The 115,343-nt window shown below is 37.8% G+C and carries 91 protein-coding genes, 2 tRNA genes and 1 riboswitch (2 of these 94 cut by a window edge); of the genes, 42 read left to right on the forward strand and 51 right to left on the reverse strand.

Features of this window, described 5'->3' with window-relative positions; all coding sequences use genetic code 11:
* The 12 genes from BQ5338_RS09510 to BQ5338_RS09565 all read right to left on the reverse strand — a co-directional run.
* Window positions 1-52, reverse strand: partial view of a phosphoribosyltransferase gene (locus tag BQ5338_RS09510; RefSeq protein ID WP_071146875.1) — the start only. 347 nt of this gene lie to the left of the window's left edge; the window shows 52 of its 399 coding nt (coding positions 1-52); it begins with the start codon at window positions 50-52; its stop codon lies off the left edge, out of view.
* A gap of 5 nt (window positions 53-57) precedes the next feature.
* Window positions 58-567: an ECF transporter S component gene (locus BQ5338_RS09515; protein WP_071146554.1), complete on the reverse strand. Its 510-nt coding sequence runs from the start codon at window positions 565-567 to the stop codon at window positions 58-60.
* Between the two features lie 152 nt (window positions 568-719).
* On the reverse strand, window positions 720-1,433 hold the full coding sequence (locus tag BQ5338_RS09520) for a DUF3307 domain-containing protein (RefSeq protein ID WP_071146555.1): 714 nt from the start codon (window positions 1,431-1,433) through the stop codon (window positions 720-722).
* Window positions 1,424-2,068, reverse strand: a complete 645-nt coding sequence (locus tag BQ5338_RS09525; protein WP_235816399.1) for a SatD family protein — start codon at window positions 2,066-2,068, stop codon at window positions 1,424-1,426. The genes BQ5338_RS09520 and BQ5338_RS09525 overlap by 10 nt, the downstream gene beginning before the upstream one ends.
* A gap of 225 nt (window positions 2,069-2,293) precedes the next feature.
* A complete protein-coding gene (gene cbiD / locus BQ5338_RS09530) occupies window positions 2,294-4,207 on the reverse strand; it encodes a cobalt-precorrin-5B (C(1))-methyltransferase CbiD (protein ID WP_071146557.1) in 1,914 nt (637 codons plus the stop codon).
* Window positions 4,204-6,042 carry a precorrin-4 C(11)-methyltransferase gene (gene cobM / locus BQ5338_RS09535; RefSeq protein ID WP_071146876.1) on the reverse strand — a complete coding sequence of 613 codons (1,839 nt, stop codon included), beginning with the start codon at window positions 6,040-6,042 and terminating at the stop codon, window positions 4,204-4,206. Before cobM ends, cbiD begins: the two co-directional genes overlap by 4 nt.
* 19 nt (window positions 6,043-6,061) lie before the next feature.
* Complete coding sequence (locus BQ5338_RS09540) at window positions 6,062-7,264, reverse strand: bifunctional cobalt-precorrin-7 (C(5))-methyltransferase/cobalt-precorrin-6B (C(15))-methyltransferase (RefSeq protein ID WP_071146558.1); 1,203 nt, start codon at window positions 7,262-7,264, stop codon at window positions 6,062-6,064.
* Window positions 7,264-8,673, reverse strand: a complete 1,410-nt coding sequence (gene cobJ / locus BQ5338_RS09545) for a precorrin-3B C(17)-methyltransferase (protein WP_071146559.1) — start codon at window positions 8,671-8,673, stop codon at window positions 7,264-7,266. The genes BQ5338_RS09540 and cobJ overlap by 1 nt, the downstream gene beginning before the upstream one ends.
* A gap of 34 nt (window positions 8,674-8,707) precedes the next feature.
* A complete protein-coding gene (locus tag BQ5338_RS09550; protein ID WP_071146560.1) occupies window positions 8,708-10,168 on the reverse strand; it encodes a PepSY domain-containing protein in 1,461 nt (486 codons plus the stop codon).
* A 5-nt stretch (window positions 10,169-10,173) separates the two neighbouring features.
* A complete protein-coding gene (locus tag BQ5338_RS09555; protein WP_317042346.1) occupies window positions 10,174-12,381 on the reverse strand; it encodes a TonB-dependent receptor in 2,208 nt (735 codons plus the stop codon).
* Between the two features lie 161 nt (window positions 12,382-12,542).
* The gene (locus BQ5338_RS09560; protein WP_078063462.1) at window positions 12,543-13,457 is read right to left on the reverse strand and encodes a sirohydrochlorin cobaltochelatase; all 915 of its coding nucleotides are present in this window, start codon (window positions 13,455-13,457) and stop codon (window positions 12,543-12,545) included.
* Window positions 13,458-13,459: 2 nt separating this feature from the next.
* Entirely contained in the window at window positions 13,460-15,694 is a 2,235-nt protein-coding gene (locus tag BQ5338_RS09565; protein ID WP_078063442.1) for a TonB-dependent receptor, read from the reverse strand.
* A gap of 53 nt (window positions 15,695-15,747) precedes the next feature.
* Window positions 15,748-15,980: riboswitch (cobalamin riboswitch) on the reverse strand.
* 46 nt (window positions 15,981-16,026) lie between these two features.
* Between BQ5338_RS09565 and BQ5338_RS09570 the strand changes: the two genes are divergently transcribed.
* Entirely contained in the window at window positions 16,027-17,382 is a 1,356-nt protein-coding gene (locus BQ5338_RS09570) for a cobyrinic acid a,c-diamide synthase CobB (protein ID WP_071146563.1), read from the forward strand.
* Window positions 17,383-17,562: 180 nt separating this feature from the next.
* Here BQ5338_RS09570 and BQ5338_RS09575 read toward each other — a convergent pair whose 3' ends face one another.
* Window positions 17,563-18,774: an MFS transporter gene (locus BQ5338_RS09575; RefSeq protein WP_071146564.1), complete on the reverse strand. Its 1,212-nt coding sequence runs from the start codon at window positions 18,772-18,774 to the stop codon at window positions 17,563-17,565.
* Between the two features lie 334 nt (window positions 18,775-19,108).
* Here BQ5338_RS09575 and BQ5338_RS09580 point away from each other — a divergent pair, with 334 nt between their 5' ends.
* Entirely contained in the window at window positions 19,109-21,274 is a 2,166-nt protein-coding gene (locus BQ5338_RS09580; protein WP_071146565.1) for a bifunctional alpha,alpha-trehalose-phosphate synthase (UDP-forming)/trehalose-phosphatase, read from the forward strand.
* Between the two features lie 8 nt (window positions 21,275-21,282).
* Here the strand turns inward: BQ5338_RS09580 and BQ5338_RS09585 are convergent, their stop codons facing one another.
* Window positions 21,283-23,079: a glycoside hydrolase family 15 protein gene (locus BQ5338_RS09585; protein ID WP_071146566.1), complete on the reverse strand. Its 1,797-nt coding sequence runs from the start codon at window positions 23,077-23,079 to the stop codon at window positions 21,283-21,285.
* 45 nt (window positions 23,080-23,124) lie between these two features.
* Complete coding sequence (locus BQ5338_RS09590; protein ID WP_139265238.1) at window positions 23,125-27,543, reverse strand: translocation/assembly module TamB domain-containing protein; 4,419 nt, start codon at window positions 27,541-27,543, stop codon at window positions 23,125-23,127.
* 199 nt (window positions 27,544-27,742) lie between these two features.
* Between BQ5338_RS09590 and tsaD the strand changes: the two genes are divergently transcribed.
* From tsaD to BQ5338_RS09685, 20 genes are all read left to right on the forward strand, one after another.
* Complete coding sequence (gene tsaD / locus BQ5338_RS09595; RefSeq protein WP_071146567.1) at window positions 27,743-28,765, forward strand: tRNA (adenosine(37)-N6)-threonylcarbamoyltransferase complex transferase subunit TsaD; 1,023 nt, start codon at window positions 27,743-27,745, stop codon at window positions 28,763-28,765.
* 5 nt (window positions 28,766-28,770) lie between these two features.
* A complete protein-coding gene (locus BQ5338_RS09600; RefSeq protein ID WP_071146568.1) occupies window positions 28,771-30,039 on the forward strand; it encodes a CinA family nicotinamide mononucleotide deamidase-related protein in 1,269 nt (422 codons plus the stop codon).
* 85 nt (window positions 30,040-30,124) lie between these two features.
* Window positions 30,125-30,385, forward strand: a complete 261-nt coding sequence (rpmB, locus tag BQ5338_RS09605) for a 50S ribosomal protein L28 (RefSeq protein ID WP_071146569.1) — start codon at window positions 30,125-30,127, stop codon at window positions 30,383-30,385.
* 20 nt (window positions 30,386-30,405) lie between these two features.
* On the forward strand, window positions 30,406-30,594 hold the full coding sequence (gene rpmG / locus BQ5338_RS09610; protein WP_071146570.1) for a 50S ribosomal protein L33: 189 nt from the start codon (window positions 30,406-30,408) through the stop codon (window positions 30,592-30,594).
* Between the two features lie 14 nt (window positions 30,595-30,608).
* On the forward strand, window positions 30,609-30,767 hold the full coding sequence (locus BQ5338_RS16515; RefSeq protein WP_078063444.1) for a DUF4295 domain-containing protein: 159 nt from the start codon (window positions 30,609-30,611) through the stop codon (window positions 30,765-30,767).
* A 189-nt stretch (window positions 30,768-30,956) separates the two neighbouring features.
* Window positions 30,957-31,916, forward strand: coding sequence for a signal recognition particle-docking protein FtsY (ftsY, locus tag BQ5338_RS09615; RefSeq protein WP_071146571.1), 960 nt, complete (start codon window positions 30,957-30,959; stop codon window positions 31,914-31,916).
* Window positions 31,913-33,211 (forward strand): 30S ribosomal protein S12 methylthiotransferase RimO, encoded by a 1,299-nt coding sequence (gene rimO, locus BQ5338_RS09620; RefSeq protein ID WP_071146572.1) that lies wholly within the window; start codon window positions 31,913-31,915, stop codon window positions 33,209-33,211. The genes ftsY and rimO overlap by 4 nt, the downstream gene beginning before the upstream one ends.
* A gap of 74 nt (window positions 33,212-33,285) precedes the next feature.
* Window positions 33,286-33,558: an HU family DNA-binding protein gene (locus BQ5338_RS09625; protein WP_071146573.1), complete on the forward strand. Its 273-nt coding sequence runs from the start codon at window positions 33,286-33,288 to the stop codon at window positions 33,556-33,558.
* Between the two features lie 11 nt (window positions 33,559-33,569).
* Window positions 33,570-34,829: an HU family DNA-binding protein gene (locus tag BQ5338_RS09630; RefSeq protein ID WP_071146574.1), complete on the forward strand. Its 1,260-nt coding sequence runs from the start codon at window positions 33,570-33,572 to the stop codon at window positions 34,827-34,829.
* Window positions 34,830-35,001: 172 nt separating this feature from the next.
* Entirely contained in the window at window positions 35,002-36,189 is a 1,188-nt protein-coding gene (locus BQ5338_RS09635; RefSeq protein ID WP_205409934.1) for an IS256 family transposase, read from the forward strand.
* Window positions 36,190-36,481: 292 nt separating this feature from the next.
* The gene (locus tag BQ5338_RS09640) at window positions 36,482-37,477 is read left to right on the forward strand and encodes an AAA family ATPase (protein WP_071146575.1); all 996 of its coding nucleotides are present in this window, start codon (window positions 36,482-36,484) and stop codon (window positions 37,475-37,477) included.
* Between the two features lie 80 nt (window positions 37,478-37,557).
* Complete coding sequence (locus BQ5338_RS09645) at window positions 37,558-38,427, forward strand: DUF58 domain-containing protein (protein WP_071146576.1); 870 nt, start codon at window positions 37,558-37,560, stop codon at window positions 38,425-38,427.
* A gap of 7 nt (window positions 38,428-38,434) precedes the next feature.
* On the forward strand, window positions 38,435-39,508 hold the full coding sequence (locus BQ5338_RS09650) for a BatD family protein (protein ID WP_071146577.1): 1,074 nt from the start codon (window positions 38,435-38,437) through the stop codon (window positions 39,506-39,508).
* 42 nt (window positions 39,509-39,550) lie between these two features.
* Window positions 39,551-40,534: a vWA domain-containing protein gene (locus tag BQ5338_RS09655; protein ID WP_071146578.1), complete on the forward strand. Its 984-nt coding sequence runs from the start codon at window positions 39,551-39,553 to the stop codon at window positions 40,532-40,534.
* Window positions 40,535-40,599: 65 nt separating this feature from the next.
* On the forward strand, window positions 40,600-41,622 hold the full coding sequence (locus tag BQ5338_RS09660; protein WP_071146579.1) for a vWA domain-containing protein: 1,023 nt from the start codon (window positions 40,600-40,602) through the stop codon (window positions 41,620-41,622).
* Window positions 41,623-41,634: 12 nt separating this feature from the next.
* Window positions 41,635-42,336: a tetratricopeptide repeat protein gene (locus BQ5338_RS09665; RefSeq protein ID WP_071146580.1), complete on the forward strand. Its 702-nt coding sequence runs from the start codon at window positions 41,635-41,637 to the stop codon at window positions 42,334-42,336.
* A 34-nt stretch (window positions 42,337-42,370) separates the two neighbouring features.
* Entirely contained in the window at window positions 42,371-44,206 is a 1,836-nt protein-coding gene (locus tag BQ5338_RS09670) for a BatD family protein (RefSeq protein WP_071146581.1), read from the forward strand.
* 19 nt (window positions 44,207-44,225) lie between these two features.
* Complete coding sequence (locus BQ5338_RS09675) at window positions 44,226-45,059, forward strand: tetratricopeptide repeat protein (RefSeq protein WP_071146879.1); 834 nt, start codon at window positions 44,226-44,228, stop codon at window positions 45,057-45,059.
* 106 nt (window positions 45,060-45,165) lie between these two features.
* The gene (locus tag BQ5338_RS09680; RefSeq protein WP_071146582.1) at window positions 45,166-45,456 is read left to right on the forward strand and encodes a DNA-binding protein; all 291 of its coding nucleotides are present in this window, start codon (window positions 45,166-45,168) and stop codon (window positions 45,454-45,456) included.
* 75 nt (window positions 45,457-45,531) lie between these two features.
* A complete protein-coding gene (locus BQ5338_RS09685) occupies window positions 45,532-46,683 on the forward strand; it encodes a universal stress protein (RefSeq protein ID WP_071146583.1) in 1,152 nt (383 codons plus the stop codon).
* Window positions 46,684-46,775: 92 nt separating this feature from the next.
* Here the strand turns inward: BQ5338_RS09685 and BQ5338_RS09690 are convergent.
* The 5 genes from BQ5338_RS09690 to BQ5338_RS09710 form a co-directional block, all read right to left on the reverse strand.
* Window positions 46,776-46,849: transfer RNA gene (locus BQ5338_RS09690), tRNA-Arg, on the reverse strand.
* 17 nt (window positions 46,850-46,866) lie between these two features.
* Window positions 46,867-46,940: transfer RNA gene (locus BQ5338_RS09695), tRNA-Arg, on the reverse strand.
* 70 nt (window positions 46,941-47,010) lie between these two features.
* Window positions 47,011-49,305, reverse strand: coding sequence for a patatin-like phospholipase family protein (locus BQ5338_RS09700; protein ID WP_071146584.1), 2,295 nt, complete (start codon window positions 49,303-49,305; stop codon window positions 47,011-47,013).
* A 181-nt stretch (window positions 49,306-49,486) separates the two neighbouring features.
* Window positions 49,487-51,532: a molecular chaperone HtpG gene (htpG, locus tag BQ5338_RS09705; RefSeq protein WP_071146585.1), complete on the reverse strand. Its 2,046-nt coding sequence runs from the start codon at window positions 51,530-51,532 to the stop codon at window positions 49,487-49,489.
* Window positions 51,533-51,637: 105 nt separating this feature from the next.
* Window positions 51,638-54,178 carry an ATP-dependent Clp protease ATP-binding subunit gene (locus BQ5338_RS09710; RefSeq protein WP_071146586.1) on the reverse strand — a complete coding sequence of 847 codons (2,541 nt, stop codon included), beginning with the start codon at window positions 54,176-54,178 and terminating at the stop codon, window positions 51,638-51,640.
* 610 nt (window positions 54,179-54,788) lie between these two features.
* On the opposite strand from BQ5338_RS09710, the gene gyrA reads away from it, so the two are divergent.
* Together gyrA and BQ5338_RS09720 are read left to right on the forward strand one after the other, a co-directional pair.
* Window positions 54,789-57,320, forward strand: coding sequence for a DNA gyrase subunit A (gene gyrA / locus BQ5338_RS09715; RefSeq protein ID WP_071146587.1), 2,532 nt, complete (start codon window positions 54,789-54,791; stop codon window positions 57,318-57,320).
* A 37-nt stretch (window positions 57,321-57,357) separates the two neighbouring features.
* Window positions 57,358-58,575 carry a tetratricopeptide repeat protein gene (locus tag BQ5338_RS09720; protein WP_071146588.1) on the forward strand — a complete coding sequence of 406 codons (1,218 nt, stop codon included), beginning with the start codon at window positions 57,358-57,360 and terminating at the stop codon, window positions 58,573-58,575.
* A gap of 306 nt (window positions 58,576-58,881) precedes the next feature.
* Here the strand turns inward: BQ5338_RS09720 and dapA are convergent, their stop codons facing one another.
* Entirely contained in the window at window positions 58,882-59,775 is an 894-nt protein-coding gene (gene dapA, locus BQ5338_RS09725) for a 4-hydroxy-tetrahydrodipicolinate synthase (protein WP_071146589.1), read from the reverse strand.
* A 101-nt stretch (window positions 59,776-59,876) separates the two neighbouring features.
* Window positions 59,877-61,874 (reverse strand): NAD-dependent DNA ligase LigA, encoded by a 1,998-nt coding sequence (gene ligA, locus BQ5338_RS09730; RefSeq protein WP_071146590.1) that lies wholly within the window; start codon window positions 61,872-61,874, stop codon window positions 59,877-59,879.
* Between the two features lie 76 nt (window positions 61,875-61,950).
* On the opposite strand from ligA, the gene trmD reads away from it, so the two are divergent.
* Window positions 61,951-62,628 (forward strand): tRNA (guanosine(37)-N1)-methyltransferase TrmD, encoded by a 678-nt coding sequence (trmD, locus tag BQ5338_RS09735; protein ID WP_071146591.1) that lies wholly within the window; start codon window positions 61,951-61,953, stop codon window positions 62,626-62,628.
* Window positions 62,629-63,063: 435 nt separating this feature from the next.
* On the opposite strand, the gene BQ5338_RS09740 is transcribed toward trmD, so the two are convergent.
* From BQ5338_RS09740 to BQ5338_RS09760, 5 genes are all read right to left on the reverse strand, one after another.
* A complete protein-coding gene (locus tag BQ5338_RS09740) occupies window positions 63,064-63,975 on the reverse strand; it encodes a dihydroorotate dehydrogenase (protein WP_071146592.1) in 912 nt (303 codons plus the stop codon).
* Window positions 63,963-64,739 (reverse strand): dihydroorotate dehydrogenase electron transfer subunit, encoded by a 777-nt coding sequence (locus BQ5338_RS09745; protein ID WP_071146880.1) that lies wholly within the window; start codon window positions 64,737-64,739, stop codon window positions 63,963-63,965. Before BQ5338_RS09745 ends, BQ5338_RS09740 begins: the two co-directional genes overlap by 13 nt.
* A 79-nt stretch (window positions 64,740-64,818) precedes the next feature.
* A complete protein-coding gene (locus BQ5338_RS09750; protein WP_071146593.1) occupies window positions 64,819-65,280 on the reverse strand; it encodes a helix-turn-helix domain-containing protein in 462 nt (153 codons plus the stop codon).
* A 1,065-nt stretch (window positions 65,281-66,345) separates the two neighbouring features.
* Window positions 66,346-67,365 (reverse strand): DNA polymerase III subunit delta, encoded by a 1,020-nt coding sequence (gene holA / locus BQ5338_RS09755; RefSeq protein WP_071146594.1) that lies wholly within the window; start codon window positions 67,363-67,365, stop codon window positions 66,346-66,348.
* Between the two features lie 18 nt (window positions 67,366-67,383).
* Window positions 67,384-68,160, reverse strand: coding sequence for an AMP nucleosidase (locus BQ5338_RS09760; RefSeq protein ID WP_071146595.1), 777 nt, complete (start codon window positions 68,158-68,160; stop codon window positions 67,384-67,386).
* 65 nt (window positions 68,161-68,225) lie between these two features.
* On the opposite strand from BQ5338_RS09760, the gene BQ5338_RS09765 reads away from it, so the two are divergent.
* Window positions 68,226-68,675 (forward strand): type I restriction enzyme HsdR N-terminal domain-containing protein, encoded by a 450-nt coding sequence (locus tag BQ5338_RS09765; RefSeq protein WP_071146596.1) that lies wholly within the window; start codon window positions 68,226-68,228, stop codon window positions 68,673-68,675.
* A 196-nt stretch (window positions 68,676-68,871) separates the two neighbouring features.
* On the opposite strand, the gene BQ5338_RS09770 is transcribed toward BQ5338_RS09765, so the two are convergent.
* The gene (locus BQ5338_RS09770; RefSeq protein WP_071146597.1) at window positions 68,872-69,675 is read right to left on the reverse strand and encodes a zinc ribbon domain-containing protein; all 804 of its coding nucleotides are present in this window, start codon (window positions 69,673-69,675) and stop codon (window positions 68,872-68,874) included.
* A gap of 5 nt (window positions 69,676-69,680) precedes the next feature.
* Window positions 69,681-70,775, reverse strand: coding sequence for a Nif3-like dinuclear metal center hexameric protein (locus BQ5338_RS09775; RefSeq protein WP_071146598.1), 1,095 nt, complete (start codon window positions 70,773-70,775; stop codon window positions 69,681-69,683).
* A gap of 107 nt (window positions 70,776-70,882) precedes the next feature.
* Here BQ5338_RS09775 and BQ5338_RS09780 point away from each other — a divergent pair, with 107 nt between their 5' ends.
* A complete protein-coding gene (locus tag BQ5338_RS09780) occupies window positions 70,883-71,278 on the forward strand; it encodes a DUF4891 domain-containing protein (RefSeq protein ID WP_071146599.1) in 396 nt (131 codons plus the stop codon).
* On the opposite strand, the gene BQ5338_RS09785 is transcribed toward BQ5338_RS09780, so the two are convergent.
* Both BQ5338_RS09785 and BQ5338_RS09790 read right to left on the reverse strand, forming a co-directional pair.
* Complete coding sequence (locus BQ5338_RS09785) at window positions 71,268-71,654, reverse strand: VOC family protein (RefSeq protein ID WP_071146600.1); 387 nt, start codon at window positions 71,652-71,654, stop codon at window positions 71,268-71,270. The two genes, BQ5338_RS09780 and BQ5338_RS09785, sit on opposite strands and share 11 nt — an antisense overlap.
* A gap of 3 nt (window positions 71,655-71,657) precedes the next feature.
* On the reverse strand, window positions 71,658-72,161 hold the full coding sequence (locus BQ5338_RS09790) for a GNAT family N-acetyltransferase (protein ID WP_071146601.1): 504 nt from the start codon (window positions 72,159-72,161) through the stop codon (window positions 71,658-71,660).
* A 313-nt stretch (window positions 72,162-72,474) separates the two neighbouring features.
* Here BQ5338_RS09790 and BQ5338_RS09795 point away from each other — a divergent pair, with 313 nt between their 5' ends.
* A complete protein-coding gene (locus BQ5338_RS09795; RefSeq protein WP_071146602.1) occupies window positions 72,475-73,587 on the forward strand; it encodes an agmatine deiminase family protein in 1,113 nt (370 codons plus the stop codon).
* A 27-nt stretch (window positions 73,588-73,614) separates the two neighbouring features.
* Window positions 73,615-74,502 carry a carbon-nitrogen hydrolase gene (locus BQ5338_RS09800; protein WP_071146603.1) on the forward strand — a complete coding sequence of 296 codons (888 nt, stop codon included), beginning with the start codon at window positions 73,615-73,617 and terminating at the stop codon, window positions 74,500-74,502.
* A 108-nt stretch (window positions 74,503-74,610) separates the two neighbouring features.
* Here BQ5338_RS09800 and proS read toward each other — a convergent pair whose 3' ends face one another.
* The 3 genes from proS to BQ5338_RS09815 form a co-directional block, all read right to left on the reverse strand.
* On the reverse strand, window positions 74,611-76,092 hold the full coding sequence (gene proS / locus BQ5338_RS09805; protein WP_071146604.1) for a proline--tRNA ligase: 1,482 nt from the start codon (window positions 76,090-76,092) through the stop codon (window positions 74,611-74,613).
* A gap of 237 nt (window positions 76,093-76,329) precedes the next feature.
* Window positions 76,330-76,704 (reverse strand): YccF domain-containing protein, encoded by a 375-nt coding sequence (locus tag BQ5338_RS09810; protein WP_071146605.1) that lies wholly within the window; start codon window positions 76,702-76,704, stop codon window positions 76,330-76,332.
* A gap of 26 nt (window positions 76,705-76,730) precedes the next feature.
* Window positions 76,731-77,999, reverse strand: a complete 1,269-nt coding sequence (locus BQ5338_RS09815; RefSeq protein ID WP_071146606.1) for a dicarboxylate/amino acid:cation symporter — start codon at window positions 77,997-77,999, stop codon at window positions 76,731-76,733.
* Between the two features lie 695 nt (window positions 78,000-78,694).
* On the opposite strand from BQ5338_RS09815, the gene BQ5338_RS09820 reads away from it, so the two are divergent.
* Together BQ5338_RS09820 and BQ5338_RS09825 are read left to right on the forward strand one after the other, a co-directional pair.
* Window positions 78,695-79,429: a lysophospholipid acyltransferase family protein gene (locus BQ5338_RS09820; protein WP_071146607.1), complete on the forward strand. Its 735-nt coding sequence runs from the start codon at window positions 78,695-78,697 to the stop codon at window positions 79,427-79,429.
* A gap of 105 nt (window positions 79,430-79,534) precedes the next feature.
* Window positions 79,535-80,530 carry an acyl-ACP desaturase gene (locus BQ5338_RS09825; protein ID WP_071146608.1) on the forward strand — a complete coding sequence of 332 codons (996 nt, stop codon included), beginning with the start codon at window positions 79,535-79,537 and terminating at the stop codon, window positions 80,528-80,530.
* A 133-nt stretch (window positions 80,531-80,663) separates the two neighbouring features.
* Here the strand turns inward: BQ5338_RS09825 and BQ5338_RS09830 are convergent, their stop codons facing one another.
* Window positions 80,664-81,749, reverse strand: a complete 1,086-nt coding sequence (locus tag BQ5338_RS09830) for an NAD(P)H-dependent flavin oxidoreductase (RefSeq protein WP_071146609.1) — start codon at window positions 81,747-81,749, stop codon at window positions 80,664-80,666.
* A 194-nt stretch (window positions 81,750-81,943) separates the two neighbouring features.
* Here BQ5338_RS09830 and BQ5338_RS09835 point away from each other — a divergent pair, with 194 nt between their 5' ends.
* Window positions 81,944-82,576, forward strand: coding sequence for a YiiX/YebB-like N1pC/P60 family cysteine hydrolase (locus BQ5338_RS09835; RefSeq protein WP_071146610.1), 633 nt, complete (start codon window positions 81,944-81,946; stop codon window positions 82,574-82,576).
* Between the two features lie 242 nt (window positions 82,577-82,818).
* Here BQ5338_RS09835 and galE read toward each other — a convergent pair whose 3' ends face one another.
* Complete coding sequence (gene galE / locus BQ5338_RS09840; RefSeq protein ID WP_071146611.1) at window positions 82,819-83,853, reverse strand: UDP-glucose 4-epimerase GalE; 1,035 nt, start codon at window positions 83,851-83,853, stop codon at window positions 82,819-82,821.
* Window positions 83,854-84,242: 389 nt separating this feature from the next.
* Here galE and map point away from each other — a divergent pair, with 389 nt between their 5' ends.
* Both map and BQ5338_RS09850 read left to right on the forward strand, forming a co-directional pair.
* Complete coding sequence (map, locus tag BQ5338_RS09845) at window positions 84,243-85,097, forward strand: type I methionyl aminopeptidase (RefSeq protein WP_071146881.1); 855 nt, start codon at window positions 84,243-84,245, stop codon at window positions 85,095-85,097.
* 111 nt (window positions 85,098-85,208) lie between these two features.
* Entirely contained in the window at window positions 85,209-86,450 is a 1,242-nt protein-coding gene (locus BQ5338_RS09850) for a DNA recombination protein RmuC (RefSeq protein ID WP_071146612.1), read from the forward strand.
* A gap of 123 nt (window positions 86,451-86,573) precedes the next feature.
* On the opposite strand, the gene nhaA is transcribed toward BQ5338_RS09850, so the two are convergent.
* From nhaA to dnaB, 11 genes are all read right to left on the reverse strand, one after another.
* On the reverse strand, window positions 86,574-87,917 hold the full coding sequence (nhaA, locus tag BQ5338_RS09855; RefSeq protein WP_071146613.1) for a Na+/H+ antiporter NhaA: 1,344 nt from the start codon (window positions 87,915-87,917) through the stop codon (window positions 86,574-86,576).
* 84 nt (window positions 87,918-88,001) lie between these two features.
* Window positions 88,002-89,783 carry a translation elongation factor 4 gene (gene lepA, locus BQ5338_RS09860; protein ID WP_071146614.1) on the reverse strand — a complete coding sequence of 594 codons (1,782 nt, stop codon included), beginning with the start codon at window positions 89,781-89,783 and terminating at the stop codon, window positions 88,002-88,004.
* 115 nt (window positions 89,784-89,898) lie between these two features.
* Window positions 89,899-90,099 (reverse strand): winged helix-turn-helix domain-containing protein, encoded by a 201-nt coding sequence (locus tag BQ5338_RS09865; RefSeq protein ID WP_071146882.1) that lies wholly within the window; start codon window positions 90,097-90,099, stop codon window positions 89,899-89,901.
* Between the two features lie 157 nt (window positions 90,100-90,256).
* Window positions 90,257-90,721 carry a C-GCAxxG-C-C family protein gene (locus tag BQ5338_RS09870; protein WP_071146615.1) on the reverse strand — a complete coding sequence of 155 codons (465 nt, stop codon included), beginning with the start codon at window positions 90,719-90,721 and terminating at the stop codon, window positions 90,257-90,259.
* 91 nt (window positions 90,722-90,812) lie between these two features.
* The gene (locus tag BQ5338_RS09875; RefSeq protein WP_071146616.1) at window positions 90,813-92,066 is read right to left on the reverse strand and encodes an Nramp family divalent metal transporter; all 1,254 of its coding nucleotides are present in this window, start codon (window positions 92,064-92,066) and stop codon (window positions 90,813-90,815) included.
* 150 nt (window positions 92,067-92,216) lie between these two features.
* A complete protein-coding gene (locus tag BQ5338_RS09880; protein WP_071146617.1) occupies window positions 92,217-92,462 on the reverse strand; it encodes a TIGR03905 family TSCPD domain-containing protein in 246 nt (81 codons plus the stop codon).
* Window positions 92,462-93,193, reverse strand: a complete 732-nt coding sequence (locus BQ5338_RS09885) for a YebC/PmpR family DNA-binding transcriptional regulator (protein ID WP_071146618.1) — start codon at window positions 93,191-93,193, stop codon at window positions 92,462-92,464. Before BQ5338_RS09885 ends, BQ5338_RS09880 begins: the two co-directional genes overlap by 1 nt.
* 85 nt (window positions 93,194-93,278) lie before the next feature.
* Window positions 93,279-95,741: a phenylalanine--tRNA ligase subunit beta gene (gene pheT / locus BQ5338_RS09890; protein WP_071146619.1), complete on the reverse strand. Its 2,463-nt coding sequence runs from the start codon at window positions 95,739-95,741 to the stop codon at window positions 93,279-93,281.
* A 477-nt stretch (window positions 95,742-96,218) separates the two neighbouring features.
* Window positions 96,219-97,406, reverse strand: coding sequence for a sugar MFS transporter (locus BQ5338_RS09895; protein WP_071146620.1), 1,188 nt, complete (start codon window positions 97,404-97,406; stop codon window positions 96,219-96,221).
* 70 nt (window positions 97,407-97,476) lie between these two features.
* Complete coding sequence (locus BQ5338_RS09900; RefSeq protein WP_071146621.1) at window positions 97,477-100,329, reverse strand: bifunctional fucokinase/fucose-1-phosphate guanylyltransferase; 2,853 nt, start codon at window positions 100,327-100,329, stop codon at window positions 97,477-97,479.
* A 44-nt stretch (window positions 100,330-100,373) separates the two neighbouring features.
* Window positions 100,374-101,927: a replicative DNA helicase gene (gene dnaB, locus BQ5338_RS09905; protein ID WP_071146622.1), complete on the reverse strand. Its 1,554-nt coding sequence runs from the start codon at window positions 101,925-101,927 to the stop codon at window positions 100,374-100,376.
* A gap of 214 nt (window positions 101,928-102,141) precedes the next feature.
* Between dnaB and ispE the strand changes: the two genes are divergently transcribed.
* Window positions 102,142-102,966 carry a 4-(cytidine 5'-diphospho)-2-C-methyl-D-erythritol kinase gene (gene ispE, locus BQ5338_RS09910; protein ID WP_071146623.1) on the forward strand — a complete coding sequence of 275 codons (825 nt, stop codon included), beginning with the start codon at window positions 102,142-102,144 and terminating at the stop codon, window positions 102,964-102,966.
* 15 nt (window positions 102,967-102,981) lie between these two features.
* On the opposite strand, the gene BQ5338_RS09915 is transcribed toward ispE, so the two are convergent.
* Window positions 102,982-103,686 (reverse strand): tRNA1(Val) (adenine(37)-N6)-methyltransferase, encoded by a 705-nt coding sequence (locus BQ5338_RS09915; protein ID WP_071146624.1) that lies wholly within the window; start codon window positions 103,684-103,686, stop codon window positions 102,982-102,984.
* Window positions 103,687-103,871: 185 nt separating this feature from the next.
* Here BQ5338_RS09915 and lon point away from each other — a divergent pair, with 185 nt between their 5' ends.
* Genes lon through BQ5338_RS09930 form a run of 3 tightly spaced genes read left to right on the forward strand, consistent with a single transcriptional unit; the run spans window position 103,872 to window position 108,571 of the window.
* A complete protein-coding gene (lon, locus tag BQ5338_RS09920; RefSeq protein ID WP_071146625.1) occupies window positions 103,872-106,340 on the forward strand; it encodes an endopeptidase La in 2,469 nt (822 codons plus the stop codon).
* A complete protein-coding gene (gene tgt / locus BQ5338_RS09925; protein ID WP_071146626.1) occupies window positions 106,337-107,467 on the forward strand; it encodes a tRNA guanosine(34) transglycosylase Tgt in 1,131 nt (376 codons plus the stop codon). The genes lon and tgt overlap by 4 nt, the downstream gene beginning before the upstream one ends.
* A 9-nt stretch (window positions 107,468-107,476) precedes the next feature.
* Window positions 107,477-108,571, forward strand: coding sequence for an LptF/LptG family permease (locus BQ5338_RS09930; protein ID WP_071146627.1), 1,095 nt, complete (start codon window positions 107,477-107,479; stop codon window positions 108,569-108,571).
* Window positions 108,572-108,823: 252 nt separating this feature from the next.
* On the opposite strand, the gene BQ5338_RS09935 is transcribed toward BQ5338_RS09930, so the two are convergent.
* Window positions 108,824-109,324: a peroxiredoxin family protein gene (locus tag BQ5338_RS09935; protein ID WP_071146628.1), complete on the reverse strand. Its 501-nt coding sequence runs from the start codon at window positions 109,322-109,324 to the stop codon at window positions 108,824-108,826.
* A 269-nt stretch (window positions 109,325-109,593) separates the two neighbouring features.
* Here BQ5338_RS09935 and serB point away from each other — a divergent pair, with 269 nt between their 5' ends.
* On the forward strand, window positions 109,594-110,829 hold the full coding sequence (gene serB, locus BQ5338_RS09940) for a phosphoserine phosphatase SerB (protein WP_071146629.1): 1,236 nt from the start codon (window positions 109,594-109,596) through the stop codon (window positions 110,827-110,829).
* Between the two features lie 68 nt (window positions 110,830-110,897).
* Complete coding sequence (locus BQ5338_RS09945; RefSeq protein ID WP_071146630.1) at window positions 110,898-112,133, forward strand: DEAD/DEAH box helicase; 1,236 nt, start codon at window positions 110,898-110,900, stop codon at window positions 112,131-112,133.
* A 65-nt stretch (window positions 112,134-112,198) separates the two neighbouring features.
* Here BQ5338_RS09945 and BQ5338_RS09950 read toward each other — a convergent pair whose 3' ends face one another.
* Window positions 112,199-112,996 carry a DUF4738 domain-containing protein gene (locus BQ5338_RS09950; RefSeq protein WP_071146883.1) on the reverse strand — a complete coding sequence of 266 codons (798 nt, stop codon included), beginning with the start codon at window positions 112,994-112,996 and terminating at the stop codon, window positions 112,199-112,201.
* A 93-nt stretch (window positions 112,997-113,089) separates the two neighbouring features.
* Window positions 113,090-113,638, reverse strand: a complete 549-nt coding sequence (rfbC, locus tag BQ5338_RS09955; protein WP_071146631.1) for a dTDP-4-dehydrorhamnose 3,5-epimerase — start codon at window positions 113,636-113,638, stop codon at window positions 113,090-113,092.
* Window positions 113,639-113,797: 159 nt separating this feature from the next.
* On the opposite strand from rfbC, the gene BQ5338_RS09960 reads away from it, so the two are divergent.
* Window positions 113,798-114,886 (forward strand): HU domain-containing protein, encoded by a 1,089-nt coding sequence (locus tag BQ5338_RS09960; protein ID WP_071146632.1) that lies wholly within the window; start codon window positions 113,798-113,800, stop codon window positions 114,884-114,886.
* A 23-nt stretch (window positions 114,887-114,909) separates the two neighbouring features.
* Window positions 114,910-115,343: the 5' portion of an FHA domain-containing protein gene (locus BQ5338_RS09965; protein ID WP_071146633.1), read on the forward strand. It continues 91 nt past the right edge of the window; the window shows 434 of its 525 coding nt (coding positions 1-434); the start codon lies at window positions 114,910-114,912; the stop codon falls past the right edge of the window.

The following is a 115,343-nucleotide window of genomic DNA, read 5'->3' on the forward strand; positions in this document are numbered from 1 at the left end:
TCGGCAGGGTACGAAAACGCTCCATGACCTCTTCAAACGTTTTTCCTCCCATCAGCATCAAATCTTAGCAATAGCTTTCAACAAAGCATATCCTCCAAACAACTGAATGAGCATGCCCGGAATACCCATGCGGAAATCTTGTGCGGCATCATAAAAATTACCTAAAATGGCCCATTCAATAGCTGTGCCTATTAGTTGATAACCTAAAATTGCGATCAAGATGGCTCCAAGAGAGATTTTTTTACTGTAATGAGCGGCAGCAGCAGCAGTGACAGCAAGTAATCCCGATTTGATTAAGATGATTGGCAATACAGCTACCGGTGGCATTCCAAATAACAAACTGTTGACAATAGGAGAGAAGAGCGCAGTCAGTAGTCCTACTTGCAAGCCATACTTATAAGAAGCTATCAACGTAAAGAAGTAAATAGGTAAAAGAGTGGGTCCCCCATACGGAGTAAGGTGGCAAAGTTGCGGTAATACCAAGTTTCCTGCCACAAAGAGTAAGGTGAAAAGGTACGTTTTTGAGTTGCTGAGGTTCAGCGAATAGAGCTTAGCTGTTGTTTCCATTATAATTAGAGTTAATGATATTCTATCCTTGCTCTACAAATGTACATCATTATTTCAATAAAAAAAGCTATCTGCTTGTTTATTAGGCAATAAACCTATCAAAAAATAGAAAAACAACCTTCAGGTAAACTTTCAAAATCAGCCAAAGTAGATTACAACAAACCTCTTACACTCAACCCAACCATAATAGCAATGATGAAACTGGCAAATGTGCCTATTAGCACATATTCTGTTGTCTTTATATCTTTCGCATTATTTAGCTCACCAAAACGAAAAATAGACTTCGCAGCAAGCAAAAATCCTATCGCTTCTATTTGATTCAATAGAACAAATGTCAAAATCATAATCCTTTCTAAATAGCCAATCCAGCATCCGGCATTTTGCAAGTTATTCATTATTTCATGACTCATCCTCCACCTCTTGGTAAATAGCGATAAAAAGATGGATGAAGGCTTTAAAATCAGCAGATAAGCTATCGCAATAACCCAAAACTGTTCGTTCTTTAGCAGATACATTAAAGAATCTGCTAGTTGATTAAATTGTTCGGTAAGTGTGAGCCATAATGAAATAATTACCAATAGATGTAGGCTCTGATCAATTATAAAAGAGTTAAGTCCGTCTTTCTGATTAGTTTTCCATAGATCAATTAGCAGATGAGAGATAAATATAATGGGTAGTATGTACCATTTATCCCATTGTAAAAGAATACAATAGGATAAAACAGCATGTGTCAGGCTGTGGTAGATGTGAGAAGCGACTTTCTTCTTATTCTTGCTACTGACCACTTTATCAGATTGGATAATGAAATCAGAGAAAATATGTGCGAAGAGTAGTCTGAAAAGAATGTCAAACCCTGTTAGTTCCATCCCATGCGTTCTTTTAAAAGCTGTTGGTATCTATTCAAGTATAATTCGATTAAGCCATAATTGGCTGTTAGCAATCTTTTATTAATTGTCTGAGGGGATTTCTGTAACATTTCAGCTAATTCTCTCTGAGAAACCTTTTTCAGTAACCAATAATAGATTGCTTCGGCCTGAACAATGCTCCAGCTTGAGATGAGCTCGTCGGCAAATGCGGTACTGACTGTGAATTCGTTGTTAAATTCTTCCCAAGGAGTTCTTAGCGCCATCTTTTCTGCTTTGCCCATTTCATCAAACTGCCTTCCTGAATTGTGAAAAGCTTCGCCATCCGACTGCACAATACTGTTGGCTTCAAATTCCACCTTTCCTATTCCCAACGAAACTCTGGCATCCCATTTCATTGTTTCGAGCGTGTTTTTTTGCAATCCACTCCTTATTAATAAGGCAATTTTTAAAGCGTCCAATACTTCGGGAATAACGATTTGAAAACTATCCCCTCTAAATATCTCCATTTCGATGGGGGATATATTTTCATTTATCTCCGTTACGATATTTTTAAGCGTAGTCAATAAGATACCTCTGTTTTCTATTTCAATCTTAGTAGAATGAACGATATCACCTGTTATGATTCCTTTTAGCATAATAATAGTATCTCCCTTTGAGGTTATTCATCTAATTCCTTTGCAAATATAATGCTATTTTTCAATAAATCAACCTCCAGTAGTTGATTTTCGTAAATCAACCATTATCGGTTGATTTATTGAAATCAACCTCTAGTAGTTGATTTATTCTCTCTGCTGAATCAAAAACAAAAAAGCATGAAGAACTTTCATTGCAGCGGATGCAAAAACAATATTTTGGATAGATTAAAAGACCGTTCCTTCTTCATTAAGTAATAGGATAGTGAGATCTCCATGGGGTAGAAGTGGGGCAGCATGTTTCATGCAATTTTCAAGTAATAAAGAGAAGAAGCAAGTTTGCTCATCAGTAGAAAGGAGTGTCCATAGTTCGCGAGCAAGGGTTATATTACCTATAAAATTGACCTTTTGAGGTTCGCAACCGGACTTCTGGGCTATCTGTTGCAAAAAGGCTCTGTTCATTGTGGTGTTCTTGCTATGCGTATCGAGAAATCCTTCGGCCAACTTTACTGCCTTTCCAATCATAATACCTAAAGTAACTTTTTTGATATTTAGTTCGGAAGCAATCTTTAGAGTCTCTCCAATAAAGTTACCATAATGTACAAAAGCTTGTGCAGGTAGTGTCGGGTAGATTTTGCGAACAGATCTCTCACTCTTTGCACCGGAATTAATTACTAGTCTGTCGCTACCTGTAGCCTTGGCTACTTCTATCTCTTTACGAATGGAATTAATAAATGCTTCCGATGAAAAGGGCTTTACAATGCCCGAAGTACCGATAATGGATATACCTCCTTCAATGCCCAAACGTGGATTGAAGGTTCGTTTGGCTATTTCTACACCAACAGGAACGGAAAGATTAACAGTAACCATTGTGGGGGAGGCTTCTAGTTCTGCAAGCAAAGCTCTCAGATTTTCCTCTATCATCTTACGAGGAGAGTGATTAATGGCAGGACCATCAATTTCCAGCCCCAATCCCGGAAGAGTTATTCTCCCTATTCCTATTCCACCACAAAGGACTATGACGGGCATATCTTTCGCTCCGTTTATTTTTTCATCTCCCCTAAGGATAATAGGAGAAGTGTCCGAATAACTATTTATAGCATGATTATTCTTGATTTCATCGTCACTAAGGGTCTCATCTCTGGTCGAAACCGTAGCAACAATTTCAATTCCGTTGGTAACGTCTGGATCATCTCCGGCATCTTTGATAACAATACTTGTAGCAGAATGATCGGAAACAAAACGGCTACAGCTTACTACCAGCGAGAGACTTTCTCCGTTGGGTAAAAGAATCGTAGCGCTATCTTGTTCTTTCCTTGTCAATACGGTTTTAAGCGCTGCTACAGAAGCTGCCGTAGCACAACTTCCAGTAGTGAATCCTGTGCGCAACGGGAAGAATCCGGGAAGAAATTGTTCGATAGCTCTACGCAAGCCATGTTCTCCATTTACCGAAAAAAAACCATCTGGCAATAATGGACGTTTTATTACAAATACAGAAACGCCTATTTGTTGCGCTGCTTTCACCTTCTCGATGAATCCGCCCGATTCTCCGCTCTCCTTAGTAATGATCGCATCTGGATGAAGTTCGTTCAGTAGTTTCTTTTCATCTTCTTCAGGATGATAAAAGACGATTCTTTGAGAATTAAATCCTTCATTAACAGCCATTTGAACGGAAGATTCGCGTTGAAGCACACGAAACCAACAGTCGTGTTCTCTCCAATAATCACGAAGTTTGCTGATCGTTTGTACACCAGTAAGGGCCAATAAGCGTTGTATTCCCTTTAGTTTAAGTTTTTTTACAGCATCCTCATAGTTTTCGCACCAAATAATCTCTTTATCTCGTGAAGGATAGATTCGCTCGTAACGTATCACAGGAATACCTAATTGCTCAGAAGCATCAGCAATTGTTTGGTGCAATTGCACGGCAAACGGATGAGCAGCATCGATTAATAGGCGGATTCCTTTCTCCAGACAAAAACGAGTCATCGCATTTATATCCATTCCACCGGAGAGACGTATCCCATTGAGACAAGAGACCTCCTGCCACTCTCCTTTAGTAGAATAGTAATAAGGCTGTCCGGCTTCATCGGCTACCCTAACAGCCGCTTTTCCTTCTGTTGTTCCTCCAAATATTAAAATCATACTTTGTTTTTATCTTCTTCAGACTGACGAAACAAATGAGTGAATTTAGATGAATACAAGTGCGAAAGCCCTTTTCTGTTATCAATAGCCTCACCAACCACAATCATCGTAGTAAGCGTTAATCCGTTGTCTTTAACGATATTGGCCAACTCTTTCAACTCGCCACGAAAGATGCGTTCGTCTTTCCAAGTTAGGTGATAGCAAGCAGCCACCGGTGTAGTGGGAGGATAATGTTGTAGTAACTCTTCTTGAACCTGATCAATGACTGATGCGCTAAGAAAAATGCACATGGTGCTTTGCGAACGGGCCAAGAGATGTAATTTCTCTCTCTCCGGCATAGGAGTACGTCCTTCACCACGAGTAAGGATAATGGTTTGTACCTTCTCCGGAATAGTAAATTGCGATTGCAATGCTGCCGCTGCTGCCTGAAAGGAAGATATTCCCGGGGTGATATGATAACTCATGCCATGCTTGTCAAAGAAGGCCATCTGTTCCTGTATAGCACCATAAATGCAAGGATCACCGGTATGAAGTCGAACGGTAAACAACTCTTTGTCGTAAAAGCTCTTCATAAGGGCAAACTGTTCTTCCAGACTCATAGAAGCGGAACTGCGTACCGTTGCACCAACTTTGGCACAAAGTGTTAGTTCGCGAGGAACCAGACTCCCTGCGTAGAGAATAAGATCAGCTTCTTTAAGCATTCTTTGACCTCTCACAGATACCAACTCCGGATCTCCGGGACCGGCGCCGACTATTTCAATGTGTCCGCCACGAAGTACTCTACGATCCAGGGCAAGAGCAAAAGTGAAGTTATTATTCTCACTTAACATTCCTTTTTCTTTCTCTATCACTAAGAGACCATCAGCAGCACTTTTCAAAGCAGATGCTTCGGCTACCCCATAAACACCTGTAGCCTCAAAAACCCTTTCTGACGGATTGGGTACTTCTATACCTTTCAATTCGTCGGCAGAATAAATATGGAGAAGGGTATGTGGAAATTGTATTTTGAGATCGTTTATCAATGGTTCCTCTTTTTTCAACTCTATGGTTGATATACTTGCCACAGAAAGAGGAGAAACTCGATGATTGAGTAATTCATTTTTAATGTATGCACTTATTCCATCAGAAAGGCAATTCTTTCTACAACCAATGCCCAAATGCATTACTCGAGGATGATAGGATAGCATGGGAATAGTAGAGGAATAAACAAAAGGAGTGACTGCTAAAATTAGCTGATAGTCTTCTTGAACAATATCATTAAAGTGATAGAATATAGTAACATGATCGGGACAAGTTTGCTCTAAATATTGCGTACCACTATCTTTTATATCAAGTAATAAAGCAGTTGGTTGTCCATTAACGAAAGCCGTTATGATATGGTTCATGCTATCACCGGAGATAGAGGTAGTCCAGTTTTGTTTTTTAGCCAAAGTATCAAGCGCCCAAAGTCCATGATTATCACTTTGAGTCGTGACAACCGCTTCTGCTCCCAGCACAGATGCTACGTGTTGTGTCAGCTCATTCGCTCCACCAACATGTCCTGATAATACAGAAACAACGTAACGTCCGGTACTATCCACATTGATAACAGCAGGATCGGTATGCTTGTCTTCCAAGCAAGGAGCAATGCTACGAACACAAATCCCCATGGCTCCAATAAAGATAAATGCATTGAAATGGTGAAATTCTTCCTTTACAAAGTGTGCCAGATTCTCTATCTGTTCGCACCCCTTTAATTCTGTAGTAGTGTAAATAGTACTTTCAGTTAGCTCACGACAAATGGTTTGTGCGATTGGAAGACTATTGGCCGAAACAAGTAAGATGGCTGTTTTCATTTTCATCTATAGTATAAAATTAGCATCTACGAACAGCCCCGATAATGTTTATGGGGTTAAATTGGTCGATAGATACACGCATATTTTGTATTAAACTTAAGTTAGTGCAGCTTTGTATCGCTTCCAAGAATAGTTGTTGGCTCTCTTCAGAAACAGAATTGAACACGATAATACCTCCCGGCTGCAGTACGCAATAGGCTTTCATTACGATTTCTTTCAATTTACCTCCATGTCCGCCGATAAAAATAGCATCCGGAGGAGAGAGCATTGATAGATCTACTTCCAAAAAATCACCAATTATACTGGTTATCCCCGGAGCACCTAACAAACGACTATTGGCACGCATAAGCTCTTCTCCTTCTTTGCGAATTTCGAAGGCCGTAACCAATAAGTGTGGGAATTGCAGTTTCGCTTCTATTGAAACAGAGCCTGTGCAGAAGCCGATATCCCAAAAGGAAGAGCGAGATTGCAAGCCCAAAACACTGAGAGTGATAAGTCGGATGGGCGCTTTGGTAATCATCTTTTCACGCCCGTTGAGATGTTGAAAGAACTCGTCGGGAATGCCAAAATGTTGCGTATTCTCATTTCTGTTCTTCACAAGTATCAGGTTATTGGGGTGCTCGAAGATAATGCTCGCAGCCTCCTGAATTGTGAGTGTGCGAATACGTTGTTTCTCTTCATTGCCCAGATGTTCGCCTACATGCATCACGTAATTGCCATACTGATACTCCAACATACGAGCAGCAATACTGGTGGGAGTATGTTCCCGGTCGGTAAGTACGCCTATTTTAGAAATGCGTTCAATCAATGCTCTGTCGAACTCATGCCAAGGTCGCCCCGTGAGCGAAACAATGCGCATGTCTTCATACGGCAATAGCAATTGATGAGCCAATGTTTGCAGAGAATTGAATGTAGGATAAAGTTCTACCTTAGCATCAGGTAGTCGCTTTATGATAGTATTGCCAAAACCGAAAAACAAAGGATCACCTGAAGCGAAGACGATCACCTCCGAATGAGGAGCATACTGAGCAAAAACCTCATCTAGTGGCACAACAATGTTGATCCATTGAGCCCCTGTTGGTAGTAAATCTTGCACAATCTCCCGATGACGAAGTCCCCCTGAGAAAACTTTACCGTCTTTAATCAGTTGCACAACTTCCGGTTTAAAGTATTGTTGCCTACTGTCACTCAACCCAATGACTATAAATCGTTGCTTTTCCATCACACGTCTCTCCCCGGTCTAAGTTGTTCGGCATCATTGTAACATAGAATGGCATTGACCAATGTAGCAGCCAGATTGCTACCTCCTTTGCGCCCTTCAATAATCAGTTTAGGAATCGCAACAAAAGGTTTCACCATGTGTTTAGACTCTTCCACGTGAACAAAACCTACTGGCGCAGCAATGATACCTGCAGGCAAAGATTTGCCTTTGCGTACCAAGTTACATAGTTCCATCAGTGCTGTAGGAGCATTTCCGAAAACAAAGATTGCTTCCGGATATTCTTCTACAGCCAGACGAATGCCTGCTTGTGTACGGGTAATACCTTTCGATGCAGCCAACTCGGCCACTCTCTCGTCATGCAGATAACATTTCACTTCTATCCCCATGCGTTGCAAAGCACCTTTGCGTATGCCCGAAGCCACCATAGTTACGTCTGTCACAATCGTTTTCACTTCCCCCGCATTCAGACGTTGATATAAAGTTTCTACGGCTCCCTCATCAGTGTAGAGAAGATTCTCCATCTCAAAATCGGCTGTAGTATGTATAGCATGTAGCAATGCCCACTTCCTGCCAAGAGGGATGTTCTTATTCTTTAGTTCGGCTTCAATCGTACGAAAACTGCGAATCATTATTTCTTGTCCAATGCCTGCTTTGGCATCTGTTTGTTCTCTGTAATAGCCGCGAGGGGTAATAAAGCTACCGTTCCATTCGTAGGATTGCGAGTTACCTATCAGAATAACGGTAAACATATCCGCTTCGTCGGGATTGAAGTTACCTAGAGTAGTGACGCGTACTTGTTGCTCTGCTCGCCCTGCCTGACGGACAATACCTACAGGTGTTTCAGGAGATCGTCCTTCTTTAAGAAATAGTTCCTTAAGCCGATGTAACTGCCAATATCGTCCCTCACTGCGAGGATTATAGATCGCAGTAACAAAATCGGCCATGGCTGCGGCAATGATTCGTTTTTCAATACGTTCCCAAGGAGTCATAAGATCGGATAGAGAGAGTACACAGAAATCGTGACCTACGGGTGCTCCCAGTAAACTGGCAGCTTTTTGAAAAGCACTGATGCCCGGAAGAGAAACGATTTCTATATCGCTTTCCCGTTCACGCTTCATTTCATAGATGAGTGGTGCCATGCCATAGATGCCCGCATCACCGGAACTGATGACACAAACCGTTTTCCCTTGTTCAGCGTAAACGAATGCCTCTTCAGCTCTGGCACGTTCACGCTTCATCCCCGTGTCAATACAAACAGCATTGGCAGAGAGATGACACTCTATGAATTGAAAATAGTAATTATATCCTACTACAACATCTGCTTCGCGTACGGCTTGAATCACAGCTGGAGTAATATCTGCTTCGCTTCCAGGTCCAATGCCTGCTACTATAATTTTCCCTTTAGTCATTTTATAAATTAAATGATATTTGCAAATATAGAAATTACCTTTTTAATCGATGCCATTTACGGACAATATATCGAATACCCACTCTCATTCCCGTTAGCGAAACGATAGAGGCACCAATTAGAAGAAACCACATAACAATAGTCCAAATCACCGGATGATTTACCAAGTACTTTATTTTCAAACTATGCATACCCTGATAAAGCCAAAAGCTCCATCTGGAATGATTATTGACATAGCGATATTGTCCCGTTTTTGGATTAACATAATAACAACTGGCATCCGGATCATCTATTGCAACTTTATAGACAGGTAGAGGTAGATGTCCCGATCGGGCTATATAGTAAGAATCATATTCCTGAAGCAAAGTGACCTTTGACGGCATTGCTTTACCATAAATAGCTGATACCGCCTCAAGTACGTTTGCTTCTGATAGTAATAGATTTTTTACCGTATCGTCAGAAGCATCAATGGTCATTTTCTTCTGATTAATTTGAATATTATAGAGTGGAATCCTCCTGAAATTATCCCATTCGATATACTTGATCTTTCCTGAATATGCTTTGATGACCTCTCTATAATCCAATGGATAGTTTTCAGGAGAAATTTTCCCTTCTGCCATTACTTCACTAACGGGATATTCATGGTGTGTTTTACCTAGCCATTCAGGAGTATCCACAAGTGACATCATTCCACTAAAAATCCAAGTTAACACAAAAAGACCGAATAGCATACCTGTGATATGATGCCACCAATACCACTTCTTATATGGCAATGAGAAAAGTCCTTTTCGTTTATATCGCTGTACATAGGCATCGATTCCTACGTAGATGCCGGAAATTGTCATCAAGATGCCTAAAGCTGCTAAACAAACTACAGACGCAATCCAGAGGTCTCTGTCTTGTCTCAGTGAAGTGAAATAAGCCCAATGTGGAATAGCACCTATCCATGCCCAAAAACGCTGATCAGAAGAGGTATATTGCAACACTTCTGTCGATTGGGAAGATACATAAAGTTGATGTTTCTCTTCGTCGTTAAAGTAGAATTTGTAGATAGGAAATTCTACTTTCAATTGACCAAAAGGTATCCACTGATCTAATTCACGCAAAGTATCTACCTTGGCGATTGATGCTTGACACCATACATTAGCTACCGCTTCTATTCGTTTCCAATCGTTAGCGGGAAGTTGTTGTGTTGAATCTGCCGGAATATCGTATTTTTGTTTACCGCACTGTATCTGAAATATTGTTTGTCCCAAATATCGTTTTAAATAGATATGATCTATTTCAGATCCGGCAGGTATCTGCTTTATGATGCTCGCTATATCGGGAAGTTGCTCATCGGAAATAAATTCTAATCGGGCATCTTTCTCTTTTTTATTGGCACTTGGAAAGGTATGATAGATTAATACAAATCCGGTCAGACACCACATTAAGAACAGAATACTGAGCAGTGTGCCCAGTATTCTGTGAGTAGAGTATATTAATTTTCTAAACATCTAAATTAGAATTTATAAGATAAAGCTAGTCTGTAGCTACGTGGCATACTCGGTACCATCTGACTTCCTAAAGACTGATTGTAATACTCTCTGTTGAATAGATTATTCACATTAGCCGAAAACGATACACCATTTGGCAATTTGTATTGAGCCCCTAAGTCCGTGATCCAATAAGAAGGAAAAGCCAGTCCGGTAGTTTGATTTCGGATAACTTTATCCATGTACGATATACTCATGTTAAAATTCAGACCGTCCAACAATCCTTTATCAAAAGTATAGTCAGCACAGCCATAAAACGTATTTTCTGGAACATAAGTACTTTTCTTACCTACTAATTCCTCCGAACTAATGTATATGTTATCTTCAATTTGGCGGGTACGTGCATCTGTATATCCATAGCCTGCTGTCAATGATAATTCTTTTATTGGAGTATAGGTAACGTCCACATCAAATCCTTTCGAATCCATCGTGCCAACTTGTCCTACAATGTTTTTTGAAGCTACAACCTCGTTGCCATCTTCATCCATATAAGTTGATCCTTTAGATACAAGTGTTTTCACTATGTTGTACTTCTTTATATAGAACGCACTCGCATTAGCCTGTAATACATTATTCAATTCGTAACGCATACCCATTTCGACTTGATATCCTTTCTCTGGCTTGAAAACTTCCCCATTTTTCTCGGCATTGTACGTGTTCCCGTTCCTGTCTACATAAATATTATCATCACTATAGAATGTGCGAGATGGCTTGAAAAAGCTACCTATAGACCCATAAATAGAGAGTTCAGGTACAGGCAAGTAAACAGTTCCGATGCGGTAGGTCAGTGACGATGTTTTTACTTTGCTGAAATCATCGTCATTGGGCATATCGAATTTTCTCTTCCCATCAATTGTTGCTGCTGTAGCCCTTTGATAATTAAAGAAATCATATCGAGCAGCCAACAAGATTTTTAGCTTCTCCGATATTTCCATTAAATCCTGAAGATACAGACCGTGAGTAAATGTGCGCATCACTGTTACTTTACTAAAAGAGCTGGTCATATATCCCATACTATGCGGATCGTTAACTACTTCTTTAGAATAGAGGCCGGGGCCTTGTACATCAACCCCTAAATTATAGCCTGAAAAACTATTTCTTAGAAAACCGACAAAATCATATCCTCCCTGGTAATTGTGGATGATTTTACCTGTATTAAACTTTCCCGTTATTTCAAACTGATTATTTATGGTTTGCGCCATGTGCGAAAAACGTAGAGGAAAAGTGAGCTGTACTGTGTCCAGACAGACATACTTCTTCTTATTATTAAGCAGATAATAATGATTATAGATTGCTTTATCGCTCTCCAAATATTCCAAGTCTTCGGTTCCAAAATAATTGATATCATCGTTTGTATAAGCGACTTTATCTCTTACTTTGAAAGCATTACTGAAATTATAAGTATATTGCGCAGAAGCATTCCAACCATTGTTTTTAAAAAAGTCTGATTCATTATTATACCTGGCTTTTTTATTCAAGCCGGGTTGCATTTCTCCAGATCTTAGATAGAGTTCATCATCTTCAGCATTGTATATATCATGCTCCATATTGTCGGGCAAACCTATTTCTGTTCCATAGAAATCACGGTTGAACCCTCCACGAACATCAATACTGCTTTTGTTAGTGAGCATCCCTCCTAAGGCCAGATATCCGGAAAAACGTTTATCTCCATTGTTTCTCCATCCGTCCTGATTTGAAAAATAGAAGTTAGTTTGATAATTAATAGGGCCAAACAATGTTCCTCCCATCCCCATTGCTGCTCTTCTTTCATTCCAACTGCCATAACTAAGGAGTGCATTGACTGACTTGCGTGCTTCAGGAGATTTGCGAACAATATTGATCACCCCTCCTACAGCAGATTGACCGTAAAGTATTGAAGCAGGACCTTTGAGTAGTTCAATCGATTCGACCATTGATAAATCAGGAAAAGGGTAGGAATTGTCTATAGATGATCGTTCATCTCTAGCTCCATCTATCATGATAATAGAGTTATTAAATCCTCGAATACTAATTTGCTGAAAACCTCCATAAGATGTTTGTATCCTAACTCCCGGAAGATATTTTGCAGCATCTTGAACGTCTTGTATACCTCGTTGTTCTATTAGCTTTTTCGAGACAAAGTTGGTTGATACCGGCATGAATTTTACAGGAGCATCTAATCTCAGAAAATTCATTTTAGTTTTCTGCTTTGTAGAAACAGTAACCTCATTAATATGGATAATAGTGTCTGAAAAATTGGTGTACTTGTTTTGTGAGTAGATATAGTTAGCACTTATAGAACACAAAAAAAACAGTGAAATATATTTCTTATACATGATTTGTCGTTTGTAGAGAATTAATCTTTCTCTATTGCGTAATGTTTCTTTTTATCAGTGATGCTGATCAACTTATGTTTTAGGAAGAAGCGTGCGTGGTCAATGAATAGATTCTGAATTTCAGGAATCTCACCTAATCCTTGCATCCGTACTGATACTCGCATTCCTTCTTTCTCAAGCGCTTGTTTCCAATCTATGGATATGTCATTGTTGGCATGATCTCCAGCCACAAACATAAAGGGAATGAGTGTCACTTCTTTTTCACCGTTGCGCTTCAATTGTTCCAACAGATCATCGAATGACGGATAGCCTTCTATTGTACCGATATAAAAGCCTTTATATCCCTCGGCTTTCAGCATATAGTCCATCATTGTGTACGAAGATGTACTAGGCGTATACGTGCCATGACCTACCAGTACAGCAACTCCTGAGTTAGGTTTGTTCGTATTCAAAATGGCTGCTACCTGGCGATAGTCGTCAACCGTATAAAGCAACGGATTGCCAATGCGAATATCTTTAAAGAGAGGTGCAGCTTGAGCTACCTCGATACGCAAAGCTTCCATTTCAATACCTTCAATAATATTGGTGGATTGTACGATGATGTGTGTAAACCCTTCTTTATGAAGTTCATTAAGGGCTTCGGTAGGAGAGAGTTTATTATCACCACGAGCTTTTATGCGTCTCATCACAATACGTGAGGTCCAGGCCTCACGCATTGTTAGCTCTGGAAAAGCAGTAGCCATCTTCTTGTTGATGGCATCAATGGTCAGTGCACGTGTATCATTATACGTTGTGCCAAAATGTACCATTAGTATGGCGGCCTTGTCGCCGGGTTGCATAGTTGTCAACATGTCCGATTCTATAAAATTTCCTTTTTCGCTGGCTTGACTTATAGCCGCAAATACCAATGCCATAAAAAGCATTATTGTTTTTATCATCACTTTTTGAATTTGAGTAGGAGACTTACATAAACGGTGCGCCCCGGAGTAAGAGTAGCATAGTTTACTCCGTAAGGACGATCATCCTTGTAATTGAAAATATTATTGATACCTAACCCCGGTTCAATAAGGAAGTTCTTAAAGCCATCGAATGTGTGACGAGTATTAAGATTCCAAAGGCCAAAACCGGGTGCCGATTCATCAACACCACTCGACTGTTGAAAACGTTTGCTCTGCATACGCCCATTGATATTAATGTTCAGTTTATAAGCATTCCACGAATGCACCCAGTTGCCGGTTACACTGCCTGTATGCCGAATACTACGCTCTATAGTACTCCAAATACCTTCCTGATCTTTTCCACGGGCATAAGCAAATGTATATCCACCTCCGAGTGAAAAGCCATAACCCAAATAAGCGTTTAAGTTTGTCTCAAATCCCTTTACCATAGCTTTATCCAGATTTCTATACTCTTTATACGTCTTCAACTTCTTAACAGCCTGTGCACCAAAAACAGTAGTAGCTTGATCAATAATAGCTTGTTTCTCTTCTGCGCTCATGGCAGAAAGCAAAGTACTCTTTGCACTAATCATATCATCAATAGAATTGATGTATGCAGTAGCGGATGCCGTAAAACGACTATTCACATACTCTATATTGAATGAACCATAATGACTTTTTTCCGGTTTAAGAGTCGTATTTCCCACCGTTATTGTGCTACCACTTTTCATGTAATAATAATAAAGTTCATCAAGTCCCGGAGCACGAAAACCACCTGAGTAAGATGCCCGTAGGTTGAAATCACCCAACCGATACATCAGCGAAACCTTTGGGGTTAAATGGTTCCCGGCTGTTTCATGATGAACGTAGCGCAGCCCTACTATGGCTTCCAGATCTTTTAATAAATGAATTTCTTCCTGCGCATACACAGAACTTGTATAGACGTTTTTATCTACTAATGCGTCGGGGCGTTTGAGTGCTTCATTGATATATTCTAGTCCTATCACACTTTTAAAACCTTCGGAATGCTTAAACACTCCTTTCAGATTGGCATTGTAGTAGTGTTGCCTTTTCACCATATTTTTGTCATCAATCTTGTAATCACCGCTTTCAACAAGATACTTGTAGGCCGTTTCATAATTATCATTGGTCACGTCCAAATTCAAATAAGAAGCATTGCCCAAGAGATATTTAGCACCTACACCCAGATTATACGATTTGTAAGCTAAGTTGTAATCATATCCAGCTACGGGACGATCGGTGAGTCGATTGTAATATCCCCCTTCTGTATATAGAGACAACTTACTGGTAGGCTCGAAGGTAAACTTCTGATTCACTACGTTTGCATAGTAACCCGAAGTATTTGATTTTTCTGTAGCTTCTCCATCTTCATCAAGAGCATTCTGTTGCCAACCGTCTGCTTGCTGCCGTCTATAAGAAGTATATGAACCAAATTTCTTAGTAGTTACGTCTGCACTAATGCCTTGAGTAAACTGGCCGTATTCCTCAAAATGCGTGTCGGAAGTAACGGTGAGTAAGTTCTTAGGATTTTCTGTGATGATGTTGATGACCCCCGCAATGGCATCCGAACCATAGAGAGCAGAGCCGGCACCTTTCAGAATCTCTATTCGCTTCACGTTGTTCATGTCGATGCGAGCAAGGTCGATATTGTTGGACGTATCTCCCGTAAGCTTTTTACCGTTGATAAGGATCAACACGTATTTGTTGCTTAATCCATTCATCATCAGATACGAACCCATTGCATTGCTCGAAAAAGAGAGAGACGGTTGCAACATGGTCATTGCACCCTGAAAGTCAGTCACGCCCGCCTTCTTGATATCAGCAGAGCTAATTACCTCAATGGGCACAGGTGTTTCTTTTAGTTTGTGGTGTGTTCCTGTTCCGGTAACCACCACTTGGTCTAGGTTAATGTAGGTGCTTCGTAATTTAATCACCACGTTTTCTTTGCTGCCATTCACTTTTAGAGTAGTAGGACTGTAGTCTAGGCAGCTGGCACGCAATAGATACTCTCCATCTTTCACATTTTTTAGTAAAAATTCTCCTTTGCTGTTTGTGGCGCAGCCCATAGTAGTTTGCTCGAGGCGAACACTGGCCCCTTTCACGGGTTTTCCCGTTTCGGCATTAATAACCATTCCGCTTAGCGTGATCTGCGCAAGCGAACTCATTACAACACAACCTCCTAGGAGGATTGTCAGTAAGCATCTTTTCTTCATTGATGTTTGTTAAAGAAGTTAATAAATAGCATTCCTGACCCCGGGAATACTTTATTAATATGGTTTGCTTGGCAGGTTTCCTGACTATCCCCATAGAAGAGCGACCTTCCCGTATCCGTTGTAAATGGATACAGTGGCGTATTTGGAATGCTCTCTTTATTTACTCTTAATTGGAATAAGAGTTTTGGGTTTTACAGTAGCGGGCACTGTTCCGGATTCACACCGGATTCCCTTTTATGCAACGTGCAGAATGCTCATTACATCACCAAAGCGGGGCAAAGTTATTAATTTATTTTATATTTGCATTCTCTTTACTTAAGTAATGTAAATCAATGAAGTCACACATTCTTATAGGTGCAGCCTCTTCAGGAAGCGGCAAAACAACCTTTACGCTCGGATTACTCAAAGCCCTCCGCAAGCGAGGATACGCCGTACAACCCTTTAAATGCGGACCCGATTACATCGATACGCAACATCATGCACTAGCTGCCGGACAACCCTCCGTTAATTTGGATACTTGGTTAGCGTCCGAGGAACATGTTCAGCAACTCTATAGTAGATACGGAGCAGAGTCTGATATCTCTGTCACTGAAGGTGTAATGGGGCTTTTCGACGGATATGATGGCATGCATGGCAGTAGTGCTGAGATAGCCAAATTGCTACACATTCCCGTAGTGTTGATACTCAATGCTCGCTCAATGGCCTATTCTGCAGCTCCCATCTTGTACGGGTATAAACATTTCCATCCCTCAATACGCATAGCAGGAGTCGTCTTTAATCAAGTGGCAGGAGAGAGCCACTACAGTTATCTACAGCAAGCATGCAAAGATGCCGGTGTAGAATCTTTGGGTTATCTGCCTAAACGGAGTGACATTGAAATACCCTCTCGTCATTTAGGCCTTACGCTCGAAGAAAATTTTCGTTTCGACGCTTTTACCGACCGTATAGCTGATTTAATTGAAGAATTTGTTGATGTAGATCGATTATTGCAATTAGCCTCTCTGGAGTTGGAAGTTCAGTCAGATAAAAAGGCATCTTCACAGGCCACAATACAGTCTTTAGGAAATGCCCGTGAAGCTAAAAACAGAGAAAACTATCAGAATAATCCTTCTATTATTAGAATAGCTGTGGCCAAAGACGAAGCGTTCAACTTTACCTATTACGAAAACATCCGTCGGCTAGAGGCCTTGGGCAAAGTAACTTATTTCAGCCCGCTACGAGACACGGCATTGCCCGCCGAAACGGATTTCGTTTACCTTCCCGGTGGATATCCGGAGTTTTTTCTGCCTACACTAAGTAATAACATCAGCATGCTTCAATCCATAGAAACCTATGTAAGGGCAGGAGGGAAGCTACTAGCCGAATGTGGAGGGATGATGTATCTCTGTCGCACGATCACTGGAATGGACGGAATAAAGCATCCCATGGCAGGTATATTAGAACAAGATGCCACCATGGATGGTATGAAGTTGCACTTAGGCTATCGAAGCCTGACTTACAAAGACATTCCTCTTCGGGGACACGAGTTTCATTATTCACGCCTCACCAATGCACTACCTTCTGTCACGATCCAATATAACGCAAAAAACACTGCAACGGGCACTGCGCTCATTCGCTACAAAAATGTGATAGCAGGCTATACTCATCTATATTGGGGTGAACAAAACATTCTCGATTTATGGAAATAAGTCTAATTGATTAAGACATTGATAGAAGGATAGCATATAGTGCTAATGAAACTAAAAGGCCTAAGCATTTTTAGAAAACATTTAGGTCTTTCAAAAAAACGTCTAGGTCTTTAAGAGTAAGGATCTCTGCGGGAATGAGCACATCACTTCTTAATTTAATCTTTTACTCAATTTGCTTTTTTACTTCTGTATTGGATTGCTTTTTTTCATGTTGGGCAAGAAATAGGTAACTAAACCTAATAAAGGCATGTAGGCACATAGTTGATAAACATAATCAAGCCCTTTTGTATCAGCAATATTGCCCAATACAGCAGACGCTACACCTGCAATACCGAAAGCCAGGCCGAAGAATAAGCCCGAGATAAGTCCAAGTTTCATCGGCAATAACTCTTGCGCATAAACCAAAATAGCAGAAAAGGCAGAAGATAAGATTAATCCGATACAAATACTGAGCGCACAGGTCCAAAAGAGATTGGCGTGAGGCATCAGTAGTGTAAAAGGGGCTACGCCCAAAATAGAAACCCAAATGACATATTTACGCCCTATACGATCGCCTATGGGACCACCTAGTAATGTGCCAACTGCGGCAGCAAACAAAAAGGTGAAAAGATAAAACTGCGAAGCTTGTATGGATACACCGAATTTATGCATCAGATAAAAGGTATAGAAGTTCGTAAGACTAGCCATATAGACATATTTAGAGAATATAAGAACCAAAAGAATAAGTAATGAGATTATTATTTGATTCCTCGAAAAAGGTGATTCTACCTTCACCTCAGATTCTCGCCTTCTTTTGCCTGCTATCTGCAACACTCTTTTATACCATCGACAAATGGGTATCATGATTATCATGGCCAATACAGCAAGAATGGAAAATAGAGCAATATGTTGTTGGCCATAAGGAGCAATAACAAGAGCAGCAAGTAGAGGTCCTAAAGACCCTCCTAAATTACCGCCTACCTGAAATAATGATTGGGCCAACCCACGCTTTCCACCAGAAGCCAATGAAGTGAGTCTAGAAGCTTCAGGATGCAGAATAGATGAACCAATACCTACTAAAAATACAGAAATGAAAACTAAGTGTAAGCTATCGGCAAAAGCTAACACCATCAATCCGATTAAAGTGAATCCCATACCGATAGGCAGAAACCAAGGGTTCGGTTTTTTATCAAGATATACACCTACGAAGGGCTGAAATACAGATGCTGAAATCTGATAAACTAACGTGATAAGTCCAATTTGGGCAAAACTGAGTGATAGACTATCTTTAAGCAATGGATAAATGGCTGAGATTAGAGATTGTAGCGTGTCGTTCAGCATGTGAGAGAGACTTAATGCCAATAGAATACCAAATGCTGTTCCTCTGGCAGTGTTGTGTTGCAGATTGTTCATGTTACCTATATCTTATAACTATAATAAAAAGGCACAAAGTTACATTTATTTTTTGTTTTTTGAAAAAACGAGTATGATATATACTCTTTGTTGAGCGTTTCTTTATTTCGTAATTGTAGATTTTATCATTTAAAGATTTGATTTTTCATGAGAAAAAGGTATATTTGCAACAAACCGATATTTAATACCCAAAAACAATTACGGTTTGTTTCGAAGATTTTAGCTCTTTTTCTAATAACATCACTTCTCTTTAAAGAAAACACATCTCAAGGTTACACGGTATACTGAGCTTGCTGAAAAGACATCTTGTGATTATGAATTAATATATAAATATATGAAATTGATTATTATATCAAATAGATTACCTATAAAAGTAATCAAGAAAAATGGTAAAATGAGTTTTACTCCAAGTGAAGGTGGATTGGCTACAGGTTTGGCCTCATTAAAAACTACAATGGAGAAGCATTGGGTTGGCTGGCCGGGAATCTTTACTGATAATGACGAAGAGAAAGATGCAATAACAAAACATCTGGAGAAGTTTAATTATCATCCGGTTTTTCTCTCAAAAAATCAGATCGAAGAATATTATCATAAATATAGTAATAGCGTTATTTGGCCTTTGTGCCATTACTTTTACATGCATATAAAATATGGCATATCGTCATGGAAAGTGTATCAAGAAGTAAATCAGCTATTTGCACAAATGTCTTCTCTGCTAATTGAGGCAGGAGATATTGTTTGGGTGCAAGATTATCAATTGATGCTGCTTCCTACTATGCTACGTGAGAAGAATGCAAATATTAGTATCGGCTATTTTCACCACATTCCCTTTCCATCTTACGAATTATTCAGGATTCTTCCTGAAAGAGCTAAAATATTAAATGGGCTCCTTGGGGCGGACTTAATAGGTTTTCATACTACCGACTATATGCGTCACTTTATGAGTGCTTCCGAACGGGTCTCGAATGTGAAGTTCATCATGGATGAAACGAAATACAAAAATCGAATGATACATGTTGATGCATTTCCGATGGGAATCAACTATGATAAATATAGCGATGCTCCTTTAAAAGCAGCTCCTAAAAAGCTATCGATGGAATGGAAGAAGAAATTTGGTGGGCGTAAAATTATTATTTCTGTTGATCGTTTAGATTATAGCAAAGGAATTACTCATCGATTGAAAGCGTTTGATCTTTTTCTGGGAGAACATCCTGAATATCATGAAAAGGTAACGTTAGTGATGGTTGTTGTCCCTTCTCGTGACAAGGTAGATGCGTATGCTGACTTGAAAAAAGAGATAAACGAAAATATAGGAATGATCAATGGTAAGTATTCTAATTTGAATTGGGTACCAGTGCAATACTTTTATCGCAGTTTTTCGTTTGAACGGTTGATTGCGTTATATCATATTTCGGATGTTGCATTGGTTTCTCCTCTTAGAGATGGGATGAATCTGGTTGCCAAAGAGTATGTTGCTGTGAAAAGAGATACTCCGGGAGTCTTGATCTTGAGCGAAATGGCTGGTGCAGCTCAAGAACTTAGAGACGCTATCATTGTGAATCCAAACGATATTGATAACATGAAAGATGCTATTCTAAAAGCGCTGCAAATGCCTCTTGAAGAACAATTAAAGCGTATGGCCAGAATGCAAAAAATAATTTCTATACAGACCATTCAAAAATGGGCGGCAGATTTCATCCTTGAATTATCAGACATTAAAACCGAAAATGAAGCACTTACAGCTAAATTACTAGATGATACAAAGAAGAAGAAGCTTGTAGCGAATTATTCTAAAAGCAAAAAGAGATTGATTGTACTCGATTACGATGGAACATTATCTCCATTTACCAGCATTCCCGAAGAGGCAATACCCACTGCTGAATTGATTACTTTATTGAAGAACCTTGTGAAAGATCCTAAAAATATGGTTGCTATCTGTAGTGGAAGGGATCAGAAAACTTTAATGAACTGGTTTGGAGATTTACCCATAGTACTTGCTGCTGAGCATGGAGCTTTTATACGTGAAGATGGAGAATGGACAAATACCCTTATAGAGAAAAAATGGGATAAAGATATTGTTGATATTATCGAGAAAATGACCGATAAAACGCCTGGCTCTTTCTTAGAAATAAAAAAGACAGCTCTTGTGTGGCACTACAGAAATGTAGATCCTTGGGTAGCTGCACTACGCGAACAACAAATAATTAGCGTGCTCAGAGAAAAGTGTTCTCGAGAGGGATTGCAAATAATGAAAGGCAATAAAATTGTTGAATTAAAAGCAATAGGATGTGACAAGGGGTATGTGGTAAAACATCTCCTCGAACAGGGAAAATATGATTTTATGTTTGCTATTGGAGACGACACTACCGATGAGGATATGTTCAGAGGGATGCCTAAAAAAGCATACACCATTAAAGTGGAAGAAGTCTCTAATGATGCACGCTTTTATGTAGAATCTCAAAAGGAAGTTTTACCCTTACTAAAGTTAATGGCTCAATAGCATTCTGTTTACGGGCGAATGAAGTGTGAACGGTTCTTTTCTTCTGAGAGTAATATTCCTATATCAATCATAGCCAAGTGGGAGTAGGCTTGTGGAAAATTGCCTAACTGCCTTTTACTGATGAAGTCGAGATCTTCACTCATGAGTCCCACATGATTAGTGTATGAACAGAGTTGATTGAATATCTTCCGAGCATCATCTTGTTGCCCAGTTACGAAGAGTGCGCGCACAAGCCAAAAGGTGCAAATAGTAAATGCAGAACTAGGCAGTCCAAAATCATCTTCATTCTTGTAACGATACATTAAACCATTGAATAAGAGGCTATCTTTAACAGCTATGACCGTTTTAATATATTTATCATCATCTGCCTCAATAAACCCATATGCTTCCATCAAGAGCAATGAAGAATCCATATTTAAATTGTCATATGCTTGCGAGAAACTTTGTATTTCTTCTTTCCACCCATTTAGAAGCACGTCTTCTTTAATTAAATAAGCCTCTTGGCCCCATTTCGAAACGAAATATTCTCTATTTAGTAATTCGGCAATCTTGACGGCACGATCCAGAGCTACCCAACACATCACTTTTGAAAAGACAAAATGATGATTTTTTGTTCTTATTTCCCATATCCCTTTATCGGGTTTGCGCCAGTTTTCAACAACATCTTTGGCGATAATTTTTACCACCTCAAACATTTCTTCTACCTCATCCAGAGAACCTGGAAAGTTAGCAAAGTACTGATAAATAACATCCATTAAATATCCAGACGAATCATTCTGCTCTTGGATATATGCTTCATTGCCTATACGTACCGGCTTCGAATTTTCGAAACCCGAAAGATGAGGAAGGAGCTTTTCGGTGAGTATTCGTTCTCCCCGAATGCCATACATAATCTGCAAGCTATCATTCTTAGATTTTAAGATGTTCTTAATAAACGTAATGAAGCGGGATGCAGCACCATGATGATTTAATTTTAGCAACGTATTGATGGACATAGAGGCATCACGAACCCAGCAAAAACGATAATCCCAGTTGCGCTCTTCTCCGATAGCTTCGGGCAAGCTCGTAGTAAGTGCTGCCAAAACCGCACCTGTGCGATGAAAAGACATTAGCTTCAACACAAGCATACTACGAGAAATTTCTTTGTTATAATTGATGAATTTCCTGGATCGATTGCTCCAATTGAGCCAATATACCCTTGTACGCTGATATTCCAAATTAACGCGATCAAGATCTATTGGTATCAGTTTTTGGTAATAAGAAAAAAGTAGAAAAGAATCTTTCGTAAGTACTATTTCATTTCCATCGATAATATCTTGTAGATTTAAGTCTGAATATAAATAGACTGTATCTTTATGATTGTTGGATGATTTAGTGCGTACAAACTCATCATTAATATTCTCTTTCACAGTAACATCTGCTGCATAGTTCATTGAAGGAGTATAGTCTATGCGTATGGTAGGAGAACCATATAAAATGCGAATGGAACGATATACTTCGGGAGGCGTGTAATGGGTCTTTGAACCTGTTTGATAGCGTGGCATAAAGTCTATTAGTTCAAATGCGGACGAACCATTATCAAACTTGGTTTGGAGAATATTCGTTTGTTCAATGTATGCCTGAGATATTTTATAATCATCGGAAGTTAATATACCAAAGCTACCTCCTTTTTCCTCATCAAGTAAGCGTCCAAATATTGAAGGAGAATCAAAATCGGGGAAACATAACCAATCTATTTGTCCAGTCTTTGAAACCAAGGCTGCTGATCGGCAATTGCCTATTACTCCGTAATCCAATGTTTTCATCCGTTATATTTTTAGTTTATTTATGTAAGATTCCATTTATAGAATTCACTTTGTTCTTTTAATTGTCGATCGAGCTTCGGGTATAGAGTCTGTCGGAACTTTATTAACTGCTTCACTTTCTGCTCTTTGCTTTTTTTTGCTCCAATTATTCCAAAAAAATAATTCTTTCCACCTATTAAAGTCTTTCTTATACATCACGCCAACTCCCTGAGTAGTAAGGTTGGTGCGGGTGTAATATTTATCGTTCGTTTCATTATAAGCTTTTAAGCGAATGTCTCCAGAACGGGTGAGGAGCCATTCGGCCTGAAAATCTCCAACAAAATTCGTTGTTGAGAGGGGATTATCCCGATAACCAAAATTGCCGTTTACCAATAAGCGGTTATTTAGCAATTGCCCAGAAAGAACTGTTTCTACTTCGAAGTCAGTCCAACCTTTGTCTCCTGTACTTAAATTTGTACCGAAATTCCAATTCTGATTATTCATAATATTGGATAGCATATTATTGAGCTGCCCCGACAATGTCGACGAAAGTACGGAAGACATTAAGTTCGAGTTTTGCGTTGTGTTTACATTTTCAGCTGTATAAAACTTTCCAATACCTAATAAATAAAGGATCTGCATATTCATCTGTTCATCAGTACTGATGTAATTGCGTACAAGTGTTTGTACTTCATCACTCTCGTTAGGCAGTTCTATTCCCATCTTGATATTAGGTCTCAAAAGTACACCTGTTAAATTCATTATACAGTTAACTTTTACATTTGGCTGTTTAGTGAAGTCGGTAACATCGGACATTAAATCGTTCAATGAAGCTGAATTAACAGTATAAACAGCCTGTATATTCATATTAGCATCTAATGGATAGCCATTGAAAGATATTTCACTACCATCTTTAATGATAAAATCTTTTCGAATTACCTCTTGCAAACTAAACTTATAAACCCCTTGATTAATACGATAGTTTCCAAACATTTTGACATCTCCCTTATTATAGTATTCAGTACGAATATTACCACTTCCTTTTCCACTTATATAATCACCGGCAATAGGGTCCATAATAATTTTCATATTAGCATCGGGAGTTGCATCTACTAGTATGTTCAAGCGCACATCCATCGGAGTTTCATCCTCTTTTATCCCCTGTTCTATATTATGTTCGGATCCGGCACTAATAGAGTCTTCTATAACTCGCTTGGGCGTTTTATCGATAAATCTAATAAATTGATTGCTAGTCGCGGATGCAGTAGCGCCTGCAACATACACAAAGTTAGTATTACGATTAGTAGTAATAGCAACGTCCACATTGAGACCTTGTTGCTGATTACCTGTAAGTAATGCATTTCCTGTCCCATACACTTTGCCATAAAATGGAACAGACGAACTTTCTTTAGTATTCATTACCAACATATTATTGGCCTTAAACTCAAGCTTGTAACTCATATCTTTCAAGTTACGGTGGTGAATGTATCCATTTGCTATACCTCGATGCCCTTCGAGGTCGTACATCGGAACATTATCCAATGTAAACGCTTCAGGAGAGATGCGCACGCTGTCTTTTAAAACAAATTGAGTATTGAGAATATTGACTTTGAAAGATGCATCCGGCTTGACACTCCCTTCTAGATTGAGTGCACTAAATTTTCCAAAAAGATGAATATTCCCGCTAGCTCGCCCTTTGATGTCCGACACAATGGATTGGACATAGTATTCCAAGAACTTTAGGTTCGTACTATCAGCTTGTATATGCAGATCAATTCCACTCTTAGGTTTAAGTGGATAAATATACCCAGTTACATTGGTTGCCGAAATACCTTCTTCTTTTATCTTCGCATCAAGAAAAATGCCTTCATTTTTATCATCCCACTCACCATATATATTCATGTCACCTATAAGTCCATCATTAAAGCCAAAGTTCTTGACGAATAGACGAGTGTTCATTTTAGGCTTCTTCATCGCATGGTTAACGTAGGCCGTGCCAGAGGCCAGTCCTTTAAAATAGATTCCTTTGAGATTGACAACATCAAATACATAGGCGATATTGATTTCTTTCATATCAACTTTTACTGTATCAGTGGGATTAGCCGAAGCATCTCCATTGATACGGATAAATTGATCTTTGTGACTGAAATAAAAATTATTAACTGCGATCTTGCCAGAATCAGCCACAATATTTGAAGGATGTATTTGCCAAACGGTGTCGTTGAGTATGATGTCTGTGGGCTGTACATTAACTACTGCTTTTAACGTAGAATTTCCCAATCTATTTATATAGCGCTCCAAATGGCTTATCGCCGCAAGCTTGCCACTGTATGTTTCTACTCCATTATTGCCCCAATTGAAAGTAGTACTAATAATGTCATTCTTGGCTTGCGCATCTAATGAAATATTGACATCACTCGTCTTACGTTTGCTCGTAAACCGTATGTGACCGGTAATTTGATCAGCGGGATTTTCGCATACAAGGAGTCCCGATTCGATAATTAAGTTGCCATAACGTATTTTAGGAAAATATCCCTCGACACGAAGCCTTTTTGCATTGTCATTAAAGTAGCCCTTGATAGTAGAATGAGTATACACCTCAATTGGTATTTCAAAAACAGAAGAAAGAATGTCTGTATTAAAAATATGAATATCAAAACTGAAGTTGTTTTTGGTGGCAACATCTATATGTGACGGTACTAGTGAGGGTATGTACTTTTTCATAATATTCAAAACACTGGCCATTATGGTGCGGTATGAATAATTCCCTTCAATATTCGCTTTAAGAAAACTAGAGTGAATGCTTATTTTTTTTTGGCCGTTTTCGTGAGTAGCCGAAATATTCATGTTGTCCATGAAAAAAGTTCTATCAGGAGCATTAAAGCGTAAACTGTCTATATTGATTTCACCATACATTTCATCAACAGATCCACCTTTAAAATTTGCATTTATCGTTAAGGAAAATTCTGTATCTTTATATTTTGGAGTTAAATTCAACTCACGAGGGCGAACCTTATCTATAATAGCTTTAAAGTTAAAAATTGGAATCTTTTCAACCGTATTAAATGAACCATTTAATATTATAGATCCATTAGTATCGTTAATGGCTAGTTTCCCGTCATAGCCTCCATGCTTATATTCACCATCGAGTGTGATATTTTCGTATTTATACTTACTATACTCAATGGAAGAGATCAAACCTTTCATCACAATGAAAGGAAATTGCGCTTTTTGATGAGTTCCCTTGACATCGATATTTAAAGTGGTTTTGCCTAATTTATCGTTAGCTAGTAATTTTCCAATCTCAAAATCCGATGTCTTCACAGAACCAGAATAGGCAAAAGTCCCTTTTTCTTTATTTGAGCTAAGTTTTAAATCGGTCTTTACTGCACCAAGGTTTGTTTCAAATATTCCGTATGTAACCAGATCAGTATAATAGCCGGATATTTCACCGCGGAAAGAAATATCTCCTAGACGTTTTAATAAGGGAGAAACATCTCTGAATTTTTCGCCTAGATTGCGGGCAATAAAGTTAATACCTTCACCGTTGATTGATAAATTGGAGAGATTGCCATATATATAGGTGTCTTGTGATCGAGACAAGTCTTGCAATGACAGATTGCCTTTTATTTTGAAACGATTTTGGGCATTGATATATAATCGCGAAAAGTTTAGTTGATTGATTGTGCCCGCAACATCCATCTCTATATCTATCTTGTCTTTGAAGTTAGATAAGGCAGGTACAAAAGATGAAATGTCCTGCAATGTAATGTGTGAAGGCAACATGCTGAGCGAAAAATGTACATCATCAATAAAATGCTTAAAAGAAGCAAGACTATCATATTTCATGCGTATGGTGTCCATCTGCAAAGAACTATTGGGCAAATCAACGGCGAAATTTTCAATACGCATATTTTTATCGTTAGCCAACACTTTAAGCGAAAGTTTACGTAATTCGAAACCTGATTGCTCGTCTACACTGAGACGCTTGATATAAGCATTGATCGAATCCTTTTGAAATGCCTTTAATGATATATTTGCAATAATGTTATGCAGTCTAATGTGTTTGGCATTGAATGTTCCGGGAGTTCCTAGTTCTGAAAAAACATCGTATGACAATTTTCCACGTCGTATGAGGATTGAGTTAATTCTCAAATCGATATTCGATTTCGTTTTAACTGTATCTTTGGAAGCAAATGCGTCAATTAAGAATTTGAAATTTGGATCAGCTTCAGGTGTTCTTTTATTGAGACTAATATTAAAGCCAAATAGCTGTACGCTACTAATAGAAATTTTTCCTCTAAATAGAGGAAGTATATCGAATTTAGCGGAAAGACGGGTCGCTTTCAGCATTTCTTTGCCGGATTTATCGTCTAACAGTACATCATCAATAATGACGCGATTAAGTAATCCTATATCAATGCGGCCTATTGTTAACTTCGTTTCTAATTTATCGGCTAGTTCTTCAGCAACGAATACAGTCAACTTTTGCTGAATATATGGTATATTCAACGCAACAATAGCTCCTATATATACTCCAAGTACGATGCCGAGCACCCAACGTACTGTTATTCTTAGCGTTTTGATAGACAGTTGTTTTTTTAGCCAACAAAAATATAAAATATAAAGTTAGGAATCCTAGTTTTATCATTACTTTTGTAGCGTTAAACATTAAAAAAAACATATGTCTGTTATTATATTAGGAATAGAATCATCATGTGATGATACTTCTGCTGCAGTAATTAGAGATGGGCTCCTTTTATCAAATGTTGTTGCTAGTCAGGCTATTCACGAATCTTATGGTGGTGTAGTGCCAGAGTTAGCTTCACGCGCTCATCAACAAAATATTGTACCTGTGGTGCACGAAGCATTGAAGCGAGCGGGAGTATCCAAAGAAGAACTAAGTGCGGTTGCCTTTACGCGTGGTCCGGGATTAATGGGGTCTTTGTTGGTAGGTGTTTCCTTTGCTAAAGGCTTTGCTCGTTCTTTGAATATCCCATTGATAGATGTTAATCACTTGAATGCTCATGTCTTAGCTCATTTTATTAAAGAAGAAAATGAAATGACTAAGCAACCAACCTTTCCATTTTTATGCTTATTGGTGTCAGGAGGGAATTCGCAAATTATTTTGGTGAAAGCTTACAATGAGATGGAGGTATTAGGCCAGACAATTGATGATGCTGCTGGTGAAGCAATTGATAAATGCTCCAAAGTAATGGGCTTAGGTTATCCTGGAGGACCAATTATTGATCGGCTTGCACGACAAGGAAACCCTAAAGCATTTTCATTTAGTAAGCCCCATATCCCAGGGCTTAATTATAGCTTTAGTGGATTAAAGACTTCTTTTCTGTATTCATTGAGGGATTGGATAAAAGAAGATCCTGATTTTATAGAACATCATAAAATGGATTTAGCAGCTTCGCTGGAAGCTACCATCGTGGACATCTTGATGGATAAGCTTAGAAAAGCCGCTAAGCAATCTAACATTAAAGAAATCGCAATAGCCGGAGGAGTCTCTGCCAATAATGGACTACGAAATGCCTTTCGTGAACATGCCCTAAAGTATGGCTGGGAAGTCTATATACCAAAATTTAGTTATACAACGGATAATGCAGCAATGATAGCGATTACAGGATATTTAAAATATCTGGATAAGGATTTCTGTTCCATAGAATTACCTGCATATTCGCGGGTTACATTACAATAAATACGATGTTTGCCGAAATTATCACAATAGGTGATGAATTGCTCATTGGGCAAGTCATCGATACAAATTCTGCTTGGATGGGCAGAGAACTTAATATGATAGGGATTGAGGTCGTTCGGATAACATCCGTTAGAGATCGCTCCTTAGAAATAACTGATGCGATAGATACTGCAATGAAAAGAGTAGATATCATACTCGTAACAGGTGGACTGGGACCAACAAAAGATGACATAACCAAGCAAACTCTATGTGAGTATTTTCATACTGAATTAGTCTTTAGCGAAAAGGTATTCGAAAATATTAAAAGACTATTATCGGGCAGAATTCCGATGAATAAGCTCAATAAGGGCCAAGCGTTGGTACCAAAGGATTGCCTTGTGATTAATAATCGAGTGGGTAGTGCTTCAATAAGTTGGTTTGAAAGAGATTCAAAGATTTTGGTCTCTATGCCTGGTGTACCACAAGAAATGAAAACGGTAATGACAGAAGAGATTATTCCACGCCTACGCGAAAAATTTGATGTGGATGTGATTATTCATAAGACGTTTGCCGTGAAGAATTACCCTGAATCTGTGTTAGCCGAGAAATTAGAATTATGGGAAAAAGCATTACCGGATTGCATCAAGTTAGCTTATCTACCTAAACCAAGCATTGTACGTCTACGATTAACAGGAAGAGGCGCAGACAAGAAAATCTTAAATGCTGTAATTTTACAGGAAGCTGAAAAGTTAAGCGAGATTTTGGGCGAAGATATTTTTGATGAATTCGACCTTCCAATTGAAGCTTTAGTCGGCAATTTATTAAAGGATAAAGGATTATCTATTGCCACAGCCGAAAGTTGCACAGGAGGAACTATAGCATCGCGCCTTACTTCTATTGCCGGATGTTCGGAATATTTTAAAGGAAGTGTAGTTGCCTACTCTAACGAAGTGAAAATGAATTTACTTGGTGTATCTGCTGAAACGCTCAATGCGCACGGCGCAGTGAGCAAGGAAACAGTTGTAGAGATGGCAAAAGGTGCGATGAAAGCACTCAAAACTGATTGTGCAGTGGCCACTTCCGGTATTGCCGGTCCTGGTGGTGGGAGCATAGACAAGCCTGTTGGTATAGTCTGGATTGCTGCTACTTATCAGAATAAAATTGTTACTTTGAAACAAGAAACAGACAAGGGAAGAGAATTGAACATTAAGAGAGCTTGCAATAATGCCCTTTTATTGATTCAAAAACTAATAAAAGAAGAAAATAGCCCTTTAAAAAAGCGAATTATTTTATAAAATACTTGTTTTGTATCCATAAAAGTACTTACTTTGCGCTCTGTTTGGAAGAAGTATAGATAAAAACTATAAAAATAAGATAGAAATGTCGAAGATTTGTCAAATTACAGGAAAGAAAGCCATGATTGGCAACAATGTTTCACACTCAAAAAAGAGAACCAAAAGAACTTTTGATGTGAACTTGTTTAAGAAGAAGTTCTATTACGTAGAACAGGACTGTTGGATCAGCTTAAGCCTTAGTGCTGCTGGTTTGCGCTTGATTAATAAAAAAGGATTAGATGCTGCTTTAAACGATGCAGTAACTAATGGGTATTGTGATTGGAAAAGCATTAAAGTAATAGGCTAACGTAAAGGAGAAACTGACTAATGGCAAAAAAAGCAAAAGGTAACAGAATACAGGTGATTCTTGAATGCACTGAACATAAAGAAAGTGGCATGCCGGGAACATCTCGTTACATTACAACGAAAAACAGAAAGAATACAACTGAAAGAATTGAATTGAAGAAATACAATCCAATTTTAAAGAAAGTAACAGTTCATAAAGAAATTAAATAAGAATATAATAACCCATGGCAAAGAAAACAGTAGCAAGCTTGCACGAAGGAACCAAAGAAGGGCGTTCTTATACTAAAGTTATCAAAATGGTAAAGTCTCCAAAAACAGGAGCTTATACATTTGATGAACAAATGGTACCAAACGAAAAGGTTCAGGACTTTTTCAAAAAATAATAGTTACGATCTAAGTTAATAAGTAGCTATCAAAAAGTTCCCCCCATTATTAATGGAGGGAACTTTTTGTATAAACACGTTTCTTTGACTCTAAGATCATCGAGTTGGATAATTTTTCATTTTTCATTTTTTACTTTTCAGTACTTATTATATCTTTGTAGCATAATATATACGCAAATAAATAGTATCATGGGATTTTTAAAAATTTTTTCAAAAGAAAAGAAGGATACTTTAGATAAGGGATTGTCCAAAACAAAGGAAACCGTCTTTAGCAAGATAGCTCGAGCTGTAGCTGGAAAATCTAAAGTGGATGACGAAGTACTTGATAATCTGGAAGAAATCCTTATCACTTCTGATGTGGGAGTGGAAACGACTCTAAAGATTATCAAACGAATAGAAAAAAGAGTCGCCGCTGATAAATATATAAATGCACAAGAGCTAAAAGTGATTCTGCGAGAAGAAGTAGCTGCGCTATTAACTGAAAATAATTCGGATGATGTAGATGATTTCAATATACCTAGTGGAAAGAAACCCTACGTCATTATGGTTGTAGGGGTAAATGGCGTTGGTAAAACAACAACTATTGGTAAGCTAGCATATCAACTAAAGAAGTCTGGTAAATCAGTATATCTTGGTGCGGCAGACACGTTTCGCGCTGCTGCAGTTGAACAATTGGTTATTTGGGGCGACAGAGTAGGAGTACCTGTGATTAAACAAAAAATGGGTGCTGATCCTGCGTCTGTAGCTTATGACACACTTAGCTCAGCTGTGACAAATAATGCAGATGTGGTGATTATTGATACTGCCGGACGATTACATAATAAAGTCGGGTTAATGAATGAGCTGACCAAGATTAAAAATGTGATGAAGAAGGTCGTGGAGGATACCCCCAATGAAGTACTCTTAGTGCTTGACGGATCTACTGGACAAAATGCTTTTGAACAAGCAAAGCAATTTACTTTGGCTACTGAAGTGACAGCGATGGCTATCACCAAACTCGATGGTACAGCAAAGGGGGGAGTAGTCATCGGCATCTCGGATCAATTTAAAATTCCGGTAAGGTATATCGGTTTAGGGGAAGGAATAGAAGATTTGCAAGTCTTCAGAAAGAAAGAATTTGTTGATTCGTTATTTGGAGGAAATGAATGAAAAGAAAAACAATTGATATAATTACTTTGGGTTGCTCAAAAAATCTAGTAGACTCAGAGCAACTCATGCGCCAACTTAAAGGATCCGGATTTGATGTTACTCACGATTCAGAAACTCCCAAAGGTGATATAGCTGTTATTAACACATGTGGGTTCATTGGAGATGCAAAAGAAGAATCTATTAATATGATATTGGAATTTGCACAAGCTAAAGAACAGGGAAGCTTAAAAAAGCTCTTTGTAATGGGCTGCTTATCTGAACGTTATCTAAAAGAACTTGCCACCGAAATTCCCCAAGTGGATAAATTTTATGGAAAGTTTAATTGGAAGGAGTTATTGCATGATTTAGGTAAAGCATATCATGAAGAATATAATATTGAGCGTACCTTAACGACTCCTAAACATTATGCCTATTTAAAAATATCAGAGGGATGTGACCGAAAATGTTCGTATTGTGCTATCCCAATTATTACAGGACGTCACATTTCACTCCCAATAGAGAAGATATTAGAGGAAGTTAGGTTCCTTATTTCTCAGGGCGTGAAGGAATTTCAGATTATAGCTCAGGAACTGACTTATTATGGCGTTGATTTGTATAAGAAACAAATGATTGCTGAGCTAATTGAGAGAATTGCTGACGAACCTGGAGTAGAATGGATTCGGTTGCATTATGCTTATCCTGCACACTTCCCTACTGATCTGCTTCGAGTAATGAGGGAACGTAGTAATGTCTGTAAATATCTGGATATTGCCCTACAGCATATTAGCGATAATATGTTGACTCAGATGAATCGCCATGTGACAAAAGAAGAAACTTATCATCTTATAGAACAATTTCGCAAAGAGGTTCCCGGCATTCATTTGCGCACGACTCTAATGGTTGGTCATCCGGGAGAATCTGATGAAGATTTTGAAGAGTTGAAAGAATTCGTTCGCCTAGCTCGTTTTGACCGTATGGGAGCTTTTGCCTACTCGGAAGAAGAAGGTACTTATTCAGCTGAAAATTACGAGGACTCAATACCGTACGAAGTAAAGCAAGCACGTCTTGATGAACTTATGAATATTCAACAGGGTATTTCATCTGAACTGAGTGCATTAAAGATTGGACAAAAGATGAAAGTAATTATTGACCGGATTGAGGGCGATTATTACATTGGACGTTCAGAGTTTGACTCACCCGAAGTTGATCCTGAAGTTTTGATCAAGTGTTCTGAAGGTATTTTGTCAACCGGAAAGTTTTATGAGGTTCAAATAGTCGATTCTGACGATTTTGATCTCTACGCAAAGATTCTTTAAATATTTTCGGATATAATTTGTGTATATAATTAATAATTAGTAATATAGCGTCGCACTTCTTAAAGAACCAAATATTGAATAATAAAGAATTTACTTCGGAATTGGCAAAAAGGCTTGGATGTACTATAAAAGAGACTTCTGACCAGATGACTTCCTTCTTATCTGAGTTAACTCAGAACTTACAGGAGGGGAATTCTTTGACTATACAAGGATTTGGCACTTTTGAAGTTAGAAAAAAATCAGAGCGTATATCAATAAATCCAACCACAAGACAACGCATGCTTGTTCCTCCAAAGCTTGTTTTGACTTATAGACCCAGTGTATTATTAAAAGATAAAATTAAATAGGATTTTGCACGATGAATGAGAAATTGAATATGCAGAGCCTTATTGATCTGTTGGCAGAGAAGCGAAACATGAATAAAAAAGATACTGAACTTTTCGTCAAAGAGTTCTTTCTTTTGATTGAACAGACCTTAGAAAATGATAAATATCTAAAAATAAAGGGACTGGGTACTTTTAAACTAATAGATGTAGAAAGTCGGGAAAGCGTAAATGTAAATACAGGAGAGAGGTTTGAAATTCAGGGTCATACAAAAATTTCTTTTGTTCCTGAAGCCTCGTTACGCGATGCAATAAATAAGCCATTTTCTCATTTTGAAACAGTGGTATTAAGCGATAATACTGTTTTAGAAGATACTTTAATAAATAGTTCAGAAGAAGATGTAGATGATAATAGCACGAAATTTTCAGATGCATCTGAACAATCACCTGAAATATTGATTAGCAATACTATGGAAGCAGAAATTGCTATTCCCAAGAAGGTAGAGTCAATAATGGAAATTGAAAAACAAGTGCCGTTAGAGGAAAAAACGGAAACAGAGGAGAGAAAAGAAAACCTAAAGCAAAAGGAGGTGAACCCCGTTATATCTTCAGAGGGAAAGCACTTATCTGTTGAAGATATTATAGCCTTAGAAATACGCAAAGCGGATGCAGAGTATAAGGAGGTATCTGAAAAAAATACTTCTTCGAAAATAACTTCCTTCGAAAAAAAAACGAAGAAACAATCCCCTGTTTCTTATATCATAAGCACTGCTATTGCAATTGCTATCGTATGTGTAGCTTCCGTCCTATATATGTATTATCCTGATTTGTACAATGGTTTATTCTCAGATGATATACAAAAAGCTTCTACAACACCTGATTTAGATGCAAAAGTAAATACTATAGAAGTGCCTGTTGACACTTTCATTAATAATGTTTCAAATAAGCGTAAATTAGAGATCAATAGAGATTCAATAAAGGAGGCTGTTGCTACCCTACCTCAAAAGGATCCCTTAGAAGGTAATAAAATTCCCTACAATAAAGTAAAAACGGATCACAGCTCTGCGAAGCAGGCAGAGCCAATTATTCCAGACTCAGTTAATTATATAATAGTAGGTACTAAAACCATATATACATTACAAGAAGGTGAAACTTTAACAAAGGTATCCTTGCGATTCTATGGAACAAAAAAGATGTGGCCATATATAGTAAAGCATAATCGTAGCACAATTAAAAATCCTAATAAAGTTCCTTATGGGACAGTGCTCAAAATACCCGAGTTAAAGAAGAAATGAGTTCTTTCGTAGCCTAAAAAAGCCGGTATACCAATTCTTATGGCACTATCCAATATATTGTGTAAACTCTAGCTCGGGTCTTTAGATTCGAGTTATTTTTTTTATCTTTAAAAATAAAAATATGGATAGTGTTATGTCAAAACGAGAAAAGCGCCAGGCAGTTCCTGCCGAGATGCTCAGTAAAGAGTTCTTGAGTCAATTCAAGACAGAGGAAGATGTTAGTCAGTTTCTCAAAGATCTTCATTCTCAAGTATTGGAACAAATGCTTCAGGGTGAGATGGATGCCCATTTAGGTTATGACAAGCATAGTACTGATGGTTATAACAGTGGTAACTCTCGCAATGGAAGCTTTAGCAAGAAGATTCAGAGCGAGCATGGTGAGCATCTAATCGAAGTTCCTCGTGATCGCAAAGGAGAGTTTGAACCTATTGTAGTTCCCAAACATCAAAGTCGTGGTTTATCTATAGAACGCCTGGTTATCTCTCTTTATGCAAAGGGAATGAGCGTATCTGATATTGAGGATGAGTTACGAGACATTTATCAAATAAACCTCTCTACCAGTGCAATATCAATCATTACCAATAAAGTCACTCAGGCTGCAATTGAATGGCAGAATCGCCCGCTAGAACGATTATATATGGTTGTTTGGATGGATGGCATCGTATTCAAGGTTAGAGAATCTGGGAAAGTGATAAACAAGACTGTTTATCTATGTGTGGGGCTTAATAACCGTGGCTACAAAGAAGTTCTTGGTATGTGGATCGGGAAGACTGAAAGTTCTTCTTTTTGGATGTCTGTTCTAACGGATCTCAAAGCACGTGGTGTGGAGGATATACTTATAACGGTAACTGACAACCTAAATGGCTTTACCGAAACCATACGTGCTGTATTTCCCCAATCCACAACTCAAATATGTGTGGTACATCAAATACGTAATTCATGTAGATATGTTGTATGGAAGGATTTAAAAGAGTTTACGGCTGATATGAAAGAGATTTATACCTCCGTCAATCGAGACCAAGCAGCCATCGCATTGGAAGAATTTGAGCGAAAATGGGGTGCTAAATATCGTCATGCCGTACAAAGTTGGCATCGCAACTGGAACGATCTGACTGCTTTCTTTGATTTTCCCATAGAGATACGTACTATCATTTATACAACCAATTTAATCGAAAATCTGAATGGCAAGATACGGAAATATACCAAAACAAAATTATCATTTCCTACTGACGATGCCCTCAGAAAGTCCGTTTGGTTGGCTATTAGTGAGATTGAAAAGAAATGGACGATGCCTATAAGAAATTGGGGTGTGGTTATGAATCAATTTTTAGTTATCTTTGAAAACAGAATCGAACTTTAGCACTCGACTAAAGCTCGAACCCGAACATAGTTTACACAGAATTATGGATAGTGCCATTCTTTATTGGCTTTATCGGCTTTCTCTTTTTTATATTGAAGAACTAAAGAGAATCAAATGAACCTTGTTCAAAGTGCTATCTTAAGTTATAAAAACGCTAAACCGTATTAAAGCAACTTAATCTAAACGTTTTGCATGGTTTTTTAATAAAAATTAGTTGTAATGGTTAATTATATACTGTACTTTTGAAATCATTTTTATTAAGAAGACATTAAACAATAAAACAATAGTATTTATGGCTGAATCAATTGATATCCGCGAGCTAAATGAGCGGATTGAAAGACAAAGTGCTTTCGTTACGAATCTTACAATGGGCATGGACCAAATTATCGTAGGACAGAAACATTTGGTCGAATCATTGTTAATAGGATTACTCTCCGACGGACATGTACTTCTAGAAGGTGTGCCCGGCTTGGCTAAAACTTTAGCAATCAAGACACTTGCTTCTCTTATTGATGCAAAATATAGCAGGGTACAATTCACGCCTGACTTACTACCTGCTGACGTTATAGGTACGATGGTTTACAGTCAGAAAGATGAAACGTTTCAGGTGAAGAAAGGACCTGTCTTTGCAAACTTTGTTCTTGCAGATGAAATAAACCGTGCTCCGGCTAAAGTGCAAAGTGCTTTGTTAGAGTCCATGCAGGAACGTCAAGTTACAATTGGTACCGAAACATTTAAATTACCCCATCCTTTTTTGGTTTTGGCTACTCAAAATCCGATTGAACAAGAAGGCACATATCCATTACCAGAAGCTCAGGTAGACCGTTTTATGCTAAAAGTAGTTATTGATTATCCTAAAATTGAAGAAGAAAAATTAATTATCAGGCAAAATATTGGTGAAAACAAACTTGAGGTAAAAGCAATACTTAAAGCAGAAGAGGTTCTGGAAGCCCGCAAAGTAGTGCGTCAAGTATATTTGGACGAGAAGATAGAACGCTATATCGTTGATATTGTGTTCGCCACTCGTTACCCCGAAAAATATGATTTAAAAGACTTGAAAGGTTTAATAGCTTTTGGAGGATCACCACGTGCTTCTATTAATTTGGCATTAGCTTCTCGTGCATATGCCTTTATCAAACGTCGTGGATATGTTATTCCTGAAGATATTCGTTCGGTAGCTCATGATGTTCTTCGTCACCGTATTGGCTTGACATATGAAGCCGAAGCAAGCAATGTGACCTCTGATGAGATTATAAGCAAAATCCTAAATAAAATAGAGGTACCTTGATGTTTTAATTGTTTGGTATTTGAATAGCTTGATTGCTATACGATGATTTAGCATCATGCTTAACAATTAAACAAAAAGAAATGGAAACGACTGAATTATTAAAGAAAGTCCGTCGGATAGAAATAAAGACGCGAGGATTATCAAATAACATTTTTGCAGGCCAATACCATTCTGCATTTAAAGGTAGAGGTATGGCTTTCTCCGAGGTGCGTGAATATCAATTTGGAGATGACATTCGTGACATTGACTGGAATGTAACAGCACGCTTCAGCAAACCATTCATAAAAGTTTTTGAAGAAGAACGAGAATTGACTGTTATGTTGATGATTGATGTATCTGGTAGTCTGGAGTTTGGCACTATAAAACAGCTCAAGAAAGATATGGTGACTGAAATTGCTGCTACTATTGCTTTCTCTGCTATTCAAAACAATGATAAAATTGGAGTAATTTTCTTTTCGGATAGAATAGAGAAATTTATACCTCCAAAAAAAGGTAGAAAGCATATATTGTATATTATTCGTGAGTTGATTGATTTTCAAGCTCAAAGTCGCCGTACTAACATACGTTTAGGTATGGAGCATTTAACTAACGTGATGAAAAGAAGATGCACTGCGTTTGTTATATCCGATTTTATAGACCAAGAAAACTTTCAGAATTCAATGACCATTGCCAATCGAAAACATGATGTTGTTGCAATACAAGTATATGATAAGAGAGTGGCGGAATTGCCTGCAATTGGATTAATGAAAGTCAAAGATGCAGAAACAGGACATGAGCAATGGATTGATACTTCATCTGCTTCTTTAAGAAAAACTCATCATGACTGGTGGTTAAATAAACAAGCCAATTTGAATGAAGTTTTCACTAAGAGCAATGTCGATTCAGTATCGGTGCGAACTGACCAAGACTATGTTAGAGCATTATTGAATCTTTTTGCGAAACGAAAATAATAAAACAATGAGGAGAAATATATTTTTTATCGTATTTCTGTTTTGTGTATTAGGCAAAATTGTGGCACAATCGGTAACTGTGGATGCCCAAATTGATTCTTTGCAAATTCTGATAGGAGAACAGGCTAAAATAAAGTTACAGGTTGCCATGGACGCCAAACAAAAAGCTTTTTTCCCTTTATTTTCTGATACTTTGGTGAAAGGTGTCGAAATTATTGAAACAGCAAAGCCAGATACTCAATATTTAAACAATAGGCAACGTTTACTTATTACGCAAGAATATACAGTTACCTCTTTTGATTCTGCTCTTTATTATCTTCCTCCTTTTATGATAAGAGTGGATAATAAAACATATCAATCAAAAGCCCTAGCACTAAAAGTTTACTCTATACCTGTAGATACATTACATCCTGAGCACTTTTTTGGGCAGAAAGCATTAATGAAAGCGCCTTTTGAATGGGGAGATTGGTGGGGATTGATAGCGTGTTCGTTTCTATCATTACCTCTACTGGCTCTTCTTATTTATTTCATTATCAGACTACGTGACAATAAACCAATCATTCGCAGAATCAAAATTGAGCCCAAACTTCCTCCGCATCAACAAGCAATGAAGGAAATTGACCGTATTAAAAATGAGAAAGTTTGGCAAAAGGGAAGATCTAAAGAATATTATACAGAACTCACTGATACTATTCGCGCTTATATCAAAGATCGTTTTTATTTCAACGCATTGGAAATGACGTCTGAAGAGATTATAGAACAATTGATTGAAATAAACAAAACTGAAGATATTAGTGATTTGAAATTGCTTTTCGAAACTGCTGACTTGGTGAAATTTGCCAAGCATAATCCGGAGATGAATGAGAATGATGCTAATCTTATAAATGCAATTGATTTTATAAACAATACCAAAACTTCGGAAGAAGAGAACGCAAAACCCCAACCTACAGAGATAACGGTTGTTGAAAAGCGATCTTTGCGTACCAAAATTTTATTAATTTGTGGCATCATTATTTTTTCTGCTACCATAATTAGCACGTTTGTTTATATTTCGATCCAGTTATATGACCTTTTTGCTTAGTGTACGAAATTAGATTGTTAATAAGTTAAACCGTATATAAAAATGATTTTTGCTAATATTGAATATTTATTTTTATTGTTACTGCTTATACCTTATATAGTATGGTATATATTGAAGCGAAAGAACAATGAAGCTACACTTCAAATTTCTGATGCCAGAGTATATGCTCATACTCGCAAGAATTATAAGATATACTTATTGCATGCTCCCTTTGTTTTACGTATAATATCTTTAATTTTGGTTATAGTTATCTTAGCAAGACCTCAGACAACCAATAATTGGCAAAGTAGTGAGATAGAGGGAATTGATATTATGTTGGCTATAGATATATCAACAAGTATGTTGGCTGAAGATCTTAAACCAAATAGGTTAGAAGCTGCAAAAGATGTGGCTGCAGAGTTCATTAATGGTCGTCCGAATGATAACATCGGAATAACTCTTTTTGCCGGTGAGAGTTTTACTCAATGTCCACTCACCGTTGATCATGCTGTTTTGCTTAATCTTTTTCAAAGTATAAAATGTGGAATTATAGAGGACGGGACAGCAGTAGGAATGGGTATTGCTAATGCTGTGTCTAGACTAAAAGACAGTAAAGCTAAATCTAAAGTAATTATTCTTCTTACTGATGGAACAAACAATAAAGGAGATATATCCCCCCTGACCGCTGCTGATATAGCAAAGAGCTTTGGCATTAGAGTATATACCATTGGGGTAGGAACTAATGGGATGGCTCCTTATCCTGTTTCTGTGGGAGGAACTATACAATATATAAATACTCCTGTAGAAATAGATGAAAAAACGCTGTCTCAAATAGCTGGAACAACCGATGGAAACTATTTTCGTGCCACAAGTAATTCAAAGTTGAAGGAAGTTTATGGTGAGATTGATAAGTTGGAAAAAACAAAACTGAATGTTAAAGAGTATAGCAAACGCAAAGAAGAATATCAGTGGTTTGCCCTTGCGGCATTTATCTGTATATTCATAGAGGTTTTATTGCGTAACTCGCTATTAAAGAAGATACCTTAATATATCAGCTAACAACCTGATAATTAAATTAAAATTGATGATAATCAATCATAAAATTAGAGAAGATGTTTCGATTTGAAGACCCTACATACTTGTATTTATTGCTATTACTGCCTTTGTTGGCGGCTTTTTATATTTATTCAAATTACAAGAGAAAGAAGTCAATACGGAAATTTGGGGATCCCGAGCTTTTAGCACAATTAATGCCAGATGTTTCAAAGCATAGACCGAATATAAAGTTTTGGTTAATATTTGCTAGCCTAGGCTTATTTACAGCGCTACTTGCTCGTCCACAATTTGGTTCTAAACTTGAAACGGTGAAACGTAGTGGAGTTGAGATCATGATTGCACTTGATATATCAAATTCAATGTTAGCTCAAGACATTCAACCTAGTCGCTTAGAAAAGGCCAAGCAAGTAGTTTCCAGACTAGTCGATGAGTTAGAAAATGATAAAGTTGGCATGATTGTTTTTGCAGGAGATGCTTTCACTCAGTTGCCTATTACAAGTGATTATATCTCAGCCAAGATGTTTTTAGAGTCTATCAGCCCATCTTTGATAACAAAACAAGGAACAGCTATTGCAGCAGCTATTAATCTGGCTACTCGTAGCTTTACCCCTCAAGAAGGAGTAGGACGTGCTATTATTGTCATTACTGATGGAGAAAACCATGAAGGAGGAGCCACAGAGGCTGTAAAGTCGGCTGTTGATAAAGGTATACAAGTGCATGTATTAGGAGTAGGATCGACAGATGGATCACCTATTCCTGTAGAAGGAACAAATGATTTTAGACGAGATAGAGACGGAAATGTTATTGTTACTAAATTAAATGAGAATATGTGTAGGGAGATAGCGAAAGAAGGAAATGGCATTTTTGTTCGCGTTGACAATACAAATTCCGCTCAGAAAGCAATAAATCAAGAGATCAATAAAATGGCTAAAGCAGATGTCGATAGTAAAGTCTACACCCAGTTTGATGAACAGTTTCAAGCAATAGCTTGGATGATCCTCTTACTACTTTTAGTAGAAATGTTAATCTTAGAGCGAAAGAATCCATTATTTAAAAATTTCCGATTGTTTTCTAAATAAATTAACTCCAATATGACACTAAAATATAGATATATCATATTTCTTTTATTTCAGCTTGGCGCCACCAGCATGCTAGCTCAAAAAGCTGAGCGAGATTATATTCGCAGAGGAAATCGTTTTTTTAATGATAGTGTATTTGTTGATGCAGAAGTAAATTATAGAAAAGCATTGGAGGTCAATCCTAATTCGACAGTCTCCATGTATAATTTAGGAAACACATTATCTCAGCAAAAGAAGGCCAAGGAAGCTGTAGAGCAATATACTGCAGCAGCAAAAATAGAAAAGAATAAGATGAAGCTTGCGCATATTTATCACAATGCAGGAGTTTTATTTCTTGCTACAAAAGACTATAAACAAGCTGTAGATGTTTTTAAGATGTCTTTGAAAAATAATCCAACGGATAATGAAACTCGATATAATCTAGCTCTTGCGCAGAAACTACTCAAAGATCAACAACAACAGCAAAAACAAGATAAAGACGATAAAAATAAAAACAAGGACAAAGACAAGCAAAAGCAAGATCAGGATAAAGAAAAAAATCAAAAACAAAAAGATAAGCAAGAGCAATCTAAACCTGAAAAACGAGACAATAAGATGTCTAAAGAAAATGCTGAACAATTGCTGAATTCTGTGATGCAAGATGAAAAAGGTGTGCAGGATAAAGTGAAAAAGCAACAGGTAATACAAGGCGGTCGTCTAGAAAAAGACTGGTAATAATTAACTAATTGATGATTTAATTTCAGAAGAAATGAGAAGACTAATTTTCTTATTAGTAGCACTGTTTACGATAAATAACATTTATGCTGATGGCAAAGTAACCTTCACAGCTTCTGCACCTGATGCAGTGGCTGTAGGAGACCAATTCAGGCTATCCTACACCGTGACTACACAAAATGTGAGAGACTTTCGCGCTCCATCTATAAAAGGCTTTGATGTATTAATGGGTCCGAGCCGTTCGCAACAAAGTAGCACACAAATCATTAATGGCAATGTATCATCTGCAAGTAGCATTACGTTCACTTATATATTGATGGCTACTACTGAAGGCCATTATTCGATTGCTGGTGCAACGATTGTAGCTGATGGAAATCAAATGTTGTCTAATTCATTAAAAATAAAAGTGCTGCCTACTGAAAAATCCGCTAGCGGTGCTAATACGAGTAGCAGGCAAAGTTCATCAGTTAGCCAATCTTCTTCTTCGTCCAGTGTGTCTACTAAAGATTTATTTATTACCGCAACTGCGAGTAAAACCAATTTATACGAACAAGAAGCTTTTTTATTGACATTTAAAATCTACACAGTACTTGATTTAAGAAGCTTCTCTAATGTAAAATTACCTGATTTTAAAGGATTCCATTCTCAAGAAGTAGAATTACCCAGCAACCCGAAGTGGGAATTAGAAAATTTCAACGGGAAAAACTATCACACAACTGTATACCGCCAATTCGTCCTGTTTCCTCAACAATCGGGAAAATTAGTTATTGAGTCAGCTCGTTTTGATGCTTCAATTGCCAAAGCAGTACAGTCGGCTGACCCTTTTGATGCTTTCTTTAATGGTGGAAGTAATTATGTTGAATTGAAAAAAAGTATTATTACTCCTAGAATAACCATTAATGTAAACCCATTACCAGCTGGCAAGCCTGCTGGTTTCTCCGGTGGAGTCGGAAATTTTAATATAACTTCTTCCATCAATAGTAAAAATGTAAAAACGAATGATGCTATTACGGTTAAATTAGTTATTTCAGGCATAGGTAATTTGAAGTTAATAGATAATCCTAAAATTAAATTCCCTGAAAATATTGAGCTATACGATCCAAAAGTAGACAATAAAGTTCGATTAACTAAAGAAGGACTTTCTGGTAGCAAAATCATAGAATATCTTGCTATACCAAGAGATCCTGGAAATTTCAAAATCCCGGCTGTAGAATTTTCCTATTTTGATATTAAAACAAAATCTTATAAAACTCTCAAAACGGAGGAATATGACATTAATGTAACAAAAGGAGCAGGGAATGCTGATCAGGTCATTGCCAATTTTACTAATAAGGAAGATTTGAAGGTTTTAGGAGAAGATATACGCTATATTAAATTAGGTGAGGTTAATCTGCAACCTAGAGATAGCTATATGTTTGATTCAATTATCTATTGGCTATTTTATATTATTCCGATAATAGTATTTGTGATTATGTTTATCATTGGTCGAAAGCAAATTGCAGAAAACTCAAATATTATTAAACTGCGCACGAAGAAAGCGAATAAAGTTGCTTCAAAACGAATGAAACGTGCAGGGAAACTCCTTGAAGAAAATAAAAAAGAAGCTTTTTATGACGAAGTTTTAAAAGCATTATGGGGATATATAAGTGATAAATTAAATATTCCTGCATCTCTTTTATCTAAAGAGAATGTAGAAGAAGCTTTGAAAAACTATGGTGTTGACGAAGAATTAATTAAAGCCTTCTTATCTACATTGGATGAATGCGAATTTGCTCGCTATGCACCTGGTGATGAAAGTCAGGCAATGGATAAGGTTTACTCTACTACTATCGATGTTATTAGTAGAATTGAAAACTCAATTAAACATTAAACTAGAAAAAGATTACATCATGAAAAGGATATTATTTTCAGTATTTTGTATATTAATCTCTATTACAACATTTAGCCAAGACTCTTTATCAAATGACTCAGCTCTTCAGGCTGAATCTATGTCTGTTGCTAAAAGTTCTAAACTTGGAACAAGATACCTTGGTGATGGCACAAAGGCAAGTGCAGATAGTGCATATATTAAAAAAGATTATACTAACGCCATTCAGATATATGAGTCCTTGTTGCAGAAAGGAGAAGCTACTTCTGTCTATTACAACTTAGGCAATTGCTACTATAAGGCTGGTGATATAGCAAAGGCGATTCTTAACTATGAACGTGCTTTATTGCTTCAACCAGGAAATACTGATATTAGAGCAAATCTAGAAATAGCCCGTGGTAAGACTATTGACAAAGTAGAACCAATACCTGAATTATTCTTTATTACTTGGATTAAAGCAATAATTAATAGTATAGGACTGGATTCTTGGGGTATCCTTGGTATTATATTGTTTATTCTCTTCATTGTATCTTTGTATTTATACTTTTTCTCTAAACGGATATTTATAAAGAAAACGAGTTTTATTGGTGCTATGCTTTTTCTATTTTTGACCATCTTGACTAATATTTTCGCTTTTTATCAGAAAAGCACATTAGAAAATCGTAATGCTGCTATTGTTATGTCTCCTAGCGTTACTGTACGCAGTACTCCAAATGAAACGGGGACCAGCTTATTCATTCTTCATGAGGGTAGTAAAACTACTATAAAAGACAACAGCATGAAAGATTGGAAGGAGATTCGTTTAGAAGATGGCAAAGTGGGATGGGTAAAATCTACTGATATAGAAAGAATATAAATAATTAATAAAAAAAAGATTGAATACTTTTTTTTATTAATTATTTATATTATGTTTATAGCGTTATGCCGAAGCTATTTAGTATTAACCATAAATTTAATGAGACATGAGAACAATAACATTCAATGAACTCCGCAAAATCAAAGATTCATTACCAAGCGGTAGCATGCATAGAATAGCTGACGAATTAGGTTTGAATGTAGATACTGTGCGCAACTTCTTTGGTGGACATAATTTTAAAGAAGGAAAAAGTGTAGGAATCCACTTAGAACCAGGCCCCGATGGTGGGTTAGTGATGATTGATGATACTACTGTGCTCGATAAAGCTTTAAAAATTCTCAATGAGCTAAATCTTAGTATTGAAAAAGAAGTATTTTCTGAATTCTCACATGCATAAATCCATTTTATATTAAAGCCCCAATTTGAATATAAAAGCTTAGTCATATTTATGTTACTATAAATTATTATTATTATGGAAGATAAATTGGTTACTTTAGCAATTCTGACTTATACTAAAGCTCAAATATTAAAGAATGTGCTTGAAAATGAAGGCATTGAAACTTATATTCATAATGTAAACCAGATACAACCTGTCGTTTCATCAGGGGTTCGTCTAAGAATAAAAGAAAGTGATTTGCCCCGTGCCCTTAAGATAACAGAAAGTTCTGTTTGGCTAGCTGAAGATATAGTGGGGGAGAAGCCTACTCCCAAAGAAAAAGTAGATGTCCAGAACAAAGTTCTTATACCTGTTGACTTTTCTGCTTATTCTATGAAAGCATGTGAATTTGGTTTCAATTTTGCAAAAGCTTTTAATGCTGAAGTTTTGCTGCTCCATGTATATTTTACTCCAATCTATGCTTCATCCTTACCTTATGGAGATGTTTTTAGTTATCAGATTACTGATGATGAAAGTGTAAAAAATACCCTTCACAAAGTACATACAGATCTGAATGTTTTATCTGATAAAGTCAAAGCTAATATTGCCTCCGGAGAATTACCCTCAGTTAAATTCTCCTGCGTATTGCGAGAAGGTATTCCAGAAGAAGAAATCTTAAGGTATACAAAAGATCAAAATCCTAGAATTATAGTAATGGGCACCAGAGGGAAAAGCCAAAAAGATCTTGATCTTATTGGTAGTGTCACTGCCGAAATTCTTGAACGAAGTAAAACCACAGTACTTGCCATACCTGAAAATACTCCATTAAATAATTTTAGCGAAGCAAAGAAAGTTGCTTTTTTGACTAATTTTGATCAACGCGATTTAATTGCATTTGATTCATTTATAAATACCTTAAAATCTTTTCATATAGCAATCTCTCTCATTCATCTATCTGAGAGTAAGGATGCTTGGAATGAGATTAAATTAGCGGGTATAAAAGAATACTTCCGCAAACAATATCCCAATATTGATATTCATTATGATGTGGTGATGAATGATGATTTTTTAAATAGCTTAGATAGTTACATAAAAGAAAATCATATTGATATTTTGGCACTCACCACATATAAACGGAATATTTTTGCTCGTATGTTTAATCCCAGCATTGCTCGAAAGATGATTTTTCATTCAGATACCCCCTTATTAGTTATTAATATTGATCGTTCTTTTACAAAAAAAGCTTAATTCTCCTTCAAAGAAAGCCTATATTTTGCAGAGATTTCGCAGACGGATATTACACAAAGAAGGGATGCCTATATTTAGACATCCCTTCTTTGTGACCGCGACAGGATTCAAACCTGTAACCTGCTGATCCGTAGTCAGCTACTCTATTCAGTTGAGCCACGCGGCCAATAGTTAACCAGAATGTGACCGCGACAGGATTCAAACCTGTAACCTGCTGATCCGTAGTCAGCTACTCTATTCAGTTGAGCTACGCGGCCATTTGTTTAACGGGTGCAAAGATACATTCTTTTTTCTAATTAACAAACGATTGAAGCGTTTTTTAATAAATTATTCGATGAAACGGTAATTAAAGAGCTGCCAACCGATTGTTAATCCTATGTTCCAATCCTTACTTGGTGAACTATAATGATTTACATAAGCTGAGATAGCCCCGAAAGGTAATTTACAGACAAGAGAAACTTCTCCCAAATATTCAAACTCAGAGAAAGACTTTCCATAGTATGCCTTGTTGATCGAATTTTCTTTTATAGGAAAAACAGGTAAAAATCCGTAAAATTCCCCTCTTATATGGAACAAGTCGCTCAAATGAATAATCGGCTTTATTCCACCTGAAAGATATTGATTAGCTCGAAAAGCATCATTATAAGTCAATTTACTATGCGGTGTTGGAGCAAACTCACCTGCCTGAAGCATTGTCGCTACATAGTTTTCTGAAAAATTCTTTGAAGATAACAACCCATCAACATACCATCCAAAAGTAAATTTCGACGATATTTTGTGATATCTTTCTCTCATATACGAAAGTTGTAGCCAAGATTGATTTTGATTAGCTGCCGTTTTAGACTCAGACGCTATACCTGGGCGAAAAAACTCTTTTCCAGTATATATTTGGGCAACTAATGCTTCACGATAACCCTGGGTGGCATACTGCCTAGAATCCAAAGTGCTTCCATTAAAACTAATCGATCCTCCATAAAGGTTATAAACGCTTTTATCTGTTTTGTCGTCATTAAAATTAATTGTATTAGTCTGATAATATCTATCTTCAAATTTAGCCATTCCAATACCAAACTCCGCCCTCTTACTTGAAAGGAAAGGCAGAGCCATTTTCAACTTTAAGAAGCGTTCATCTTTGCTATTAAATGCCGGATTATCGCTACTTGAGAATAATTTACCTTCCTTGAAATAATCAAATTTACTTATGGAAGCGATAAAACGATAAGATGTAGGCACTGTCGTAGGAAAATCAACTTTGGCCATAAACTGAAGATTGTTGTATATCTTACCTACATGTGTTTCGAAAGTTAATTCTTTGGAGTAATAATTCAAATTCTTGTACGAAAATCCCAAATAAATTTGATTAGAATTTGTTGTAGACACATTTCCTCCGACGCGAATAGAAAGATTCTTTTCCATTTTTACATTTAAATGTAAGTCGTACGTATCGTCATTGGGATTAAAGATTGCATGAGGTATTATTTCAGAAATCATGTTGCCCGATAGAAGGCGAAAATAGCCTCGCTTTAAATCTTCATAATTAAATTTTTTATCCTCTGACTCATGAAACTCTTTCTTAATATAAATCTGTTGCTGACTATTAGCTCCCTCTACATAGATATTCTTAAAATGTAATTCAGGGCAATTGCTTTTATAAACTAGTCGTCTTAAACGCACATTATCGGGATTGACTCTTCGATGAATGCGAGTTTTTATCGAATCCATAAGGGCCATAGTACGATTATAACCGATACCTTCAAGCTCATCTATTCTCTGAAAATCTAATAAGTTAACATCTTCATATTTAAAAGTCATTACTATTCCCGCCGAATCAGGAATAGAATAATCAGTCTTTTGCATTATCATATTTTCCATTTGGCTCATCAAATCATTCTCGTCAGGCTTTGTCGGATTCTTAGCCACTACGCTTCCAATAATAATATCAGGTTTGAAATCATCACGCATTACATCCGTAGGGAAATTGTTATAGATGCCGCCATCATAAGCCAGAACACTATCTATCTCAATAGGTTTAAAAACAAATGGAAAGCTCATTGAGGCGCGTACTGCATCTCCCAAATCTCCTTTTCTTAAAATTATTTGTTTTTTGTTATAAACATCAGAAGCGACACAGCGGAAGGGTACAAACAAGTCATCAAAATCTCCTTTGGAAGCGGCCGTAGCACGCGCAAATAAATCAATAAAGACTAAATTCATTTGTATAGGGTTCACAACGCTCGTGGGAAGGAACTTTGGTTTTATGCTTGGGTCTTTGAGAGAAAGATGTATGTTAAAAAATTCGGGCGTCGGAAGATTTTTTTTAAAATAATAGATATAACTCTCTTCTACTTGACCCGAATACCAGCGTTTAAAATCATCAGATCGTATCAAAGATTCCATTTCATCGGGCGAATATCCCATAGCATACAACGAACCAATGATTGCTCCCATAGAGGTACCGGTGATGTAATCTATTGGTATACTGTTTTCTTCTAATGCTCTTATAATGCCAATATGCGTTAAGCCCTTGGCTCCACCACCACTTAACACGAGCCCTACTTTCTGTGCCTGAATGGTAGATAGACTAGTAAAGAGACAGAGCAATAGCACAAGAAACTTCCTCATAAAATTTGCTTAAGTATTTAGCTGTTATTAATTTAAACGAAATATTCAAATATATAGAATAATATTCAATTAGTCTATGTCGATGTCCATTTTTATAATAAAAAAAGGCATTGCAGCTTATCTATTGTAACCGCAATGCCTTTTTGAAATGTAGTAAGTGTGATAATTAAAGACAGAACAATCAGATTAGTTCAATACTTCTCTTCACAAAATTATTTAATGCTTCGCCCTTCAGCATGTTATTTTGAAGCAAAGCCAAGTCAATAAGTTGGCGTACAACTTTGTTATTACCAGCGTATGTGGCGAAAACAGCTTCTTTTTTCTTTTTCAATTCATCCTGTTTCTTATCCAATTCGCTTAACTCGTCTTTTTCTGCTACAGGAATTTCTTCTTCCTTCTTTCCTTCATGGCCTTTCTTCAAATCGTTGCAACGATTGGCCATTACATCTATTTCAGCTTGAATAGGAGCAACCGATGAAGTACAATTCTTTTCTTCATCAGACAACACTGATTTAAGAAGTTTATGATCTGTATTCAGAACAAGGTTGAACATATCGGGCATTTCACCGTAGAAACTCATTCCAGCTTGTATGTTGGCCATTTCTTTCATACGTCGCATATACTCACTTTGAGTAATCATTACCGGCAAACTATTTTCACCCAAAGCTTGAGCAACTACGCTGAATTCAACTTTCTCAACCTTAGGTAACTGGCTATTAAAAGCAACAGTAAGAGCTTCTTGCTTATGTGCTTCAAGAGCAGAATCTTGCTTATCTTCTTTTACAATAAGATTGTCAGCCACATCACTATCTACTCTCGTAAAGCGTGCTTTCTCAAACTTCTGCTCAAAAGTGCTTACTAAAGCGATATCAAGCTGTCCATCCATCAATAACACATTATAACCTTTGTTCTTAGCAGATTCAATATAGCTATATTGTTCGTCCTTATTGCTGGCATACAGATAGATAAGATTGCCTTCTTTATCAGTCTGATTTTCCTTAATCAAAGTTTTATATTCCTCGAAAGTATAGAATTTACCATCTGTATCGCCTAATAAAGCAAACTTTTCGGCTTTTTCATAAAAATCTTCCTGAGTCAACATACCGTAGTTGATGAATATCTTAAGATCGTTCCACTTCTCTTCAAATTGTTTGCGATCATTTTTGAATATCGCTTGCAAACGATCCGAAACCTTCTTTGAAATATGAGCTGATATCTTCTTAACGTTTGAATCGCTTTGTAAGTACGAGCGAGAAACGTTCAATGGAATATCAGGAGAATCTATCACTCCATGCAATAGTGTCAGGAAATCAGGAACTATGCCCTCAACAGAGTCGGTAACGTACACTTGATTGCAATAAAGCTGAATTTTATTTTTATTCAAATCGATATTGCTCTTTACTTTGGGGAAATAAAGAATACCAGTAAGGTGGAAAGGGTAATCTACATTCAGATGAATCCAGAACAAAGGTTCATCAGACATAGGATAAAGGTCGCTATAAAATTTCTTATAATCTTCGTCTTTAAGCTCAGCCGGTTTGCGAATCCAGAGCGGAGTTGTTTCGTTGATGATATTGTCCTCAGTCGTTTCTATTTGTTTGCCGTCCTTCCATTCTTTCTTTTTGCCAAAAGCAACCGGAATAGGCAAGAAGCTGCAATATTTTTTCAATAAAGAGGATACACGAGCTTCTTCAAGAAACTCTTTGCAGTCATCATCGATATATAATATAATATCTGTTCCACGATCTGCTTTTTCAACCTCTGTAATTGTAAATTCTGGGCTGCCATCGCAGCTCCATTTAACGGCCTGCGAACCTTCTTTGTGTGATTTTGTAATAATCTCCACTTTCTTAGACACCATAAAGGAAGAGTAAAAGCCTAGTCCAAAATGTCCTATAATGGCATTAGCGTCATCTTTGTATTTTTCCAAAAAATCATTAGCGCCCGAAAAAGCTATTTGATTGATGTACTTGTCTATTTCTTCCGTGGTTAAGCCAATACCTCTGTCGGAGATAGTTATTGTATCTTTAGCTAATGATACCCGAACAGTAAGATCACCTAATTCTCCCTTGAACTCGCCCATGGAAGCTAGTGTTTTCAACTTTTGGCTTGCGTCAACAGCATTAGAAACTATTTCCCGAAGGAAAATTTCATGGTCACTGTACAAAAACTTTTTAATGATGGGAAAGATGTTCTCTGTCGTTACCCCAATATTTCCTTTTTGCATAATAACTTAATATTTTATTTATTAGATTAATAATAGTAATTTTACTTTCATAAACGCAAAAAAAATGCCAGACTAGACTAGCCTGACATTTTGACGGTTAATAAATTATTTACCTTGTGTTTCTATAACCATTTTCAATTCAATTTTTTCTTCATTGACTGTTACTCGAATAATATCGCCAGCAGAGAGTGAAGAAGAGATGATTAATTCAGAAAGTTGATCTTCTAAATAAGTCTGTATAGCACGTTTCAAAGGACGAGCTCCAAATTGCACATCATATCCTTTGAAGGCAATGAATTCTTTAGATGCATTATCAAGCTGAAGGGAGTACCCAATAGTCTCAATCCTTCCATAAAGGGCTTTCAACTCAATATCAACGATCTTGATTATAGCTTCCAATGAGAGTTGATCAAACGTTATAACTTCATCTACCCGGTTTAGAAATTCGGGCGCGAATGACTTACTTAAAGCTTTCTGTATTACACTTCGCGAAAACTCTCTATCGTTCAAACGGCTATTTGTAGCAAAACCAACACCTCTTCCAAAATCTTTCAATTGGCGAGTTCCTATATTGGAGGTCATGATGATGACAGTATTTTTAAAATCTACGATTTTGCCATAACTGTCAGTTAATCGGCCTTCATCCATTACTTGCAACAAAAGATTAAATACATCGGGATGTGCTTTCTCTATTTCATCAAGCAAAATGATTGAGTAAGGTTTGCGACGTACCTTTTCGGTAAGCTGCCCACCTTCTTCATACCCCACATATCCCGGAGGAGCTCCTACAAGCCTGGATACGGTGAATTTTTCCATAAACTCGCTCATGTCAATTCGAATTAATGAATCCACAGAGCCAAACATGTATTTAGCCAATTCCTTCGCTAAATGAGTTTTACCTACACCAGTAGGCCCTAAGAACATGAATGTCCCGATAGGCTTGCTCGGGTCTTTCAGACCTACACGACTACGCAAAATAGCCTTAACTAACTTTTCAATGGCAGAGTCTTGCGCTATTACTCTTGACTGCAAATCTTCTTTCATACTTGCAAGCTTAGCGCCTTCGGCTTGTGCCATGCGTTGTACCGGAATTCCGGACATCATTGAGACTACATTGGCAATATCTTCCTCATCAACCGTCTGCCTATTATCTTTTAAGGTAGCTTCCCAATCATTTTTCATCTGATCTAGATGCTCCGAAAGTTCTTTCTCTTTATCCCGATAACTGGCAGCAAGTTCGTAATTCTGAAGTTTAACTGCTTCATTCTTTTGAGCTGTTGTTGTCTCAATCAGTTTTTCTTGCTCTTCAATCTCCTTTGGGACACTTATATTTGTTAAGTGAATCCGTGAACCCGATTCATCGAGCGCATCAATTGCTTTATCTGGAAAATTACGATCAGTAATATAACGGTCCGTTAACTTCACACAAGCTTCAAGAGCTGCTTCCGTATATCTAACGTTATGATGATCCTCATATTTATCTTTAATATTCTTCAATATCTGTAGAGTCTCTTCAGCAGTGGTTGGTTCTACAATCACTTTCTGGAATCGACGCTCTAAAGCCCCGTCTTTTTCAATATTTTTTCTATATTCATCAAGGGTAGTAGCGCCAATGCATTGAATTTCTCCACGTGCCAAAGCCGGTTTCAACATGTTGGCAGCATCCATAGACCCGGCAGCAGATCCTGCACCTACAATGGTATGAATCTCATCAATAAACACAATAACATTCGGATTGCGATGCAATTCGTTTAAAATAGAACGAATTCTTTCTTCAAACTGTCCACGGTATTTTGTGCCTGCTACGACTGACGTCATATCTAACGCTACAACCCGCTTATCAAACAAAATACGAGAAACTTTTTTCTGAACGATTCTAAGAGCCAAACCTTCTACAATAGCTGATTTACCCACGCCAGGTTCACCTATTAATATAGGATTGTTCTTTTTGCGACGGCTTAAGATTTGAGCCAAACGCTCAATCTCTAGTTCACGACCAACAACAGGATCTAGTTTTCCTTCTTCGGCCGCTTTCGTCATGTCTGTTCCAAAGTTATCAAGCACAGGAGTATCATTAGCTGGCTTTTTTATAGCTTGGGCCTGTTGCTGACGTTCTTGCTGTGGATTGCTGTTCCCCGGGGAACGAGGCTCATCCACTTCATCGTCATCTTCATCATCATCCCCGGTAAAACCGAGGCCTGCGTTAATATCAGGCTGCAAAGACAGTTGCTCGAAGAACTTCTTATAGTCAACATCATTTTCTTCAAGCACTGTAGCTGCCAGATTATGCTTGTCCTTCAAAATAGCTAATAGCAAATGCTCTGTATCAGCCACATTACTTTTCAGTAAACGTGCTTCGAGAATTCCCATTTTTAATATCCTTGAAGCATCATTAGATAAAGGTACTTCAGCGTCAGGCAACAACATTTCATCCTGATATAGCTTCAACATACCCTCAATACGCTTCTTTAATCCAGTTAGATCAATTTTTAATCCGGAAAGTATCTCAATGGCTTTTCCTTCACCATCTCGAATTAATCCCAATAAAAAATGTTCAGGTCCTATATAGCCATTTTTGAGGCGATTGGCTTCTTCTTTGCTATATATGATGATCTCAGAAACTTTCTGTGAGAATTGATTATTCATATTGCATTTCCTTTCTATAAGAGGTTAGTGTATACAAGAATGGCAAATATAAGCAATAATTGTACGTATGCACAAAATTCACCATCTTTAATGTATCAACAAATCTCATGCCATTTTTGATTGCTCTACACAATAAAACTGCATAATTTTAAATATAAATATCTTCAGTTAGATGCAATAATTTCTTATTATTTACAAATGACGCTATTCTCAGCTATGATATAACTTCAGCGTGGTGAAGTAGTTAATTCAGCACGCTGATCTAGTTAATTCACCGCGCTGAAGTAGTTAATTCAGCAAACCCCTCTCAGAAGGCTTGCTGGGGGTGATCTTCTAAATTTACAAACATCACTCTGTGACTCCCTTTTGTCAAAAGATCAATGGTGCTTAATTAACTAAATTCACAGACTTAAAAAAACACTGAAAGCATTAATGATAGCAAGTAAGAGCAGTTACTTTTTCCATTAAAAGCACTTCCAACAACAAATGTTCGACTGGAGTTGTTGATGCTGTCATATTTTTCATAAAATACTTTTGTATATCGTGAAAAAGTAGTACTTTAGCGTGGTTTTTCATAGACCATGTAATGTAAAATTAATAATCTTTTTAAATGCTTGAACAAGACAGAATTATAAAGATTAACATTGAGGAAGAAATGAAGTCATCGTACATAGACTATTCTATGTCGGTAATTGTTTCTCGTGCTCTTCCTGATGTTAGAGATGGATTTAAGCCCGTTCATCGTAGAATTCTTTATGGTATGATGGAATTAGGAAATACATCAGATAAACCTTATAAGAAATCAGCCAGAATCGTAGGTGAGGTGCTAGGTAAATATCACCCTCATGGTGACTCTTCTGTATACCTAGCTATGGTCAGAATGGCCCAAGAATGGGCTATGCGCTACCCATTGGTAGACGGACAAGGAAACTTTGGTTCTGTAGATGGCGACAGTCCTGCTGCTATGCGTTACACCGAGGCTCGCTTAAACAAATTGGGAGAAGAAATGATGCAGGATCTTTATAAAGAAACTGTGGATTTTGATCCAAACTTTGATAACACGCTTGTAGAACCCAAAGTGATGCCAACCCGTATACCTAATTTGTTGGTAAACGGTGCATCTGGTATTGCCGTAGGTATGGCAACAAATATGCCACCTCACAACCTTTCCGAAGCCATTGATGCTTGTATTGCCTATTTGGAAAATAAGGAGGTTACGGTCGAAGAACTTATGAATTACGTAAAAGCTCCCGATTTTCCAACCGGAGGTTATATATATGGCATGAGCGGAGTTCGCGAATCATATCTTACCGGGCGTGGGCGCGTGGTGATGCGAGCAAAAGCTGAAATAGAATCCGGACAAACGCATGACAAAATTGTAGTTACCGAGATTCCATACAACGTAAATAAAGCTGAACTAATTAAAGCAATAGCCGATCTTGTTAACGATAAGAAGATTGAAGGAATATCAAATGCAAATGACGAATCAGACCGCGATGGTATGCGTATCGTTATTGACATAAAGCGCGATGCTAATGCAAGTGTGGTATTAAATAAGCTTTATAAGATGACTGCATTGCAGACTTCTTTTGGCGTAAATAATGTTGCATTGGTTAATGGTCGTCCTAAAACACTTAACTTGCGTGATTTAGTGCTCAATTTTGTTGAGCACAGACATGACGTAATCATTCGTCGTACTCAATTCGATTTGAGAAAAGCGCAAGAAAGAGCTCACATTCTTGAAGGTTTAATCATTGCCTCTGACAATATTGACGAAGTTATTCGGATTATTCGTGCTGCTAAAACGCCTAATGAAGCAATTGCAGGACTAATATCTCGATTTGAATTAAGTGACATTCAAGCCCGCGCTATCGTTGAAATGCGCCTTCGTCAGCTAACCGGCCTGATGCAAGACCAACTTCACTCCGAATATCAAGAGGTGATGAAACAAATTGCCTACTTTGAAGGAATTCTTTCTGACGATGATCTTTGCCGCAAAGTAATCAAAGATGAGTTACTTGAAGTCAGAGCTAAATATGGTGATGGCCGTCGTTCAGAAATCGTTTATTCATCCGAAGAATTCAATCCAGAAGATTTCTATTCCGATGATGAAATGATTATCACCATTTCTCACATGGGGTATATCAAACGCACACCACTTTCAGAATTCCGCTCACAAAATAGGGGTGGGGTAGGTTCTAAAGGAAGTGAAACAAGAGACGAAGACTTTGTAGAGCACATATATCCAGCCACCATGCATAATACCATGATGTTTTTCACTCAAAAAGGAAAATGTTATTGGCTTAAGGTATATGAAATTCCAGAAGGATCTAAAAACTCGAAAGGTAGAGCAATTCAAAATCTCCTAAATATTGATTCGGATGATGCTGTTACTGCTTATCTTCGCGTGAAAGATTTATCTGATGAAGCATATATAAATAGTCACTACGTATTGTTCTGTACTAAAAATGGTGTTATCAAGAAAACTCTATTGGAACAATATTCCAGACCACGTCTAAATGGAGTAAACGCCATCACTATTCGTGAAGACGATCGAGTGATTGAAGTACGTATGACCACTGGTGAAAATGAAATAATTATAGCTAACAGAAATGGTCGTGCTATCCGCTTCAACGAGAATGCTGTTCGTGTTATGGGACGTACAGCTACTGGAGTTCGTGGTATGACTCTAGATGAAAATGGAGAAGACGAAATTGTAGGGATGGTTTGCATCAAAGATGCTGAAACTGAATCTATAATGGTGGTTTCCACGCAAGGATACGGCAAGCGTTCTGAAATTGAAGATTATCGAAAGACTAATCGTGGAGGTAAGGGTGTTAAGACAATGAACATTACCGATAAAACAGGAAAATTGGTAACAATTAAGTCTGTAACTGACGATAGCGATTTAATGATCATAAATAAATCGGGCATTACCATTCGACTTAAAGTTGGAGACGTTAGAATTATGGGACGTGCTACTCAAGGTGTTCGATTAATTAATTTGGAAAAGCGTAATGACCAAATTGGTTCTGTATGTAAAGTTACCTCAGAGAGTTTGGAAGAAATACCACTAGATGAAGATGAAAATCTTCCAGGTGATATATTGAACAACGATGTTCCTTCCATAGAAGAAGAATAAAAATAGACATAATATTAATAATTAATCAACAACAATCATGAAAAGAGTATTATTTTCTATGGTTTTATTGTTTATGGCTAGCATCTCTTTTGCTCAAGAAAAGAACGTAAAAGAGGCGAAAAGAATAGCTAATGAAGTAAAACCAGACTTTACAAAGGCTGAGCAGCTTATAAAAGAAGCTTTAATCAACCCTGAAACGAAAGAAAATCCTGAGACATGGGATGCCGCTGGTTTTATTCAGAAAAGAATAAATGAAAAAGAGATGGAGAATGCATATCTAAAGAAACCTTACGATACTCTTAAGGTGTACAATAGCGTATTAGATATGTATAAGTATTATCTCAAATGCGATCAATTGTCTGAAATACCCAACGAAAAAGGTAAGGTTAAAAACAAATTCAGAAAAGCCAATTCTGCAATAATGCTAAGTGAGCGCCCAAACTTGATTAATGGCGGCATTCAATATTTCAATTTGGATAAAAACAAAGAGGCACTAGCTTTCTTCTCTACTTATGTAGATGTTGCCGCTCATCCAATGTTTGAGAAAGAAAACTTCCTGCAAAAAGATACTATTTTGCCTCAGGTAGCATACTATGCAACTCTAGCTGCTGCCAAGCTGGAAGATTATCCTACCGTACTTAAATATGGCCCTTATGCGCAAAATGACAAAGAAGTAGGTAAGTACGCTATGGAGTTTATGGCTACTGCCTATAAAGCTCAAGGCGATACAGTAAAATGGGTTTCTACATTGAAGGAAGGTATACAGAAGTTCCCAGATCATTCATTCTTTTTTGGCCACTTAATTGATTACTATAGCAATGCAAATAAATATAGTGATGCAATGCAGTTCGCTGATGAGATGTTGGCAAAGGACCCGAATAATACTTTCTATCTTTACGTAAAAGCGTATTTGTATCATAACATGAAAGAATATGATAAAGCAATCGAGTTTTATAAGAAAACCATTGCTATAGATGCAAAATATGCAGAAGCTTATTCAAATTTAGGCTTAATCTATTGTTTGCAAGCTCAAGAGTATGCTGCTAAAACTACAGCAGATGTCAATGATCCCAAATATAAAAAGGAACAAGCTGCAATAAAGAAATTTTATGAGGAAGCAAAGCCATATTACGAAAAGGCTAGAGAGCTAAAGCCAGATCAAAAAGACTTGTGGATACAAGGTTTATATAGAATATACTACAATCTGAATCTTGGTACGCAATTTGAAGAAATTGATAAATTAATGAATAATTAATTCAAAAACATATATAATAAAGAGGATACCAAGTTCTTATTTGGTATCCTCTTTATTTTTCTACTAAAGATACTTTTATTTAAAATGCATGTAATAGAGTGGTTATGTTTGAATATCAGGGATATATATTAAACATAATATAGATTATAAATCAAATAAGTGCCTTTTTAAAAATGAAATATAAGCTTACTTCAAAAGCTTCTTATAAGTATAGCCACCTGTATTTATTTGCTGCTACAAAAAAATCCGAAAAGATATTCTCATTAATCTTTTCGGATTTTTATAATTTTAAAATTAGCAATCTCGCTAACACTTTATATTTAGCTCATTAAGAACTTTACGAATCGCTTCAAAAGTGGTAATTCTAGTAGGAACCAACGGCAGACGCAACTTATTTTCAATCATTCCCATAGCATTCAACATTGATTTAACACCCGCAGGATTGCCATCAACAAATAGTAAGCTGAATAATTCGGTAAATCGATGGTGAATGGTTAAAGCATTTACAAAGTCTCCTTGCAAAGCTAAACGAGTCATGCGACTAAATTCACGTGGGAAGGCATTCCCTATAACAGAAATAACCCCAACAGCACCAAGTGTAATTAAGGGGAAAGTAATGCCGTCATCTCCCGAAATAACATCAAAATTGGTCGGTTTATTTTTTATGATATCATCCATTTGAGTGATGTCACCCGAAGCCTCTTTAATCGCCACTACATTTTTAAAATCACGAGCTATGCGCAAGGTTGTTTGTGCAGTCATGTTTACTCCTGTTCGCCCTGGAACGTTATAGAGCACGATAGGTAGTTCTGTAGCGGCAGATATTGCTTTATAGTGCTGATATATACCTTCTTGAGATGGTTTGTTGTAGTATGGTACTACGGACAAAATGGCGTCTACTCCAGTATAGTCGTCATTTTTTAAGCTTTCTGCAATAGCCCTTGTATTATTACCTCCAACTCCAAGGAGTATTGGTATTCTTTTATTAACGCGTTCAATTACAACTTTTTTAATTTTTGTTTTTTCTTCTTCTGTCAGTGTCGGAGTTTCGGCTGTTGTTCCCAGCACACATAAAAAGTCTGCATTATTTTGGAGTAAGTAATCCACCAATCGTAATAATGCGTCATAGTCAACACTTTCGTCTTCTTTGAAAGGAGTAATCAGTGCTACCCCCATTCCTTTCAATTTAGTCTGTATCATGAAATTATAATGATCTCTAAGTAATATGCTCGCAAAAGTACGAATATTTTCTCTTTTACCTACTTTAATGGTGCATAAAATCAGCTTAAAGCACAAAAATGTTACGAGATAAGTGTTATAAATTCTTCCTCATTTACTATTCTAACCCCCAACTTGTGCGCTTTTTCCAATTTTGACGGCCCCATATTCTCCCCAGCAAGGATAAAACTTGTTTTTGAAGAAATGCTCCCTACATTCTTTCCACCATTTTTCTCTATAATATCTTTGTATTCGTCTCTAGAATGATGTGTAAAAACGCCACTGATAAGTATGGATTGTCCTAACAGCTTATTAGTGGTATCTAGAGTCTCTTCTTCGCTACGAAACAAACGTAAGCCATGGCTTTTCAATTTTTCCACTAAGTTCCTGTTTGTTACGTTTTCAAAATAAGCGAGAATGCTCTGAGCTATTTTTTCGCCTATTTCATCGATACTTTTCAGAGTTTCAAGGTCAGCTTTCTCCAGTTCTTCAATATCGCTAAAGGCACGAGCTATCTTCTTTGCTACCGTTTCGCCCACAAAGCGGATACCCAATGCAAATAAGACACGCTCAAAAGGTACTTGCTTGCTTGCTTCAATGCCATTAATAATGTTTTCAGCTGATTTATCTCCCATGCGATCCAATTCTTTTATATCTTCTATACGCAGGTCATACAGATCGGCCGTATTCTTTATATGTCCCAATCTGAAAAACGAATCAACTGTTTCAGGACCTAAACCTTCAATATTCATAGCTTTACGGCTAATGAAATGCTCTATTTTTCCTTTAATCTGAGGAGGGCAAGCTGTTTCGTTTGGGCAATAATAAGCCGCTTCTCCTTCAAAACGTACTAACCTACTGCCACATTCTGGACAATTTTTGATGAATTCCACTTTTTCGCCAATCATGAAGCGCAAAGAAGTATCCACACCAGTAATTTTCGGAATAATTTCTCCTCCTTTTTCCACATAAACCATGTCTCCAATATACAAATCGAGTCCCTTAATAATGTCTGCGTTGTGCAGGGATGCACGTTTAACGACTGTTCCCGATAATTGTACAGGATCCAGATTGGCTACGGGAGTAACAGCACCTGTTCGTCCAACTTGAAAAGTCACCTTATTAAGCCGTGTCAAGGCTTGTTCAGCTTGGAACTTGTAGGCTATAGCCCAACGAGGAGATTTTGCCGTGAAGCCCAGATTTTTCTGTTGTTTCAAGCTGTTTACTTTAAGCACAATACCATCTGTGGCCACAGGAAGATTTTTCCGTTCCAGATTCCAATGATTGATAAAATCGAATACTTCCTGAAGCGTTTGGCACTTACGCATCAACGGAGATATTTTAAAGCCCCATCTCTGAGCTTCCTGCAGGTTTTCATAGTGCCCATCACACGGCAAATTGTTGCCCAATAAATAGTAAAGATAAGCATCAAGCTTTCTTGAAGCAACTATCGATGAATTTTGTAATTTAAGCGTTCCTGACGCAGCATTTCTAGGATTGGCAAAAAGAGATTCTTCTCGTGCCTCTTTTTCGCGATTTAGTTCTTCAAAAACTTCCCAAGGCATAAGTATTTCACCTCTGATTTCGAAAGATGAAGGATAATTATCTCCATGCAGCACCATCGGAATTGTTCGTATAGTCTTTACATTGTCCGTAACATCGTCTCCTTTTTCTCCATCACCACGGGTGACAGCACGAACTAATTGTCCATCTTCATAAGTTAATGAAATAGATGTTCCATCATATTTCATCTCGCAACAGATCTCAAAATCTTCATTCAAAGCTCTTCGTACTCGTTCATAAAAGTCGGAGACTTCACCTTCAGAATAGGTGTTGGCAAGTGAAAGCATAGGATATTTATGAGCCACCTGAATAAAATTCTTATTCAAATCACTTCCAATGCGCACTGTAGGCGAATTGCCGTCTCTAAACTCTGGATGTTCTTGTTCTAAATCTTGAAGTTCACGCATCAGGTCATCAAATTCCTTATCTGCAATTTCGGGAGAGTTTAAGACGTAGTAGTTATAATTATGCCTATGAAGCTGGGCACGCAATTCGTTGATTCTATCTTTCGCAATCATATTTCTAACATTGTTTCACGCAAAAATACGTGATTATCTTTGAATATTTGTACTTTTGCGAGAAATTAAAAGAGATATGCGCATTGACATTATTACAGTTTTGCCGGAGATGATTGAGGGATTCTTTAATTGCTCAATCATGAAACGTGCTCAAAGCAAAGGACTTGCTGAAATCCAGATTCACAATCTTCGTGACTATACAGAAGATAAGTATCGTCGTGTAGATGACTATTCTTTTGGTGGATTTGCCGGAATGGTGATGAAAATCGAGCCAATAGAACGCTGCATCAATGTTTTGAAGGCAGAGCGCATATATGATGAAGTAATATTTACGACTCCTGATGGTGAGCAATTTGATCAGAAAATGGCTAATACACTATCATTAGCTGGCAATTTAATTATTCTTTGCGGGCATTTCAAAGGTATCGACTACCGTATTCGCGAGCATTTTATAACCAAAGAAATCAGTATTGGAGATTATGTATTGACTGGAGGCGAACTTGCAGCGGCTGTAATGGCAGATGCAATAGTACGAATCATTCCGGGAGTTATCTCTGATGAACAATCAGCTCTTTCGGACTCCTTTCAGGATAACCTTCTTGCTGCTCCGGTATATACACGCCCGGCAGAATATAATGGGTGGAAGGTTCCAGATATTCTCTTGTCCGGGCACGAATCCAAAATAAAGGAGTGGGAATTACAGCAGTCTTTTGAACGAACCAAGCGACTTCGCCCGGACTTGTTGGAAGATTAAACTGCATTATAAGCAAAATAAAATGTCCTAAATCATGTCGTTATGAAGCTACACTTAGCTTTATAATGTAAATATTTCACACGTAGCCCTGCAAGCGTTCTGAGAGAGGTTTGCTGAATTAACTACTTCAGCGTGGTGAATTAACTAGATCAGCGTGGTGAACTAGTTAATTCACCACGCTGAAGTTATATGCGCTATATAAATAATGCTATTTGTAAATATAAAGCATCTATATATATTTAGCCTGATTATTTATTCGATACATTTTAGTATGCCAGGCAGTACTGCAAAAAGAGATATTCCCCTCTGTTTTTTACTCTATTCTCTGGTATATAACAAAGGCATCAGTCATAAGAAAAATGATGCCTTTGATTTATAATCCTAAATAGCATATTATTATAAAAATAAATGCGAATAAGTATATTTGAATTATAGTTACACCTCAAGTGCTCCTACAATCTCTTTAATAGACTTAATTTTGTGTCTTTCCAAATAATCGTTGATTCCTTCTTCCACTTTAATAGTAGTAGTCGGATCGATAAAATTTGCAGTACCTACTTGTATAGCAGAAGCTCCTGCAAGAATAAATTCTATTGCATCTTTCCAATCCATAATACCCCCCATTCCAATGACTGGTATTTTTACTGCATTAGCAACCTGCCAAACCATGCGTAGTGCAATAGGTTTCACTGCCGGTCCCGATAAACCACCCGTAATTGTGGAGAGCAAAGGACGTCTGCGTTCCGCATCGATCGCCATTCCTAGCAGAGTATTGATTAATGATACGCTATCTGCTCCACTATCTTCTGCTGAACGAGCTATTTCGGCAATGTCAGTCACATTTGGAGAGAGTTTCACGATAAGTGTCTTTTTGTAAGCCTCTCGCACAGCTTTAACAACATTATGAGCTCCTGTTGTGGTTACTCCAAAAGCCATGCCACCTTCCTTCACATTGGGACATGATATATTTAATTCAATAGCAGAAATATTGTCAAGTTCGTTGATAATTTCAGCAGTTTCTACATAGTCATCAATGGCAGAACCTGATACATTTACAATTATATTTGTATCGAGGCCTTTGATGCGAGGATATATGTGATCAGCGAAGTATTTTGCGCCTTTATTTTGCAAACCAACAGCGTTTAGCATGCCTGATGGGGTCTCTGCCATACGTGGATATGGATTACCTTCACGTTTGTGAAGAGTAGTACCTTTCACAATAATACCGCCTATTCGCTCTATATTTATAAAATCTTGAAATTCTTCGCCATATCCAAATGTACCCGATGCAGTCATTACCGGATTTTTCATTTTTAGTTCTCCAATATTTACACTTAAATCTGCCATAATAGTTTATTTATATTAAATACTGGACCTTCTGTACACACACATAAGTGCCCTTCACTAGTATTTTCAACACAACAAAGACATGCACCTATTCCACATGCCATCGTATTTTCCAGCGAAACTTCACAAGATATACTTCTTTCTTTGGCATGTTTAGCTACAGCCATCATCATTGGCTTAGGACCGCAAGTATAAATTTGATCAAACTGCACCCTATTTAATATTGAATGCTGGGTGACGTATCCTTTTTCACCATGAGTTCCATCCATAGTTGTAGTATAAACGTCTCCATAGATTGCAAACTCAGTAAGCTGTAGCAAATCATTCTTACTTCTAGCTCCCAGTAAAAAAGTGGGTTTACAGCCGCTTTTAGCTATTTGTTCCCCCAAATACAACATTGGTGCAGTACCAACACCTCCACCAACTAATAGGACGTTCTCTGAGGGCGTTTGCGGCATCGTAAAGCTATTGCCTAAGGGAAACATTACATTCACTTTATTACCAGGGATCACTTCAGCAAGCTGCCTTGTTCCATCACCTATTATTTGTATCAAAAACCATACTTCATTGCGTTCTTTATCCACGAAATTAATAGAAATAGGACGACGCAAGAACGTTTTTTGCGAGCCATCGACCAATAATTCAGCAAATTGGCCTGGAAGCATATCCGGCAATATGGATGGAGCTGTCATCTTAAGTAGCACATAGTTTGTGCTTAATCTTGTGTTCTCAGTGACAATCAAGTCTAAAATAAATTTTTTCATGTGGGTTATATAGAAGAGAGTATATTCGTATTCAATTGACAAAGATACATGAAAATGCGCAAAATCTAACTCTTACCGATTATTTTTCACCCTTGAAAGTCTCATACGTATTATCATCGAAGAAAATTCTTATTTCAGTGATTTTTCTGGATGGTCTTTCTATGTACCTAATCTCCTGTTTTACAGTCTCTTTAGGTAGGTTATCAAATGGTTTTGAAACGATTTCCTTGCGATATTCTGAATCATCCGCCCGTTTGGGCGGATTTAATTGATTCTCATCAAATAGAGAAGGCAGATAATCGGAAGATGGTGTTGCTGAAGAATTATTTTCCATTAGATTACCTTTACCATATAAAAGCCACTCCAGATTTATATAAGTATATCTTTGATGGACTTTCATTATCACATCCAAACTCGGATTATTTCGACCATTCAAAATATGAGAGAGAGTAGATTGTTGGATACCAATGCTTTCTGCAAAAGTTCCTGATGCCATATTCTCTCTTTCCATGACCATCTTGATTCTATCTTTAATATCCATCTTTTATGTAATTACAAATATACTATAAGTCGGCTATTCACAATTATACTAAGTGAAAGAACTGCTGTACAAAAGTATGTAGATAAAATTACAAATGCAAATTATTACTCTTATATTTATAACTACACAAATGTACTATGCGCTTCTTCTGATATCACGAATGGCAAAAGATACAATTGTATTTTACAAAAAATCTATTCGAGATACAATATACTATTAATTAATTAATCATCTAGTAATAAAGTACTTATACATCAATGACTTGTATAAAAAACCTATTATTACAAATGTTAGCTAAATACTATCATAAAAAAGAACTAAACATTTAGTATATTAAATATAAATCAATGATTATCAATGTATTATCAATTGTAGTATTAAATGTTAAGGAGTAAATTATACCATTGTATACTATTATTTTATCGAATTATAAAGTCCAATACTTTAGTGAAATAAATCATGCTTATTACATATATATTTATTTGTATATGTAATATATTATAATTGTAATCTGTTATATCACGATTATAATATACAATAGTTGCATACATAACAAAAGTGAAGTATAAAAAGTAAGAAGATAGAATTCTATACTCTTTATATGAAAGTAAAATTGGATATCCGAAATGATATTTGCATCTTATCACCAAATTATAATGACATAATCTTCACTAATGATATTTCCTTGCTATATTTTCGAGTAAATGGACGGTGAAACTAAAATAATGAATTCTGAGAGGCTTAAAAACAGTATAAATACCACATAATCAATGATTTAAGTTTTATTTTTCACTCTGATATTTTTTTAATCTAGAGAAAAAAGACGCTTTAGACTTACTTTTATATTAAAATGGCAAAATGATATGTGAAGAATGAATATTAGAACCGCAAGAAGTTATTTATTAAATAAAAAGGAAGGAGTCGCTAAAATTTTATAAAATGCCACACTGTGTTTACGTGTATACACAGAGCGTGTACATTCTATTCATAAATAGAATGTACACGTTAAGAAAGACCTGATTTATCTAAGTTAGTTTTTACTAAAGAAAATAACAGCGTAAAATATTAATGAAGAATATTGAAAACAAGTTCGGAAAGAATATCGCCATTGCTCATTGAACCACAATCCACTCCTTTACTTTTCGCATCAGCATATCGAATGTATCCAATGATTTGCATCGTTTTTACTCCGTTATATTTTCGCATAGCAGCAACGTAGTCACGAGCCTGCCAAGGAGTCTTTAATCCTAACATTGAAGCAATTCCTTGTTCAGATTTTTCAGGAGCATAATAAGCTAACATCAAATTAGAGAAGAAATTGAATAGCAAAGGTAATGTCATTTGGATAGGATTTGCTTTAGGATTTTCGTCGAAAAACTTAATGATCTTATTAGCTTTGAACACATCCTTTTCAATTAATGCGCTCCGCAGTTCAAAGTTATTGTAGTCTTTACTTATACCTATATTCTTTTCTACTTGCTCAGGCGTTATTCGCATTTGCCCCTTAGGTAATGTAATTATAAGTTTTTCAAGTTCCCCCGTTAGCCGACTGAGATCGGTTCCTATAAAGTCAGCTAGCATTTGAGCTGCTTTAGGTTCAACATCAACTCCTTTGAGCTTTAGGTAAGAGGATATAAAAGCAGGAAGCCCGGCCTCCTTAATCCGCTTTGATTCAAAAAGTATGCCTTTATTTTCTATCTCAACGGCTAACTTCTTTCTCCGATCAAGTGTTCCGTGTTTATGACACATCACTAATATAGTAGAGTTGAGAGGTTTTTGGAGATAAAAAGTTAGTCCTTCGATATTTTTTATAGCCTGTGATTCTTTTACGATAACCACCTGATATTCGGACATCATTGGATATCTTTTAGCCGTATTTATTACGGTAGAGATATCTACATCAGCTCCATAAACGACCGTTAAGTTAAACTCTTTTTCAGCTTCAGTTAAAACATTGGCTAAAATATAATCAGCAATCAAATCGATATAATAGGATTCTTCACCCATCAAATAATAAATGGGGCGGTATTTTTTTGCTTTTAATTCTTTAAGAATATCATCACAAGTTAATTCTTGCTTGGCCATATTTACATAGAAGTGTTATTACCAGTCAAATTTCAAATGTTTTACAGTTTTCTTCGCTTCAATAATCATTCGTAAAGATGCTATACCAATTTGAACATGTTCTTTTACATAATTTTGAGTTACAATATTATCACTTTTATCTGTTTTTACTCCTTCCGGAATCATTGGTTGGTCAGATACAAGTAACAAAGCTCCTGTAGGAATATGATTAGCAAAGCCAACACTAAATACCGTGGCTGTTTCCATATCAACAGCCATAGCACGTGTCTTTTGAAGATAACTTTTAAACTCATCATCATGCTCCCAAATACGACGGTTGGTAGTGTACACTGTTCCCGTCCAGTAATCTCGCGCATGATCTCTGATGGCTGAAGAAACAGCACGTTGCAACATAAATGCGGGGAGCGATGGTACTTCAGGAGGGAAATAGTCGTTAGAAGTTCCTTCTCCACGGATAGCAGCAATAGGCAGTATCAAATCTCCAATTTTATTCTTCTTGTCTATTCCGCCACATTTGCCTAAAAATAAGCAAGCTTTAGGAGTAATAGCACCCAATAGGTCCATAATAATTGCTGCATTAGGGCTACCCATACCAAAGTTAATAATCGTAATCCCTTCGGCAGAAGCTGATATCATATTAGCATCTGTACCTAAAATAGGGACATTAAATTCTTCCGCAAATATTTCGACATACTTGTTGAAGTTGGTCAACAATATATATTCTCCAAAATCTTCGAGATTACGTTTAGTGTAGCGAGGTAGCCAGTTAGCCACGATTTCTTGCTTCGTTTTCATAATAATTCATTAAATTTGTATTTCCAATAAAAGAGGAACCAATATTTAACGTACAAAAGTAGTAAATGTTATCGTTAAACCTGCCTGCGTTTGAGACAAAAATAGCTTTGCGCAACGAAAAAAGTGTCATTTTCGATATAATTCGTAAACGATACGTAGCATTGACCCCTGAAGAATGGGTAAGGCAACATTTTGTTCATTTCCTTATAATCCATAAAGGATATCCAGCTGCATTGATGGGCAATGAAATTTTGTTGAACCTCAACGGTACAAAGAAAAGATGTGATACTGTACTGTACCGACGGGACTTAACGGCACAAATGATCATAGAATACAAAGCACCCCACATAAAAATCACTCAGGCCGTTTTTGATCAAATCACTCGCTATAATATGGTTTTGAAAGTAGATTACCTAGTGGTGAGCAATGGCATGCAACACTATTGTTGTCGAATGAATTACTCTGACCAGAGCTATACATTTCTTGAAGATATTCCAGATTACGCCGCATTATAACAGATATAATCCTATCAATAAAAACGCAAACTGGGAGTCAATATCTTCGCAAATACAAATAAGCCTTTAGAGTATACAAATCACTCTAAAGGCTTATCAATTCTATTACTATCTAATCGCAATAATAGATTAAGACTAGCTTGCCTTGAACGCTTCAATACTAATACTTAATTAATATCTCTAAGGAAGGATCGAGTTATTTTTTTCCGGCTTTTTCCACCTTTTCAACTTTCTGCTCTATTTCGATACCTGCTAATTCAGGGTCAATTATCACCCTACCACAATATTCGCAAACAATAATTTTCTTACGAGAACGAATATCCAACTGTCTCTGAGGTGGAATCTTATTAAAGCAACCACCACAAGCATCACGTTGTACATACACAATACCTAATCCATTGCGTGAATTTTTGCGGATACGCTTAAATGATTGAAGTAAACGAGGCTCAATAGTTGTTTCCAGAACTTTGGCTTTATCTCTCAGCTTTTCTTCTTCTTGCTTGGTTTCTGAAACGATTTCATCCAATTCGCTTTTCTTTTGATCAAGATCTTTCTTTCTCTCATCTAAAATGGCTATACTTTTAGCTGCTTCTTCCGATTTTTCTTTCTCTTCAGTAACAAATTCCTTGATACGCTTTTCACACAACTCAACTTCGAGAGTCTGAAATTCAATTTCTTTGCTTAAGAAGTCGTATTCACGGTTATTACGTACATTGTCTTGTTGAGATTTATACTTGTCAACTGCAACTTTTGAAGTATCTATTTCAATTTTCTTAGCAGCAATAGACGCTTTCAACTCGTCAATTTCTGCTTTAATTTTATCGATACGCGTACTCAAACCGGCAACTTCGTCTTCAAGGTCTTGTACTTCCAAAGGAAGTTCTCCTCTTAAGGTCTTAATTTTATCAATTTCAGACAACATAGTTTGCAATTGAAACAATGCTTTTAGCTTTTGCTCAACAGTCAACTCTTTCGGTTCGTTTTTTGCTTCTTTAGCCATTTTACTTATAAATATTTAATGGGATTTGTATTTATTTTACTAAATCGTAATGTAAAATTAGGAAATAAATCCCGGATTATGGAATAAAAAATTTCTTTTGTATATTGTTCGCTCTCGTAATGTCCTATTTCTGCAATTAAAATATCCGATTCGTAGCCAAAATAATCATGATATTTCATTTCGCCTGTAATAAAAACATCTGCCTTGCAAGCAATTGCGTTTTTTAGGAGAAAAGCTCCTGAACCTCCGCAAAGAGCTACTTTATGAATTTCACGCCCAGACAATCTGTTATGTTTCAAACACCCTACCTCAAATGTTTTCTTGATTCTTTTTAGAAAATTAAGCTCAGTTTCCGAGCTATCTAACTCTCCCACTACACCAGCTCCAGATTGCTGCCAAGCATTCATTAAAGGATAAAAATCATACACCGGCTCTTCGTAGGGATGAGCAGCAATCAAAGCTTTTGCTACTTCTTCTTTCTTGAAGATAGGCAAAATTGTTTCTATTCGAACTTCTCCTTCATGATGTAATTGGCCTATAGTGCCACAAAATGGCGTTGCTGATTCATTTGCACGAAAAGTCCCCTCGCCTTCCATATTAAAGCTGCATGAATCGTAATTACCTATACAGCCGCATCCAGCTGAGAATAATGCAGCACGCACAACATCCGCTTGGATAAATGGTACAAATGTAACCAGTTTCAGTAGGCTATTTTCTTTTTCAGACAGAATCTGAATATTTTTCAAACCTATTTTCTCTGCTATTTTAAAGCTTACACCTCCTTGGACATTATCCAAATTAGTATGGGCAGAATAGATCGCAATATCATTCTTTATAGCCTTTAACATGCAACGTTCAATATAATCTCTACCAGTAATAGACTTATATCCCTTAAAGATTAGTGGATGATGAGATATAACAAGATTGCACTCAGATGCTATTGCTTCATCGAGTACCGCTTCAGTAACGTCCAGACACAACAAAGCCCCTGTTGCTTCCGCATCTGTTAGTCCTATTTGCATGCCGGCATTATCATATCCGTCTTGCAATGGCAGAGGCGCGAACCGTTCAAGGGCGCTTACTATTTCTTTAATTTTCATTATTAATAGAAAATTTGAGGCAAAGATAATATATTATCAATAATAATCCATCCTTTTACTCCTTTTTTACTACATTAGTCGCAAAAGAATATTAATAATCTATTATTATGAAGAAAACTCTTTGTGTTTTAGCCTCTATTTTAGTTTTTTTTGCCTGCCAGCAATCACTCAAAAGCGATCATACAGTAGCCCAGATAGAGATTAAAGAAGATAATAACATCAAAGCAATGGCTATTTTCTGGGTAGATAAAGTACAAAGAAAGCAAAATGAACGATTACAAATTCAAACGGTTAAAGCAAAGGTCTTTATTCACAAAAGCGGTAAAGTCAACATATTATCGTTTATCAAAGAGCAGCCCGAAGATATTCAACGATATTTGAAGTATCGCTTAGAAATTTTCAAAGTAACAAAAATCATGATTGACAGTGGTTACATTAAAACCGGTGAACAATACGTACAGTTACGTTATATTCCTCAAAAAATGCGTTCGTTTAATCCGTAATCTCCACTCGATTGCCATCGGGATCCAGCACAACGCTCTCAAAATATCCATCCCCAGTAGTTCTTGGTTCTCCGGCAATGACATAACCATCTCTACGGAGCCTATCAGTAAGTTCTACTACACCATCTTTACTTCCTAATGAAAAAGCAAAATGAGCTAAACCAATGCAATCAATATTGGCTTTTAACGCTGTGACATCCATTCTTTTCATTATTTCTAAAGCACTGGTACCTTTATCAAAGCTAATAAAATAAGACTCAAAACCTTTAACAGAGTTAATGTATTTATCATTGCTTTCCCCTCCGAAATAAGTTACATAGAAATTTCTTTGTTCTTCTAACTGTTGTGTCCAGATAGCTATATGGCTAATATACATATTTCATTTTTTAATTATACTGTAATAGTGAAAGTCCATAATAACTCCATTCTTTATCAAAGCACTTTTCAATACAGCTTCTTTTTCAAATCCTACTTTTTCGAGTACTCTCATCGAAGCAACATTAGAGCTAAACACCATTGCAAAGATCTTACTGAAGAAGAGTTCGCCAAAAGCGTATTGAATAATTTGTTTCACCGCTTCACTCATTATATCATTTCCCCAATACTCCTCTCCTAGCCAATAGCCCAATTCGGCTGAAATCCTTTCAACATCGCTGCCCGGAATGAGTCCGATACCTCCTACGGCCCTTCCGCCAATATCAATGGCAAAATCCATTTGTGGGCCACCTTTCTCGGTAAGCATTAAAATATACTCGCGCGCATCTTCTTCCGTATAAGGATTAGGCAAAAAATCTCGCACATTGTTCCATATTTTAATATTATTGATATGCTTGGCCAGAGAAGGAACATCATCTAAATTCCATGCTCTTAATTTAAATTCCATATATGGTAGAAATCAAATTATAGTAATACATTTACAAATGTAAATAAAAAAAAGAAAAAAGCCTGTCATGATTTGTCATTATTCTCTAAAAAATTTAGATCAAATCACACAAATACGGCTGAAAGCATCATTCCAGACACATCATTTTATTCCCAATTAATATTGGAGTGACCCGCAAAATGATATGCACAACACTAATTTATGATGAAATATAAGGAGGAATAATTTTTATGCTTTTGATTCGTCACCCTAAATATCTATATTTGCACGCATAATATATAATCACCTTTTTATTAAATTATTAAATAAGAGAATGGGAATAATAGTTGGATATCCAGGACCAGGAGGCTCCGGATCAGATTTACAGTTGAGTTTTGGCTTAGGACTTAATGAACAAATTGAAATGCGGGCTCCTCACCTTCCTGCCGAATGGCATCCGCAGAGTGGCATTCAACTCACTTGGCCACATGCAGAAACCGACTGGGCTTATATGCTCGATGAAGTACAAGAGTGCTTTATTAAAATTGCCGGTGAAATTGCCAAACGAGAAAAACTACTCATTGTTGCGCCCGAACCTGAAGAGATAAAAGAACAGTTATCAGGCGTTGTCAACATGGATAGTGTAGTCTTCCTTCAGAGTGAAACAAATGACACTTGGGCTAGAGATCATGGAGCTATCAGCTTGATTGATGGCAATTCTCCCGCCTTGCTAGATTTTACTTTTAATGGCTGGGGGTTGAAATTTGCTTCTGATCAGGACAATTTGATCACGCGCAGAGCTGTGAAAGCAGGTTTGTTGAAAGGACGCTATGAAAATCGTCTTAATTTTGTTCTCGAAGGTGGTTCCATTGAGAGCGATGGTATGGGAACAGTGCTGACTACTTCCGAATGCCTACTTTCTCCTAACCGCAACGGACAAATGAATAAGGTGGAGATTGAAGAATATCTTCGGTCGATCTTTCATCTGCAACGAGTGCTTTGGCTTGATCATGGCTATCTGGCAGGTGATGATACAGACAGCCACATAGACACTCTTGCACGTTTTTGCTCTCCTAACACCATTGCGTATGTTAAATGCACAAATACTACTGACGTTCATTACGAAGCTTTGAAAAAGATGGAAGAGCAACTCGAAACATTTCAAACTCTAAGCGGAGAACCATACCGATTACTGGCATTACCAATGGCCGATAAGATAGAATGTGATGGAGAGCGATTACCAGCCACTTATGCAAACTTCCTTATTCTGAATGAAACAATCCTCTATCCTACCTATGCGCAGGTTGAAAATGATAAAAAAGCGATGGCTGTTTTGCTAGAAGCCTTTCCAAACTATGAAATAGTAGGTATAGATTGCCGCGCACTAATTAAACAACATGGTTCTCTACATTGTGTCACCATGCAATATCCTATGGGAGTACTCTAAGAATAAACATTGTAAACTAAAAATGTCATGAGAAAAATAAAAGTAGGACTAATTCAACAGTCCAACTCAGCCGATACTCGCAGCAATCTGATGAATCTGGCGAAGAGCATCCAAACTTGTGCTGCTCAGGGGGCTCAATTGATTGTATTGCAAGAGTTGCATAATTCACTATATTTTTGCCAAACGGAAGATACGAATCTATTCGATTTAGCAGAAACTATCCCAGGTCCTTCTACCGTATTTTACGCTGAACTGGCTGCCGCAAACAAAGTGGTATTAGTCACTTCTCTGTTTGAAAAGCGCGCCCCTGGGTTGTACCATAATACAGCTGTTGTATTCGATAGTGATGGCAGCACAGCCGGGAAGTACCGCAAAATGCATATTCCTGATGACCCAGCTTACTACGAAAAGTTTTATTTTACCCCCGGAGATATAGGATTTGAGCCCATTGAAACCTCTCTTGGCAAGTTAGGCGTATTGGTTTGCTGGGATCAATGGTATCCCGAAGCTGCCCGCCTGATGGCACTTAAAGGTGCTGAACTATTGATTTATCCTACTGCTATTGGCTGGGAAAGTACGGATGCTGAAGAAGAAAAATCTCGCCAACTCAATGCCTGGATTATTTCACAGAGAGCACATGCTGTAGCCAATGGACTGCCTGTGATTTCAGTCAATCGTGTTGGGCATGAACCCGATCCTTCAGGGCAAACTAATGGCATTCAGTTTTGGGGGAATAGCTTTGTAGCAGGTCCGCAAGGAGAATTGCTGGCACAAGCTACTAATGATACAAATGAAAATTTAGTTGTAGAAGTAGATTTAGAACGTTCGGAAAACGTCCGTCGTTGGTGGCCTTTCTTGCGAGACAGACGCATTGATGAGTACGGTGGTCTAACTAAGCGTTTTCTAGATTTTTAAATTATAATCCAATCATAATCAATAAAAAAACAGCACTCTTTAGTGTATTAAGCTCAAATTGTTATGAATAAAGGAGCAGTAATACCACAAAGAGTGCTGAATTTTTATTTAATAAGCTCGGGCAAATATCACACGACAAACAGATGGTTTGCCTGTAACCATACATTTACCGGGAGTTTTATCTCCTTCGAGAGGAATGCAACGAATGGTTGCTTTCGTTTCTTCCTTGATTTTTTCTTCTGTTTCGGGAGTACCGTCCCAGTGAGCCAAGATAAAACCACCCTCTTCTATTTTTTCTTTGAATTCATCGTAACTCTCTACAGTGATTGTACGAGAGGTACGATAATCTAATGCTTTCTTATAAATATTGGCCTGAATTTCTTCCAATAGATTTTGAACATATGTCTCTATTCCTTCACAAGAGATTGTTTCTTTCTCAAGTGTATCTCGGCGCATTACCTCCATCGTATTATTTTCCAAGTCACGTCCACCCATTACTAAGCGTACAGGGACCCCTTTCAACTCATAATCGGCAAATTTGAATCCCGGACGTTTGTTATCTGAGTTGTCGTATTTCACTGAGATTCCAAGTTTTTTAAGGCTACTAACAATGCCGGCTACCTTTTCATTTATCTGTGCCAACTGTTCTTCATTCTTATAAATAGGAACGACAACTACCTGAATAGGCGCCAAATGCGGAGGTAATACCAGCCCGTTATCATCAGAATGAGCCATGATAAGTGCACCAATCAGGCGAGTAGATACTCCCCATGAAGTAGCCCAAACATACTCCATCTTATTTTCTTTGTTCACAAATTGAACATCGAATGCCTTTGCGAAATTTTGTCCCAAGAAGTGAGACGTACCGCTTTGCAATGCCTTTCCATCTTGCATCATTGCTTCAATAGTATAGGTGTCAATTGCTCCGGCAAAACGTTCATTGGCCGACTTTACTCCCTTAATAACAGGTACAGCCATATATTGCTCAGCAAAATCACCATATATATTAAGCATACGTATTGCTTCCTCTTCTGCTTCCTCACGCGTGGCATGGGCAGTATGTCCCTCTTGCCACAAGAACTCAGAAGTACGAAGAAATAGACGCGTACGCATCTCCCACCGCATAACATTAGCCCATTGATTGCATAAGATAGGCAGATCACGATAAGAATTAATCCAGTTCTTATAGGTGTTCCAAATTATTGTCTCTGAAGTTGGGCGAATAATGAGCTCTTCTTCAAGTTTAGCAGCAGGGTCAACAACCACTTCTTTCCCATCTGCCGACATTTTCAGGCGATGATGTGTAACCACAGCACACTCTTTGGCAAAACCTTCCACATGTTCTGCTTCGCGACTAAGAAATGACTTCGGAATCAATAACGGGAAGTAAGCATTCACATGTCCAGTTTCTTTAAACATATCATCCAGTTGACGTTGAATCTTCTCCCAGATAGCATATCCGTAAGGTTTAATCACCATACATCCACGCACAGCAGACTGTTCAGCCAGATCGGCTTTCACTACCAATTCATTGTACCACTGCGAATAATTTTCGCTGCGTTTGGTCAAATCTTTCAGCTCTTTTGCCATTTTATTGCTATTATTTATTTCATTCAAGGGCTCAAAACAACCTTCTATTTAGTCAAGGTACTTTGATTTTATTTTACCCTAATTATTTCAATCTACCAGCACATAAACTTTTTGTTTCAAAAAGAAAGTTCTATAACTTTAAGGCAGCATTGAAACTCATTTTGTGAGTGCAAAAGTAGTAAAAAAGAGAAATCTATGCAATCAAAATGACTATTTTTTGTAGATAATATAAGACTGTTATTTATTAACGACCTCTTTGCCAAAAGGGGTAAGAGCCAAACTTGCCAGTTTAAAATGTTGCAAACCAAAAGGAATTCCTATAACAGTTACGCACAAAATAAAACCGAACACTAAATGAGTAAGACTAATCCAAAACCCTCCTAGAAAGAGCCATAAGATATTCATCAATATGCTAAGGCAACCGCCCGAGTGAGGAACTGTTATTACTTCCTTTCCAAATGGAGAAAGTGCCAAAAAGGCAAGTTTCATTGTTTGTAAACCGAAAGGAATACCGATAATGGTAATCATCATCAAAAGGCTGGAAATTAAATACTCCAAACAAGTAAAAATGCCACCAAGAAGGAGCCATAAAAGATTCATTAGTACATTCATGTCCTGAAAACGAATAATATAATTTATTATTTATCAATAATTGCAGCTACTGTAGCATCACCTGTCACATTAACCGATGTGCGTAACATGTCGAGAGGCCTGTCTACTCCAAGAATCAAAGCCAAACCTTCGGCTGGAATACCCACGGAGGAAAGCACCATAGTAAGTATTACATAACTCCCTCCGGGAATTGCAGGCGTTCCTATAGAAGATATAGTAGTCAGGAGAACAATGGAAATCATTTCCATCCAACCAAGATGAATGCCCATCACCTGAGCTATAAAAACGACAGCAATGGTTTGATAACAACTTGTTCCATCCATATTTATGGTAGTACCCACAGGTAAAACGAAAGATGTTATCTCTTTTGAAATAGCAAGTTCTTTTTCGGCTGTTTCCATATTAAGTGGCAACGTAGCAGCACTCGAGCTAGTGGTGAAAGCTAGTAATTGCACTGGATACATCGCTTTAATAAACTTTCCAACCGGTATTTTGGTAAAAAAATGAACGAGTGAAGGGTAGAAAATAAAAATTAAGATAAACAACCCCAATGCGACTGTACCCGCATACATAACCAATGCTGCGAAGATAGATAAGCCGCCCGAATTATCTACTACCATGGCAGCCATCAAAGCAAACACTCCGTAAGGAGCAAAGCGGATGATATAGTCAACCATAGTTAATATGATGTCATATAGCGAATCGAAAACTTTTAAAACAGGTTTTGTCTTTTCTTTGGGAATGCTAATGGCTGCCACGCCAAAAAAGATTGCGAAAAAAATTACTTGCAACATTTTACCATTGTCGCTTGCAGCATTGACCAAATTATCCGGGATAATATCATCAATAAAGGAGAGAGGCCCTTGCTCTTGGGTCGATTGCGCTGCAGCTTTTTTTTCTTCAACAATACTGTGATAATTCTGCTTCATTTCATTAGCCTTTGCAGTATCCACATAGCTTCCTGGGCGAATAATCAACACCAAAAATAGACCTAAAATGATAGATGATACGGTAGTGACCAAATAAAGCATTATAGCTTTCAGTCCTATCTTCGAGAAACGCCCAATATCTTCCAATCCTGTTACTCCTTTTACTAGTGATACAAAAACTAGTGGCACTGCAACCAGTTGCAACATTTTAATAAATACTTTCCCCCATGGTTTTACCCAAAACTGAATGAAAGTTTCACCACCAATAGATACCGCAATAATGCCAGCTATTATTCCTAGAACCAAGCCTAATAAAATACGTAGATACAATGGTATAGAGAATTTTCTCCTATTTGATATATTCATAGATGTATTTTAATCTTTTGTCTACCTAAAAGCAAATTTAAGCAACAAATATAGCTAATTTTAAGTTAAACACAAGAACATCGATTAAATATATGATAAATAAATAACTCATCATATATGCTTTTTCAAATTGATGAGATAAAAACAGACCTGTCTTATTTAGTTAATTTTTAACTAAATAAAAATATTTAGTTAATGATCTAACATTATAAATTAAACCTTGTTATAATTTCTATGAAGAGACCTCTATTATTTGGAATTATCCCTATAATATGTACTTTTACATAAGTTTTTTTTCATAAGATTAGATTTTAAGATTAACATATAAATAAGCTGCTCGTGAGAGTAGCTTATTTATTTATATAATATAAGCATATATATATTATGATTCAAACCACAAGCATATATTCTTTTGAAGTTGAGATAATAAGTTCTTCTTTTTTTACTGACAAGAACTCATTATATTCAAGTCATAGCTTCAGCACATTAGAAGAATTTATTCGCCTCTTACAGAGGCCCAAATAGTCGATTTAGCCTCTTGATAAATGTTTGAGAAGTAAAATCTTGTGCGATAGCTAGACTCATTTTATTTTGAACAATAAATCTCTTTCAAGTGTTTATTTAAATAAGATTAAAAAATTAAGTAAAATCATCAATATCTCTTTTTTAGAGCAGAATGAATGAAATCTTTGCGCATGAAAAAAATAATATCATACCCACTATCAGCAATTTATTATCTCCTATTTTCTTGTTCATTGCTAATATTTCATCCCATCCAGTGGCTATGCTTCAATTTATTCGGATATAATGCACACAAAAAGAGTGTCGATATTTTGAATTTTTTCTTGGTAGCCAACACCTATATATTGGGAACAACTTATAAAATAGAGAACCTTAATTTGTTACCACAAGGCGTTCCACTGATTATCTCGGCTAATCACCAAAGTTTGTACGATATACCTGCGATTATATGGTTTATGCGTAAAGTTCATCCCAAGTTCATCAGTAAGAAAGAATTAGCAAAAGGCATCCCTAGTATCTCGTATAACCTGAATCATGGAGGATCAGCAGTTATCGACCGTAAAGATCCGAAGCAGAGCCTGCCTGCCATTAAACGAATAGCCGAATATGTTGAATCGAATAAGCGATCAGTGGTCATATTCCCCGAAGGCACTAGAAGTAAAACTGGCATCCCGAGAGCTTTTGCCGAAAATGGATTGAAGATATTATGCAAATATGCACCTTCAGCCTATATGGTTCCGCTAACTATAAATAATTCCTGGAAAATGACAAAATGGGGATCTTTTCCTCTAGGTTTAGGAAATAAACTCACTTTTACAATCCACTCTTCTTTTGCAATAACAGGTATGCCGTTTTCTGAGATTTTTGAAAAAACAGAGAAAACAGTAATAGAAAGAATAAATAGCTAAAAAACCTATTTCATATATTATTAGCCCACAGCTAAAACACCAAGCACGTTTTAGTCATTAGCTGATATTTTTCCAGTAAATCATTCACAATAAAAATTATTCCTAATGCCTATAAAAAATGTCCGTTTAGAAGTGATGCACTTCTTAGAACAGAATATAGATGGTTTCATAAACCAATATTTAATTCCCGTTGAAAAAATATGGCAACCTACTGATTTCTTACCCAATTCGCAGGAAGACACTTTCCTGGAAGACGTAAGAGAGTTACGAGAACTAGCTAAAGAATTACCATATGATTTCTGGGTGGTGTTGGTAGGTGATACAATTACTGAAGAAGCCTTGCCAACCTATGAGTCATGGTTAATGGAAGTAGAAGGAATAGACAATGTAGATGGTGAATCTCGTAATGGTTGGTCTAAGTGGATCAGGCATTGGACAGGAGAAGAAAATCGCCATGGGGATCTACTCAATAAATACCTCTACCTTTCAGGAAGAGTGAATATGAAAGAAGTAGAACGAACAACGCAATACCTCATAAATGACGGCTTTGATATTGGTACAGGACGCGACCCATATAAGAACTTCATTTATACTAGCTTTCAGGAACTAGCTACGTTTGTATCCCACAATGGTATAGCCGAACTGGCAAAAAAAAGTGGCAATGAGAAGTTAACGCGTATTTGCAAACGAATTGCAGGGGACGAAATGAGACACCATCACGCATATAGTGAATTTGTAAGTCGGATTTTTGAAGTGGACCCTAGTGAGATGATGCTTGCCTTCAGTTATATGATGAAACAAAAAATTGTTATGCCTGCTCACTTTCTGAGAGAGTCTGGACAGAAAATTAGTAGTGCTTTCGAACAATTTTCCAATTCAGCTCAACGTATCGGCGTATATACAACCAGTGATTATATTGATATAATGCAAAAATTGATAGAAAAATGGAAAATAGACAAAGTATCAAATCTAACTGATGAAGCTGAGCGTGCCAGAGATTACCTCATGAAACTACCTGCCCGCATGGCAAAAATATCAGAAAGGTTGATTATTCCTCCCGAACCATATATTTTTAAATGGGTGGTACCTGCAACTAAATAATGAGTTGCTTAAGGTATTTTACTAATAATTGAAAAATCTAATTTACTTGTGTTCGGCAAGAATAGCCTAATAAAAAAACAAGCGGGAATCTCTCTGAAAGAAATTCCCGCTTATTTATATATAAATGAAAGCCTTATTTATTCCTAAAGAATAATTCTTTTTCTTTCCACTCTTTCATTAGACCAGATATAGTCTCTTTTACGCTCATAATCTGAGTCGCTCTATAGGCATTGGCCCCTGCAAAGGCGTAGCCATTATTGAAATTACCTTTGAAGGCGCTGTAAAGAGCTAACATGATACAATATGGACTTTTAGAGATGTCACACGTTTTGATGCAATGAAAAGGGCAAGTTTTTGGCTGCTTAATACCTTCTCTAACTTGCTGAATAAAAGAGCTCAAAATAGCACGACCTGGCATACCGACCGGACTCTTAATAATCTCAATATCTATTTCCTTTGCATTAAGATATTGCTCCTTAAAGGCGTAAGAGGCATCACATTCATCGGTAGTAACAAATTTAGTCCCTAGCTGTACGCCCGAAGCTCCAAGTTGCATCATACGGTAAATATCTGCACCTGTATAAATCCCTCCTGCTGCTATAACAGGTATTTTCTTATTGTATTTCTCTTCAAATAAAGATACTTCAGCAACTACTTGAGGCAGAATTGCTTCCAAAGAGAAGCGCTCATCTGTAATCTGATTTTCCTTGAATCCAAGGTGACCGCCTGCCTTAGGACCTTCTACAACAACAGCATCTGGTAAATAGTTATAATGACTCATCCATTTCTCGCAGATAATTCTTACTGCTCGAGCGGAAGACACAATAGGCACAAGCTTTGTAGTACTATCCTTTTCCAAATAACTGGGTAAATCGAGTGGAAGACCTGCTCCACTGAATATAATATCTACTTTCTCTGCAATAGCTATTCTTGCCATGTCGGCAAAGTTTGTCATAGCAACCATTACATTGACTCCAATAATTCCTTTTCCTTTTTTACGCGCTTTTCTAATCTCTTCTTTGAGGCCCAAGATACTAGCTTCAAGAAAATTAGCAGATAGCTTATTGTATAAAAGTCCTAAACCCGCACTGGAAATAACCCCAATACCACCTTCATTGGCTACAGCCGATGCCAAGCCAGATAAAGAGACGCCAACACCCATTCCACCTTGAATAATAGGGATACGAGCCTTTAGATCTCCAATAGTCAATATTTTCATTTATAATATTATTAAATACGGGTGTAAAGGTAGTACATTATAATGCAGAAATAGATAGATGATAGCAATTAAAATAAGTTATAAGATATTCTCGCCTGTACTATTCTGCTTTTGGTATGTAAATTAGTCTCAATTACTCTATATTTGCACCCAAAATCACAATCGTTCATTAAAAAATCAATTCACTACTGCGTATGAAGCTATTATTCATCACCCTCTTTTACTTTCTATATCCGGGAGCAGATCACTTCAAATTACAGAATGGCGATCTAATCTTTCAAGAATCTTGTAATAGTACGATTGGCAATGCCATTAAAAACGTAACATCTGGTGCAGAAAACTATCATTTTACGCATGTAGGCATGATTTATATCAAAGAGAACGATAGCATTTTTGTGATTGAAGCAACTCATCCAAGAGTGAAAATCACTCCTCTATCCGAATATCTATATCCGGCAGATGAAAAGAAGTGCTATCCGAAGTCAGTTGTGGGTAGATTAAAGACAGAATATCAACATTGCATCCCTAAAGCGCTAGAAGAGGCACTGACATTAGTGGGCAAAGAGTATGATTATAGCTATGACTTGAAAAACAACAAATATTATTGTTCAGAATTGATCTATCTTATATTATTGAAAGCTAATAATGGAATTCCGGTGTTCCCTCTCAATGAAATGACCTTTAAATCGAAAAGAACAAAAGAGTTTTTGCCTGAGTGGGTAGATTATTTTAAGAAGCAGGGTATAGCTATCCCTGAAGGGGAGCCAGGCATCAATCCGGGAGCTATGTCAAAAGCAAATGTGATAGAAATTGTGCATTATTACTAATTTTCAGTAGTAAGAAAAGACGGTACCTCGATTCTCATCGCAGTACCGCCACAACACAAACACAAAATAAAACACGACAAAACTACTATGCAATTAACCTGTCTATACCATTAAAGGCATAAGTGACCGTTACTAAATATTCGCATACGTATAATCAGTTCAGGCGACTTGCATGAATAAAACATATCTTAATTCCGTTTTGTTTACTTCACATACGTTAATTAATACTAATAGCGAAAAAATTATTGAATACCTTTCTCCCGTAATTTAAGCTGCCAAGCCCATGCAGAGCGCAAAGTATCTTCTATGGAAGTTTCTGATTTCCAACCAAGTTCGGTGTTAGCATAATCAGGATTTGCCCAAACTTTTTCAATATCTCCTGCACGTCGACCTACAATCTGATAATTGAGTTTCACGCCTGTAGATTGTTCAAATACACTTATCAACTCTAAAACAGAAAGACCACGACCGGTTCCAATGTTAAAGGTCTCTACTTTCGCTTTTTGTTTTTGTTGAAGGATACGGGCGATGGCTACAACATGTGCTTTTGCCAAGTCGACTACATTAATAAAGTCTCTGACGCACGATCCGTCGGGCGTATTGTAATCATCACCAAAGACATTCAGCTTTTCACGAATACCCATGGCTGTTTGAGTGAGATATGGAATAAGATTCTGAGGAACTCCATTGGGCAATTCCCCTAACAAAGCAGTTGGATGAGCTCCTATCGGATTGAAATAGCGTAAAAGGATAGCACTAATGGGAGATCCTGAAGCTATGGTATCGCAAATGATTTCTTCATTGATCTGTTTAGTGTTTCCGTAGGGAGATTCGGCTTTCTTGATAGGAGCTTGCTCGGTGACGGGTAGTTCATCGGGTTGCCCATAAACAGTACATGATGAAGAAAATACGATTCCTCCCACATTATGTTTAGGCATAAGTTCAAGAAGGTTAATGAGTGATAGCAGATTGTTGCGATAGTAAAGTAACGGCTTCTGAACAGATTCGCCTACTGCTTTACTAGCTGCAAAGTGAATAATAGCTTTGATGCCAGCGTATTTGGCGAATAGTGCATCCATACCATTCAGATCTAAGCAATCGAGGTGTTCGAAAGCTGGACGAATGCCAGACACTTTTTCAATGTTATCTACCACATCGGCACCAGAATTAGACAAGTTATCAACTATAATAACTTCGTATCCGCTATTTTGCAGTTCTACCACAGTATGCGAACCGATATAGCCCGTACCACCAGTAACAAGTATTCTTTCTTTCATAATAAATAAATGTATTAATCTTCGTTTATCTTCACCGACGGCAAAGATACATGATTATTTTTTGAATAGCCAGTTTTATATGTATCTATATGCCTATTTTGACAGCATAAACATTCTCTTGTCCTTCAAAATTAGCGCGAAAAATGACCCACTTATTATTAGGCGAAAAATGCACGTTTGGCTCCAAACTATAATTGTGATTTTTCATATTGAGTAATGCAAAGAATTGATATACTGATAATTACTTGACCCTTTATGCTATAAAGTTTAAGAACCAAATAAACAAATAGTTATGCCATAATGTATAATTTTAAATAAATAAGCACTAGCGAAGAGAATAAAACGAAAATAAAGGTTTATTTTTGTCTTAAGAAAGAATAAATAGTATGATGAAGAAAATATTGAAGGGAGGCCGATTTACCCCTGAAAACTATTCGGCAGAGATTGAAGAAAAGATTCAAAAATACAGAAAATTAGGTTATAAACTCCCACCAAGAAGAGTTGTTCGGACTCCTGAGCAAATTGAAGGTATTAGAGAAAGCGCCAAAATAAATACGGGTGTACTCGATTGTGTGGCTGCTAATATCCGTGAGGGTATGTCTACTGCTGAGATTGATAAACTTGTATATGATTTTACGCTAGCTCATGGAGCAATCCCAGCTCCACTAAATTATGAAGGCTTCCCGAAAAGTGTATGTACCTCTATCAACGAAGTGGTTTGCCACGGAATTCCAAGTGAGAAAGAGATTTTGCGCAGCGGAGATATTGTAAATGTAGATGTATCGACTATTCTGAACGGATATTTTTCAGATGCATCGCGCATGTTTATGATTGGAGATGTGAAGCCTGATAATAAGAAATTGGTAGAGATAACCAAAGAGTGTCTAGAAATAGGCATCGCAGCCGCTCAACCTTGGGCCCGCTTAGGAGATGTAGGTGCTGCCATTCAAGAACATGCAGAAAAGAATGGATTCAGTGTTGTGCGTGATCTTTGCGGACATGGCGTTGGAATAGAGTTTCACGAACCGCCAAACGTAGAGCATTTTGGACGTAAGGGTACAGGGTCAATGATTCTTCCGGGTATGACTTTCACCATCGAACCAATGATTAACATGGGAGCATATGATGTATATATTGACCAATCTGATGGATGGACTGTTCTTACCGATGATGGATTGCCTTCTGCACAATGGGAGAAAATGTTGCTCATAACTGAAACCGGCAATGAAATTCTAACTTATTAATAAAGTTCCATATAGATTGAGCCCCCAAGAAGGGCTCTATTTATATTTGATTCTCCTATAACTATACTCCGTTAACTATAAATATATCTTAATTATCCCCTACTCTAGTTTATGGAATTAACCCTGTTAGTGCTGAATACAGCTTTGCTTATTATTTTACTCATCCTTTTATTTACCAAAAACAATAGCAAGCAATCGGATCAATTACAAGCGGCCTTACGCCAGCAAATGCAAGAGAATCGAGAGGAACTTAGTAGAAATATCCGCGAATTACGCATGGAAGTGATGCAAACACTGAATCAAAGTATGCAGCAGTTGCAAGATGCCATGCATAAGAACATGCTCACTACGGGAGAATTGCAACGACAAAAATTTGATGCGATGACCCGGCAGCAGGAAAATCTAATTTTATCGACGGAAAAACGATTGGACGATATGCGGTTGATGGTAGAGGAAAAACTGCAAAAAACATTAAATGAGCGCATCGGTCAATCATTTGAGATAGTACGTACCCAACTCGAGAATGTGCAACGTGGACTGGGTGAAATGAAATCGTTGGCTCAAGATGTTGGTGGATTGAAAAAAGTACTGAGCAATGTGAAAATGCGGGGAACTTTCGGCGAAGTACAATTAGGTGCTTTGCTCGAGCAAATGATGAGTCCGGAGCAATATGATGCTAACGTAAAAACCAAAAAAAATGGAACGGAATTTGTTGAATATGCGATTAAACTTCCCGGCAAAGATGACAATAACAACACAGTATATTTACCTATTGATGCTAAATTCCCAAAAGATATATACGAGCAATATTATGACGCATTTGAAGCGGGTGATGCTGCTTTGATTGAATCTTCGGGTAAGCAGTTGGAAACTACCATAAAAAAAATGGCAAAGGACATTCATGATAAATATATTGATCCTCCTTACACTACTGATTTTGCTATTTTATTTCTTCCCTTTGAAAGCATTTATGCCGAAATCATTCGTCGTACGGCATTAGTCGAATTATTGCAACGGGAATATAAGGTTGTGATAACTGGGCCTACTACTTTGGGTGCAATACTCAACAGTTTGCAAATGGGTTTCCGTACCTTGGCTATTCAGAAGCGCACTAGTGAAGTTTGGACAGTGCTTGGAGCTGTAAAAACAGAGTTTGGTAAGTTTGGCGGTCTACTCGAAAAGGTACAAAAGAATCTTCAGAGTGCCGGCGATCAACTAGAAGAAGTAATGGGTAAACGTACACGAGCCATCGAACGAAAGTTACGACAGGTTCAGGAATTACCACATGAAGAGAGTCAGAAAATCCTTCCATTAGGTGATAATGGCAGTAGCGAGGAGGAGGAAGATGAATAAAAGCAGATTTCCTTTCCAAATATCAACAAATCATTATTAAAAGATTATTGTCCAAGTGCAAAATTATAATTAGCTCATTTATTCTGAACAAGTACTGAATAAACGAGCTAATTAGATTTATTGCTAATGGGTCTTGTGCCGCGGCAACGCAAAATGAAGCACAAGATAGCCGAGTAAACCAGCAATAGCTGTGCCGACAAGTATTCCTAGTTTAGCTTGATTCAGCAACACAGGATGAGTGTCCCCAAACGAAAGATTGGCAATAAATAAAGAAACAGTAAATCCAATGCCACCTAAAAGAGATATTCCAGAGACGCTCTTCCAATCCATTGTACGAGGCATGCTTGCAACTTTTAGTTTCACAGCAATCCATGTGAATGAGAATATTCCAACGAATTTCCCAAATATCAAACCAAAAGCGACTGCTAATGTAACATCACCTATTGACTCAGCATTGCCACTAAACGCTACCCCTGCATTAGCAAAAGCAAATAAGGGGAGGACAATGTAATTTACAGCTATATGCAAGTTATCTTCCATAGATTGCAACGGGCTGATTACGCGATCTGATGCGGATTCTACACGCTTCAATTTAGCTATTTGTTTGTTCGTAAGCACTATATCGTCTTTATCGGATACCGGGAAAAATTTAATAGCACAACGAATACTTTCGATATACTTACCTACATGTAGCTGTGGTCTGGCAGGTACTATGAATGCAAGTATAACTCCTGCAATGGTACTATGAATACCTGATTGGAGAAACATATACCAGACTATAATACCAATAAGCAAAAAGAATGTTTTATTGGTGCTCCCGCGCTTACCAATAAAATAAAGAAGAATAAGCAATAGTGCAGCCCATAACAGATAGTTGATTGCAACATGAGAGCTATAAAAAACAGCAATAACTATAATTCCTCCTATGTCATCGACTACTGCAAAAGCTGTAAGAAATATTTTTAAGCTCAGAGGGACACGTTTTCCTAGCAAACTAAGCACTCCTAGAGAAAAAGCTATATCCGTTGCCATTGGTATAGCAAGGCCTCGACCACCATCAGTGCCGGGAGGGCAGATTAGTATATAAATGAGGACTGGAATTATCATACCACCGCAAGCAGCGATAAAAGGCAAAATTGCTTTTCTAACAGAAGATAATTCGCCTACAAGTAACTCTCGTTTGATCTCAATGCCCACCAGAAAGAAGAATAATGTCATCAATCCATCATTAATAAATTGAAGTACTGTGAGGCTATGTTCACCATGAGAGAAAAGATTAAAATCTCCGATTTGAAGGCTAACTTGTTGCGATAGAAATTCCTGATAAGCCGGAGCTAAAGACGAGTTAGCCATTACAGCTGCAAGGAGTGCAGCTAGAAACAATAAAATGCTTGCCACAATAGTCATGGAAGCAAGATGTTGTATGGTACTTATTTTTTCAAAAATTGTATTCAGAACTTTTTTCATATATTTATTATTTATGAAAAAAGGACAGCATCGCTGAAAGTTCTGCGAACACGGTATTTGCTGTCCTCTCCTCGTTTTTTAATATTAATCGAGTTTCAACACAGCTAAGAAAGCTTTCTGAGGCACCTCAACGTTACCAATTTGCTTCATACGCTTCTTACCTTTTTTCTGTTTTTCAAGCAACTTTCGTTTACGACTGATATCTCCACCATAGCATTTAGCAGTAACATCCTTGCGCACAGCCTTAATCGTTTCACGAGAGATAATTTTGGCACCAATAGCTGCCTGTATGGCAATATCAAATTGCTGACGGGGAATGAGTTCTTTCAACTTCTCACACATACGTTTGCCTAGTTCATAGGCGTTGTCAACATGCGTAAGCGTAGACAATGCATCAACCGGTTCTCCGTTGAGTAGTATATCTAATTTGATTAATTTCGATGGGCGAAAACCATTTGGATGATAATCGAACGAAGCATATCCTTTTGAAATACTTTTCAGTCGATCATAAAAATCAATCACAATTTCACCCAAAGGCATGTTATAATGAATTTCTATACGATTTCCTGAAATATATTCTTGCTTAAGAAGCTCACCACGCTTACCCAGACATAAGCTCATAATCGGGCCAATGTAGTCAGTTGTTGTAATGACCGAAGCTTTTATATAAGGCTCTTCAATGCGATCTATCAATGTCTGATCGGGCATTCCGCCAGGATTATGAACTTCCGTCATCTCTCCTTGCTTATCGTAAATACGATAAGACACGTTAGGCACAGTAGTAATCACATTCATATCAAATTCACGATCCAATCTCTCTTGTACAATTTCCATGTGAAGCAGGCCAAGGAACCCACAACGGAAACCAAAGCCGAGCGCCAAAGAAGATTCAGGCTGAAAAGTCAGTGAAGCATCGTTAAGCTGCAACTTCTCTAGCGAAGCACGCAAATCTTCAAATTCTTCCGCTTCAATCGGATAAACGCCGGCAAATACCATTGGTTTCACTTCTTCAAAACCTGAAATAGCTTTTGCACACGGACGAGCAATATGGGTAACCGTATCTCCTACTTTTACCTCTTTAGAAGTCTTGATACCGGAAATAATATAGCCTACATCTCCCGTACGAAGTTCTTTACGAGGAATCATATCCATCCGAAGCACACCTATTTCATCGGCAGCATATTCCTTACCAGTATTGAAAAATTTAACTTTATCTCCTGTACGAATAACTCCATTAGTTATTTTAAAATAAGCAATAATACCACGAAAGGAATTGAAAACAGAGTCGAAAATCAAAGCTTGCAATGGTGCTTCTTCATCCCCCTTAGGGCAAGGAACACGCTCTATAATAGCAGCCAAGATCTCCTCAACACCCATGCCAGTCTTTCCGGATGCACGAATGATTTCTTCACGTTTGCAGCCAAGTAGCTCCACAATTTCATCTTCTACTTCTTCGGGCATTGCACTTGCCATATCGCATTTATTGATCACCGGAATGATTTCTAAATCATGTTCAATAGCCATATATAAATTTGAAATAGTCTGCGCCTGCACACCTTGTGAAGCATCTACAATGAGCAATGCTCCTTCGCAAGCGGCTATCGAACGAGAAACTTCGTATGAAAAGTCCACGTGTCCCGGAGTATCTATCAGGTTGAGAATATATTTTTCGTCATTATATATATATTCCATCTGGATGGCATGGCTCTTGATGGTGATGCCCCTCTCCCTCTCCAGGTCCATGTCGTCGAGCATCTGTCCGCCGGTTACCAAAATTGTTTTGGTAAACTCTAGCAGTCGGTCGGCCAAAGTTGACTTTCCGTGATCTATGTGAGCTATGATACAAAAGTTACGAATATTCTTCATGTTTGATATATATATATTTGGTGCGCAAAGATACATAAATGGAAGTATAAAAAAAAGTGCGTTGATATATATCATAAATATCAATGCACTTTTTCTACGCCACTTGGAAACAGCTTTAGCTCAGTTTCACAAAAAGTTCGCCTTCAATCTCTGTAGTAGAAATTTTGTCTTCTCTTAACAACCAACCAAGTCCAAGGAAAAGATCCTTGTCTACCAATTTAGTTGCTTTTTTCAGCTCTTTGGCTGTAAGTCCTTCGTTTTCATTAAGTGCATTCCAGATTTTACCTGCAATGACGCCTGCTTTTTCTTTCAACATTGCTTTAGAATTTTTAGTTAGACTCAATTTTTCGATCTGATTGCAGTGATACAATCAGATATTATCTCATCACAAATATAGCTATAATTATGTTACACAACATAATATAAGCGTTTTTTTAATAACAATGTCACAAAAAAAACAGAAAGGAGTTTCACTATTTATTATTTAAAAGATATTCTTCCCAGATCTTTGCTGCTTCCTCTACCATTTTAGAGCAAGGTCTCTTGGCATAGTACTGGTCTGTTCTCTCTTCAGGGACAGAGGTGATCTGGTCCTTCCTTTTCAACCCAAGCAATTCGGCACAGATCAAAGAGCCGTTTCTTTTTTTAAATTCAGCAGCCAACTCCTGCACTAGTGCATAGTTTGCCGCCTTTCCTTCTTTGTCTTTTGCCTCAATGGTTCCTTTCTCTAGTCCGGCTAGAAGAAACATGCCACATGCAGCACCACAGGTTTCACGCATCCGCCCGATTCCTCCACCAAAAGAAGCTGACATACGTAGTGCTTGTTCTTCTGTAAATCCGTACATATCGGCAAACGCTGCCACAACAGACTGAGAGCAATTGTATCCACTTTTGAAAAGTTCATTTGCCCGCTCTACCCGATTTTCTTTTTCGTTCATTATCTTATTCTATATTATTTTAGGTGACAGAAAACCACATTCTCTCTATCACCAAGTTTAATGACTATACAAATAGTTATTTCAATGTTAATCAAGAGAATAATAGCATTATATTTAATATTGTGACAATTACTGCAATGGAATATAATACAAACGTGCTCCACTTGCTATTCACATATTTACCCATTACTTTGGGCGAAGAAGTAAGTCCCACTTGTAGAAAGACTGTAAACGGTAGCTGAATACTCAATATCATCTGCGATATGATTAAACCTTTAAATGGATCTCCAATAAAAAAAATGATCAGTAACGCTAAGCCTAGAGAGAGAATAACACCAAACAAAGAATGAATATCTTTAATATGATAGGGCTCACCAAAAATACCTGAAAAGATAGATCCGGCTGCCATACCACTTGTTATGGTAGACGAGATGCCTGCCATGAGCAATGCTAAAGCAAAAACAACAGCAGCGTTACTTCCTAGCAATGGTTCCAATAAAGATTTGGCTTGTTGCAGCTCTTCTACACGAATGCCACTCTTAAAGAAAGTAGCTGCTGCCAGAAGAATCATTGCACTATTGATGGCCCATCCCACTATCATCGAAAAAAGGGTATCATACAGTTCGTACTTCAAGACACGATTGATAGAAGCATCATCTTTTTTATTGTATTCGTGGCTCTGTATAACTTCTGAGTGTAGAAATAAATTATGTGGCATCACCACTGCTCCCAGAACGCTCATAATAATGAGCATACTCCCATCGGGAATAACGGGTACAACCCATCCACGGGCAGCAAGAGGCCAATCAACCTCTACTAGAAACAGTTCGTAGATAAATGATATTCCGATGACAGAGACAAAAGCAATAATAGCACGTTCTATTTTCTTATAAGAATTAGTGAATAGCATCACTGAAACAAAAGCGGTAGTAAGAATGGCTCCCCATATAATTGGTATGTGGAATAGCATTTGCAGGGCAATAGCTCCACCCAGTATTTCGGCCAGTGAGGTGGAAATAGAAGCTAGCACTGCAGTACCAAGTATGGGTCGTGATATCCATTTTGGAGTGTATTGAGTAGCTGCTTCAGATAAGCAAAGACCAGTAACGATACCCAAGTGAGCGACGTTATGTTGCAATATGATGAGCATAATGGTAGAAAGAGTTACTACCCAAAGCAATGAATAACCAAATTCGGAACCTGCAGCAAAGTTAGAAGCCCAGTTACCCGGATCAATAAAGCCTACAGTAACCAACAAGCCGGGGCCAATATATCTAAATATATCCAGACCACCCAAATGGCGCTTGTGGTCTTTCTGTTTTAAATCATGAAATATATTTCGCATTTAGTGATGTCTTTTTATGTTTGCATAAAGATAATGATTAAAAACAAGCGCTGTATCAGTAAAGTTCACAAATGGCTATAAATGTTAACGATCGTAAGCGAATAACCTGCGCTATTTGCCTACGATCGTTAAGTGCTGATTACTAAAAAATCAATATCCTATTTCATGAAGTGCCTTGCACAGTTGATCAGGACAAGAAGTAGATCGCGTTCCACAGCGAATACCTTCAAGTGTCTCAATGACCTTACTTACAGGCATATCTGCCACCAAACGGGAAATGCCTTGAAGATTACCATTGCAACCTCCCCAAAAGTATACCTCTTTCAAAACACCCTCTTCAACGTCCAGTTCAATATTGGTGCTACAAGTACCTTTTGTTTTATAATTGTGTTTCATTATTCTTCGTCTAACTCCGGCTTCATATTAGTATATACATTCTGCACATCTTCATCATCTTCAAAGCGATCTACCATCTTTTCAATCGTAGCACGCTGTTCCGGAGTAAGTTCTTTTTCATCCGTCGGTATGCGGGTAAATTCAGAGCTCTTAATTTCGTAGCTATTCTCTTCAAGATAGGTCTGAATGAGGTTGAAAGATTGAAACTCACCATAAAGTGTAATTTCTTCTCCATCGTCATCCACATCTTCGTCTACTCCGAACTCAATGAGTTCAAGAATAAGGTCTTCGACAGACATCCCCTCTTTTTTAGCAATGGTAAATACCGATTTGTGGCTGAACATAAAATCCAAGCTACCTGAAGTACCCAGCGTTCCACCAAGTTTATTGAAAATACTACGTACATTGGCTACCGTACGGGTAGTATTATCTGTTGCAGTCTCTACCAATACAGCAATGCCAAAAGGACCATAACCTTCATAGACCATTTCTTTATAGTCTTTTTGGTCTTTTCCCATTGCATTTTTGATAGCACGTTCCACATTGTCTTTTGGCATATTTTCGCGCTTAGCATTGGCTATTACCGCTCTTAAATGAGGATTATTCTCTGCATCAGGTCCACCGGCCTTTACTGCGATTGCAATTTGTTTACCTATTCTCGTGAATGTACGGGCCATATTGCCCCATCTCTTCATCTTTGTCGCTTTTCTATATTCAAACGCTCTTCCCATTGGTTCTAATTTTGCTGACCTCAACTCCTATCACAGAAATAGAGATCAATTATTTTTATTAATTTATCTATCTTCTCAATGTATCCTACCTAAGCTTAGCACCTAGTTTGTCTTCCAGATTCTTCACCAGCTTCGACATCACTTTATCAATCGTCTTCTCATTCAATGTTTGAGTTTCATCTTGGAGCAAGAAGCTCACTGCATACGATTTCTTGCCGGATTCCAAGTTTTTACCTTCATAAACATCAAATAAAGAAACATCACGAAGTAGTTTTTTCTCTGTTTCATGAGCTATTTTATCAATCTCAGCAAACTGAATATTTCGATCGATGAGTAAAGCCAGATCTCGCTTCACTGCAGGAAACTTAGATAACTCCTGATAGCTTACTTTGACTGATTTAATGGCTTTCATCAACTCTTTCCAGTTGAGATCAGCGTAATAAACTTCATTGTCGATATCAAATGCTTTCAAAAGCTTCTTGGTCACCACACCAAAAGCAGCAAGTCTCTTTCCTCCCTTGGTATGTACAGAAAGCGCAGCGGCAAAAATATCATCGGTAAGATTGCCTATCACCAGATTTTGTAGATCTAGCCCGAGGCGTTGAAGAACATTTTCCACATACGCCTTTAGCTCGTACACAGAGCTGTCTTCGTCTGTATGAGCCCATGAATTGGATACTTTCTTACCACTAATCCACAAACCTAAATGATAATCTTCATTATAAGCAGCCAACACCTTTTCAGGGTTCTTTTTATCGGCATTGAAGTAGTAACAATTACCGAATTCAAAGAACTTTAAATCGGCACTTCTGCGATTGGCATTATGAGCAATGCTCTCTAAACCACCAAATAGAAGCGTTTGACGCATGCAGTTCAGGTCGGCACTTAAAGGATTCATCAGCATAACCAAATTGGCCGAAGGGTATGTTTCTAAACCATCATAATAAGCAGCACGAGTTAATGAGTTATTCAATATTTCATTGAACCCACATCCAACAAGTTGCTCTGATACAAGGTTTTGAAGCTTATTCGATTTATCAGCTGCTCCTTTCGTGGTAAGGCTAGATTTCAATGTATTGGGTATTTCTACATTATTATATCCATAGATACGCAGAATATCTTCTATTACATCTACATCGCGCTGTACATCTACTCGATAAGGAGGAACAGCCAGCGTAAGTCCTTCAGTAGCCTCAGCCGTAATATTCATTTCCAAACTAGCAACAATACTCTTGATTGTCTCTACCGGAATTGTCTTTCCAATCAATGTGTTCACTTTCTCATAAGTAATCCCCACAATAAAATTGTCAGCAGGAGCTGAACACACATCTTTGATGTCACATGATACAGTACCACCAGCCAATTCTTTTACCATCAAAGCAGCTAGCTTTAGACAGTAAAGAGTAGCATTAGGATCAATACCTCTTTCAAAACGGAAAGAAGCATCGGTATTCAATCCATGACGACGAGCAGTTTTACGCACCCACGTTGGATGAAAATAAGCACTTTCAAGGAATACATCGGTGGTCGTTTCAGTAGAACCGGAATCTAATCCACCAAATACACCGGCAATACACATCGCTTCTTCTTTGTTACAGATCATCAGATCACGGTCGGCCAACTTACGTTCTACCCCGTCAAGAGTAACAAAAGAAGTACCTTCGGGCATTGTCTTCACAACAACGCTACTCCCTTTCACCTTTGCAGCATCAAAGCAATGAAGAGGTTGACCGAAAGCATGTACAATATAATTAGTAATGTCTACTACATTATTTATAGGGCGGATGCCGATGATGCGCAGTTTATCCTGCAACCATGCCGGACTTTCTTTCACCGTTACTCCTTTAACAGAAACGCCTGCATAACGGGGACATGCTTCGCTGTTCTCCACCGTCACCTGAATATCCAGATCATGATTTTCAATGGCAAACGCATCTACCGAAGGGCGACTCAAAGACGTTTTGTATCCGTTTTGAAGCAGGTAAGCATACAAGTCACGAGCTACACCATAGTGTGAACAAGCATCTGCACGGTTAGGGGTGATATCCACCTCAAGTACGTAGTCGCTCTTGATATTATAGTAATCTTTGGCTAATGTACCCGCTATGGCATCAGCAGGAAGAACAATTATACCTTCATGAGAAGTACCTATACCAATTTCATCTTCGGCGCAAATCATACCGATAGATTCTACACCGCGTATTTTTGATTTCTTAATCGTAAAGGAATCATCGCCATCATAAAGTTTTGCACCCAGAGTAGCCACAACTACTTTCTGCCCTGCAGCAACATTGGAAGCGCCACACACAATCTGTGTTGGTTCGCCATCACCCAAGTTAACGGTGGTAATGTGTAAATGGTCAGAATTGGGATGTTCGATGCATGTCAGCACTTCGCCAATGACGAGTCCTTCGAGTCCGCCTTTAATGGTTTGAACCTCTTCCACACCACCTGTTTCCAATCCAATAGAAGTAAGCGCAGCCGCAACTTCGTCAGGGGTTAAGTCAAAGTCGACATACTCTTTCAGCCAATTATAAGAGATATTCATATCATTAAGATTTTATTGTTTTCAAAAACGACTTGCAAATTTAATAAGTTTTTTCGGTTAGCTGGGAATATTAAGGCAGAAAAAACGACTATTTATTCATTTAAACGAATACTTTTAGTAAAAGAATCAGGCAAGAAATAGCGAATGTCAGAAGACTTAGCTGATTACATATCTTATCTTGTAGTAAGGCATTCAGTGCAAAAACAGAATGCCGACGTTTTTATTCAATAAACTTCTTCGTGGTAGCGTATCAAAAGAAAGCCTATTTCTTTATCTTATTTCTCTTATTATGTAAAGATAGTAGAAACGAAGAGATTCCCTCCTACAGGCTCTCTGAGAGGGGTAGGTTGATCTAGTTAATTCACCGCGGTGAACTAACTAGTTAACCGCGGTGAATTAACTAGATCAGCATGCTGAAGTTATGTCTTCAACAAGAGCAGTATCTATTGTAAATAAAAGAAATTATTTCTTATCAATTTAGCGACGAGACATACGTCTATACATAACCGAATATCCGGCAATCACAAAGAAGCAAATCAGAGGTATAATGAAACCAATGGCCATGTTATGTTCACCAATATAACCCATCAATACAGGGGCAACAGCACCACCGACAATGGACATGATAAGAAATGAAGAAGCCTTTTTGGTATGCCCGCCCAATTTCCTGATAGACAGAGCAAAGATAGTAGGAAACATGATTGACTCAAACAGGTAGCAAATGAACAATGCCGTAATAGAAAGCCATCCCAGACCAAAGATTACCAAAAACATACATAGCAAAGCACCTACAGAGAACCATATAAGTAAGCGTTCGGCTGGTAGGCGATTCATCAGCCAACTACCCAGAAAACGACCAAACATAAATAATCCCATCCCACCAAACGAAAGCAGCATGGCAGCATCGCTATTGGTAAAACCTAAATTAGCTTCGGTTACATAGTTAATAAAGAAGCTATTGATGCCCGTTTGGGCTGCTACATAGCAAAACAAGGCAACTACCCCCCAAGTAAAATGAGTATAGCTCCAAAGACTCTTTTCCGCACCTTCTGTTTCATCGGGCAATTCTTCCTTCACTTCAGGCAGACGAATACGCATAAAGAAGATGGCAACAAAAACAACCAAGCATCCAACGATGATATATGGAACTGATATATCTCCACCATCGAAAAAGATCAAACCACCGACTAATGGACCCATTATCCAACCCAATCCATTGAAAGACTGTGCCAGGTTCAGTCTGCCTGCACCATATTCCGGTTCTCCCAGCACTGTGACATAAGGGTTGGCAGCCGTTTCAAGGCAAGTGAGTCCGCAACCGATAATAAACAGCGAGACCAGAAAGAATTCAAACGACATCATCTTGCTACCCGGTATAAACATGAAAGCGCCTACAGCATAGAGTAACAGCCCAAGTATTACCCCTTTGCGATAGCCATAGCGTTTGATAAATGCGCCTGCCGGCAGGGCCATCAAAAAATAACCACCATAGACCACAGCCTGTACCAAAGCCGATCGAGCCTTTGAAATGACCAATACTTCTTGAAAATGCTTATTCAGCACATCGAGAATACTATGGGCAAAGCCCCAGAGGAAGAAAAGAGAAGTGACCAGAATGAATGGCCAGAGGTAAGAAATACCTTCTTTTGTCTTTACTAATTTCATTGTGTTTCTGATATCATTTTATGCCTGCGCAACGATTTAATTTATGCTTAGTCATCACTCATAATGGTTCTTATGAACGAGATATTTGTAATCCTTTGTCCGATAGTGTCATCTCAACAAAACGAGCACGTGGATTGGGCGCATGTTCTGCCAGTATCTCACGAATGCATATGGCCGCTTGCAAATCTTTAGCTACCATATAAAGATAGCCACCACCACCCGCTCCAGGCAGTTTATAGCCTAACGTATAATCCTTTATCAAATTAATTATAGATTCCACAGCCGGTGGATTAGTACCGCAATCTAATGCCTTGTTCTGCTGCCACGATTTGCCTACCAAATGTCCATATTCTGCGAAGTTTCCTCGCTGAATGGCTTCACTCATATCCAAAGCATGAAATTTCATTTCGGATAGCAGATTAAGATGAGTAGATGAATTGAGAAACATGGAACTAACGATTTCACCTAGTATACCCTTTGCCGTGCGTGTGATACCTGTATAGTATAGTAAATGGCAGGCTTTATATTCCGGCTGATTGAAAAGATAATCGGGCAACCAGCGTACTAATGGGTCTTGTGAAAAGCCACTCTCGGTTTGCAATAACTTGATACCATGAAGCACACCACCATATTGATCTTGCCAACCACCGCCTGTTGTGAGTAATTGTTCGAGTACCAATGTGCGACGACATATTTCACACTTATCCCAAGCTAATCCGCAGAAGTCATTGATGGCACCCAACACAGTCGATGCGAGAATAGAACTGGTACCCAATCCTGAACCTGCCGGAATGGCCGCCAACAAGGTTACTTCAATACCCGCACCAAAATCTTTTAGTTGATCTCTCAGTGTAGCATATCTCTTTGCCGAAAAATCCGGTGAGAATCCCGCCAACACAAGTGCTGCTTTGGGAATAGAAAACGGAGAGCCAATCTTTTTATAATTTTGCAATTCCTCGTAGCTATCGACTACTTCCAGAGCACCCATATCTATAGAGCGAAGAACAATGTGAGGCTCTGCACAGGGTTTCACGTAGACTTGCAAAGGAGGCTGACCATTGAGCTCAATAGCCAAATTGACCACATTGCCACCCGAATAAAGAGCATAAGGTGGAGTATCGGTCCATCCACCGGCTACATCAATGCGTACAGGACTACGCCCCCACACTATCTGATCGGGATAAACGCTCAAAGAAGGAATACTTTTCTTATCCTGTATTTCTCCTAGAAGGCCATCACGAAGCAATTCGAAAGCAGCTTGTTCTTCTGTTTTAGCTTCTAAGCCCTTTAGTTTAAGGATACGTGAGCGCAGCATATGGTTGTGTATTCTCGACATCAACAAAGCATCCTCAGGCAGTATGTCAGGTTCATCTACATTCAATTGTACAAACTCTTCGGCGGCATTAGCTAGATCAAGCTGATAGAAAACACTTTTTTCATAATTGTTAGCAAGCGTCTGCCAATTCTCTTTACGAAACTCTTCACGTTGTTTATATAATCTCTTCAGATTAGCTGAAGCTGATATTTCATCTGCTGATAATCTATTGACTTTCAACCATATATCTTTTCCTTCTTCAAGTGTAGGCTCGGAGATCATCCAACGGAGCACTTTGCCCAAATCGTCTACACTTGTCACAATAGGAAACAACGCAGCAGACTGAATATCAGTTGTATTAGCTCCTTTTAGGTCAGCTTGTGCCAGTCCTCTTTTTTCCATCCATTCACAAAATGGTATGCCCATAAAGCGAGTTACCACGCTAGCTAAATCTCCTCTAAATACATCATCAATGCCATACGGACGAGCTATCCACTCTTTTTCTCCAACAGGCACTACATCTACGCATACACCATCTGGCAAAAGTAACGTCCAGTCGTTCAGCGGAACTCCGGTAATAATCTGCCTACTTCCCAGCAACCATTGCGAGCCAATAAAGCTATTTTCGATCCACATCTCAGCGTTTACCGGAGAAAGTGTAACTCCCACAGAAGCATTTTGCACAAACATAGCCGGATTAGGCTTTATCCTGCGATGCATAATTTGTCGTTGATCATAGACCTTATTTTGTATAGCTACTGTAGATGAAATAAGCTCGCGACTTGTGCCATAATGATAGAATTCACCACCGGGCAAAGGCAGAATGGCAACCGATAGCTTGTTGATTTCTTCGTCTGCTAACCGTGGATGGTTGCCTAATGAGAGTCCAAATTCTGAATATAAATCATAATAAGAAAGATCATTGGCGCTCTCTTTACGCGAGCGCTTCATAAGCAATTTTATAGCTTTGTCACTCAATAACCAGATACCAACATCCATCAAAAAGAGATGTGTCCTAGAGAGGTTTCCGAGTTCAGCCAAAGAAGGCTTCTGGATCATAAAATCAAGCTCGCCGGGATGATCTCTATCGGAAACATACACACCATGATGTGTTGCCAGAGAAGGATCTACCCAAAGACCATAACACACTACATCTGCTTCAGGAATCGTTTGCAAAGGTTTTTCCGAACGAATATAAACATCTCCACTAGCGATGAGCGTATGCAATGAATCGGGGGCAAGAGACATTATTTTCTCATACAGAGGCAGTTGCAACGAGAGAAGATTCTGCCCCAAGCGTTGCCCTCTTTCCCAGCGAAAAACAGGTATTGGCGTCAATATTTTCCCCGAAGGTGCATATCCGGGCAAACGTCTGCTTTGTCCGCCGGCATGCAACAATATGCGCTTTTCTTTCTCTAACCATTGACCAAACGAAATTTCATTATCGGTTTGCCTATGACACTCTTCGAGCAGCCAAGCAGTGCCACTGCCGGAACCAAGCTTTGTTCCTATAGGATCTGAAGTACAAAACCAATCGGCAGACTGAGCACATTCTAATTCGTGAAAGCAAGTCACCAGATTGGGCGGTAAAGAAAGTAATTTGTGCATTTTTTCGTCTTTTAGTAGTACATTAGAAGTAAGAGAGATCTATTTTAGAAAGGCAAAGGTCCATTATCTCCTGAACCGCCAAAAGGATTATCAGGCATAGGTGCGTTTTCTGCATGTGGAGGAGGGACGTTACCCTGAGAACTGCTATTCATGCGCGAACCAAGCATAGCACCAGCATCTGGCATCGGAATAATCATATCATCATCCGGATTTTGGAACTTCGCGTATTCGGCTTTAAATCGAAGCAGCACATCACCGGTAGCACCATTACGATGCTTGGCTATGATAATTTCAGCCATACCTCGAAGGTCATTCCCTTTGTCATCGGAATAGATCTTGTAATATTCTGGACGGTGAATAAAGCAAACCATATCGGCATCCTGCTCTATGGCACCAGACTCACGAAGATCACTCAACTGCGGACGTTTGCCTTCAATACCTTCACGGTTTTCTACTCCACGATTCAACTGAGACAAAGCAATGATAGGAATATTTAGTTCCTTGGCCAAACCTTTGAGCGACCGCGAGATCGTACTAACCTCTTCCTGTCTACTACCGTAAGACATACCGCTGGCATTCATTAGCTGAAGGTAATCAATGATGATAATCTTTACTCCATGTTCTCTAACCAAGCGACGGGCTTTGGTACGAAGTTCAAATACAGAAAGCGAAGGGGTATCATCCACATAAAGTGGCGCATCAATCAGGTCTTTCAGTTTGTAATCTAATTGTTGCCATTCATAAGCCACCAATTGTCCACTTTTGATCTTTTCACCCGGAATCTCACACACATTGACGATCAAACGGTTGACCAACTGAACGTTACTCATTTCTAATGAGAACAGAGCTACAGGGTTGCGGAAGTTCACCGCTATATTTCTCGCCATGGAGAGAACGAAAGCTGTCTTTCCCATTGCAGGACGGGCAGCAATGATTACAAGGTCAGAGTTTTGCCAACCAGAAGTCATCTTATCTAGCTTCGTAAAACCACTCTCCAGACCACTCAATCCATCCGTTCGAGCTGCTGCTTTTTGTAGTAATTCGTAAGCTTCGGCGATGATTGGATTAATCTGTGTATAATCTTTCTTCAGGTTACGCTGAGAAATTTCAAAGAGTTTACCCTCTGCCTCTTGCATCAAATCGTCCACATCGAGAGTTTCATCAAAAGCTTTAGTTTCGATGTCGCTACTAAATGTAATCAACTGACGTGCCAGATATTTCTGAGCAATGATACGGGCATGATATTCAATGTGTGCCGAAGAAGCAACCTTGCTACTAAGTTGAGTGATGTAGAACGGACCACCCACATCTTCTAGCTCACCTCGTTTGCGAAGCTGTTCCGTTACAGTGAGGATATCCACCGGTTTCTGCTGCACAGCCAAGTCAGTAATGGCAGCATATATTAGTTGATGCCTATGTTCGTAGAAGGATTCGGGACGGAGAATTTCACTAACCTGAGAATAAGCATCTTTTTCAATCATCAATGCACCAACCACTGCCTCTTCTAACTCCAAAGCCTGAGGTTGTAGTCGGCCATAATCGTTTATAGCTTGCGTCTTGGGTCTGGTAGTACGTGCGTTTTTTCTTTGTTCCGGCATTATTTTGCAGAATTATATTTTCTTGTTGTTACTCATAACCATTGTGTTTACAAAGGTAAGCATTGAATTTTGATAATTAAATAATGCACCAAAAATATTTCTACTCTATAATCTGATTTGTATTATTGAATACTTAAAAATAAATCATAACTTTGCAAGCGATAAACAGAATGCTGCATTCGACTTTTGACAACGCATTAGTACATATAAGCGTATGATTACATTCCCCAATGCTAAGATAAATCTGGGATTAAATATTACCGAAAAACGGGCTGACGGATATCATAATCTTGAGACCGTATTTTATCCCGTACCTTTGGAAGATGCGCTCGAAATAACTCTTTCCAAATCAAAGGAAGTCCCATTTACACTACATCCTTCGGGCATATCTGTTGCCGGGGAGTTGAACGATAATCTTGTGGTCAAAGCCTATCTCTTGCTTGCCGAAGTCTTTGATTTGCCTCCTATAGACATTTATTTATATAAGGCTATTCCTTCTGGAGCAGGACTTGGTGGTGGTTCTGCCGATGCTGCTTTTATGCTAAAATTGCTCAACAACAAATTTCAGTTAAATCTAAGCACGGAGAAACTTGAAGAATACGCCTCTAGATTAGGTGCCGACTGCGCTTTCTTCATTCAAAATCGACCTACATTTGCTGAAGGCATAGGTGATTTATTCTCTCCTATTCAACTATCGCTAAAGGGTTATGAAGTGGTTATTGTTAAACCTCCAATATTTGTTTCTACTCGTGAAGCCTTTTCTTTAATAACTCCTTGCAAACCCAAAATCACTTTAAGTGAGATTATCAGCCGCCCCCCGACTGAGTGGAAAGAGTTGTTAGAGAATGATTTTGAAAAAAGCGTATTTGCACTTTACCCTACTATCAGAAAAATTAAATCAGAACTATACAGCAAAGGAGCCGTTTATTCAGCTATGAGTGGATCCGGAGCATCTGTTTACGGACTATTCGCTCCCAAGACTCCATTGCCAGAAATGGAATTCAGTAATTCATTTTATTTTCATACCTGCTTAGACTAATACGCAAATCCTAAGTTACATCTTTAAATAGTAGTCTTTCGTCAAGGCAATGTATTCCTTACTATACTGATGCCTTGCCACTTCAGTAAGCAAATAATTATTTTCACAAGCCTGCTGGGCAAACGAGAAAGTGATCAGAGCTCTCTTCGGAGCACCTCCAGGCTTAGTGATAACCCATAATTGGCGGCAAGGAAATAGTCCACAAAGCTCTGCAATATATTTAAAAGAATCCGCTGTTTCTATAGGTATAATCACACTAAATGTCCCATCAATTGACAACACTTTAGAAACGCCCTTAAGCAACTCTGTATAGGTAAGATCACCACTATGCCGTGCCATCGTGCGTTGATCATCAGGAGATGCCAGTGAATCAACAAAATATGGAGGATTAGAAATAACTACATCAAATTTTTCATCCGACACAAACTCTTTAAAATCCGTCTTAACAACTTCTATCCGATCTGCCCATGGAGAAGAAGAAATATTCTCTTCTGCCTGTTTGGCAGCATGTTCATCTATCTCTAAAGCCACAATATGAGCCACACTACGTTGAGCAGTCATCAGTGCTAATAAACCTGTTCCAGTTCCTATATCCAGGATCTTCTTTGCACGACTAACATCAGCCCACGCCCCCAGAAGTACACCGTCTGTTCCCACCTTCATGCCACATTTGTCATGCGATACGGTAAATTGTTTAAATTGAAAATACGAATTAGGCATATTGCTAATAAATAATGATAATCGACAAAAATAAGTAATTATCAAGAGACAAACCAGATACAACTCCATTATTTGGCATTGTTTTTGTGATTTTAGTGTATAGGTGCTTTATTATTAATAAAGAATAAACTAACTTTGCAGCTCTTTTAATGGCTGTCAATATGTGATGACTTAATTTATACGCAATGAAGATAGATAGATATTTTACAGAGAACGAAGATCCGAGTGACAATGCTTTTTCATTAATTGCCGACTTTGACGGAACTGAAGATCAACTGTTTGACATAAAGGTAGATAGCAATATCCCCGTTTTACCTCTTAGAAACATGATATTATTTCCCGGTGTACTAATGCCTGTGTCCATAGGTAGAAGATCATCACTGAAACTCATTAAAGAAGCAGAAAAGAAAGGCTCATACATAGCTGTTGTATGTCAGAAAATGGCTCAAACAGAAGAACCTGTTTTAGAAGATCTCCACAGAATAGGAACAGTAGCTAAAATCGTTCGTCTACTCGAAATGCCCGATCAAAGCACAACGGCAATTCTTCAGGGGATGGTTCGCATGGAACTAAAGGAAATAACCTCGACACATCCTTATTTACGAGCAAATGTAGACGTTCTAGAAGAAGAAATTCCTCAAAAAGATAATAAAGAATTTACTGCTTTAGTCGATTCTTGCAAAGATTTAACGATACGTTATATCAAGTCTTCTGATATATTACATCAGGAATCAGCTTTTGCCATCCGCAATATTACCAACCCTATGTTTCTGATACATTTTATATGCACCAACATGCCACTCAAAATAGAGCAGAAGATAGAGTTGATAAAGATTCCATTACTCAGTGTAAGAGCCCAGAAATTATTAGAAATACTAACCCGCGAAGTTCAATTGGAAGAAATAAAAGCTTCTATTCAACTACGTGCGCGTGAAGATATAGATCAGCAACAAAGAGAATATTTCTTGCAACAACAAATAAAAACTATACAAGATGAACTTGGTGGTAGTGGTCAAGAACAGGAAATAGACGAAATGCGCATTAAGGCTGAGAAAATGAAGTGGGATTTGGAAACGAAAAACACATTCCTTAAAGAACTAGCTAAGCTAGAAAGGACACATTCGCAATCGCCCGACTATAGTGTGCAACTCAATTATTTGCAAATCATGCTCAGTTTGCCTTGGGGAATATTCACCACAGACAATATTAATCTAAAGAACGCAGAGAAAACACTGAATAAAGATCATTATGGATTGGAAAAGGTGAAAGAGCGCATTCTTGAACATTTGGCTGTGCTGAAGTTGAAAAATGATATGAAATCGCCCATCATCTGTCTTTATGGCCCTCCGGGAGTAGGTAAAACATCTTTGGGTAAATCAATAGCAGCTTCGTTGAAACGAAAATATATTCGCATGTCTCTGGGAGGAGTGCATGATGAAGCTGAAATACGTGGACATAGAAAAACATATGTAGGAGCTATGCCCGGTCGTGTAATAAAGAGTCTGGTTAAAGCGGGTTCATCCAATCCGGTATTTATTCTGGATGAGGTTGACAAACTGGGAAATGACCGTCAAGGGGATCCTTCTTCTGCTTTGCTAGAGGTACTCGATCCTGAACAAAACAGCACTTTTCATGATAATTTTCTTGATGTTGATTTCGACTTATCTAAAGTGATGTTTATTGCTACAGCCAATAACCTGAACACTATTCCAGGACCACTACTCGATCGTATGGAATTAATTGAAGTAAGTGGATACATCACTGAAGAGAAAATAGAGATTGCTCGTAAACACTTGCTTCCTAAAGAGATGGAAGCAAATGGTATAAAAAAGACAGATATCAAAATACCTAAAGATACACTCGAACTTATCATAGAATCGTACACACGTGAAAGTGGTGTGCGCGAACTAGAGAAGAAAATCAATAAAATTTTCCGTAAGTCAGCTCGTCAATATGCTACGGATGGATACTTCGCAAAAACAGAAATCAAACCAGCTGATCTAGTTGATTTTTTGGGAACACCGGAATATACACGAGATAAGTATCAAGGGAATGAATATGCCGGAGTAGTAACAGGGTTGGCTTGGACTTCCGTAGGTGGAGAAATTCTATTTGTAGAAACTAGTTTAAGCCGGGGGAAAGGCGGAAGACTTACCTTAACCGGAAATTTAGGAGATGTGATGAAAGAGTCAGCAATGCTAGCACTTGAATATATCAAAGCACATGCTTCATTGCTCAATTTGAGCGAAGAGGTATTTGACAACTGGAACATTCACGTACATGTGCCTGAAGGAGCTATACCTAAAGATGGCCCTTCAGCAGGTATTACAATGGCTACTTCTTTAGCTTCTGCCCTCACTCAACGCAAAGTGAAAGCAAATTTGGCAATGACTGGAGAAATCACACTTCGTGGAAAAGTTCTTCCTGTAGGTGGTGTCAAAGAGAAAATCCTAGCAGCAAAGCGTGCAGGGATCAAAGAGATTATAATGAGTGCAGAGAATAAGAAAAATATAGATGAGATTCAGGATATGTATCTGAAAGGGTTAACTTTCCATTATGTAAATGATGTCAGAGAAGTTTTCGCTATTGCATTAACAGACGAAAAAGTGGCAGATGCCGTTGACTTTTCAGTAAAGAAAGCTGCTAAAGAATGACATTCGATTTACAATATACCGATTCAAAAAGCAATGCACGTGCCGGATTGCTCACAACAGACCATGGGCAGATAGAAACCCCTATCTTTATGCCCGTGGGTACATTGGGCTCTGTAAAGGGCGTACATCAAACGGAATTGAAAGAAGATATCAAAGCACAGATTATTCTGGGCAATACATATCATCTCTATTTGCGTCCGGGACTTGATGTACTGGAGAAAGCTGGAGGACTGCATAAATTTAATAGCTTTGACCGCCCTATGTTAACAGATAGTGGAGGGTTTCAGGTTTTTTCTTTGGCCGGCATTCGTAAACTACGCGAAGAAGGTGCAGAATTCAGATCTCACATAGATGGCAGTAAACACGTATTTACTCCGGAGAAAGTCATGGATATAGAACGCATCATTGGTGCGGATATCATGATGGCTTTTGATGAATGTCCTCCGGGAGATTCCGACTATGCCTATGCAAAAAAATCTCTTGGACTAACACATCGCTGGCTAGACAGGTGCATTCAGCGCTTCAACGAAACGGAACCGAAATACGGATATCAACAATCACTCTTCCCGATTGTGCAAGGCTGCATTTATCCGGACTTGCGTAAACAATCAGCCGAGTTTATAGCTTCAAAAGGAGCTGATGGCAATGCCATAGGAGGATTGGCTGTAGGCGAACCTGTTGACAAAATGTACGAGATGATCGAATTAGTGAATGAGATCCTGCCTACAGATAAGCCACGTTACCTAATGGGTGTAGGCACTCCAGTTAATATTTTGGAAGGAATAGAGCGAGGAGTAGACATGTTTGATTGTGTGATGCCTACCCGAAACGGACGAAATGGCATGCTCTTTACCAAAGATGGCATCATGAACATGAAAAATAAAAAATGGGAGACTGATTTTTCCCCTATTGAGATTGATGGTGCTTCATCCGTAGATACATTATATAGCAAAGCGTACTTAAGACATCTCTTTCATGCCAAAGAGTTATTGGCTATGCAGATTGCATCCATACATAACTTAGCCTTCTATCTTTGGTTGGTTAGCGAAGCCCGCAAACATATCATTGCAGGAGATTTCTCTACTTGGAAACCTATGATGGTGAAGAGGGTATCAACTCGATTATAATTAAAAGACATGAGCAATAAGTTATTAAAACGGTTGGATTGGTACATCATAAAGAAGTTCCTTGGCACTTATGTATTTGCCATTGCCTTGATTATTTCTATAGCAGTAGTGTTCGACTTCAATGAGAAGATGGACAAATTCATGACAAATGAAGCTCCTTGGAAAGCAATCATTTTTGATTATTACATGAATTTCATACCCTATTTTGCCAACCTTTTCAGTCCCTTGTTCGTCTTTATTGCTGTCATCTTTTTCACTTCTAAGCTTGCTGAGAACTCCGAGATCATCGCTATGTTCTCAACGGGAATGAGTTTTAAGCGATTAATGCGTCCCTACATGATTTCGGCCGCAATCATTTCTATAGTCACTTTCAGTTTAGGATCCTATATAATACCTAGAGGAAGTGTTACCCGTCTAGCTTTCGAAGATAAGTACTACAAGAAGAAAAAAACAACTTCTGTTCGCAATGTGCAATTGGAGGTAGATTCAGGTGTTATAGCCTATATTGAAAGATACGAAGATTACAACAAGACCGGTTTTCATTTTTCTCTAGATAAATTTGTGGATAAAAAGTTAGTATCCCATCTTACAGCACGCAGTATAACCTATGACACTACTGCTGTCAACAAATGGATTATTAAGGACTATATGATTAGAGAGCTAAATGGACTTAAGGAGAATATTATTCGTGGAGAAAAAATAGACTCTATTATTGTAATGCAGCCTACTGATTTTCTTATCACGAGGAATCAACAAGAAGTTCTTACAAGTCCACAACTTAGCGAATACATTGACAGACAAAAGAAACGAGGTTTTGCTAATATAAAGGAATTTGAAATAGAATACCACAAGCGTATTGCTATGTCATTCGCATCATTTATATTAACCACCATCGGGTTATCTCTATCTTCGAAGAAATCGAAGGGAGGAATGGGACTTCATCTAGGTATTGGCTTGGGGCTTAGTTTCTCCTATATTCTATTTCAAACCATTTCTTCTACTTTTGCTATAAATGGCAATGTCCCTCCAGTTATTGCCGTATGGATTCCGAACCTACTGTATACTGTTATCGCTATTTACTTATACATAAAGGCTCCTAAATAATTATTATTTGCGTACACACTCTCTAGGGAGACATTTCTAATACAATACTTTTAAATATATAAAAAAGAAAATCCCGCTCACTCTTGAAAAGTCAAGTGCAAGCGGGATTTTTTGTAGTATCCATTTCCTCTTTTGTTTGTCCCTCACTAAACCGGCAAGGAGCTTTACTCCTATGCTTGTAGTGACATCAAACTTATGCCCCCAAGCTTTCTATAATTATAAACTAAAAGCCGTTAGCTAGTAGCATAAATTCTATCCTCTTTTTAAATAGGCAGAAAGTTGAGTAGCAGAGATGTTTTTGGCTATAATAACACCATTTTCATCTAATAAATAGTTTGCAAATCCACGATTTAACCTATACTTTTTGAATAAACCGGAATTTTCACCTTTTGTTTCCACGAAACAGGTGGGCGACACTATTTGATCTTTACGAATGGTCTCACTAAAAATTGATGTATATTCATCAAAAGATATCGAAACCATTTCAACTTGGCGGGAAGCTGACCTAAGCGCATTGTTTAAACGAATATTTTGCATCCGTGATAACGCATCATAACTTGCCCAGAAACTAAGCAACACATACTTTCCTTTCATATTGGTCAGTTCAAACGCGTGCCCGTTTGACGTAGATTCGATTTTGAAATCAGGGGCTACGTCTCCCACACTCAATCCTCCAGTGGATTTGTCTTTTGCTACAAAAGAAGTCAAGGAACTAATAAGTAATACAACAAAAATCCATTTTACATATTTCATGTAATTCGGTTTTGGTTAATACTATCCGGGGCTGTCCTTCGACAGTAATTTCTACCCGAAACATTGTCTTTTCAGGCATCAGCAGAATGGAATCTGCTGATAATCAAAGCCTTTACATATAGAAATCAAGGGCAAAGGTAAGTTATTATTATTCTAATATCCAAATAATCAAGTTATTTTCTCACTTTTGGACTTTATAAATTCATATTATTTAGCAGAAAAAGCAGGTTTTTTCCTTACTTTTGCAAAGAAAATTTAGAATATATATTATGCAATTATCGAACACAGAACTCATTCTCATTCGTATCACAGGAGAAGATCGTCCGGGGCTCACCGCTTCGGTAACTGAAATACTTGCCAAATATGACGCAGCTATTCTCGACATCGGGCAAGCTGACATCCATAATACACTATCCTTAGGCATCTTATGTAAAACAGAAGAACAATTCTCCGGCTTTATAATGAAAGAGCTTCTATTTAAAGCCTCTACTTTGGGTGTGACCATACGATTCTATCCCATTTCAGTGGAAGAATATGAAAATTGGGTAAATATGCAAGGGAAAAACCGCTATATATTAACTCTACTAGGTAGAAAACTATCGGCGAAACAAATATCTTCTGTTACACATATATTAGCAGAGCAAGGTATGAATATTGATGCGATTAAACGCCTTACCGGACGTATTCCACTGGATGAATGTAAAGCCAACACACGAGCATGCATTGAGTTTTCTGTTCGCGGAACGCCCAAAGATCGTATCAACATGCAAGAACAATTGATGCAATTGGCTAGCGAACTTGAAATGGATTTTTCATTTCAACTGGACAATATGTATCGCCGCATGCGACGCCTTATCTGTTTTGATATGGACTCTACACTTATTGAAACGGAAGTTATTGATGAACTGGCTATACGTGCTGGTGTGGGTGATGAAGTAAAAGCTATTACTGAACGTGCGATGCACGGAGAAATAGATTTCACTGAAAGTTTTCGTGAACGAGTGGCTTTACTCAAAGGGTTGGATGAATCGGTGATGAAAGAAATAGCAGAAAATTTGCCCATCACTGAAGGAGTGGATCGTTTGATGTATGTTCTCAAGAAATACGGTTATAAAATAGCCATTCTTTCGGGTGGATTCACTTATTTCGGTCGTTATCTGCAGGATAAATATGGGATAGACTATGTTTATGCCAACGAATTGGAGATAGAAGATGGTAAACTTACGGGGAACTATCTAGGCGACGTAGTAGATGGTAAGCGGAAAGCAGAACTTCTACGCCTTATTGCTCAGGTAGAAAAAGTGGATATAGCTCAGACAATTGCCGTAGGCGATGGAGCGAATGATTTACCAATGCTTGGAGTCGCTGGTCTGGGAATTGCTTTTCATGCAAAGCCTAAAGTAGTGGCAAATGCTAAACAATCCATCAATACCATTGGGCTAGATGGAGTGCTTTATTTCTTAGGATTCAAAGATTCTTATTTGGATGACCAAGGGAAACTATAAATGAAAGCAATAAAAAGCTTGTATTACGTAGTTAATGATTTATCTTTGTACATAAATAAATAGAAAAAATGAAGTTTTCCGAACTAGAATTAGAAGATAAAGTATTAGAGGCGCTTGACGCCATGAGGTTTGATGAATGTACTCCAATACAAGAACAGGCCATTCCACTGATACTTCAAGGCCGAGACTTAATTGCAGTGGCTCAAACTGGTACCGGCAAAACAGCCGCATACTTACTTCCTATCATTAATAAGCTGTGCAAGGGCGATCATCAACAGGAAGTTATCAACTGTATTATCATGTCTCCTACCAGAGAACTAGCTCAGCAGATTGATCAACAGATGGAGGGATTCTCTTATTTTATGCCAGTATCCAGTGTAGCAGTATATGGCGGAAATGACGGAACTCTCTTCGAACAACAGAAAAGAGGCCTCACACTTGGTGCTGACGTAGTCATTGCTACGCCAGGGCGCCTTATCTCTCACATAAACTTGGGTTATGTAGATTTATCACATGTATCCTACTTCATCCTTGATGAAGCAGATAGAATGCTCGACATGGGATTCTCTGAGGACATTATGCAGATAGTGAAATATTTGCCTAAAGACAGACAGACAATCATGTTTTCGGCCACTATGCCTTCTAAAATACAACAGTTAGCCAAAACTATTCTAAATAATCCAGCTGAGATAAAGCTTTCCGTATCAAAACCAGCTGAGAAGATAGTACAGGCCGCCTATGTATGCTACGAGCGACAAAAACTGAACATTGTGCAAAGCCTCTTTGCCGAAGAAGTACCGGAACGTGTTATCATCTTTGTTTCTTCTAAGATTAAAGTAAAGGAGGTCACCAGAGCTTTAAAAGTAATGAAACTAAATGTTGGTGAAATGCATTCTGATCTGGAACAACCGCAGCGAGAATTTATTATGCGAGAGTTTAAATCAGGTAGAATTAATATTTTAGTTGCTACAGACATTGTAGCCAGAGGTATTGACATCGATGACATCCGATTAGTTATTAATTTCGATGTTCCTCATGACAGTGAAGACTACGTACACCGCATAGGGCGAACAGCACGTGCAAACAATGATGGTGTTGCTATCACTTTCATAAGTGAGAAAGAACAAAGCAATTTTAAGAATATTGAAAACTTTCTGGAGAAAGAGATCTATAAGATTCCTGTTCCTTCCCATTTAGGTGAAGCTCCGGAATATGCTCCTCGAAGTAATGGTAACCGTGGACGATCGGGAAATTTTAGAAACAAAAGCAAAGGACCACGAACAAATCATTCTGGCCAAAAATAATGATCGTAAAAAAAACCGGATGTAACTTCTTCATACATCCGGAATTCTATAAATCTGCATATTATCTATTTGACCGCTTTCATGGCCATTTTTCCTTTAAAACTAACCTCTATATTGACTAGGTTGCAAACGTAACTTTCTGGAATGCATACAGTAGCCTGATAGAGAAATCCAGACTTTCTTACTCCCATAAATAGCATATCCGAGAGAATTGATTTCTTTAGGAATTCATCTGAAAGAATACCTGCAAACATTTGTTTTGTGATATCACTGGCAAACAAACTTTTCCTTCCCTCATATACACAAATATGCATAATATTATCATAATACACATTATCCATGCTCATCCCATCTTCAGTATAAGATGTTTTAATCACTTTCATCTTTGACGGATTGATATAAACATAAGCTCGATAACGAGCGCCATTATAATTCACAACGCTATCTACCTCAGTCACTCCGGTATAAGAAGGAATCACTTCAACTGCCTTACCAGAGAAAGCCAACGTATCATCCGGATCTTCGGATTTGTGAAGCTTCACAATATTATCTGACAAAGAGTGAAACCAAAAGAGATGTTCAGCTTGCTTATCAATGTAATAGCGGCTAACCTCATTGCCATACATGTAAATGCTATCTTTTATTATCTCAAAACGAACAGGAGAATTTTGAGAGTCCGAATAGTATATCGTATCACCTTCGATGCGCATAAAGGGTACCTCGCTGTCATCATCGACCCAAATGCCTTGCAATTGTGCTTTAGCACGAAGATCTTCATCTTTGCCGGAAGAGTCATTCGTTTTGCCATTATGACAAGCTATGAACAAAATCGCCATCAACGATGCAAGAATACTTTTTTTCATATCAGAATTTTGTGCAAAAGTACAAAATATGCCTTTATTATCAGCACACAGAGCATAAATAAATACAAGTATGTTTCGTTTCAATGAAGCTTCCTACACGAAATATTCCGCATTCACAAAAAGAGCCGCTTCTCTATCTTTCTCAGACATAATAATCTGAGAAGGCTCTATAGGCCAATTGATGGATAAAGACTTATCATTATATAATACAGAAGCCTCCGCCTTTGGCGCATAAGCATTATCTACTTTATACGTAAAAGTGGCTTCATCACTTAACACCAGAAAGCCATGGGCAAACCCACGAGGGATAAAGAATTGCCGTTTATTCTCCTCACTAAGTTCTACACTAACGTGTTTACCAAACGTTGGCGAAGATTTGCGCATATCTACTGCTACATCCAACACTTGTCCTCTTATCACTCGCACTAGTTTTGCCTGACTATATTCACCCTTTTGATAATGCAAGCCCCGCAATACGCCAAAAGACGATTGCGATTCATTATCCTGAATAAAATTAACGGTACCTATATTAGCTTCAAATTCTTCTTTCTTAAAAGCTTCCATAAAATATCCTCTACTATCGAGAAAGACCTTGGGTTCAATAATCCACACCCCCTCTACTTCTGTTTGAATAAAGTTCATATTACTAAAATCTACTATAATTATAAGACAAAGTTAATATTATATCTCATGTTAAGCACTCCTCTATTAACTAATTATTCCATCTCTGTTTATAATTTGTTCATAATTAAAAAGAGCTTCTTAGTCCATTATCACAAATAATCTGCTAATTTTGCAAACATGATTGAATTAGCACAGCATATAGAAGTACTATTATTAGAGAATGATTGTGTTATCGTTCCCGGATTTGGAGGATTTGTCGCTCATTACGCATCTGCCACATGGATTGCCGACGAGTGTATATTTCTTCCACCTACACGTACTATTGGATTCAACCCCCAACTCAAAATGAATGACGGGTTGTTAGTTCAATCTTACATGGCTACATACGAAACCAATTTCTCCGATGCTTCAAAGACTATAGATAAAAAGGTAGAAGAGCTGGTTTCTCTTCTTCACGAAGATGGAAAAGCTGATCTTGATAATATTGGTGAGCTACACTTTACCATTCACGGTACTTATGAGTTCATTCCTTATGATAACAAAATAACTACGCCTTACTTATATGGACTAGATGTTGTCGCCATCAAACCTCTTGATGCTCTACAAAATCGTTCAGCAAGAAAAAAGCCTATATCACCTTTCGTGCCTGCTGAGAAGAAAACCTATGATATTCGAATCAACCGTTCATTCTTACGTAGTGCAGTGGCTGTAGCAGCTGCCATAGCATTATTCTTTGTAATGTCTACTCCGGTGGAGAATACGTATGTTGAAAAAGCAAATTATGCCCAACTTCTTCCTGCTGATTTATTTGAAAAGATAGAAAAGCAGTCGTTAGCTATCACGCCTGTAATGGTTAAAAACAATGTAACTCAAACTTCAAGTGCAAAGAAGCACGAAACGGTTAACAAGGTAACAAAACCTAAAGCAGTGAAAGAAATTATAGTCCCTAAGGCTGAAAATAAAGGAACTATTGAAAAGAAGGAACAAGCTGTAACGATTGCTAAGCCTTCCAGACATGAAGAAGAGAAAGTGGTTACTGTATACCATATCATTGTAGCTAGCAGCATCGGCTCAAAAGATGCAGAGAAATTGGCCGAACAACTTAGGATGCAAGGCTACCCTAATGCAAAAGCATTGATTAGCTCCGAAATGGTTCGTGTTAGCCTCATGGCATGCCCTACTCGAGAAGAGGCAGGCAAACACCTAACAAAAATAAGGCAAAACGAGGCGTTCGAAAACGCTTGGGTACTTACACCTGCCAAGTAAAATAAAAACGAATATTCCCCATAATGAAAAGAATTCTTTGTCCCAAGTGCGAAAACTATATCTCTTTTGATGAAACAAAATACACTGAAGGCCAGTCGCTTGTGTTTGTGTGCGAACATTGTAGCAAGCAGTTCAGTATTCGACTTGGGAAAACTAAAATGAAAGTTCCTCGCAAAGATGAGACTTTTGACGAAGAGGAGGAACAAAAAGAAGAATTTGGCAGTATTATGATTCTCGGAAATGTCTTTGGCTTCAAACAAGTACTTCCATTATTAGAGGGAGATAATGTTATTGGACGCCGTTGCGTAGGAACAGTTATCAATACTCAAATTGAGACAGGAGATATGAGTATGGATCGCCGCCATTGCATCATTAATGTAAAGCGAAACAAATTGGGTAAGCTTATCTATACGCTTCGTGATGGTCCAAGTTTAACGGGTACCTTTCTAAAAAGTGA

Source organism: Bacteroides ihuae, assembly GCF_900104585.1.
Lineage (GTDB): Bacteria > Bacteroidota > Bacteroidia > Bacteroidales > Bacteroidaceae > Bacteroides > Bacteroides ihuae.

Excerpts from the sequence above, each read along its gene's own strand:
- rfbC (WP_071146631.1), bottom strand. The coding sequence starts at position 113,638 with ATGAACTTTATTCAAACAGAAGTAGAGGGGGTGTGGATTATTGAACCC.
- BQ5338_RS09700 (WP_071146584.1), bottom strand. The coding sequence starts at position 49,305 with ATGAGGAAGTTTCTTGTGCTATTGCTCTGTCTCTTTACTAGTCTATCT.
- BQ5338_RS09565 (WP_078063442.1), bottom strand. The coding sequence starts at position 15,694 with ATGAAGAAAAGATGCTTACTGACAATCCTCCTAGGAGGTTGTGTTGTA.
- BQ5338_RS09850 (WP_071146612.1), top strand. The coding sequence starts at position 85,209 with ATGGAATTAACCCTGTTAGTGCTGAATACAGCTTTGCTTATTATTTTA.
- BQ5338_RS09745 (WP_071146880.1), bottom strand. The coding sequence starts at position 64,739 with ATGAAAAAATTTATTTTAGACTTGATTGTCACTGAGAACACAAGATTA.
- holA (WP_071146594.1), bottom strand. The coding sequence starts at position 67,365 with ATGGCCAAGCAAGAATTAACTTGTGATGATATTCTTAAAGAATTAAAA.
- BQ5338_RS09950 (WP_071146883.1), bottom strand. The coding sequence starts at position 112,996 with ATGAAAAAAAGTATTCTTGCATCGTTGATGGCGATTTTGTTCATAGCT.
- cobM (WP_071146876.1), bottom strand. The coding sequence starts at position 6,042 with ATGAAAACAGCCATCTTACTTGTTTCGGCCAATAGTCTTCCAATCGCA.
- rpmG (WP_071146570.1), top strand. The coding sequence starts at position 30,406 with ATGGCAAAAAAAGCAAAAGGTAACAGAATACAGGTGATTCTTGAATGC.
- BQ5338_RS09750 (WP_071146593.1), bottom strand. The coding sequence starts at position 65,280 with ATGGATATTAAAGATAGAATCAAGATGGTCATGGAAAGAGAGAATATG.
- BQ5338_RS09875 (WP_071146616.1), bottom strand. The coding sequence starts at position 92,066 with ATGCGAAATATATTTCATGATTTAAAACAGAAAGACCACAAGCGCCAT.
- BQ5338_RS09830 (WP_071146609.1), bottom strand. The coding sequence starts at position 81,749 with ATGAAAATATTGACTATTGGAGATCTAAAGGCTCGTATCCCTATTATT.
- proS (WP_071146604.1), bottom strand. The coding sequence starts at position 76,092 with ATGGCAAAAGAGCTGAAAGATTTGACCAAACGCAGCGAAAATTATTCG.
- BQ5338_RS09575 (WP_071146564.1), bottom strand. The coding sequence starts at position 18,774 with ATGAACAATCTGCAACACAACACTGCCAGAGGAACAGCATTTGGTATT.
- rimO (WP_071146572.1), top strand. The coding sequence starts at position 31,913 with ATGAAAAGAAAAACAATTGATATAATTACTTTGGGTTGCTCAAAAAAT.
- nhaA (WP_071146613.1), bottom strand. The coding sequence starts at position 87,917 with ATGAAAAAAGTTCTGAATACAATTTTTGAAAAAATAAGTACCATACAA.
- BQ5338_RS09945 (WP_071146630.1), top strand. The coding sequence starts at position 110,898 with ATGAAGTTTTCCGAACTAGAATTAGAAGATAAAGTATTAGAGGCGCTT.
- BQ5338_RS09930 (WP_071146627.1), top strand. The coding sequence starts at position 107,477 with ATGAGCAATAAGTTATTAAAACGGTTGGATTGGTACATCATAAAGAAG.
- tgt (WP_071146626.1), top strand. The coding sequence starts at position 106,337 with ATGACATTCGATTTACAATATACCGATTCAAAAAGCAATGCACGTGCC.
- serB (WP_071146629.1), top strand. The coding sequence starts at position 109,594 with ATGCAATTATCGAACACAGAACTCATTCTCATTCGTATCACAGGAGAA.
- BQ5338_RS09680 (WP_071146582.1), top strand. The coding sequence starts at position 45,166 with ATGAGAACAATAACATTCAATGAACTCCGCAAAATCAAAGATTCATTA.
- BQ5338_RS09630 (WP_071146574.1), top strand. The coding sequence starts at position 33,570 with ATGAATGAGAAATTGAATATGCAGAGCCTTATTGATCTGTTGGCAGAG.
- lon (WP_071146625.1), top strand. The coding sequence starts at position 103,872 with ATGAAGATAGATAGATATTTTACAGAGAACGAAGATCCGAGTGACAAT.
- cbiD (WP_071146557.1), bottom strand. The coding sequence starts at position 4,207 with ATGATTTTAATATTTGGAGGAACAACAGAAGGAAAAGCGGCTGTTAGG.
- rpmB (WP_071146569.1), top strand. The coding sequence starts at position 30,125 with ATGTCGAAGATTTGTCAAATTACAGGAAAGAAAGCCATGATTGGCAAC.
- htpG (WP_071146585.1), bottom strand. The coding sequence starts at position 51,532 with ATGCAAAAAGGAAATATTGGGGTAACGACAGAGAACATCTTTCCCATC.
- BQ5338_RS09880 (WP_071146617.1), bottom strand. The coding sequence starts at position 92,462 with ATGAAACACAATTATAAAACAAAAGGTACTTGTAGCACCAATATTGAA.
- BQ5338_RS09785 (WP_071146600.1), bottom strand. The coding sequence starts at position 71,654 with ATGTATATTAGCCATATAGCTATCTGGACACAACAGTTAGAAGAACAA.
- BQ5338_RS09645 (WP_071146576.1), top strand. The coding sequence starts at position 37,558 with ATGGAAACGACTGAATTATTAAAGAAAGTCCGTCGGATAGAAATAAAG.
- dnaB (WP_071146622.1), bottom strand. The coding sequence starts at position 101,927 with ATGCCGGAACAAAGAAAAAACGCACGTACTACCAGACCCAAGACGCAA.
- BQ5338_RS16515 (WP_078063444.1), top strand. The coding sequence starts at position 30,609 with ATGGCAAAGAAAACAGTAGCAAGCTTGCACGAAGGAACCAAAGAAGGG.
- BQ5338_RS09515 (WP_071146554.1), bottom strand. The coding sequence starts at position 567 with ATGGAAACAACAGCTAAGCTCTATTCGCTGAACCTCAGCAACTCAAAA.
- BQ5338_RS09915 (WP_071146624.1), bottom strand. The coding sequence starts at position 103,686 with ATGCCTAATTCGTATTTTCAATTTAAACAATTTACCGTATCGCATGAC.
- BQ5338_RS09660 (WP_071146579.1), top strand. The coding sequence starts at position 40,600 with ATGTTTCGATTTGAAGACCCTACATACTTGTATTTATTGCTATTACTG.
- trmD (WP_071146591.1), top strand. The coding sequence starts at position 61,951 with ATGCGCATTGACATTATTACAGTTTTGCCGGAGATGATTGAGGGATTC.
- BQ5338_RS09815 (WP_071146606.1), bottom strand. The coding sequence starts at position 77,999 with ATGAATATATCAAATAGGAGAAAATTCTCTATACCATTGTATCTACGT.
- BQ5338_RS09795 (WP_071146602.1), top strand. The coding sequence starts at position 72,475 with ATGGGAATAATAGTTGGATATCCAGGACCAGGAGGCTCCGGATCAGAT.
- BQ5338_RS09685 (WP_071146583.1), top strand. The coding sequence starts at position 45,532 with ATGGAAGATAAATTGGTTACTTTAGCAATTCTGACTTATACTAAAGCT.
- BQ5338_RS09770 (WP_071146597.1), bottom strand. The coding sequence starts at position 69,675 with ATGGCTAAAGAAGCAAAAAACGAACCGAAAGAGTTGACTGTTGAGCAA.
- BQ5338_RS09870 (WP_071146615.1), bottom strand. The coding sequence starts at position 90,721 with ATGAACGAAAAAGAAAATCGGGTAGAGCGGGCAAATGAACTTTTCAAA.
- BQ5338_RS09640 (WP_071146575.1), top strand. The coding sequence starts at position 36,482 with ATGGCTGAATCAATTGATATCCGCGAGCTAAATGAGCGGATTGAAAGA.
- dapA (WP_071146589.1), bottom strand. The coding sequence starts at position 59,775 with ATGATACAGACTAAATTGAAAGGAATGGGGGTAGCACTGATTACTCCT.
- map (WP_071146881.1), top strand. The coding sequence starts at position 84,243 with ATGAAGAAAATATTGAAGGGAGGCCGATTTACCCCTGAAAACTATTCG.
- ligA (WP_071146590.1), bottom strand. The coding sequence starts at position 61,874 with ATGATTGCGAAAGATAGAATCAACGAATTGCGTGCCCAGCTTCATAGG.
- BQ5338_RS09600 (WP_071146568.1), top strand. The coding sequence starts at position 28,771 with ATGTTTGCCGAAATTATCACAATAGGTGATGAATTGCTCATTGGGCAA.
- BQ5338_RS09675 (WP_071146879.1), top strand. The coding sequence starts at position 44,226 with ATGAAAAGGATATTATTTTCAGTATTTTGTATATTAATCTCTATTACA.
- BQ5338_RS09895 (WP_071146620.1), bottom strand. The coding sequence starts at position 97,406 with ATGAAATTAGTAAAGACAAAAGAAGGTATTTCTTACCTCTGGCCATTC.
- BQ5338_RS09540 (WP_071146558.1), bottom strand. The coding sequence starts at position 7,264 with ATGGAAAAGCAACGATTTATAGTCATTGGGTTGAGTGACAGTAGGCAA.
- BQ5338_RS09865 (WP_071146882.1), bottom strand. The coding sequence starts at position 90,099 with ATGTTGAAAGAAAAAGCAGGCGTCATTGCAGGTAAAATCTGGAATGCA.
- BQ5338_RS09650 (WP_071146577.1), top strand. The coding sequence starts at position 38,435 with ATGAGGAGAAATATATTTTTTATCGTATTTCTGTTTTGTGTATTAGGC.
- BQ5338_RS09550 (WP_071146560.1), bottom strand. The coding sequence starts at position 10,168 with ATGTTTAGAAAATTAATATACTCTACTCACAGAATACTGGGCACACTG.
- ftsY (WP_071146571.1), top strand. The coding sequence starts at position 30,957 with ATGGGATTTTTAAAAATTTTTTCAAAAGAAAAGAAGGATACTTTAGAT.
- BQ5338_RS09720 (WP_071146588.1), top strand. The coding sequence starts at position 57,358 with ATGAAAAGAGTATTATTTTCTATGGTTTTATTGTTTATGGCTAGCATC.
- BQ5338_RS09580 (WP_071146565.1), top strand. The coding sequence starts at position 19,109 with ATGAAATTGATTATTATATCAAATAGATTACCTATAAAAGTAATCAAG.
- BQ5338_RS09520 (WP_071146555.1), bottom strand. The coding sequence starts at position 1,433 with ATGGAACTAACAGGGTTTGACATTCTTTTCAGACTACTCTTCGCACAT.
- BQ5338_RS09810 (WP_071146605.1), bottom strand. The coding sequence starts at position 76,704 with ATGAATGTACTAATGAATCTTTTATGGCTCCTTCTTGGTGGCATTTTT.
- BQ5338_RS09740 (WP_071146592.1), bottom strand. The coding sequence starts at position 63,975 with ATGGCAGATTTAAGTGTAAATATTGGAGAACTAAAAATGAAAAATCCG.
- ispE (WP_071146623.1), top strand. The coding sequence starts at position 102,142 with ATGATTACATTCCCCAATGCTAAGATAAATCTGGGATTAAATATTACC.
- BQ5338_RS09885 (WP_071146618.1), bottom strand. The coding sequence starts at position 93,193 with ATGGGAAGAGCGTTTGAATATAGAAAAGCGACAAAGATGAAGAGATGG.
- BQ5338_RS09570 (WP_071146563.1), top strand. The coding sequence starts at position 16,027 with ATGAAGTCACACATTCTTATAGGTGCAGCCTCTTCAGGAAGCGGCAAA.
- BQ5338_RS09665 (WP_071146580.1), top strand. The coding sequence starts at position 41,635 with ATGACACTAAAATATAGATATATCATATTTCTTTTATTTCAGCTTGGC.
- pheT (WP_071146619.1), bottom strand. The coding sequence starts at position 95,741 with ATGAATATCTCTTATAATTGGCTGAAAGAGTATGTCGACTTTGACTTA.
- BQ5338_RS09960 (WP_071146632.1), top strand. The coding sequence starts at position 113,798 with ATGATTGAATTAGCACAGCATATAGAAGTACTATTATTAGAGAATGAT.
- tsaD (WP_071146567.1), top strand. The coding sequence starts at position 27,743 with ATGTCTGTTATTATATTAGGAATAGAATCATCATGTGATGATACTTCT.
- BQ5338_RS09835 (WP_071146610.1), top strand. The coding sequence starts at position 81,944 with ATGAAGCTATTATTCATCACCCTCTTTTACTTTCTATATCCGGGAGCA.
- lepA (WP_071146614.1), bottom strand. The coding sequence starts at position 89,783 with ATGAAGAATATTCGTAACTTTTGTATCATAGCTCACATAGATCACGGA.
- gyrA (WP_071146587.1), top strand. The coding sequence starts at position 54,789 with ATGCTTGAACAAGACAGAATTATAAAGATTAACATTGAGGAAGAAATG.
- BQ5338_RS09935 (WP_071146628.1), bottom strand. The coding sequence starts at position 109,324 with ATGAAATATGTAAAATGGATTTTTGTTGTATTACTTATTAGTTCCTTG.
- BQ5338_RS09800 (WP_071146603.1), top strand. The coding sequence starts at position 73,615 with ATGAGAAAAATAAAAGTAGGACTAATTCAACAGTCCAACTCAGCCGAT.
- BQ5338_RS09760 (WP_071146595.1), bottom strand. The coding sequence starts at position 68,160 with ATGAAAACGAAGCAAGAAATCGTGGCTAACTGGCTACCTCGCTACACT.
- BQ5338_RS09585 (WP_071146566.1), bottom strand. The coding sequence starts at position 23,079 with ATGAAAACATTGGATTACGGAGTAATAGGCAATTGCCGATCAGCAGCC.
- BQ5338_RS09825 (WP_071146608.1), top strand. The coding sequence starts at position 79,535 with ATGCCTATAAAAAATGTCCGTTTAGAAGTGATGCACTTCTTAGAACAG.
- BQ5338_RS09790 (WP_071146601.1), bottom strand. The coding sequence starts at position 72,161 with ATGGAATTTAAATTAAGAGCATGGAATTTAGATGATGTTCCTTCTCTG.
- BQ5338_RS09670 (WP_071146581.1), top strand. The coding sequence starts at position 42,371 with ATGAGAAGACTAATTTTCTTATTAGTAGCACTGTTTACGATAAATAAC.
- BQ5338_RS09780 (WP_071146599.1), top strand. The coding sequence starts at position 70,883 with ATGAAGAAAACTCTTTGTGTTTTAGCCTCTATTTTAGTTTTTTTTGCC.
- BQ5338_RS09555 (WP_317042346.1), bottom strand. The coding sequence starts at position 12,381 with ATGAATTTTCTGAGATTAGATGCTCCTGTAAAATTCATGCCGGTATCA.
- BQ5338_RS09900 (WP_071146621.1), bottom strand. The coding sequence starts at position 100,329 with ATGCACAAATTACTTTCTTTACCGCCCAATCTGGTGACTTGCTTTCAC.
- BQ5338_RS09775 (WP_071146598.1), bottom strand. The coding sequence starts at position 70,775 with ATGAAAATTAAAGAAATAGTAAGCGCCCTTGAACGGTTCGCGCCTCTG.
- BQ5338_RS09525 (WP_235816399.1), bottom strand. The coding sequence starts at position 2,068 with ATGCTAAAAGGAATCATAACAGGTGATATCGTTCATTCTACTAAGATT.
- BQ5338_RS09635 (WP_205409934.1), top strand. The coding sequence starts at position 35,002 with ATGCTCAGTAAAGAGTTCTTGAGTCAATTCAAGACAGAGGAAGATGTT.
- BQ5338_RS09820 (WP_071146607.1), top strand. The coding sequence starts at position 78,695 with ATGAAAAAAATAATATCATACCCACTATCAGCAATTTATTATCTCCTA.
- BQ5338_RS09710 (WP_071146586.1), bottom strand. The coding sequence starts at position 54,178 with ATGAATAATCAATTCTCACAGAAAGTTTCTGAGATCATCATATATAGC.
- BQ5338_RS09765 (WP_071146596.1), top strand. The coding sequence starts at position 68,226 with ATGTTATCGTTAAACCTGCCTGCGTTTGAGACAAAAATAGCTTTGCGC.
- BQ5338_RS09655 (WP_071146578.1), top strand. The coding sequence starts at position 39,551 with ATGATTTTTGCTAATATTGAATATTTATTTTTATTGTTACTGCTTATA.
- cobJ (WP_071146559.1), bottom strand. The coding sequence starts at position 8,673 with ATGACTAAAGGGAAAATTATAGTAGCAGGCATTGGACCTGGAAGCGAA.
- galE (WP_071146611.1), bottom strand. The coding sequence starts at position 83,853 with ATGAAAGAAAGAATACTTGTTACTGGTGGTACGGGCTATATCGGTTCG.